Here is a 109,303-nt window from a genome sequence, read left to right as displayed (position 1 = left end):
GTTGATAGGCCGGATATGGAAGCACCGTAAGGTGTGGAGTTGACCGGTACTAATAGGCCGAGGGCTTGTCCTCAGTTGCTCGCGTCCACTGTGTTGGTTCTGAAACCACGAACAGCCCCACGTTGCCACGCGTGGTGCGGCGTTCACAGTTTCATAGTGTTTCGGTGGTTATAGCGTGAGGGAAACGCCCGGTTACATTCCGAACCCGGAAGCTAAGCCTTACAGCGCCGATGGTACTGCAGGGGGGACCCTGTGGGAGAGTAGGACGCCGCCGAACTCCTTTTACAGCTCTGGCTCTTGGGCACACAGCCCAAGAGCCAGAGCTTTTTTGCGTTGAGGTAGGGTCAGGAGGCATCGTTGGCACGTTTCCCACAGGAGGCTCCCGGGTGGAGGTCCAGGAGACCCGCGTCCAGACGGACCGGGTCCTCACCATCCCCAACGTCCTCAGCATGGCGCGGCTCGTCGGCGTGCCGCTCTTCCTGTGGCTCATCCTCCGGCCCGAGTTCGGCGGTCCCAAGAGTGATGGTTGGGCGCTGCTGGTACTGGCTCTGAGCGGGATCAGTGACTACCTGGACGGCAAGCTCGCTCGGCGTTGGAACCAGATCAGCAGCCTCGGCCGGCTTCTGGACCCCGCGGCCGACCGCCTCTACATTCTCTCGACTTTGGTCGGTCTCACCTGGCGCGAGATTCTGCCAATCTGGTTGACTGCTGTACTTTTGGCGCGAGAGCTGGTTCTGCTGGTGATGGTGGGCATCCTCAGACGTCACGGCTATCCGCCGCCGCAGGTGAACTTCCTGGGCAAGGCAGCGACGTTCAACCTGATGTATGCCTTCCCGTTGCTGCTGCTCAGTGACGGAAGTGGATGGATCTCGTCACTCGCTGCTATTTTCGGATGGGCGTTCGCCGGATGGGGTACAACGCTGTACTGGTGGGCAGGAGTTCTCTACGTGGTACAAGTTCGCCGCCTGGTTCGTGCGGACGCCATGACCGACTGAACCCCGCCGGTTGATGCAGCTGTAGCGGCGCGATGGCCCGCGGCGGAAAAGTGCGGGACAATCTGGACGGGTGAAGTCGGCTAACCGTCGTCTCTTAGAGGAGGACGCTTCCGACATGAAGGCCGTCGTGATGGCCGGAGGCGAAGGCACGCGCCTTCGCCCCATGACCTCGAGCATGCCCAAGCCGCTCCTGCCGGTGGCCAACCGGCCGATCATGGAGCACGTTCTGCGGCTGCTCAAAAGGCATGGGCTCAACGAGACCGTCGTTACTGTCCAGTTCCTGGCGTCACTGGTCAAGAACTACTTCGGTGACGGTGAAGAGCTCGGAATGGAGCTCACCTATGCCAATGAGGAGAAGCCACTCGGTACCGCCGGAAGCGTCAAGAACGCCGAGGAGGCGTTGAAGGACGATGCCTTCCTTGTCATCTCCGGTGATGCCCTGACCGACTTCGATCTCACCGAGCTCATCAATTTCCACAAGGAAAAGGGTGCGCTGGTCACCGTCTGTCTGACGCGTGTGCCCAATCCGTTGGAGTTCGGTATCACGATCGTCGACGAGGAGGGCAAGGTCGAGCGTTTCCTGGAGAAGCCGACCTGGGGCCAGGTTTTCTCGGACACCGTGAACACGGGTATCTACGTCATGGAGCCCGAGGTCTTCGACTATGTCGAACCCGATGTGCCCGTGGACTGGTCCGGCGATGTCTTTCCGCAGTTGATGAAGGAGGGCAAGCCGGTTTACGGCTATGTGGCGGAGGGTTACTGGGAGGACGTCGGGACACACGAAAGCTATGTGAAGGCGCAGGCCGACGTCCTGGAGGGCAAGGTCGACGTCGAGATCGACGGTTTCGAGATCTCGCCGGGCGTGTGGGTGGCCGAGGGCGCCGAGGTGCACCCTGATGCCGTTCTTCGTGGTCCTCTCTACATCGGGGACTACGCCAAGGTCGAGGCCGGCGCCGAAATCCGGGAGCACACGGTCGTCGGCTCGAATGTCGTCGTGAAGACCGGGGCCTTTCTGCACAAGGCCGTTGTGCACGACAACGTGTACGTCGGCCAGCACAGCAATCTCCGGGGCTGTGTCGTGGGAAAGAACACCGACATCATGCGTGCGGCCCGGATCGAGGACGGCGCCGTCATCGGGGACGAGTGCTTGATCGGCGAAGAGTCGATCGTGCAAGGCAACGTCCGGGTCTACCCGTTCAAGACCATCGAGGCGGGCGCGTTCGTCAACACGTCGGTCATCTGGGAATCAAGGGGCCAGGCGCATCTCTTCGGCGCCCGTGGCGTCTCCGGAATCCTGAACGTGGAGATCACGCCCGAACTCGCCGTGCGTCTCGCCGGCGCCTACGCGACGACTCTGAAGAAGGGATCGACCGTCACGACGGCCCGCGACCACTCCCGTGGTGCCCGTGCGCTGAAGCGGGCGGTCATCTCCGCGCTGCAGGCCAGCGCCATCGACGTACGCGACCTGGAGAACGTACCGCTGCCTGTGGCCCGGCAGCAGACCGGTCGGGGCAGCGCCGGCGGGATCATGATCCGGACGACGCCAGGTGTCCCGGATTCCGTGGACATCATGTTCTTCGACGGCAGGGGGGCCGACCTCTCGCAGGCGAGTCAGCGGAAGCTGGACCGGGTGTTCGCGCGCCAGGAGTACCGGCGGGCGTTCCCGGGCGAGATCGGGGATCTGCACTTTCCGGCCAGCGTCTTCGATTCGTACACCGGCTCGTTGCTGCGGAACGTCGATACGACGGGCATCGCCGAGTCGGGGCTCAAGGTCGTCGTCGATGCCTCGAACGGCAGCGCCGGGCTCGTGCTTCCCAGCCTGCTCGGCAAGCTCGGAGTGGACTCGCTCACCATCAATCCCGGTCTGAACGAGTCCCGGCCGACGGAGACGGCCGACATGCGTCGGTCGGGACTCGTGCGGCTCGGTGAGATCGTGGCGTCCTCGGGCGCCGCGTTCGGAGTGCGCTTCGACCCCGTCGGCGAGCGGCTGTCGTTGGTCGACGAGAAGGGCCGCATCATCGAGGACGACCGGGCGCTGCTCGTGATGCTCGACCTGGTCGCCGCGGAGCGGCGCAGCGGCCGGGTGGCTCTGCCGGTGACCACCACGAGGATCGCCGAGCAGGTGGCGGCGTATCACGGCACGCAGGTGGAGTGGACGACGACCTCTCCCGACGATCTGACCCGGGTCGGGCGCGACGACACCACCATCTTCGGCGGTGACGGCAAGGGCGGCTTCATCGTCCCCGAGTTCAGCAGTGTCTTCGACGGTGCGGCGGCCTTCGTACGGCTGATCGGGCTGGTGGCGCGGACCCAGTTGACGCTCAGCCAGATCGATGCGCGGATTCCGCGGGCGCACGTCCTCAAGCGTGATCTGGCGACTCCCTGGGCCGTCAAGGGCCTTGTGATGCGGCGGGTCGTGGAGGCGGCCGGAGACCGCTTCGTGGACACCACCGACGGCGTGCGGGTGGTGGAGACCGACGGGCGCTGGGTGATGGTGCTGCCCGACCCGGCCGAGGCCGTCACCCACCTGTGGGCGGAAGGGCCGGACGACGCCTCCGCGCAGGCTCTGCTCGACGAGTGGTCGGCGGTCGTGGACAGCGCCGGGCGCTGAATCACAGTACGCGCGCGTGCCGGACAAGTGTCCTCAAGGGGCCTGTCCGGCACGCTGCCGGGGCCATTCGGAGGTAGTGGGCGCGACGTGCGACGATGTGCGGCATGCCGCAGCAGCCCCCCGTTCGGAGCACCCCCACGCGCGCGTCGCGTCCGGACGCGTCCATGTCGCTGCTCACCAACGTCATGGATCACAGTCTCGACGACGGATACGCCGAAGCGGCCGCCCGGAAGAAGGCCAGTGGCGATGGCGGCATGCCCAAGACCCTCAGGGCGAAGCTCGGCCTCGCCGCCGGCCTGGTGCTCGCGGCTCTGGTGGTGACCGTCGGTGCGGCACAGGCGCGGGTCGCGGCGCCCGCCGTGGCCAAGGAGCGCGAGGAGCTGATCGACCGCATCGACCGGGAGACCGAGGGCGCGGACAAACTCGCGGACTCCGTCGACAAGCTGCGCGACGACGTGAGCGCACGCCAGCGCGAGGCCCTCAAGAAGACCGGTGCCAGTGACCGGACGGAGCTCTTGGGCCTTCTGGCGGGCGCGACCGAGGTGCGTGGTCCAGGCGTGAAACTGGTCGTGGACGATGCCAAGGAAACCACTTCGGAAGGTGGCGGCGACCCGCGTGAGACCTCCGGGTTCTCCGACACCGGGAGAGTGCGCGACCGCGACATGCAGCGTGTGGTCAACGGCCTGTGGGAGTCGGGCGCGGAGGCCGTCTCGATCAATGGACAGCGACTGACGACGCTGTCGGCGATCAGGGCCGCGGGTGACGCGATACTGGTCGACAACAAGCCGCTGGTTCCGCCGTATACGGTGCTTGCCGTGGGGGACGGCAATGGCTTGAGCACCCGGTTCCAGAACGGCGCGGACGGGCTGTATCTGCACGCCCTGCAGGAGAACTTCGGCATCCGGACCGCCATCTCCGCGGAGGACGACCTCCGGCTGCCCGCCGCACCGAGTGTGACCGTACGTACAGCACAGCCGAAAACCGAGAAGGGCACATCGTGATCGCCGTACTGGGCCTCGTCGTGGGAGTCGTGGCCGGCCTGTTGGTCCGGCCCGAGGTTCCGGCGGTCGTCGAGCCTTATCTGCCGATCGCCGTCGTGGCGGCACTCGACGCCGTCTTCGGAGGTCTGCGGGCCATGCTCGACGGCATCTTCGACGACAAGGTCTTCGTCGTGTCATTCCTGTCGAACGTGGTCGTGGCCGCACTGATCGTGTTCCTGGGCGACAAGCTGGGCGTGGGAGCCCAGCTGTCCACCGGTGTCGTCGTCGTCCTCGGGATCCGGATCTTCTCGAACGCCGCGGCGATCCGCCGGCACGTGTTCCGGGCGTGAGGCCGATGAGCAACCAGGACGAGACGCCCGACTACAGGCTGCGCAAGGAACTGCCCGAAGAGGTGCCCGCGGCGGCAATTCCTCCGGCCGAGAGCGCCTCCGAGGGGGAGCCGCAGCTGACCGGTCGGCAACGTCTGGTGCAGGGGTTGTGGCCGCCGCGTGTCACGCGTGCCCAACTCATCGTCGCCGTGCTGTTGTTCGGCCTGGGGTTCGGTCTTGCCGTCCAGGTGGCGTCGAACAGTGACAGCGACAGTGCCCTGCGCGGTGCGCGTCAGGAAGATCTTGTTCGCATCCTCGACGAACTGGACGACCGTACTCAGCGTCTTGAAGACGAGAAGCAGGGTCTCGAGAAGCAGCGGGACGAGCTGGAGAACAGCTCGGACCAGGCCGAGGAGGCCCGTAAGCAGACGGTCGAGAAGGAGAGGCAGCTCGGCATCCTCGCGGGCACGGTGGCCGCGCAGGGGCCCGGCATCACCATGACCATTGACGACACGAAGGGGACGGTCGAGGCGGACATGCTGCTCAACGCGGTCCAAGAGCTGCGCGCGGCGGGCGCGGAGGCGATCCAGGTGAACGGCCTACGGGTCGTCGCGGACACGTACCTGACCGACTCCGGCAAGGGCGTGAGCGTCGACGGGAACAAGATCAACGCCCCCTATCGTTTCAAGGTCATCGGCAAGCCGCAGGACCTCGAACCGGCGCTCAACATCCCTGGAGGCGCGGTGCAGACTCTTGAGAAGGAGCAGGCCACCGTGACCATCGAGCGGTCGGGCAAGATCGTTGTGGACGCCTTGCGAGCAGCGAAGCGGCCTGACTACGCTCGGTCGTCCTCCCAGTGAACCGGGGGTGCATGGGGGGCGTCCGGCCAGGGCATGAGGTTGCGGGGGGTCGGCGCACCGAATGGGTGGTGCGTGGTGGAAACTGTCAGGTGGATACGGACGTTGTGAGGATGTCCGGGTCGACCGGTGTGTTCAATCAGGGTTCGTCCTGCCCCACGGGCGGGTCTGTTTCGGTCAAGGGGAATCGCCCGTGAAGTTGTTTGCGAAGTTGTTCGGCAAGAGCGCGCGAGAGAGCAGCGACAACGCTACCGCTCGTCATCGCGCACAGCCTGACGCAGAGGGCCAGCGCCCGATGTTCCGGGACCAGGTCGGTGGTCCGGGCGCTGACATTGCCGGAGGTCAGGGCGCGCCGTCTGTTGACCCTGCCCAGTCCGGAGGCATAGGTTTCGGGCAACCGTCAACCTCAAGTACGGGTGGAGGGTTCTCCGCCGACCCGTACGCGTCCCATGCCCCTGGGGGGCAGCCGCGGCAGGAGGATCCGTCCATGTCGGCCCTGGTGTGTACGAGGTGCGGTAACCGCAACGGGGAGAACAGCCGCTTCTGCTCCAACTGCGGCGCGCCGCTGCGGGCCGGAGCCGCAGCCGAGCGTCCGTCCGAGACGACGTCCACGATCTCCATCTCCGGACTCGAGGCCTACGACGCCGAGGCCACGGGCCAGACGCCGATTCCCATGCTCTCTCCGGAGGCGCAGGCGGCCGTCGATGCCCTGCCGCTCGGTTCGGCGCTGCTGGTGGTGCGCCGCGGTCCGAACTCGGGCAGCCGCTTCCTGCTGGACGGCGACCTGACCACGGCCGGGCGTCATCCGCAGAGCGACATCTTCCTCGACGACGTGACGGTCTCCCGACGGCACGTGGAGTTCCGCCGCGGTCCGGACGGCTCGTTCACAGTGGCCGACGTGGGCAGTCTGAACGGCACGTATGTCAACCGTGAGCGGATCGACCAGGTCGCCCTGAACAACGGTGACGAGGTGCAGATCGGCAAGTACCGGCTGGTCTTCTACGCGAGCCAGCGGGGCTACTGACCCTCCCCCGGACTCGGTCCGGGGGGACCCCCAGGGAAGGTCCATGGTTCAAACACCGAGCGGCGGTGCCGGGCACGGCATCGCCGCCGCGGACAGTGGGCTGATGAGCATCGGCACGGTGCTGAACGTGCTGCGTGAGGAGTTCCCCGAAGTCACCATCTCCAAGATCCGTTTCCTGGAGTCGGAGGGGCTCATCGAGCCGCAGCGGACCCCCTCGGGGTATCGCAAGTTCAGCGCCGAGGACGTCGAGCGCCTCGGCCACGTCCTGAGGATGCAGCGGGACCACTATCTGCCGCTCAAGGTGATTCGTGAGCACCTGGACGCCATGGAGCGCGGCGAGGCCGTACAGCTGCCGGCACTGGGCCGTCAGCGGGACGGCGAGGCCGTTCCGGAGGCTGCCGAAGGGCCCACGGCGGTCCGGATCGGGCGGGACGAGCTGATGGCCGCCGCCGAGATCGGTGAGCAGGAGCTTCAGGAGTGGGAGTCGTACGGGCTCATCACCGCGCTGCCGGACGGGGCGTACGACGCGGAGGCGGCCACTGTGGCCTCGCTCGTCGCCGAGCTGGGGCGGTTCGGGATCGAGCCGCGGCACCTGCGGGTGATGAAGGCCGCGGCCGACCGCGAGGCGGGGCTGGTGGACCAGGTGGTGGCCCCGCTCAAGCGCCACCGCAACCCGCAGACCAGGGCGCATGCCGAGGCGCGTACGAAGGAACTGGCCGGGCTCACGGTGAAACTGCACGCCGCGCTGGTGCAGACCGCTCTCGGGGTGCGACTGCCCTGAGGGTGGGCGGGCGTACGGCGGCCTGATCGGCCACCCGTTTCCTGCTCGACTACCCAAACGTCCCGGGCACGGCCTAGGGTTGCTGTGTGAACGAGCTCGATGTCGTAGGTGTCCGGGTCGAAATGCCCTCCAACCAACCGATCGTGCTCCTGCGTGAAGTGGGAGGCGACCGCTACCTCCCCATCTGGATCGGGCCTGGGGAGGCCACGGCGATCGCTTTCGCCCAGCAGGGCATGGCTCCCGCCCGACCGCTGACCCACGACCTGTTCAAGGACGTGCTGGAGGCCGTCGGCCAGGAGCTCACCGAAGTGCGCATCACGGACCTGCGTGAGGGCGTCTTCTACGCGGAGCTGGTGTTCGCCAGCGGGGTCGAGGTGAGCGCCCGGCCGTCCGACGCCATAGCGCTGGCGCTGCGCACCGGGACGCCGATCTACGGCAGTGACGGTGTGCTCGACGACGCGGGCATCGCGATTCCGGACGAGCAGGAGGACGAGGTGGAGAAGTTCCGCGAGTTCCTCGACCAGATCTCCCCGGAGGACTTCGGCACCAGCAGTCAGTGATGGGCCCGGCGGGCGCACGGAGCGTGTCGGGCCTGTGCTCGTCCGGTGACGCCTCAATTGACGGCATTTGCCAGCGGCGCGTGAGAGCGTCTGCGGCCCCGTCTGAGCGCATTCGGCTAGCCTTTCCCCGCGGTGGGGCACGGGAAACCACTCTTAGGGTGATTATCACTCGGCGTGCCGAGTGTGGCGATCGTTGACGCACCCCTGGTGACTGCCTACCGTCGAGAAGGCAGGTCAAGGACGGAGGTCGGCGTGAGAAGCAGCGGCGACGGTACGGTTGGGGGTGCCCCCGGACGCAGTCTCGGGGAGAGCGGTCCGTACCCGCTTCATGGCAGCGCGGCCGATCACGCTCCGCAGCGACCGACGGCCGTGCCGAGCGGCGGAGGGGCGACGTCCATGGCGTCCGAGGAGATCGGCTACCGCGGTCCGACGGCCTGTGCGGCCGCCGGTATCACCTATCGGCAACTGGACTACTGGGCCCGCACCGGGCTCGTCGAACCGAGCGTACGGCCCGCCTACGGGTCCGGGACGCAGCGTCTGTACAGCTTCCGGGACGTCGTCGTCCTGAAGATCGTCAAGAGGTTCCTCGATACCGGTGTGTCGCTGCAGAACATCCGCACCGCCGTCCAGCACCTCAGAGAGCGTGGTTTCCGTGACCTGGAGCGCATGACGCTGATGAGCGACGGCGCCACGGTCTATGAGTGCAGCTCGCCCGACGAGGTCCACGCACTGCTCCAGGGCGGCCAGGGCATCTTCGGCATCGCCGTCGGTGTGGTGTGGCGGGACGTCGAAAGCGCTCTCTCGCAGCTGCACGGGGAGCGGGTCGACACCGGGGAAACCCTCGTCGGGCACAACCCCGCCGACGAGCTGGCGCGGCGGCGCAACCGAGCGGTCTGACAGCCGGGCGGCGAGGGCCGCGGGTCGCACTCCTCCCTCTTCGGGCGGGCCATTGTCAGTGGTGTAGGGCAGCATCGGATATGTGAGAAGCGCGCCTACGATCCTGCATCTCGACATGGATGCCTTCTTCGCCTCGGCGGAGCAGGCGTCCAAGCCGAGCCTGCGCGGGAAGGCCGTCATCGTGGGCGGGCTGGGGCCACGCGGGGTGGTGGCCACGGCTTCGTACGAGGCACGGGTTTTCGGAGTCCACTCGGCGATGCCGATGGCTCAGGCGCGCCGGCTCGCGCCGAACGCCGCGTATCTCGTACCGCGCTTCGCCTTCTACCGGACCATCAGCGACCAGGTGATGGGGCTGCTGCGGGCGCTGTCGCCGCTGGTGGAGCCGCTGAGCCTGGATGAGGCGTTCGTGGATCTGGAGGCCGGGGGAGCGGCCTGGGACGAGGAGTCGGCGCGGTTGGTGGGGGTGCGGCTGCGCGCCGACATACGGGCGGTCACCGGGCTCACCGGGTCGGTGGGGCTTGCCGCGTCCAAGATGCTCGCGAAGATCGCCTCGGAACAGGCCAAGCCCGACGGGCTGGTCGTGATCGAGCCGGGGACCGAGCGGGTGCTGCTCGGGCCCATGTCCGTGCGGACCCTGCCGGGGGTGGGGCCGGCGACGGGGGATCATCTGCGGCGGGCCGGGATCACCACGATCGAGGAGATCGTGGAGGCGGGTGAGGACGAGCTCGTACGGCTGCTCGGGAAGGCCCATGGGCACGGGCTGTACGCCATGGCGCTGGCGCGGGACGAGCGGGCTGTGGTGGCCGAGCGGGAGACGAAGTCGGTGTCCGTGGAGGACACGTACGACATCGACATCCACGACCGGGTCCGGGTGGGGCTGGAGGTGCAGCGGCTGGCCGACCGGTGCGTGCGGCGGCTGCGGGGTGCGGGGCTGTCCGGACGGACGATCGTGCTGAAGGTGCGGAGGTACGACTTCTCCACGCTGACCCGGTCCGAGACCTTGCGCGGGCCCACGGACGATCCGGCGGTGGTGCGGGAGGCTGCCGCCCGGTTGCTGGACTCCGTGGACACGACGGGTGGCGTACGGCTGCTGGGGGTGGGGGTCAGTGGGCTTGCCGACTACACGCAGGAGGATCTGTTCGCGCAGGCGGCGGGGGAGCGGGCGGATGCGCCGGTGGGGGAGACCGAGGATGCGCCTGCCGAGGAGCCGGAGGTGCCTGTCGAGCGGCGGTGGGCTGCCGGGCACGATGTGCGGCATGCCGAGTACGGGCATGGGTGGGTGCAGGGGAGTGGGCTCGGGCGGGTGACCGTGCGGTTCGAGACGCCGGAGTCGGAGCCGGGGCGGGTGCGGACGTTTCGTGTGGACGACCCTGATCTGGGGCCGGCGGAGCCGTTGCCGTTGGTGCGGGGGAGATCTGGGGAGGGTGGAGTTGTGGTGGACGGGGGTGGGGTGCGTGCGGGGTAGAGGGACCGGGGGTGGGTCGCGCAGCCCGGCGCTTGCGGGGTGCCGTCCGCGCCCACCCGTGCCGCCTCAGCGGCACGACTGCCCGCGGACTCACGGCGTGGGCCGGGCCGTGCGGATGGACGGCGTGGGCCGTGCGCGGACCCGACGCGCGTGGGCTGGGTGTGGAGGGGCGGGCGTGGACTAGGGCCCTTCTGATGGATCTCCGCAGCGTCGCGACGCCCGGCACGCACGCCGATCGCACGCACCGAACGCCGCTCCTTCTCCTGCGGAGATCCATCAGAAGGGCCCTAGTGGCGCGGGGCCGCGTGGGTTGGTTGCGGAGGGGCGGCGCTGGATGGGTACGGAGCGGAGGGACGACGGGAAGGACGGGCGTCGGCCGTGTCGGCTGGTGGCGGTGGACGGGCGACCGCCGTGCGGGCCGGCGGCATCGGCTGGGCGCGGCGCGCTGAGTTCGGCTGGGCGTGGATGGTCGGGATGGGGCAGGCACGGATGGACGACGGGGACGCGGACTGGAGATGTCACTGGGTGCGCTGCGCGGGTCGGGTGGCGTAGTTGGCTGGACCAGCAGCGCGGTGTGGGCTGCGTGGCAGTGGCTGGGCGACGGCGCGGGACTGGCTGAGGGGGGAAGGGGCTCGGCGGAGGCGCAGAGGGTGGCTGAGGGGGAGGGGTGGTCCAGCAGATCCAGCAGTGTGGGTGCGGCTGTGCCGGGTGCGCGGATATGGCTGGGATGACGTTGCTGAGCCGGGACGGCCGGAGGTGGAAGTGGGTGCCCGCGGTCCCCGGGGTGGTCGGGCGTCACGGCTCGTCCGGGCCTGCCAGTTTGCCGAAGTCATGGTCCTGGAGTGAGGGGGGAGCGGCCACGTCGAGGCCGTAGTGGTGGTAGAGCTGGAGTTCCTGCTCCGGGGAGAGATGGCGGCCCACGCCGAAGTCGGGGGCGTCCTTGATCAGGGCGCGGTCGAAGGGGACGTGCAGGGTGCCCTCTCTCAGCTCGCTGGGCTCCAAGGGGACGAAGGCGTCCCTGCTGAACAGGCCGGTGCGTATGGCCGCCCACTCGGGTACGCCCGTCGCGTCGTCGAGGTAGACCTCGTCGATCGTGCCGATCTTGGTGCCATTGCGGTCGAACACCTTGCGGCCTATCAGGTTGCGCGGATCGATGTCGGTCTGCACGGGCCCTCCACTCGGTCGCAACTCATCCGTAAGCACTACGAAAGAGCACATTGGGGACCGCGGCCACTCGAGGATCAGGCGTTGACCTCGCTGGTACGCTGGCAAGCGGCTGCTGACCCTGTGCGGGAGAGTCCTCCAGACATCATCGGAGGCGCCGAAGGAGCAAATCCTCCCCGGAATCTCTCAGGCCCACGTACCGCACGGACGAGGTCACTCTGGAAAGCAGAGCGGGTGTCGACGGCTTCCGCTCTCACCGACGGTGCAAGCCGGGAGCCCTCGGGCCCCCGGTGAAGCTCTCAGGTTGAGATGACAGAGGGGGAGGCCGTCCGGGTACCCGTGCCGTGGTGCCCCTCGAAGGTCGTCAGACCAGGAGGCCTCCGCAATGACCGCCCACCGCATTCCGCTCTCCGAGCTCGAGCAGGGAATCCCCTTCGAACAGCGCCACATAGGGCCTGACCAGGAAGCGCGGGCGAAGATGCTCGCCCAGGTCGGTTACGCCTCGCTCGACGAGCTCACCGCCGCCGCGGTGCCGGACGTGATCAAGAACGCCGATGCCCTGGACCTGCCGGGGGCGCGCACCGAGGCCGAGGTGCTGGCCGAGCTGCGCTCGCTGGCCGATCGGAACCAGGTCCTCGATCCCATGATCGGGCTCGGGTACTACGGGACCTTCACCCCGCCCGTCATCCTGCGCAACGTGATGGAGAATCCGGCCTGGTACACGGCCTACACGCCGTACCAGCCCGAGATCTCGCAGGGTCGGCTCGAAGCGCTGTTGAACTTCCAGACGATGGTCGCCGATCTCACCGGGCTGCCGACCTCCGGTGCCTCGCTGCTCGACGAGGGCACCGCGGCCGCCGAGGCTCTGGCGCTGTCCCGGCGCATGGGCAAGAACAAGAAGGGCCTCTTCCTGGTCGACGCGGACACACTGCCGCAGACCATCGCCGTGATCGAGACCCGCGCCGAGCCGACCGGCGTGGAGGTCGTCGTCGCCGACCTCAGCGACGGCATTCCGGCCGAGATCGCCGGGCGTGAGATCAACGGCGTCCTGCTCCAGTACCCGGGCGCCTCCGGTGCCGTACGCGACATCAAGCCCGTCATCGAACAGGCCCATGAGCTCGGTGCCCTCGTCACCGTCGCCGCCGATCTGCTCGCGCTCACGCTGCTGAAGTCCCCGGGTGAGCTCGGTGCCGACATCGCGGTCGGGACGACCCAGCGGTTCGGCGTGCCGATGGGATTCGGCGGGCCGCACGCCGGATACATGGCCGTGCGGGAGAAGTTCGCGCGCAGCCTGCCCGGGCGGCTCGTGGGCGTGTCCGTGGACGCCGACGGGCACAAGGCGTACCGGCTCGCCCTCCAGACGCGTGAGCAGCACATCCGCCGGGAGAAGGCGACCAGCAACATCTGCACCGCGCAGGTGCTGCTCGCCGTGATGGCCGGCATGTACGCCGTCTACCACGGTCCCGAGGGCCTGAAGACCATCGCGCGGCGCACCCACCGGTACGCCACGATCCTCGCGGCGGGGCTGACGGCCGGCGGGGTCGAGGTCGTGCACGGTGCCTACTTCGACACGCTGACCGTCCGCGTGCCCGCAAAGGCCGCCCAGATCGTCGCCGCTGCGCGCGAGAACGGCGTCAACGTGCGCCTCGTGGACGCCGATCACGTGTCCCTCGCCTGCGACGAGACCACCACGCGGGCCCAGCTGGGCGCCGTATGGACCGCGTTCGGGGTCGAAGGTGACGTCGAGGCGCTCGACGCGGTGACGGAGGAGGCTCTTTCGGGTGCGCTGCTGCGCGCCGACGAGTACCTCGCGCACCCCGTGTTCCACCAGCACCGCTCCGAGACCGCGATGCTGCGCTACCTGCGTCGCCTCGCCGACCGCGACTACGCGCTCGACCGCGGCATGATCCCGCTGGGCTCCTGCACCATGAAGCTCAACGCGACCACGGAGATGGAGCCGGTCACCTGGCCCGAGTTCGGGCAGCTGCACCCCTTCGCGCCCGCCGAGCAGGCGCAGGGCTATCTCACGCTCATCTGCGAGCTGGAGGAACGTCTCGCCGAGGTCACCGGATACGACAAGGTCTCGCTGCAGCCCAACGCCGGGTCGCAGGGTGAACTGGCCGGGCTGCTCGCCGTACGCGGATATCACCGTGCCAACGGGGACGAGCAGCGGACGGTGTGTCTGATTCCGTCCTCCGCGCACGGCACCAACGCCGCCAGCGCCGTGATGGCGGGCATGAAGGTCGTCGTCGTGAAGACCGCCGAGGACGGCGAGATCGACGTCGAGGACCTGCGGGCCAAGATCGAGCAGTACCGCGACGAGCTGTCGGTGCTGATGATCACGTATCCCTCGACGCACGGGGTGTTCGAGGAGCACGTCGCCGACATCTGTGCCCAGGTGCACGAGGCGGGCGGGCAGGTCTACGTCGACGGCGCCAACCTCAACGCCCTGGTGGGTCTGGCCAAGCCGGGGCACTTCGGCGGTGACGTCTCGCACCTGAACCTGCACAAGACCTTCTGCATCCCGCACGGCGGCGGCGGTCCGGGCGTCGGCCCGGTCGGGGTGCGCGCGCACCTGGCGCCGTACCTGCCGAACCACCCGCTGCAGCCCGCGGCCGGTCCGGAGACGGGGGTCGGTCCGATCTCGGCCGCGCCGTGGGGTTCCGCCGGGATCCTGCCGATCTCGTGGGCGTACGTCCGGCTCATGGGCGGCGAGGGGCTCAAGCGGGCCACACAGGTGGCGGTGCTCAGTGCGAATTACATCGCCAAGCGGCTGGAGCCGCACTACCCGGTCCTCTACACCGGTCCGGGCGGGCTGGTCGCGCACGAGTGCATCATCGACCTGCGGCCGCTGACCAAGGCGACCGGCGTGAGCGTCGACGACGTCGCCAAGCGGCTCATCGACCACGGGTTCCACGCGCCGACCATGTCCTTCCCGGTGGCCGGCACGCTGATGATCGAGCCGACCGAGTCCGAGGATCTGACCGAACTCGACCGGTTCTGCGAGGCGATGATCGCCATCCGCGCGGAGATCGAGAAGGTCGGCTCGGGCGAGTGGCCCGCCGACGACAACCCGCTGCGGAACGCCCCGCACACCGCCGCCGCGCTGGGCGGGGAGTGGGAGCACGCGTACCCGCGCGAGGAGGCCGTCTTCCCGGCCGGTGTCTCCGCAGCGGACAAGTACTGGCCGCCGGTGCGCCGGATCGACCAGGCCTTCGGTGACCGGAACCTGGTCTGCTCCTGCCCGCCGCTGGACGCGTACGAGGACTGACAGACGACTCCGGCCGTCAGGTGGTCGCCAGTGCGACCTCGGTCGACTTGATCAGGGCGACCACCGGGACGCCCGTCGAGAGGCCGAGGTCGGTGACCGCGTCGTTGGTGATCGCGGCGGTCAGTTCGGCGTCGTCGATGCCGATCCTGACGGCGGCCATGGCACCGCCGGTGGCGATGCCGGTGACCGTGCCCGGGAGTTGGTTGCGGATCGACAGGCCCTCGACCGGGGCGGTGGCGAGGGAGACCTCCGTCGACTTCACCAGGGCGCGTACGACCGACCCCGTGCCGAGGCCGAGGTCCTCGGCGGCCTCCCGGGTGATCGCCGCGGTGAGGTCCTGGCCGCCGGTCAGGCGGACCTTGACCGTTGCCATGACCTCGCCCGGGGTGATGGCGGTGACGGTGCCGGGGAGCTGGTTGCGGATGCTCAGGCTCATGCGGAGGCCTCGCTGAGGGTGGGGGTGTCCGGGGCCCCCACCGTAGCCGCCGTCGGGTCTTATGCCGGGTATGCGTGTGTCTGCGTCGCCTTGACCGCCGCCCAGACCGGTGCGCCCGGGTGCAGGTCGAGTTCGGCCGCGGCGACCGTGGTGAGGTCGGCGGCGAGGGGGAGTTCGCCGGTGAGGTCCGCGCGGATCTGGTCGCCGTGGGTCTCCAGCCCGGCCACCTCGCAGCGCCACAGGTTGCGGGCGCTGGAGCCGGTCGGCCTGTCGCGGTAGAGAGTCACGGCCCCCGGGGGGAACGCGACGAAGACCGGGCCGGCGAGGTCCTCCGTGGTGGTGATGGCGGGGCCGGCGTCGAGCCGCACGGTGTGGCCGTCGGCCTGCCCCTTGTAGAGGTTCAGGCCGACCAGTTGCGCGATGTAGTCCGTGCGCGGATGGCGGGCGATGTCGGCGGGTGTGCCCTCCTGGACGACCCGGCCGTGTTCGACGACCACCAGCCGGTCGGCCAGCACCATGGCGTCCAGCGGGTCGTGCGTGACCAGGACGGCGACGGCCTCGAACTCGGCCAGGTGGCGGCGGAGTTGCGCCCGTACCTCCAGGCGGGTGCGGGCGTCCAGGGCGGCGAGCGGTTCGTCGAGGAGGAGCAGGCGGGGGCGGGTGGCCAGGGCGCGGGCGAGGGCTACGCGCTGGGCCTGGCCGCCGGAGAGCCCGCGGGGCTTGGCTCCGGCGTGCTCGGCGAGGCCCATGCGGTCCAGCCACTCGGCGGCCTGGGCTCGGGCCTCGGACTTGGTGGCGCCCTGGCAGCGTGGGCCGAAGGCCACGTTGTCGAGGGCGGTGAGGTGGGGGAAGAGCAGGTAGTCCTGGAAGACGACGCCCACCGGGCGGGACTCGGGCGGTGTACGGTCCAGGGCGGCGCCGTCCAGTCGCAGGTGACCGCCTGTGAGTGGCGCGAGGCCGGCGAGGGCGCGTAGGGCCGTGGTCTTGCCGGCGCCGTTCGGGCCGAGCAGGGCTACGACGTCGCCGGGGGCGGCGGTCAGCGTGACGTTGAGGCGGAAGGTGCCGCGGTCGACGACGAGGTGGGCGTCGAGGCCTTCGCGGGTGCCTTCGGCGGGGGCGTCGGCTGTGGTGTCGTCGAGGTCGGTCATGGGGTGCGGGTCCTGGAGCGGGGTTGGTTGTGGGGAGCGGTGGGCTGGGGGTGGGGAGGCGCCTCGTGCGTTCGTTGCGTGGAGGGTGTTGGCGCCGGGGGGCTCGGTGGGCGGGGTTCATTCGTGAGCGGGGTGCGTGCGGGCCGGGGGTGGGGAGCGCGGCCCGGCGCCGGCGGGGTGCCGCCTTTCTTTGGGACGGGTGCCGCCCCAGGCGGCACGACTGACCGCAGAGTGGCGGGGTAGCTGGGCGGCAGGGCCGCCCGCAGCCTGACGGCGTGGCTGGACGGCACGGTTGCCCGCAGCCTGGCGGGGTGGTCGGGCGCGCGTGGGTGTCGGCGGCTTGACGTGTCGGTTGCGTGCGAGGGCGTACGGCTGACCGTCATGACGTCGTCATCCAACGGTCCCGCAGTCCCGCCAGGACCGCGATCGACACGGCGAGCAGCACCAGGCTGAGGGCGATCGCGGCCGCCGGGTCGTTCTGCAGGGCCAGGTAGACCGCGAGCGGCATGGTCTGCGTACGGCCGGGGAAGTTGCCCGCGAAGGTGATCGTCGCCCCGAACTCGCCCAGTGCCCGCGCCCAGGCCAGCACCGAGCCGGCCGCGATACCCGGCGCGATCAGCGGCAGCGTGACGCGGCGGAACGCGGTGAAGCGGGAGGCGCCCAGCGTGGTCGCCGCCTCCTCGTAGCGCGGGTCGGCGGCGCGCAGGGTGCCCTCCACGCTGATGACGAGGAACGGCATCGCCACGAAGGTCTCCGCCAGGACCACGCCCGTCGTGGTGAAGGGGAGCGTGATCCCGAACCAGGAGTCCAGCCACTGTCCGACGACGCCGTTGCGGCCGAGCGCGAGCAGCAGGGCGACGCCACCGACTACGGGGGGCAGGACGAGGGGCAGGGTCACCAGGGCGCGGACCAGACCGCGGCCGGGGAAGTCGGTGCGCGCCAGCAGCCAGGCCAGCGGGACGCCGATGACCAGGCTCAGCGCGGTCGCCGCCGTGGCGCACACCAGGGACAGGCGCAGAGCTTCCCAGACCTCGGCGCTGGTCAGCTGTTCGGGGAGGCTGCGCCAGGGTGCCCGTACGAGCAGGGCGATCAGCGGCAGGAGGAGGAACGCCAGGCCGGCGAGGGCGGGGATCAGGAGGGGCAGGGGCACCCCTCGGCCGCCGCCCGCCCGGACACGCCGACGCGGCCCACCCTCCAGGGCGACGGTGTCGGTCTTGCCGGACCCGGTCACGGCTTGAGGAACCCCGCTTCGGTCAGGACCTTCTGGCCCTCGGCGGACTTCACCAGCTCGATGAAGGCCTTCGCCGTGGTGGGGTTGGGGGCGTTGTGGAGGAGGGCGATCGGGTAGTCGTTGATGGCCTTGGCCGATTCGGGGAAGTCCACGCCCTCGACCTTGTCACCCGCCGCCTTCACGTCGGTCTTGTAGACGACGGCGGCGTCGGCTTCCTTCAGCTCGACCTTCGTCAGGGCGCTCTTGACGTCCTGCTCGTACGAGACCGGCGTGAGCTCGAGGCCACTGGCCTTCAGGGCCGTCTCGGCGGCGGAGCCGCACGGCACCGTCCTGTCGCACAGGACGACCTTCAGGCCCGACTTGGTGAGGTCCTTGAGCGAGGAGACCTTGTCCGGGTTGCCGGGCAGGGTGGCGATCTCCAGCTGGTTGCGGACGAAGGTGGCCGGCGTGCCGACCGCGTCCTTTCTGTCCGTCACGTTCGCCATCGTCTTGGTGCTGGCCGCGGCGAAGACGTCGGCCGGAGCGCCGCCGGTGATGCTCGCGGCGAGCGTGTCGCTGCCGCCGAAGTTGAAGGTCACCGTCGTGCCCGGGTGCTCCTTCTCGAACTCATTGCCCAGGGTCGTGAAGCTCTCCTGGAGCGAGGCGGCGGCGAAGACGGTCACCGTGCCGGAGAGCTTCGCCGAGGAGCCGGAGGCGGCGGCGTCGGATCCCGCGTCGGAAGAATCGGTCGAGGAGGAGCAGGCGCTCAGGGCCAGCAGCGCGGCGGCTCCCGCACCGGCCGCCCGCAGGGTCCGGCGGGTCCGGTGCGCGGAACGGGTCGTCACGGGTCCACTCCCTTGGTCGGCGGGGGAGGAGGCCGTCGGACCCCTCCGGTGCACCGATCATACTTCCGCATGTGCGAGGCCTAAGTCTGCTGTGGCATCGCATGAGCGGGTGTGAGAGGTAGTAGGGGTGCGCATGTGCGTTTCTACTGAGGGCTGCCGTTCAGGTGCGGTCGATATGTACGTTCGTCGACTTCACGCGGGCGGTGGCCTCCATGCCGACCTCCAGGCCGAGTTCCTCCACGGCTTCCCGGGTCAGGAGGGAGACCAGCCGGTGCGGTCCTGCCTGGATCTCGACCTGGGCGGCCACATCGCCCAGCTTGATCGCCGTCACGATGCCCGGGAAGGCGTTGCGGGCGGAGGTGTACGGCGCTTCCTCGTCGGAGCTCTGGGCCTTGGCGAGCTCCACCGAGAACGCGGCCAGGTCCCGCCCGTCGATGAGCCGCCGCCCGCTGTCGTCGCGGTGGGTCGCCACCCGGCCCGCATCCGCCCAGCGGCGCGCGGTGTCGGGGCTCACGCCGAGCAGCCGTGCCGCCTGGCCGATTGTGTAGGACTGCATGCCGGTCACGATAGGGCGCCGGAGGGGAACCGTGACGTGGGGTTGGCCGTTGAGTATGACGCGATATAACGTTAGTTTGTCGAGGATGGAGGTGTCCGTGCGGGCGCCCGGGAGATCGGGGTGAGGCCATGGCCGGAGAACTCTTGCGCACAGGCGTGTCGCCGGAATCGGACCTGCGGGCCTCGCATGCGGACCGCGACCGGGTCGTGGACGTGCTGCGCATCGCCGCGGGGGACGGCCGACTGACAGCCGAGTAGCTCGACGAGCGCCTGGAGGCCGCCCTGTCCGCGCGCACGATGGAGAACTGGCCGGGTTGACGGCGGACCTGCCGTCGACGGCGGGCGGGGGTGCGGGCGAGGTGAAAGGACACCGTCCGGATCGAACAGCAAGGCGCCTCGGTGCGGCGCGGCGAGGGTTGGGTGGTGCCGCGGCGGATGGAGATCCACTCCGACTGGGGTGAGGTCACGCTCGACTTCACCGAGGCCGTGATCACGTACGACACCCTGCGCATCGATCTCGACATACGCGGCGGCGCCCTCAGGCTGGCGACCCCACCGGGCGTGGTGGTGGACACCGACGCCCTGGTGACGAACTACTCCAAGATCAAGACGCGTGGAGCCGTGTCCGATGCTCCCTCGGTGTTGCGCGTGGAGATCGCCGGAGAGCTGAGTTTCGGGCAGGTCGTGGTGCGTCCGCCGCGACGCGGGTTCGGCAGGAAGGCGGTGCGTGCCTGAGAGGCGGCCCGAGGCTCAGGGGCTCAGCCACTGCAGGCGCGTTGCTCAGCCCGTGTGGACGCGTGGGCGGCGGACCCGGTCCGGCTCCGCCTCGCGGAGGACCTCTCGGGTGACCGGGGCGACCTCGCCCTGGCCGAAGAGGAGGAAGCGCAGGAAGTTGGCGAAGGGGTTGCCCTCGGTCCATTCGAAGTAGATGTGCGGGGTGCAGCCGGTCGTGTCGCGGACGTGCAGGAGCAGGGCGGCCAGGGCGTTCGGGATGGAGGAGGACTCGAGGGTCAGGACGCGGTAGCGGTTGTGCAGGACCTCGCCGCGCACGGTCAGGCCCGCCTCGAACTCGGACGGGTCGAGGACCGTGACCTCGACGAAGACGAAGTCGTCCCCGGCGATGTCGTTGTCCTGCCGGATCTGCTCGATCTTGTCGCGGTACTCGGCCTTGTCGCGCTGGTCGGGTTCGTTGGCGATGAACCGTATCCTGCGGCTGGCCATGTCCCTGATGAAACGTTCCGCCATGTCATCCAGCGCCACGCTGGTCACGCGCAGCTCGAAGGCGCGGGCCAGCCGGGACAGCAGGGAGAGCAGGATGATGCCGGCGATGAAGCAGGCGCCGATCTTCACGCCGTCGGGGCGCTCGATGACGTTCACCACCGTCGTGTAGAGGAACACCGCCGAGATCACCGCGAACGCGATCGTCCAGTTCCGCTGGCCGGCCTTGCTGGCGGCGATGGTCACCGCGATCGCGGCGGAGCTGATCAGCACCAGGACGCCGGTGGCGTAGGCGCCGCCCTGGGCGTCGACGTCCGCGTCGAAGATCCAGGTGACCAGGAAGGCGACGAGGGTGAAGACGACGACCATGGGGCGCACGGCGCGGGCCCAGTGCGGGGCCATGCCGTAGCGGGGCAGGTAGCGGGGCATCAGGTTGAGCAGTCCGGCCATCGCCGAGGCGCCGGCGAACCAGAGGATGGCGATCGTCGAGATGTCGTAGACCGTGCCGAAGGCGCTGCCGAGGTAGTCGTGCGCCAGGTAGGCCAGTGCGCGGCCGTTGGCGTCGCCGCCCGACTCGAACTCCTTCTCCGGGATCAGGAGGGTGGTGATGAAGCTGGTGGTGATCAGGAACCCGCTCATGATCACGGCGGCCGCGGTCAGCAGCTTTTTCGTGTCCCGGATCCGGCCGGCCGGCCGCTCCTCCGTGTCGCCCGGCTCGCCCTTGACGTGCGGCATCACGGCGACGCCGGTCTCGAAGCCGGAGAGGCCGAGCGCGAGCTTGGGGAAGACGACCAGGGCCAGGCCGATCATGACGAAGACGTTGCCGTGTTCGGCGGTCAGGGCGCTGGACCAGTCGGTGACGACATGGCTCGCGGTGGCGACGTGCCACAGGCCGACGATCACGACGATGACGTTCAGCGCGAGGTAGATGCCGACGAGGGCGACCGCGACGCCGATGGCCTCCAGGAAGCCCTTGAGGAACACCGCGCCGAGCAGGGCCACGAGGATCAAGGTGATCAGCAGCTGTTTGTCGTGCAGGACGCTGGTCAGATGCGGGTTCTCGACGAGATGGGTCGAGGCGTCCGCCGCCGACAGCGTGATGGTGATCAGGAAGTCGGTGGCGGCGAAGCCGAGCAGGGTGAGGACGAACAGCTTGCCCTTCCAGAAGGACAGCAGCCGCTCCAGCATCGCGATCGAGCCCTCGCCGCGAGGGCTCTCCTCGGCCACGCGCCGGTACACGGGCAGGGCGCCCGCCAGGGTGACGATCACGAGGATGATGGTCGCGATGGGTGACAACAGGCCGGCCGCGAGGGCCGCGATGCCAGGCTGATAGCCGAGGGTGGAGAAGTAGTCGACGCCGGTCAGGCACATGACGCGCCACCAGGCCCGGCCCTCGTGCGCGGGTTCCGGTGTGGCGTGCGGTCCCTGGTGGCCGCCGCCTTTGCCCATGTCGGACAGGCCTTCCAGCATCCAGGAGCGCAGGCGACTGGGCGGGAGGTGTTCGGTGGTGGCCATCGGTCGTGCTCCTGGGGTGCGGCTCAACGTGTGGCTGCGGCCCCCACGCGTACGGCGCGACCAGCGTAAGCGGAGAGTGACGCTCGGGCCTTCGGATGAGGGGGGTGAGCGAGTCAAGCTTGCGTTAAGACTGGCTGAGGTTCCGGTTGCTCTGGGCGCAGCCGGCCTACGTGACTCCGCCACGTCATAGTCGTGGGACCTTGTTCGCAGCGAACGCCAGCCGTCCAAGGTCCACCGGCGGGTGCTCGACCTCTTGTCCCTGCTCCCAGGGCCACCTACAGTGCGGCTCCGTAACGTTCGCCAGGTCATCCGAAAGTTTCGTCTCTGTGACCGCCCAGCGATCGTCGGCCCCCATCCGGATTCCAGTGCGGGAACCAGCCGGGGCAGTTGGAGGTGCTGGACGACCCCGAGTTCCTCCTGGCCGCTGAGCGAGCGGCCGGGGCGGAGGCCCCCGCCGGAATCGAGCCGGGCCGCCTCGACACGACCGCCTTCCGGGTCGCGGACGGTGAGCCGCTCGCCGAACTCGACGGCCCTTTCCGTCCGCTCACGTCGCCGGAGCCCCACCGCCGTGTGACCGGCCTGTACGTCATCGAAGACAGCGCGCCCTTCGGCTGGTCCGCGTACGCCTCGTCGGGCTTGTGAGGCAGGGCCCGTGAAGCGGGCGCTTTCCGGAACAAGTTGGCGGCGGGTTCCCTCAACATTCCCCGCGTACAAGGGGTTGCCACCGTTTGGCAGCTGTCTCTAGGGTGCGGCAACAACGAACCTTTCTGGATCAACTCCGAAACTTTCGGTCCAGCGGACGGCCGCGGACGCGCCGTCCCGTACCCAAGGAGCGCAACATGGGCGACCCGGCACTGTCCCGCCGCGGCTTCCTGGCGGCGTCCGCCGCGGCCGGTCTGAGCATGACGGCACTGAGCGGCTGCGGCGGCGACTCTGACGGAGGGTCGTCGGGGACGACCACCGTCGAGTGGTGGAACATCTCCACCACCGAGCCCACGAAGGGCGTCTGGGCCGCACTGGCCAAGAAGTTCGAGGCCCAGAACCCCAAGGTGAAGATAAAGATCGTCGAGCTGGAGAACGAGGCCTACAAGTCGAAGATGACGGCGCTGACCGCCTCCGGGAAGCTCCCGGACATCTTCCACACCTGGGGCGGCGGCGTCCTGAGGCAGCAGGTCGACGCGGGGCTCGTCGAGGACCTCACGGACCGGACCAAGCCGTGGGCCGACAGCCTGCTGCCGGTGGCCAGGGAGCCGTATCTGCTCGACGAGAAGGTGTACGGCATCCCGTTCGACATCGGCATGATCGGCTTCTGGTACAACAAGGCGCTCTTCAAGCAGGCGGGCGTCAGCACGCCCCCGACCACCTGGAGCGGCTTCCTCGACGCCGTGAGCAAGCTGAAGGCCAAGGGCGTCACCCCCCTCGCCCTCGCGGGCAAGGAGAAGTGGCCCGGCATGTACTACTGGGCCTACCTCGCGATGCGCACGGCGGGTGCCGAGGCCCTGCAGAAGGCCAACGGCGACAAGGACTTCACGGGCGACGACTTCGTCCAGGCCGGACAGCACCTGCAGGATCTGGTCGATCTCCAGCCGTTCCAGAAGGGCTTCCTCGGCGCCGCCTACTCCACCCCCAACGGGCAGGCCGCCGCCGTCGGCAACGGCAAGGCGGCCATGGAGCTCATGGGCCAGTGGGCACCGGTCGTCCAGGCGGACCAAGGCAAGGGCCTCGGCGACGACCTCGGCTTCTTCCCGTTCCCCGCGGTCGAGGGTGGCAAGGGTGCCATCACCGAGGTCTTCGGCGGGGGCGGCGGGCATGCCCTGCGCCAGGGCGCGCCGCAGGCGGCCGTCGACTTCCTGAAGTTCTTCGCCTCCGAGGCCACCGACCTGGAACTGGTCAAGAAGACCGGCGTCCTCCCGGTCGTTCCGGCCGCCGAGAGCGCCCTCACCGACCCCAACCTTCAGGCCGTACAGAAGCAGTTGAAGGGTGCCACCGGCTTCCAGCTCTACCTCGACCAGGCCTACGCGCCCGCGCTCGGCCAGGAGGTCAACGACAGCGTGGCCGCGCTCGTCGCCGGCTCCAAGTCCCCCGAGCAGGTCACCGAGTCGATCACCAAGACCGCGAAGGAAGAGCAGTAACCGACGTGTCCTCCACGACCCCCACCTTCCTTCCGGACAAACGGACCGGCCCCGACGTCGATCTCCCGCCCCCGGCCGCAGGCGCGGCCCGGGGGCGGGCCCGGCGCCGCGCGCTGAACTGGCTCACCGCGGTCGGATTCCAGCTGCCCGCCCTGGTGCTGTTCGGCGTGCTGGTGCTGCTGCCGATCCTGTTCGCCCTGTACGCCGCCTTCTTCCGCTGGGGCGGCTTCGGCATGCCCTCCGACTACATCGGCGGCGACAACTTCACCCGGCTCTTCCAGGACGAGGTCTTCCTGGGCGACCTGTGGCGCTGCCTGGTCCTGGTGCTGCTGTCGCTCGCCCTCCAGCTGCCGTTCGCGCTGGCCATGGCCGTCCTGCTCAACCAGAAGGTGCGCGGCCGAGCGGTCTACCGGATGCTGTTCTTCGCGCCGTACGTCCTGTCCGAGGCCATCACCGGCGTGCTGTTCAGCATGATCTTCGCCCCGGACGACGGCCTCGCCGACCGGATCCTGGGCGGCATCGGCCTGGACGGGCTGGGCGGGGAGTGGTTCGCCGATCCCTCCACCGTCATGGCGACCCTCTTCCTCGTCATGACCTGGAAGTACTTCGGCTTCCACATGATGCTCTACCTGGCCGGACTCCAGTCCATCCCGGCCGAGTTGACCGAGGCGGCGCTGATCGACGGAGCCAACGCCTGGCAGCGGTTCCGCAACGTCACCCTGCCGCTGCTCGCGCCCACCCTGCGCATCAGCGTCTTCCTGTCCGTCATCGGCTCCATCCAGCTCTTCGACCTGGTGTGGGTGACCACCGCGGGCGGCCCCGACCACCACTCCGAGACGATGGCCGTGACCATGTTCCAGTACGGCTTCAAGCGCTACCAGGTCGGCTACGCCAGCGCGATCAGCGTGGTCATGTTCGGCATCAGCCTCGTCTTCGCCCTCGCCTACCAGCGGTTCGTGCTCCGCCGCGACCTCGAAGGGGCCACCACGACCATGCGAGGAGGCGGCAAGTGACGACCAAGTCCCCCAGCGGAAAGCGCGGGAAGACCTTCCCGGTCCACGTCGTCCTCGTCGCCGTCGGCGCCGTGATGGCCGTACCGCTGCTCTACGCCGTCTTCTCCGGCTTCAAGTCCACCGACCAGCTCTCCAGCAACCCGATCGGGCTGCCCGGCCCGTGGGTGACCTCCAACTACACCGGCATCCTCGGCTCAGGCTCCTTCTGGCAGCTGCTCGGCAGCAGCACGCTGATCGCGGTGGCGACGACCGTCATCGTCGTCGCGGTCTCCGCGCTCGCCGCGTTCTCCTTCGCGCGGTTCGCCTTCCGCGGGCGGGAGTTGCTGTTCACGCTGTTCACGATGGGGCTGATGTTCCCCTTCGCGGTGGCGGCCCTGCCGCTGTTCCTGCTGCTGCGTTCGATGGACCTGCTGGACAACCCCCTCGGCGTGATCCTCCCGCAGGCGGCCTTCGGGCTGCCGATGACGATCATCATCCTGCGTGGCTTCTTCCGGCAGATCCCCGGCGAACTGGAGGAGGCGGCCACCCTCGACGGCTGCGGTCCCTTCGGCTTCTTCTGGCGAGTCCTGCTGCCCATGGCGCGGCCCGCGCTCGGCACCGTCTCGGTCCTCGCCGTCGTCACCAGCTGGAACAACTTCTTCCTGCCGCTGCTGGTGTTCACCGACTCCACGTGGTGGACCATCCCCATCGGTGTCCAGCAGTTCCAGGGCCAGTACTCCGCGGACACCGCCCGCGTCTTCGCCTACCTCGTCCTGGCCATGGTCCCCGCCCTCGCCTTCTACTCGGTCGCCGAGCGCCAGCTCGTCGGCGGCCTCACCGCCGGCGCCACGAAGGGATGACCGCGCGCCCGCGGACGTACGGCTCACACCCACATCCGACCGTGAGGAGTCGCACCATGCGCACCATCCGTACGACGATCCGCTCCCGCACCCGGCTCAGACTCGCCGGCGCCCTCGCCGCCGTCCTGGTCGCCGCCGGGGTCGCCACCGGCCCGGCGGCCCAGGCAGGCGAGGAGCACGGCAAGCAGCCCACGCTCGCCGACCTCGCCCAGCGCCACGGCCGCTATTTCGGCAGCGCCACCGACAACCCCGAACTCGTCGACGAGCCGTACAAGGCCCTCCTCGGCAGTGAGTTCGACCAGATCACCCCCGGCAACGGCATGAAGTGGTACGCCACCGAACCCCAGCAGGGCGTCTTCGACTTCTCCAAGGGCGACGAGATCGTGAACCTCGCCCGGGCCAACCACCAGAAGGTGCGCGGTCACACCCTGGTCTGGCACAGCCAGCTGCCCGGCTGGCTCACCAGTCGCGAGTGGACGGCCCCTGAGCTGAGGGCCGTACTGAAGAAGCACATCCAGGCGGAGGTACGGCACTACCGCGGCAAGGTCTTCGCCTGGGACGTCGTCAACGAGGCCTTCAACGAGGACGGCACCTACCGGGAGACGATCTTCTACAAGACGCTCGGCCCCGGTTACATCGCCGACGCGCTGCGCTGGGCCCACCAGGCCGACCCGCGCGTCAAGCTGTACCTCAACGACTACAACATCGAGGCCATCGGCCCGAAGAGCGACGCCTACTACAAGCTGGCCAAGGAACTCAAGGCACAGGGCGTCCCGCTGCACGGCATCGGCCTCCAGGCGCACCTGGCGCTTCAGTACGGCTATCCGACCACGTTGGAGGACAACCTCCGACGCTTCTCGCGGCTCGGTCTGGACACCTCGCTCACCGAGGTCGACATCCGCATGTACGTGCCGGCGGACGAGGCGAAGCTGGCCACGCAGGCGGAGTGGTACCGCGACCTGACCGAGGCGTGCCTCGCGGTGCGCAGGTGCGTCGGGATCACGCTGTGGGACTACACGGACAAGTACTCGTGGATCCCGGCGTTCTTCGAGGGCGAGGGCGCGGCGCTGCCGTGGGACGAGCAACTGGCGCCGAAGCCGGCGTACTTCGCGATCAGGGACGCGCTGAAGAAGTAGGGCGCCGCCGAAGGCACAGCGTTCGGCGGTGGGTGGACCGGTTCCCGGGCGCCCGAGGGGGTGCCCGGGAACGCGTGCGTCAGGCCTGGGCCACCGGTGCCGTACTCGCCCGCACCACCAGCTCCGTGCCCAGCTCCACCCGCGGCGAGTCCGGCTGTTCGTCGCGGGCCAGGCGCAGCACCGTACGGACGGCGAGCTTGCCCATGTCGGCGAGCGGCTGGCGGACCGTGGTGAGGGGCGGAGCCGACCAGCGGACTTCCGGAAGGTCGTCGAAACCGACCACGCTCATGTCCTCCGGCACCCTCAGCCCGCGCCGCCGCAGCGCCTCGATCGCGCCGAGCGCCATCTGGTCGCTGGCCGCGAACACCGCGGTCGGCGGCTCGGGCAGGTCCAGCAGGGCGGTGCAGCCGGTGAACCCGGACTCGGGGTGGAAGTCGCCGGGCACGACGAGGGAGTCGTCCACCGCGAGGCCGGCGCCCTCCAGGGCCGCGCGGTAGCCGTCGAAGCGGGCCCGGGAACACAGCAGCCGGGGCGGTCCCGCGATCAGGCCGATCCTGCGGTGGCCCAGCGACAGCAGGTGCTCGGTGGCCGCCATACCGCCCGACCAGTTGGCGGCGCCGACGGTGGGCACGTCGAGGGCGGGGGAGCCGGCCGGGTCGACGACCACCAGGGGCACGCCGAGGATGCACAACTCCTCGTGCAGTACGGGCTCCAGCGCCGAGGTGACGAGGATGACGCCGTCGGAGGCGCGGGCCCGCAGATTGCGCAGCCACTCGCGGGCGTCGCCCGTGCGCCCGTGGATCGCCGACACCACCGTGCCGACCCCGGCCGCGTGGGCGACCTCCTCGACTCCCCGGATGATCTCCACCGCCCAGGGGCTGTCGAGGTCGTTGAAGACGAGGTCGAGCAGGGCGGCGCGGGTGCCGGGGGCGGCGGGGCGCTTGCGATAGCCGTGCCGTTGCAGGAGGTCCTCGACCCGGGCCCGGGTCTGCGGCGAGACGTCGGACCGGCCGTTGACGACCCGGGACACGGTCGGCACCGAGACCCCGGCCTGCCGGGCGATCTCCGTGATCGTGACCTTGCCCCGTGCCTGCGGTCCGGTCTCGGCCTCGTGTGCTGCCACTTCCCCACCTCCGTCGGCGCGTTCTCGAAACTTCCAGGAGTCTTCCGGAAAGAGGGTGACCGTGGGAAGAGGCCGCGCTGCGGACGGCACCACGCACGGCCCACTACGGTGAGTGACCGCCCCTGGACATGCGTCGGGGCCGGTGCGCAGCCGACGGCTGCGAGCCGGCCCCTCATGTTCTCCGGGCGATCCGACGGTTCGGCTGGTTCGGCGGACCGCCCGCCGCCGCTCAGGCGGCGGTCATCACCTGGCCCGTGGCCGTCGGGCGGCGCGGGGCGATGACCCGGCCGTCCGGCAGGAGCTCACCGGTGTCCTCGAAGAGCAGAACGCCGTTGCACAGCAGGCTCCACCCCTGCTCCGGGTGGTGAGCCACGAGTCGGGCGGACTCCCGGTCGGCGGATTCGGCTGTCGGACACGGTGGCTTGTGCTGGCACATTGGTGGGATCTTTCGCTCTGTCGTGACGGATGAGATGGCTGTTGTGTCTGTCTCGCGGCTTGAAGCGTCGTTCATGGCCGCCCCCCGTTGTGAATTAGTCGGTCCGAACCCAGTGTTGCCCCACGGGCGTCAATCCGCAGGGATTTAGCGGCACCGCTTCTCACAGGTTCATGACGCATCACCCGGCCGGACGGTTCATTCCAACTGCACTGTCACTTCGGGTGGTTCGCGGTGGCCGGATGGGGCTAGTCCGGACGGGTCGGAGGCCTGTCCGGCTCGTACGAGCCATAAAGCGCTCGTACGAGCAAAATGGTCACCGGGAAACTCCCCACGAGCTTAAGGGCACCGGAAACAGCGGCGTACCCCGCCACCCGGAATTCGGGAACGGGGTACGCGAGTCGTCGCGGTGGGGGAATCTCAGGCGGGCGAACCCAGCAGCGGCGCCGGAGTCACCCGATGAGTCAGCACCGGCAGCAACTCGGCGACCCGGTGTGGACGGTGGGCGGCGATGCCGGGTGGCGCGGGCGCCAGCGGGACGAGCAGGTCGGTGCCGGCGGGGTGGCCGGTGGCGCCGTCCGCGGTGCAGTCGCCGTGCAGCCAGAGCGTGAGCATGTAGAGGCCGGGGATCGACAGCAGGCGCGGCTGGTAGGGCTGCGTGATGGTCTCGGCCTGGCGCAGCGCGCGCTCGGTCGAGGCGACGTAGGGGCCCTCGAAGAACCGGGAGAACGCCCAGCCGTCGGGGGTCAGCATGGTCTCCGCCGCGGCCACCGCGCGGTCGGCGCAGCGGATCAGGAAGCGCCAGCCGGCCAGCCGGGTGGCGGGTACACCCGCGGCGTCGACCCCGTCCAGGACGTGCACGGGCAGCGGTAGCTCGGGCGTGGCGGGTCCCTGAGCGTGCAGCAAGGAGGGAGTTCGGGCCTCGCGGACGGCGGTGGGAGAACCCAGGGCGGTGAGGACGGAGCGAAGTGCGGGCGCGGGAGCCGGGGGGACATGCAGGGGCATGGTGGGTCGCCTCTCTCGTTCGACAGGCACGGTGGCGCGAGGGCGGGGCTGGGGGCGGACGACGCTGTCAGCTCACGGGGTCAGAGAGGCGGGGGCCGTGGTCCGATGGCGAGGGATGCGGAAGAGGTCTGCCGTACGTCACCTGACGGCAGCACCGAGGGCCGCGGGCGCCAGCCTTCTGCCTTGTTCGCGGAGTTTATACGACATATGTTCAGACAGTGTTTCGTCTAGCCGTTTCCGACGGGTAGAGCAAGGGTTCATTCGGTCGGCGATTCGCGGGGATCATCCCGATTACGGGTCGACCGCGCGGCGATGACCTCGGAAAATCCCTGACGAGCGGTCGGCCCATTCTCGTCGGCGTTTTTCACGAGTCCCTTCGGGCACTCGAAACTGCACAGTGCACCATGCCCGGTGAATGTGCCGCCGGTCACCTCGACAGCGTAGCGGGCATCGGCCCCGCGCGTGACGTTATCGATCGTCGGGGCTGGGCATCATCCCACCTGACCCCGACACCGGCGGCCGGCACATCGGCCTGCCCATCGCGAGGAGGGACGCTTCGATGGGGGAGAAGGTCGTGGCGGCGCCGTTCGACCTGTCCGACCGCCAGCACTACCGCGACAAGCTTCGGCGGTGCCTGACGGGCCTGGAGCGACTCCTGGCGGAGAAGCGGTTCGATCGCCCGAAGAACCTGATGGGACTGGAGATCGAATTGAATCTCATCGGTGCCGACGGCATGCCTAAAATGCTGAATGCCCAAGTGCTGGAGCGGATCGCGAGCCGAGATTTTCAAACAGAACTCGCCATGTTCAACCTGGAAGTCAACATAGCCCCACATCGGCTGGGTGGCCGCGTATTCGACCGGCTTGCCGAGGAACTCCGCACCTCCCTGGCATATGCCGACCGGAAAGCCGGTGAGCTCGACGCGGGAATCGTGATGATCGGCATTTTGCCGACGCTCGACCGCGACGACCTGGTCTCCTCCAACCTCTCCGACGTCGACCGTTACGCGTTGCTCAACGAGCAGATCGTGGCCGCCCGCGGCGAGGACTTCGCCCTGGAGATCGACGGGGTGGAGCGCCTCAGCTGCACCTCGAAGTCGATCGCGCCCGAAGCCGCCTGCACGTCGGTGCAACTGCACCTCCAGGTCACGCCGGGTCGCTTCGCGGACGTGTGGAACGCCGCGCAGGCCGTCGCCGCCGCCCAGGTCGCGGTGGGCGCCAACTCGCCGTTCCTGTTCGGCCGCGAGCTGTGGCGCGAGTCCCGCCCGCCGCTGTTCCAGCAGTCGACCGACACCCGCCCGCCCGAGCTCCAGGCCCAGGGAGTGCGGCCGCGCACCTGGTTCGGAGAGCGGTGGATCTCCTCCGCGTACGACCTGTTCGAGGAGAACCTGCGCTACTACCCGGCCCTGCTGCCCATCTGCGACGACGAGGATCCGCTGGAAGTCCTCGACGCGGGCGGCGTCCCCAAACTCGCCGAGCTCGTCCTGCACAACGGCACCGTCTACCGCTGGAACCGTCCGGTCTACGGCATCGCCGACGGCGTCCCGCACCTGCGCGTGGAGAATCGCGTGCTGCCGGCGGGCCCCACCATCACGGACGTCATCGCCAACGCGGCCTTCTTCTACGGCGTCGTCCGCGCCCTCGCCGAGGAGTCGCGGCCGGTGTGGAGCAGGCTGCCGTTCGAGGCGGCCGCCGCCAACTTCGACGCCGCGTGCCGGCACGGCATCGACGCCCGCCTCACCTGGCCCCGACGCGGACGATACGGCGGCACGGCGGAGGTCGACGCGGTCAGCCTCGTACGCGACGAACTGCTGCCGCTCGCGGAGGCCGGCCTCGACGCGTGGGGCGTGGAGCCCGCCGACCGGGATCTTTACCTCGGCGTGATCGAGGAGCGGTGCCGGCGCCGGGTCAACGGCGCGTCCTGGCAGGCGGCGACCTTCCACCGGGCGCTGGAGACGGGGCTCTCGAGGGAGGCCGCGCTGGCCGCCACGACCCGGAGGTACCGCGAGCTGATGCACAAGGGCGAACCGGTGCACATGTGGCCGGTGGGGCTGCTGGAGCCGGTGCCGCTGGGCTGAGGGCCGCGCGGGCCGGCCGAAGGCCGTGACCCTGGCCACCGTATGGCGGCGTGCGTGGGGGTCGCTGTCGCCCGACCCACACCGATCGGGCAAGCTGTGACGTCCCATCACGGTGATGCTGGAGGCAGGTGTGCGGTCGGAGGCGGGCCCGGTGGCTGAGTCTTTTCCTCATGAGCGGCCCTCTCGACGGATCCTCCGGGACGAGACACTGCTCGTCCTGGGGGTTTCACTCGGTGCGAGTGGTGTGTCCGCCCTGATCAGCTTTGTCGGATCGGTCACCAAACCGGGGGGCCTCAAGGACCAGGCGGCCACCCTCAACGCCTCGGCCGCGCCTGGCCGCCCCTGGCTCGACCTCGCCTGGCAGCTGTTCGGGATCGCCTCGGCGCTCGTGCCCGTGGCCCTCGTCGCGCACTTCCTGCTGCGCGAGGGGCAGGGCATGCGGACCCTCGGCTTCGACCGCACTCGGCCCTGGCCCGACCTCGGCCGCGGGGCCGCGATCGCGGCGGTGATCGGCAGCACCGGAATCGCCTTCTACCTGGCCGCACGCGGCCTCGGCTTCAACCTCACGGTGGTGCCGGAGGCGCTGCCCGACGTGTGGTGGAAGTACCCGGTGCTGATCCTCTCGGCCATGCAGAACGCGGTCCTCGAAGAGGTCATCGTCGTCGGCTATCTGCTGCGCCGGCTGGGCCAGCTGGGCTGGACGCCGGGCACCGCGCTGGCGGCCAGCTCCGTACTGCGCGGTTCCTACCACCTCTACCAGGGCATCGGCGGGTTCATCGGCAACATGGTGATGGGCGTGGTGTTCGTGTACCTGTACCGCCGGTGGGGCCGAGTCGGACCGCTGGTGGTGGCGCACTCCCTCCTCGACATCGGGGCGTTCGTCGGATACGCGCTGCTGGCCGGGAAGGTGGGCTGGCTGCCGACGGCGTGAGGACTTGCGAGGACTTCCGAGAGGGGCGTACGACGATCTCGTACGCCCCTCTCGCGTTCGTACGCCCCTCCTGTACCGCTCAGACTGTGCCGCTCAGACGAGCAGGTCGCCCTCGATCACGGTGACCGCGTGCCCGCTCAGCAGCGTCCGGTCGCCGCGCTGCTCGGTGCGGACACGGCCGGAGCGGGGCGAGGCCTGCAGACCGGTGAGGACGGGACGGCCCAGGCGCTCGGACCAGTAGGGGGCGAGGGCCGTGTGCGCGCTGCCGGTGACCGGGTCCTCGTCGATCCCGATGTTCGGGAAGAAGCAGCGGGAGACGAAGTCGTAACCGCGTGAGGGATCCTCGGCGCGGGCGGTGGCGATGATGCCGCGCTCGGAGTAGGCGCCCAGGGCCTTGAGGTCCGGGGCCAGGGCATGGACCGTCTTCTCGTCGGCGAGTTCGAGCAGCAGGTCGCCGACGTTCGGACCGGTGTCGAGGACGGCGCGCGGCTCGGCCCCGAGAGCCTCGGCGACTCCGTCCGGGGCCTCGACCGGAGTGAGCGGGGCCGTCGGGAAGTCCAGCGTGATCGAGCCGTCCTCGCCGGGCGTGGCGATGAGGACACCGCTGCGGGTGGCGAACCGCACCGGGCCCTGGTGGGCGCCGGTGCTGTGCAGGACGTGGGCCGTGGCCAGTGTCGCGTGGCCGCACATCGCGACCTCGGCGGCGGGCGTGAACCAGCGCAGCGCCCAGTCGGCCTCGCCGCCCTCGGGCAGACGGTGGGCGAACGCGGTCTCGGCGTGGTTGACCTCCATGGCCACCTGCTGGAGCCAGTCGTCGCCCGGGAAGGCGTCGAGGAGCAGGACTCCCGCCGGGTTGCCGGCGAAGGGACGGTCGGTGAAGGCGTCGACGATTCGGATGCGCATGCCCTGACGCTAGGAGGGTCGTGGAGAGGCGGGCCAAGGCCAATTCCGGAGTGCTGGACCGATTTCGGGGGCGCCGACACCTGGCGGGGCTGAGCGCTGTAGTTGGCGAGCTGAGCATTGCGGCTGGTGAGCGAGTTGATCTCTGTTTGGCGACGGTACCTGCGGATGTCGTTGCAGAGCGGGTGCACAGGATCGCCGGCGTGGCACTGCGGCCAGGTGCCCGAGGCTAAGACGATCAAGAACCGGATCCATCTGTGTTTGCGCCCTGAGACCTCGCGCGATCAGGAGGTGGACCGGCTGCTGGGTCTCGGTGCCACCTTTGTCGCCGATCACCGGAATCCCGATGGTTCAGGCTGGGCGATCCTCGCTGATCCCGAAGGTAACGAATTCTGCGTTCTGCGCAGTGAGTCCGACCGAGCCGCCATGAATTCCTGACGCTCACGCGCCGTCCTGGCCGGTTCCGTATGACAGCTGGTCACAGCCACTCGTTGATGCCTGCGACGAGAACGGACGCTTCGTAGCGGGCGGCGAGCCTGTCGTACCGGTAGCCACCGCCCGGTGCCTCTTGAGGCGCTTGATGCCGCATTCGACTGCGTGGCGCTCGCGGTAGTCGGTCTTGTCGAACGTCGGCGGGCGGCCACCGCGAGCGCCGAGCTTCCGGCGGTTCGCGAGCTGGTCGACCGGCCACGGCCACCGGCCGACCGGAGCGTGCCCGGCGATACCGCGCCAGCCACCGGACGTTGGCCATGAGCACCGGATCCGGACGGTCGGCCCACTCGAACTCCCAGCCCACCGCCACACAGGCCCGCTCGGTCGCCGCGAAGGCTTCCCGTGTCCGCCGATCCATGTCCTCCGCGGCGCGGACGTCCACGACCCGGGCCTGCCCCGCGGCCAGCCGGACGAAGTAGTCGGGAGCGTGGCGGCGCTGTCTGCTGCCGTTGTGCCAGTGGAGCCAGAAGGGCTGCGACGATATCGCCCTCACTTGCGGATCTCTGTCGAGCAGGATCAACCGGTCCCGCCCCAGCCACGACTCGTAGGCCACGTGATCCCGCGCGGTCACCGAGTAGTGCCGGCCGGCGAAGCCCGGCGTGTCTTTGTCCCAACGGAACGGCCGGACAGGGTCGACCGCCTCGAACGGAACCTGCCAACTCGCTCCCGGGGAGCCTGCGTCGCTCCGTCGCTGTGGAAGCCAAAGTGCTCAACCTTCGGTGAGACCAACGAGCACCCGTTCACCTTCGCTGAGAATCACGGAATCTTCGCTGAGACAGGTCAAGCGGCCGCCGTGTCCGGGCCTTGTCATGCGATCGGTTCCGATATATCGTTGAGGCATCGCGACAGATCAACGATGGAATGGAGTGATGGCGATGCGTTCCCATGGATTCGAGCGTGGACACGGTGGTGCCGGTCGTCAGGACCGAGGTGGTTTCGAGGGTCGGCGTGGCGCCTTCGGCCCCTTCGGGCCGGGCGGTCCCGGCTTCGGTGGACCGGGCTTCGGTCCGGGGCCCTGGGGTCACAGGGGCCGCGGCGGACCGCGGGGGAGGGCGCGGCGCGGTGACGTACGCGCGTCGATCCTGGCGCTGCTGAAGGACCGGCCCATGCACGGGTACGAGATGATCCAGGAGATCGCCGAGCGCAGCGGCGGGGCGTGGAAGCCCAGCCCGGGTTCGGTGTACCCCACCCTTCAGTTGCTGGAGGACGAGGGGCTGATCACCAGTGAGAGTGAGGGCGGCAAGAAGCTGTTCTCGCTCACGGACGCCGGTCGCACGGCGGCCGACGAGGGGCCCGACGCGCCGTGGGAGGAAGCCTCGCGCGGCGTCGACTGGGAGGTCCTGGGTGAGATCCGGCAGGCCGGTTTCGGGCTGATGGAGGCCTTCGGACAGGTCTGGAAGACCGGCAGCAAGGAGCAGCGCGAGAAGGCGCTCGGTGTCATCAACGACGCCCGCAAGAAGCTGTATCTGATCCTCGCCGACGAGGACTGATGGCCGGGCGGCCGGACGGTCGGTCGTGCGGCAGGCGCCCCGTGGAGAGATCCGCGGGGCGCCTTCCTGTGTGCGGCCGTCAGCTCACCAGCCCGGCCAGCTTGCGCAGCGACTCGTTCAGGGCGGCCGTCGCCGAGTCCTTGAGCTTGCCCGCCATCAGTGAGACGGCGGCGCCGGTGAACTCGCCGTCGATGCGGACCGACGTGGCGTCGCCGTCGGGAGTGAGGGTGTAGCGCGTGGCGACGGTCACGGCCATCGGGCCCTTGCCGCGGATCGCGAACACCCGGGCCGGCTCCAGTTCCTCGATGGTCCACTCGACCTCGGCCGGGAACCCCATCAGCTTCATGTTCTCCTGGAACGTCCCGCCAACGGCGAGGGTCTCGGGGCCGCCCTTGGGAAAGCTGGTGTGGGTCGCGTTCCACTCGCCGTACGAGGACCAGTCGGTGAGCCGGTCCCAGACCTTCTCCGCGGGCGCCCCGATCCGTGCCTCCGCGCTGACTTCGGCCATGCGACCACCTCTTCGTGTCGGGCTACGGTGTCGCGGAACGTAGCCGCAGGGCCCGGAATATTCAATACTGATGAACCGTCAGGTCATGTCGTCCGTGCGAGAGGTACGTGTGGGGCGCGGAACAAGGCGGCGCGCGCCCTTCGGGGAAGAACAGCGGGATCTCATCCGCAAGGAGGAGATCGCGGCGCGTCGCGTCCCCTTCCCGTGGGACGCCAAAATGCTTCCTCCCGTGGATGACGGCAAGGCGGAGGGGCTGATGGGGTAGGGGATGTGCAACCCCTTATCCCCCGGCAGTCGGCCCTCGAGCCCGGCAGTCGGCGCCCGGCCCACACGGACGACGATGCCAGGCTGAGTGCCGAACTGGCAGCGGTGGTCTCCGGTGCCCGGCGACGGGCGGTCAGGGACGGGGACCGGCAGGTCGACACGGCCCATCTGCTGCACTCACTGCTGGAGTCCGCCCCCGAGGCGCGGGCCGTCTTCGACGGCGAACCACAGTTCGCCCGCCTGCTCGGCTACCTCGTCCAGCGCAGCATCGGCTACGGCCTGCGCTGGCAGGGCAGCGTCGAGGACTCCGGGGCCGTACCCGTGGTGACGCACGCCGAGGGCTACTCGCCGCTGGCCGCGGGCGCGATGGAGTACGCCCGTGCGCGGGCCGCGCGACGCGGCGGCGGGCCGGCCCGTGGCATCGACCTCCTCGCGGCGATCGTCGTGGACCCGGAGGCGCGGGCCGTCGAGGTGCTGGACCGTGCGGGGATCGACGCGCGTGAGGTGTTCGCGCGGGTCGACAGCCGTTTGGAGAGAGATCGCGCCTGACGAGCGCCCTCGACGAGGCAGGGCCGTCCAGCCGGTGAGACAGGTGTCAACAGGGATGACGCTCATGTCATCGCCTGTCATCATGTGCCGGTGCGTACGTCTGAGAGCAGTCAGGGCAGCCGGGGAAGGAGCGTCGGGCTCGGTCTCGCACTGGCGTCCGCGCTCGCCTTCGGCGGATCCGGGGTAGCGGCCAAGCCGCTGATCGAGGCGGGGCTCGACCCGCTCCACGTGGTGTGGCTGCGCGTCGCGGGCGCGGCCCTGGTGATGCTGCCGGTCGCCTGGCGCCACCGCGCCCTGCTGCGTCGCCGCCCCGCCCTGCTCGCCGGGTTCGGGCTGTTCGCCGTGGCCGGCGTCCAAGCCTGCTACTTCGCCGCGATATCCCGGATTCCCGTCGGGGTCGCCCTGCTCGTCGAGTACCTCGCGCCCGCCCTTGTGCTCGGCTGGGTGCGGTTCGTACAGCGGCGGCCGGTGACGCGCGCCGCCGCGCTCGGCGTGGTTCTCGCGGTCGGGGGCCTCGCCTGCGTCGTCGAGGTCTGGTCGGGCCTGAGCTTCGACGCCCTCGGCCTGCTCCTCGCGCTCGGCGCCGCCTGCTGCCAGGTCGGCTACTTCGTCCTGTCCGACCAGGGCAGCGACGCCGGGGACCAGGCGCCGGACCCGCTCGGAGTCATCGCGTACGGGCTGCTCGTCGGCACGGCCGTACTGACCGTCGTCGCCCGCCCCTGGACCATGGACTGGGCCGTGCTCGCCCGCGCCGCGGACATGGACGGCACTCCGGTGGCGGCCGGCCTGCTGCTGGCCTGGATCGTGCTTGTCGCCACGGTCCTCGCCTACGTCACCGGCGTCCTCGCGGTGCGCCGGCTCTCCCCGCAGGTGGCCGGTGTCGTCGCGTGCCTCGAAGCGGTCATCGCGACCGTCCTCGCCTGGGTCCTGCTCGGCGAGCACCTCTCGGCACCGCAGATCATCGGCGGAGCGGTCGTCCTGGCCGGCGCGTTCATCGCGCAGTCGTCGGCGCCAGCCAAGCACTCCCCGGATCCGGTCGCGAGCGGCGGCGCCGAAAGGGAGTTGTCGGCGCGCGGGACCGCCCCATAGGCTGCCGCATCATGCATACGAACGCACTCGTTCTTCCGCCTCCGGCCGCCTGAGGCGGGCCCTCCGGACACCAGGGGCGTTCTAGAGACACCCCTGAGCCCTGCATGCCGCCGGGCGGAACGGTGCTGCCCGCAGAAGAAGTCCGTGGACCCCCGCTGAGCGGGCGTCCTCCCTGAACTTCAGCGCATCTTGCGCATCTGCGGAGAGAACGCGTGTCGAATACTGCTTCCGGCCTGCCCATCGGGCGAGGCCTCCTCTACCTGATCGTCGCCGGCGTCGCCTGGGGCACCGCGGGCGCGGCCGCTTCCCTGGCCTATCGGGCCAGTGACATCGGGCCCGTCGCCCTGTCCTTCTGGCGCTGCGCGGCCGGGCTCGTGCTGCTTCTAGTCGTCCGCCTCCTGCGTCCGGGCGGCGCCCGGACCGCCGTACGGGAACCGCTGCGTCGCAAGGCGCTGCGGGTCGGGGTCACGGGTGTCGGCCTGGCCGTCTTCCAGACGGCCTACTTCGCGGCCGTGGAGTCCACCGGACTCGCCGTGGCCACCGTCGTCACGCTCGGCGCCGGGCCCGTCCTCATCGCGCTCGGCGCGCGGCTGACCCTGGGGGAGCGGCTCGGCGGCGGCGGAGCCGTGGCCGTCGCCGGGGCGCTCGCCGGACTCGGGGTGCTGACGCTCGGCGGCGAGGACGCGGCCGTACGCCCGTGGGGCGTCCTGCTCGCGCTGCTGTCCGCGGCCGGGTACAGCGTGATGACCCTGCTCACCCGCCGGTGGGGCCGGAACGGCGGGGTGGACACCGCCAGTACGTCCGTGGGGGCGTTCGCGGTCACCAGCCTGTGCCTGCTGCCGCTCGCGCTGGCCGAGGGACTGGTGCCGCACACCGCCGAACCGGTCCGCCTCCTGTGGCTGTTGGCCTACATCGCGGCCGTCCCCACGGCCCTCGCCTACGGCCTCTACTTCGCGGGCGCGGCCGTCGTACGGTCGGCCACCGTGTCCGTGATCATGCTGCTGGAGCCGGTGAGCGCGGCGGTGCTGGCCGTCGCCCTGCTCGGCGAGCGGCTCACCCCGGCCACGGTGGCCGGCACCCTGCTCCTGCTCGGCTCGGTCGCGGGGCTCGCGGTCGCGGAGACGCGGGGCGCGGCGGCGACGGAGGAGGAGCCGGCGCTCGTGTGACGCAGAGGGGCCCTTCCACGAGGGAAGGGCCCTTCACTCAGGCTCCGCGCCGGCGCAGCAGGTGCTCGCGTGCCGCCGTGTCGCGCGGACCGCTCCGGTCGGCCAGCCCGGCCGCGATCCGGTCCTGGACCTCCTCGGGCCGGTGACCGGCGTACTTGAACTTCGCCCGGACGGCGACCACTTCGAGCCGTAGCCCGCGGATCCCGGACAGCATCCGCCCGTACGTCGGCTCGCCCACCGCCACCCGCGCGGAGCCGCCCTCCGGCTGGAAGTGGCCGACCTGCCGGTTGAGGAGCGCGGCCTTCCCGGCCGGGTCGTCCACGAGGTGGGCCCGGCAACGGAGTTGGACGGCGGCGTAGAGGCTCGTGGGTGTGCCGTGTTCGGACGGGCCGTCGGGCGCGGCCTGCCAGGGGCCGGGTACGTACACGTAGTCGTCGACCACGCTCAGCAGGACGTCCGGGCTCGCCTCCAGGGCGTGCCACAGTGGATTCGGGCGGGCCAGATGTGTGACGACCTCGCCGCGCTCGGCGTCGTAGGCGAAGTGCAGGGGCTGGATGTACGGCGGCTCGCCCGGCCGGCCGTTGACGGCGAGCTGTCCGAAGTCGTGGGCGGCCAGCCAGCGTTGCCACTCGGCGTCGTCGCGTGGCGCGTCCCAGGGATGGATCAGCATCACGGGACCGCCAGGTAGTCGGGGAGCTCGGTGCCGGGGACCAAGCCGGCGTCCGCTACGGGGGTTTCGTAGCCCTTGCGCAGCGGGACGACGCCGGCCCAGTGCGGGAGGGTGAGGTCCTCGGGTTCGTCGTTGACGCCGCCGGTGCGGACCTTGGCGGAGACCTCGTCGAGGTCGAGGCGGATCACGGCGGTGGCGGCCAGCTCCTTCTTGTTGGCCGGCCGGGAGTCGGCGGCGCGGCCCGGTACGACGTGGTCGACCAGCGCGTCCAGGGCGGCCAGCTTCTCCTCGGGGTCGGTCACGTCGTGGGCGACGCCGTGCACCACCACGGACCGGTAGTTGATCGAGTGGTGGAAGGCCGAGCGGGCCAGGATCAGCGCGTCGACGTGTGTGACCGTCAGGCACACCGGGAGCCCCGGGTCGGCCTGCCCCGTCATCCGCAGCGGGCGCGAACCCGTCGAGCCGTGCACGTAGAGCCGCTCGCCGACCCGGCCGTACAGCGTGGGCAGCACGACCGGCGCGCCGTCGCGGACGAAGCCGAGGTGGCAGACGTAGCCCTCGTCGAGGATCGTGTGCACCAGGTCCTTGTCGTACGAGGCACGGTGCGGGGAGCGTGTGGGGACGGTGCGGTCGGTTGGGGTGTAGGCGGCGGGCGTAGTCGTCTGCTGGGTCCCCTGCATGGCGCTCTCCATTGCACTAGTGCATAATCAGCTTTGTGCTAGGAGAGTATCGAATCACCGGCCGGCGCGCAGCGGAGATTTCGGCGAGCGTCGAGCAGGCGGTGGGAGCCGGGGAGCTGCTGCCCGGTCAACTGCTGCCGCCCATGAGGGAATTGGCCGCCGAGTTGGGCGTGAACCCCAACACCGTCGCGGCCGCCTATCGCACGCTGCGCGAGCGCGGGGTCATCGAGACCGCCGGGCGCCGGGGCAGTCGGGTTCGGCCCAAGCCGGCCACCACGGGGCGCGAGTACATCCGGGTGGACGTGCCGGAGGGGGTGCGGGACGTGTCGAACGGCAATCCGGATCCCGCGCTGCTGCCGTCCCTGGCGAAGGCGTTCGCTGCGGCGGCCGAGCAGGCCGACCGAGAGCCGGTCCTGTACGGAGACGCGCCCGTGGAGCCGGAGTTGGCGCGGATCGCGCGGGCGGAGCTGACTGCCGACGGGGTGCCGGACGGGCCGCTGGCCATCGCCTCCGGGTCGCTCGACGCGATCGAGCGGATCCTCGCGGCCCACCTCAAACCGGGCGACACGGTCGCCCTGGAGGACCCCGGCTGGGGCAGCCTCCTCGACCTCGTCCCGGCGCTCGGACTGCGTACGGCCCCGGTGGGCGTCGACGACGAGGGGCCGCTCCCCGACGACGTACGGCGGGCCCTGGCGGCCGGGGCCCGTGCCCTGATCGTCACCGACCGGGCGCAGAACCCGACCGGCGCGGCGGTGGGCGCCACGCGCGCGCGTGCCCTGCGGTCCGTGCTGCGGGAGCATCCGGAGACCCTGCTGATCGAGGACGACCACGGCCACGGGATCGTCGACCTGCCCCTGCGTCCCCTGGCCGAGGAGGCCCGCACCTGGGCCTTCGTGCGTTCGGTCGCCAAGGGGTACGGGCCCGACCTGCGGCTCGCCGTCCTCACCGGGGACGCCGTCACCGTCGACCGCGTGCGCGGACGGCAGCGGCTCGGGCCCGGCTGGGTCAGCCGGATCACCCAACGGGCCGTGCTACGGCTGTGGGCCGACGGGGCGCTGGACTCGTCGGCGGTGGCGGCGGCGTACTGCGGGCGCCGGGATCTGCTGATCGACGCGCTCGCCGAGCGGGGTGTCGAGGCCCACGGGCGCTCCGGCCTGAACGTGTGGATTCCGGTGCCCGACGAGACCGGAGCCGTCGCCAGGCTGCTGCACGCCGGCTGGGCCGTCGCACCCGGCGCCCGCTTCCGGATGAGCGCACCGCCCGGGATCCGGATCACGGTCTCGACGCTGACGGTGGAGGAGACGGGGCCGCTGGCGGACGCGATCGCCTCCGCGGTGGGGCCGGCGCCGGCTCGCAGCTACGTGTAGGGCCTGTCCGGCGGATCAGGTTGGAGGAAAGCGACGGTGCTCATCGACCCCGCGTCTCCGACATGATCCGCCGGACAGGCCCTGGGGCTACGTCCGGGAGCCGTGTCCGGAAGCCGCGTCCGGGACCTGGCCCCGGCGTGGGGCCGAGCGGGGGTGACGCCGGCCGTTCGCGTCGGAGACGGGCGCGGAGTCCGAGTCCGCCACGCCTGGCCCGTCCTGCCGCCGAGGCCTCGCCTGTGTCAGCGCCGCCCCCGCCAGCACGATCGCCGCGCCCACCGGTGTCGACCAGGTCAGGGACTCGCCGAGGATCGCGACGCCGGCGGCCGTGGCGATGACCGGGATGAAGTAGGTGACCATCTGGGCCGTGGTCGGGCCGACCTCGGCGACGATGCCGTACTGGACGAGCATGGCGACCCCCGTGCCGAGGGCACCCAGGGCGACGATCGCGAGCAGCGGCACGACCGGGAGATGGGTCGGGAGGGTAGTGAACAGCGATGTGACGACGGCCAGTTGGACGGTCGCCAGCAGCAACTGGGCCCCGGTCAGCGACAGATGCGAGTGGCCGGAGCCGGCCAGTGTGCGGCGGACGTAGATCCAGCCGACGGGGTAGCTGAGCGAGGCCAGCAGGGCCATCACCGTGCCCGTGGCGTCCAGGCCGTCGAAGCCCTGCCAGGCGCCGAGGACCGTCAGCACGCCGAGGAAGCCGAGGCCGAGTCCCGCGACCCGGACCCGGGTCGGGCGGTCCTCGGAGAGGGCGACCAGGGACAGCGCCATGCCCCACAGTGGCGAGGTCGCGTTGCAGATGCCCGCGAGCGTGGACGGGATCGTCAACTCGGCGTAGGCGAAGAGGGAGAAGGGCAGCGCGTTCAAGAGGAACGCGGCGACCGTCAGATGCGCCCAGGTGCGCGCACCGCGCGGGAGGCGTTCCCGCTTGACGGTCATCGCGGCGGCGAGCACCGCCGTACCGAACACCAGGCGGCCGAGCGTGACCTGGAAGGGGGCATAGCCCTCGGTGCCCACCTTGATGAGCAGGAAGCTGAAGCCCCAGATCAGCGCGAGGACGCCGAAGCGCAGACGCCAGTCGAGGGCGGGGCGGGAGCGGGAGCGGGAGCCGGTTCCGGCCGAGGTCGGGGAGGCGGTGAGGGAGCTCATGCGGACCACGATGGCGCGCACAACCTCGTAGCACAATCGAGATTTGGCGCCTGGTATCTCGTAGTATTGCTTATATGTTGAACCTGGAGCGCCTGCGCACTTTGGACGCCCTGGCCCGGCACGGCTCGGTCAGCGGCGCCGCCGCAGGGCTGCACATCACGACGTCGGCCGTCTCGCAGCAGATGTCCAAGCTGGAGCGGGAGGTCGGCCAGCAGCTCCTCGCCAAGAACGGGCGGGGCGTGCGGCTCACGGACGCGGGCCGTCTGCTCGCCGAGCACGCGGCGCGCATCCTCTCGCAGGTCGAACTCGCCCAGTCCGACCTGGAGGCACAGCGCGGGCAGGTCGTCGGCGAGCTGAGACTGTCCGCGTTCCCGACGGCCGCGCGCGGACTGTTCCCCACGGCGCTCGCCGCCCTGCGCGCGCGGCACCCGGCCCTGCGCGTGCGCTCGTGCGAGCTGGAACCGGAGCGCGGCATCGCCGGCGTCATCCGCGGCGACCTCGACGTCGCGGTCGTACTCGACTGGTACAACAAGCCGATGCCGCTGCCCGAGGGCCTGGTCAAGGCGCCGATCCTGGACGACCCCGCAGACGTGGCGATGTCGGCCGATCACCGGCTCGCCGGCCGCGACGAGGTGGACCTCGCCGAGTTCGCCGAGGACGAGTGGATCACCTGGGGCGAGGGCGAGTTCTGCCACGAGTGGCTGATGTTCACCCTGCGTTCCAAGGGCATCGAGCCGATCGTCGGACACCGCGCCGCCGAGACGCACACACAACTCGGGCTCGTCGCAGCGGGATTGGGGGTGTGCGTCGCGCCCCTGCTGGGCCGCCACCCCATGCCCGCCGAGGTCGTCACCGTCCCGCTCCGGCAGCGGGTGCGCCGCCATGTGTACGTCGTCTGGCGCGCGGACGCCGACCGCCGCCCGTCGATCCGGGCGGCGGTGCGGGCCCTGCAGGCGGCGGCCGACAAGGTCGGGTGAGCTACACCGACCCCAGCTTGCGGAAGTCCCAGGAGACGATCTTCTTAGGCGTCAGCCGCACCCAGGCGTGCCGGCCGTCGTGCGGCATCTCGTCCAGCCGGAAGTTCTTACGGGCGAACAGCGTCTCGGGCAGGTCCAGTTCCGCGCACAGCTCCCCGGTGCGGGGTATCTCGCCCACGAACTCCACGGTCCCGGACAGCTCGACGCCCTGCAGCTCGTCGTACTCCTCACCCGTGTCCACCACGATCGCGACCCGCGGATCGCGGCGCAGATCGGTCCACCGCTTGCTGCGCACCACGGAGTAGAGCCACATGGAGGTGCCGTCCCAGGCGAACCACAGCGTGCTCACATGCGGAGCGCCGTCGGCCGACACGGTGGCGACGCGGCAGGTGCGCTGACTGGTGAGGAACTCGTCCAGCTCACCGGGCGTCATCATGATCTTTCGGCCCCGGCGCTGAGTGACGGTCATGCGGCCCCCTCTTTCTCTCACGAAGTGTCAGAGGAGATCCTCTGACATCACGTCAGAAAAGGATGGGTTGTCTTCCGTCCCCGCGCAATGGTGGCTAGTCTCGCCCGCTCCACGCCGTCGGCGACAAGGGGGAACCATGCCGTCGTACGAACGCCTCAGCGAGCTCCTCGATCCCGCCACCACCGTCCTGCTCACCGTCGAGTGCCAGCAGGGTGTCGTAGGAGCGGACGGCGCGCTGCCCGAACTCGCCAAGGAAGCGCGATCCTCGGGCGCGCTCGCCAATGTCTCCCGGCTGGTCGCCGCCGCACACGAGAGTGGCGTCCAGGTGATCCACGCGATCGCCGAGCGCCGCCCGGACGGCCGGGGCGCGAGCCGCAACGCCCGGCTCTTCCGGGCCGCCGAACGGCTGCCCGTCCAGCAGCTGTCGGGCACCACCGCGGTGCGCGTGGCGGCCCCGATCGAGGTCGCCGAGGAGGACTTCGTCGTACGTCGGCTGCACGGGCTGTCCCCGATCCAGGGCACCGAGGTCGACGCGCTGCTGCGCAACCTGGGCTGCCGCACGCTGGTCGTCACCGGTGTCTCCGCCAACGTGGCGATCCCCAACGCCGTCTTCGATGCCGTCAACCGCGGCTACACCGCCCTCGTACCGACGGACGCCATCGCGGGGGTGCCCTCCGACTACACCCCCGCGATGGTCCGCCACACCCTCGCATTGGTCGCCACGGTCGCGACCACGGACGAGGTGCTGGCCTGCTTCAAGCGGCCCCGCCGCACAGGACGGGCGTGAGGCTCACGCCAGCGTGATCGAGTCCCCGCTGACGGTGATCTGCACGGCGGGCAGCGGTTCCTTCGCGGGACCGCTCTTGACGCTGCCGTCCGTGATGGAGAAGTTGCTGTTGTGACAGGGGCAGGTGATCAAACCGTCGGATATGCCCTTCACCGCACAGCCCTGGTGGGTGCACGTGGCCGAGAACGCCTTGAACTCGCCGGCCGTCGGCTGGGTGACCACCACTTTCTGGTCAGCGAAGACCTTTCCGCCGCCCTCGGGAATGTCGGCCGTCGCGGCGAGCGATGCGCCACCGGCCCCGGCGCTCTCGGAGGCTCCCGAACCGCCGCTGCTCGCGTCGCTGCCGGCCTCGGTGCTGCCGGAGCTGCTGGATGAGTCGTCGGAGTCTCCGCACGCGGTCAGCGCGACGGCGAGCCCCGCTGCTCCGGCCGCCGCCACTACGGTTCGACGGGCAGGTCCCGATGCGGGCTTGAACGATGCGCTGGTCATGCTGACGTTCCTTTCGAGCAGGTTGCGTGATCTGAGGGGAGGTACGGTCCGAAGGCCTGGCCTGTTCAGACGCTGTCGAGATCTAAACCTGTTCGAGGTCGGGCGGGCATAAATCACGGCTGTCGTTCCGCTGTCGATGCGCGGCACGACCCCACGGGGGCGCCTCCGGCCTGCGGCAACAGCCCCCAGCAACCATCAGGCGATGCTCAAGGAAATCACCGCGACCCGCTACATCACGCCCCTGCGTGAGGGCGGCTCGCTGCCGGGGTCCGTCGAGGCCGACGACCACGGGACCTACGTCACGGAGTTCACCGGCCGGTGGTGGGGACCTGCGGAGATGCAGCGGTACCCGAGGCTGAGCTGCCCTGGGGACCGCGGTGGCGCTGCCGCGCGACGACACATCCCCGGTCGACACCCACCCCCAGGGCGAGCGCCTCGAGCTACTACGTCCGGGGGGGGCGAGCGGCCTGGAGCCGGAACAGCGTCTCGCGCGGCTTCGTCGCCGCCGTGCTCGCCCTGGCGGTGGCCGTGGCGACGCTGCCGCACACCCTGCCCGGCGGTCCTGCCCCCTGGGTGGCCTTGAGCTCGCCGCAGCAGTCGGGCTGGCGGCCGTCCTGCTCGGCGCGCTGCGGGTGACCGTGGATCCCCGCGGCTTGACCGTGGCGTCGCTGCTCGTGCCCGGAGTGCGTAAGTTTGTGCCGCTGGAGCATGTCGAGTCCGCCGCCCGACGTGACATCCGGCCGCTGGAGTACGGCGGTTGGGGCTACCGGGTACGGACCCAGTCCACTGCCGTGGTGCTGCGTGGGGACAGGCGCTGGTGCTGCGGCTGGTCGGGGGCCGTGAGTTCGCCGTAACGGTCAGTGACGCGGACACCGCTGCGGCTCTGCTCAACACCCTTGTCGACCAGCGCCGGTCGCACCAGGGGAGGTGACGTGCTCTTCCGGGTCGATCCCAACTCGCCGGTGTCGCTGGGCGAGCAGGTCGCGGCGAACGTGCGCGGAGCGCTGGCCGCCGGGACGCTGCACAGCGGAGAGCGGCTGCCGGCCGCCCGGCAGCTGGCCGACTCGCTGGGCGTGAACGTGCGCACCGTGCTGCGCGGCTACCAACGGCTGCGCGGCGAAGGACTGATCGAGCTGCGCCGGGGACGGGGCGCCGTGGTCACCGGCGGCACGGCCCCGGCCGACCGGGCGCGGCTGGCCGAGCGGGCCCACGACCTGATCGCAGAGGCACGCCGGCTGGGACTGGCGGACGAGGAACTGCTGGCCCTGGTACGCACCGGGCAGGCAGCCCCAGGCTGACCCCTGACAGCCTTTTCTGCCCTGCTGACGGCCTCGGGCGGCTGAGCAGATCGAGGGCGGCCGCCATCTGCTCTGCCTCGGGGAATGTCCTTGGGGCACCGATTGGGGGCGAGCTTGCGCAGAAGGCACCGTGCTCCACACCTCGTGGCCGCGCCGGCCAGGGCGGGCAGCGGACCGGCGCCAGGCGCGTAGGCCATCCGTCTCCAGCGACCGGGCAGGAGGGGGATCTCCGCGCGAACACCCTCCCCGACACGAATCCGGATCATGGAGATTGGAGGACTGGCACGTCTGCAACGACCCGGCCGAACTGCGCATCCAGCGCGACGCGGCCTTCGAGGAGCACGCCGTACTACGCGCGGAACTCGCCGGCCCGTCATGGAAGATCCAGACCGGATCAACTCGTCTGCGCGGAAGATGTGATCTTCTCCGTACGGGTAAAATTGCTGCCAAGGTCTGAAAGGGTCGCTCGGGACGCTTGCACCACACCGCCATCGCCCGCTCGGCAAGGTTTCCTTTCCCAGGGGTATCGCGGCTGTCCCGTATCGGGTCCAATGGTGAGACTCAAGCCCTTCGGCGCCCGAACCGGTCAGAAGAGGCGCGCAATGGATCTATGGCTGATCTGGTTGATCATCGCAGCCGTGTTGGCTGTGGCGGAGATCTTCACCCTTACCGCTGCGCTCGGAATGCTGAGTGCGGCCGCGTTGGTCACGGCGGGTTCCGCCGCGGTCGGACTGCCGCTGCCCTTCCAGTTCTTGGTCTTCACCGTCGTCGCTACGGTCACCGTGCTGTTCGTGCGCCCCATCGCGCTGCGCCACGTGCTCGGGCCCCAAGTGGCGCGGTTCGGCGTGGATGCCCTGGTCGGCAGGGCTGCCTATGTCGTCTCTGAGGTGACGGGTCTGGGCGGCAGGGTCCGTATCGACGGCGAGGAGTGGACGGCCCGCGCCTACGACGAGACGCTGGTGATTCCTGCTGGAAAGACCGTCGACGTCATAGAGATCAGTGGCGCCACCGCGATCGTCTACCCCCGGGAATGAAACCATGGAAACCTCGGCGTTCTTGATTGCCGGCCTGATCGTCGCGCTGTTCGCGGTTTTCACCGTGGTGCGGGCGGTCCGTATCGTTCCCCAGGCCCGCGCTCGTAATGTCGAGCGACTCGGCCGCTACCACCGGACCCTGAATCCTGGCCTCAATCTCGTCATCCCGTACATCGACCGCGTTCATCCGGTGATCGACCTGCGCGAACAGGTCGTCTCCTTCAAACCGCAGCCGGTCATCACCGAGGACAATCTGGTCGTCGAGATCGACACCGTCCTTTATTTCCAGGTCACCGATCCGCGAGCGGCTTTCTACGAGATCGCGAGTTTCCTTCAGGCGGTCGAGCAGCTCACCGTCACCACGTTGCGCAATGTCGTGGGATCCATGGACCTGGAAAAGACGCTCACCTCACGGGACACCATCAACAGCCAGCTCCGTGGCGTGCTGGACGAGGCCACCGGGAAGTGGGGCCTGAGGGTCAACCGGGTGGAGATCAAGGCCATCGACCCTCCGCAGTCCATCAAGGACGCCATGCAGAAGCAGATGCGAGCCGAGCGGGACAAGCGGGCCGCGATCCTCGGGGCCGAGGGGCAACGCCAGTCACAGATCCTCACCGCGGAAGGCGACAAGCAGGCCGCCGTCCTGCGCGCGGAGGGTAACCGTACCGCTGCGATCCTCCAGGCCGAGGGCCAGTCCCGGGCCATCGACGAGGTGTTCCAGGCCGTGCACCGCAACGACCCCGACCCCAAGCTGCTCGCCTGGCAGTACCTTCAGGTGCTGCCCCAACTCGCGCAGGGTCCGGGCAGCACCTTCTGGGTGATCCCCAGTGAGGTCACCTCCGCACTCCAGGGCGTGTCCCGCGCCTTCAGCGAGGTGCTGCCCCAGTCTCCGGCCACCCGCCAGAAACCCACGGACGACATGGCTGCCCAGGCCGCCGACGACACGGCGCAGGCCGCGGAAGCCGCTGCCGCGGCCCTTGCCGACGCTGCCAAGGTCGATCGCGCCACCCCCGACTCGCTCCCGTCCCAGCCCCCTCGCTGACAGCGGGTGACACTTGCCGGACATCCATCACACCATCGGCCGACGCCGGGCGTGACCGCCAAGAGGCCGGGGGCGTGATGCGGACCGGTCGGCCGCCGCGCGTCTTGCGGCCTCCCTGGACGCCTCCGAACCCGACTTCACGTCGAAGCGACAACCACGGAAGGTGACACAGCCACGTGGTCGGGACCGGCTGGCGTGGAGGATTCGCCGAAATACGGCTCGGCTCGGTCGGCCTGAGAGTCGACCGTGCGCGCCGACCGCCCGGTGGTCGTCGCCCGTGGGGATCTGGAAAAGGAGGCCGTGTGGTTCGTCCTCGCAGAGGCCGGCCGACGGCAAACCACCGGGCGCCTGGTCGATGCGTGGACACCGGCTCCACCGGTTGGCCTCGTGGTGCCTCCTGGGTTCATCCAGCTCCGGTCTGCGCCGTAAGGCCGTCGGTGCCCCCATTGAGGGACGGCACCGCCCAAGCCTCACGCGCCGTGAGGCTTGGGCTCCCGTCGGTTTCCGGGGTCGCCCGGCGCGGTGAGATGCCGGAAACTCCTGTATGAGGGCCTGCGTCGGTGTGGGCCGCGGAGAGGGTGACCGGCGTGCTGGAGGTCCCGCTCTGGCTGTGGATGGCGTTCGCCGCGACGGTGGTGGTGTCGCTGGCAGTGGACCTGCTCGCCCACCGCGCCGAACACGTCATCGGTTTCAAGGAGGCTGCCGCCTGGAGCTCCCTGTGGGTGGGACTCGCTCTGGTCTTCGGCGCGGTCGTCTTCCTGGTCCTCGGCACGACGGCCGGCACCGAGTACACCACCGCGTGGCTGCTGGAGAAGAGCCTGTCGGTGGACAACCTCTTCGTCTTCGCCGTGATCTTCGCCTACTTCAGGGTGCCCCGTGCCTACCAGCACCGTGTCCTCTTCTTCGGCGTGATGGGCGCCCTTGTCTTCCGCGGGATCTTCCTCACCCTCGGTGTCGCCGTGGTCAGCCGCTTCACTTCGGTGCTGTTCGCCTTCGCGGCTGTGCTCTTCTACAGCACCTACAAGCTCCTCAAGGGCGATGAGGAGGGCTTCGACCCCGGCAAGAGCTTCGCCCTGCGGATGCTCCGCAAGGTCATCCCGGTTCGGGACGAGTACGCGGGCAGGAAGTTCTTCGTCAAGGAGGCCGGCAAGCGCGTCGCCACCCCGCTTCTTGCGGTGATCGCCGCGATCGAGGCAGCCGACCTGGTCTTCGCCGTCGACAGTGTCCCCGCTGTGCTCGCCGTCAGCGACGACCTCTTCATCGTCTACACCAGCAACGCGTTCGCCATTCTGGGCCTGCGAGCCCTGTACTTCCTGCTTGCGGGCCTGCTGGACCGTTTCCACTACCTGAACATGGGCTTGGCGGTCATCCTCGGCTTCATCGGCGTCAAGCTGGTCCTCCAAGCGGCACACAAGACGATCAGCACCAGTGTCCCGGAAATCCCCTCGTTGATCAGTCTCGCGGTCATCGTCGTCGTGCTGGCCGCATCCGTCGTACTCAGTCTGCGGCGACCCGTCCCGCCCCAGCCCGCCCCCGCCGCCCAGGCGGACGCAGCCCCAGGGCCAGACACGGCTACCAAGAACCCTGGGCCCGTCAGCTCGCCGCGCGCGGAGCGGGAAGCGCGGGACGGCCCTGAGGAGCGCTCCGATCGCCGGGACGATGACTGAGCACGTGACCTGTCTCCTTCTCCGATCAGGCAATCTATCGTTAAAAGATGAGTAAACGCGAGCATGAGACCGGCCCTCAGGGGACGCTTGTGTGCCCGGTCTGCAAGCGCCCTCTGGAGATGACCGTCAAGAGACGGCACAAGACCTTGGGAGTCTTCGTGCCCGTGTGGGGCCCGGGCCCCTGCCGCAACCCTGACTGCCCCGAGTACCTGGAGGAGCCGGAGCCCGGCCACCCCCAGGAGCACTGACACCACATCCGGCACCAGGCTGACGGATGCCGCCACGGCTGCGCGTGCGTCTCCGATCGTCGCGTAGTCCACCGCGACGAAGTCGACCGGCCTGCCGCGTTGCCGTTCGCAGGCGTGGCCCGGTTCAGCACCTGTTGGCGGGAGTCGACGGTGCCGGCGTCCAGTCGCCGTCCTCCGTCGGCCGTGATGAAGTGGTTGAGCGGGAACAGCCGTTTGCCTGTGCCGCCGCGGTTGGGTGTGCGGGTCATCTCCTCGGGGGCTGCGGAAGGCGATCGGCGTTCAGGTGCTTGCCGCTGTCGATCATGTCCTTCAGCTTCGGCCATGCCTGGCTCGGGTCCTCGTCCGGCTCGTACAGCAGGTCGCGTCGAGCGAGTCGGCGAAGCGGAGGCACAACGCGCCCTTCCGCAGCTGCTCACCCAAGTCGCGCACCTCGCCTGCGATCCACCTCGGGTTCGTGGACGTCCGGACGCGCACCGCCTTGGCCCGGGGTATGGGAGACAGGGCTTGTCTGTCACCATGGATCTTGTGCGCCGCACATGGTGAGTTGCTGCCGTCACGGAGCGAGGAGAGGGAAGCCGGCATGGGGCCGGAGAATCGCCGCCTTACCGTGCTGACGTTGCTGCCTTTCGTCATGATGGCCACCGTCACGGTGGCTGATCTCGCTGTCGGTCCGGCGGTGGTCTTCCTGCCCTTGGTCTCGTTGGGACCCGCCTTCGCTCCGCTCGTGGGAAGTTGGCGGCGCACCGCGTGCGTCGGCGGGATCGCGCTGCTGCTGTGCGTGGGCCTGGGCTGGTACAACGACCTGCTCGGTACGCCACGCGGCTTGATGAGCATTGCCTCGGTGCTCGGTGTCACCGGGGCCGGCCTGTTGGCCGTGTCCATGCGCCAGGAGCGTGAGGCGGAGCTGGACAGTGTTCGCTCCATAGCCGAGGCCGCGCAGCGGGTGTTGCTCAAACCGGTTCCCCGGCTGGCCGGGCGTGTGCGTGTGGCTGTCTGCTACATGTCCGCCGTTGCCGAGGCGCGCATCGGAGGTGACCTCTACGAACTCGTCACCTCACCCTACGGGGTGCGGGTGATCGTCGGCGATGTCCAGGGCAAGGGGCTGGAGGCGGTGGAGACCGCGGCCGTGGTCTTGGGCGCCTTCCGTGAAGCGGCCCCTGACGAAGCCGATCTGGCAGCCGTGGGCTGCAGGCTGGAGCGGGCTGTCGAGCGGCAGCTGGGAGCCGAGAAGTTCGTCACCGCCATTCTCGCCGAAGTGGGGCCCGAGGAGGTCACCTTCCTCAATTTCGGCCACCCGGCACCCCTGCTGACACGCGTGGACGGCACCATGACCTGGCCCGAGCCCTCCTCCTTTGCGCTTCCCCTCGGTCTGGCGGCTCATGGTGCGGCGCCGCCGGAGCCGTTTCGCACCGAGTTCCGCCCGGGCGACCAGCTCCTGCTCTACACCGACGGGGTCACCGAGGCACGCGACGCCGAAGGCCGTTTCTACCCGCTCGCCGAACGCGCTCACCTGCTCAAGGGGCGCGATCCGGAGACAGTGCTGAGAGCGCTGCGCCAGGACCTGCTCCAGCACGTCAGCGGCCCGCTGCACGACGACGCGGCCATGCTGATGCTCCGCCACCGCTGACCTTGCGGACTCCGGGGCCGCAAGCAGCGCAGAACTGATCAACCCGTTCTGGGTACTTGCTCACCCAGGACGCTCTGGCAGCCACTGACCTGCCGAGAGGGTTACCGTCCGATCGCAGACCCCGGTCTGATCGGTGACGGCCGCGGCTGCGCCCTGATCGGCCGGGATGCGGAGATCGGCTTCATGTGCGCTCCGCGCTTCGATGAGGACCCCGTGTTCTGCCCGCTGCCCGACCGGCGGCACGGGGGCGGCTTCCGGCTCGCGCCGGGTGTCACATCAGGTCGGAACGCACCACGGTGACCGGGCAGTGTGCGTGATGGAGCAGGGCCTGACTGACCGAGCCCAGGAGCAGTCCGGTGAATCCGCCGCGTCCGCGCGTACCGACCACCATGAGCTGGGCGCCACGACTCGCCTCGATCAGCGTCGGCCGCGTACGGCCTCGCACGACACGGGTATGCACGGTCACTTCAGGGTGCTCCTCCCGGTGCCCGGACAGGGTTTCGTCCAGGAGTCGCTCCTCGTGTGCCTGAAGCGTCTCCACGTCACCGGTCAGGTCCACCAGTTCCGCCGGGCGGGTGTCACCGTGGTCGCTCCACGTCCCCCATACGTGCAGCGCCACCAGGTCCGCGCCTCGCAGCGAAGCCTCCTCGAAGGCGCACGCGATCGCCCCACGGCTCTGGGGTGTACCGTCCACCGCGACCAGCACCGGCCCGTCAACCGCCATCCGGTCCCGTACCACCATCACCGGGCAGTGGCTGTGAGCGGCCAGATGGACCGACGTCGATCCCAGCAGCAGCCCCGCGAAACCGCCCGAGCCGCGATGGCCCACCACGATCAACTGCGCCGCCCTCGACTCCGCTTCCAGGGCTGTAACCGCTTCTCCCGCGATGACCGCCTGGTCGGCCAGCACCCCGGGCGCGGCAGCAAGGGCTCGTTCGACGGCTTCGGCGAGCAGATGCTCGACGGATTCCCGCACGGCTCCCGCGGGCGGGCCCAGAGGCGAGCCGCCGAGCGGAACATGCATGGCGGGCCAGACAAAGGCATGCACGACGTGCAGCTTGACTCCCCTCATCCGGGCCTCTTGTGCCGCGGCCTCCACGGCGGCCAGCGCGGAGGGGGAGCCGTCAACTCCCACCACGACCGGCCTGGGCGACACGCTGCTCTCTCCTCGCCACGGCGTCGACGCGGGCAACGGCCCGGCGCCCTGCTCTCCCAGCCTCTCGCACTGCCCACAGGGGCGCCACCAGGCGCAGGCCGGTCCCGTCGCCCGCTGCACGCGCAGCTGCTCAGCCGCCCCGGGGGCCGGCTGCCGCGCGGGCCGAGCGGAGCAGGGCCGCGCCGGCCAGGAAGCCGGCCAGGGCTCCGGTCGGCAGCCCGAACGGGCCATGGTCGGCGGGACCGGCGTCGGCCACCCCGAGCAGGCCCAGCACGCAGGCGGCGTAGCCGACGGTGGTCGCGGTGGCGCGCGGCCTGGGCCGGCCGAGCGCCCTCGGCGTCCACCAACTGCGCGACGTCGCGGCGCCGCGCCGCAGGCCGCGCCGTTCGATCCGGCCGAAGACCGCCACGAGCGCGCCGAGCACGAGGAAGAGCACGGCCAGCCACGGCAGCTTCCACAGCAGCCACGCTCCCGTGCTCGCGGGGGGTTGCGGGAGCGGGAACAGGCCGGAGCCGTACACGGCCACGGCGACGAGCACGAACGCGCTCATGTGCCACAGCAGCACGGTCAGGATCACCGAGTTCACGGCGATCACGGCCATCCACGGCCGGATCCGTCGCAGCCGCCGCTCGCCCGCGTCGCGCAGCAGCAGTACCAGCCCCAGCTGAGCCGTGGCCAACGCCAGCAGCGCGAGCGTCGGCGGCGAGAGGTTGCGGAGCCGCATGCCGGCATAGTCGACCATGCTGACCGGGTAGGGACCGGCCACCGTGAGCAGCACCGCCACCGCGGCACCGCCCATCAGCAACGGCACGGCCACCTTGGGCCGGACCGGGAGCGTCCCGTCCTGCCAGGCGAAGCCGATCTGGTGCACCGCCAGCCAGGCGAACAGGTAGTTGCCCAGCTGCAGCGTCGGCGCGTCGAACGCCAGCCGCGCCACGTCCCCGGCGGCGACCAGCCCCACCAGGACCAGCGGCACGGCCGGCCCCGCCCGCCGGTGCAGGCGGTGCATCAGCGGCGTCAGGAAGACCACCATGAGGTAGACCAGCAGGAACCACAGCGGGATCGAGGCCAGCCACACCGCCCGGCCCACCTGAGTGGGATCGACGCCCGCCAGCCGGGCGATCAGCGCGGCGGCGGCAAGCGCCACCAGGAGTGCGGTCGTCGGCCGTACGAGCCGCGCGCTGCGGTCGAGCAGCCAGTCCTGGACGCCGCCGCCCCGACGGGTGCGCGAGGTCAGCGAGGCGGCGTTGGCGAACCCGCCCACCATGAAGAACACCGGCATGACCTGCACCAGCCAGGTGATCGGGCGGCCCCACGACAGCACTTCCAGCGCGCTGAAGCCATCCAGTCCGCGTGCACCGCCGGTGACCACGATGACCATCCAGTGGCCGAGCACCACGATCAGGATGGCGAACGCCCGCAGCAGGTCGACGTGGCGTTCCCGCTGCGGCGGTGTGCGCTCCGCGAGCTCGCGCAGACCGGGCATGTGGCCATCATAGGAACGGGTGACCGGCGAAGATCGCAACCATCCACCGGGCTGGGCGCGTGCGCCACCCCGGCCCGGGCGCTCGTCCTGGACAGCGAGCGGTTGGCCAAGACCGTGTTGCGCGACCGTACGGTCGCCGCTGCAGCGCGGTGGCCTCGACACCAGCCGCTGACGCATCACCTTCGCCACCCGGGTGGCGCTGATCTCGCCCGGTGCCGCCCAGCCGGCCGGGATCGCGGAGTTCGCCCGCCGGGTGGGGTTCCCTGCGGACCGCCGGGTCGAACCACTCACGCCCTGACGGCTCGAACGGGCCCCCGGCCATGAGCCACGTGCTGACGGCCAAGATGTCCAGGTACAGGGTCGTGGCGTCGTGGGCCATGGCGCAGGAGCCGCCGGCGAGCAGCAGCGTGATCGTGTCGCCGTCGTGCACCTCCTCGCACTCGTGGCCGAGGCGGGAGGCGAGTTGCGACATCATCCCGCCGCGCGCCGAGGGAGCGAAACCCTGGCAGTGGGCGGCGGCACCGAAGGACGGCTTCCACGTGCTGCTGCACACCTGTGCCTCGATCATGCTGGAGGCCGGAGAGTCGTGACCTTGGCGGGGTGGCTCGGGCACTCCTCGCCCGCGATCACCCTTGGTTACTATGCTCACTTCATGCCGGAGGCCGGAAGCAAGGGGCGAACCGCCATCGACGGACTGCCCGGGAAGCAGGGAGAGCCGCGTGCCAGTCGAATACTCCCCAGATTCTCCTCAGGGCCGTTGACGGGCGATTCCCGCTGCTGCGCCCCTCCCATGGCGGTCGTGGATTGCAAGGCTGAAGAGATGGGTGGCCTGGGAAAGTGTTGAAAGAGGTCACCGCGACCCGTTACATCACGCCTCTGCGTGAGGGCGGCTCGCTGCCGGGGCTCGTCGAGGCCGACGACTTCGGGACGTACGTCATGAAGTTCACCGGCGCCGGACAGGGCCGCAAGACGCTGGTCGCGGAGGTCGTCTGCGGGGAACTCGCCCGGCGACTCGGTTTCCGGATGCCCCGGCTGGTGACGATCGACCTCGACCCGGTGCTGGGGCTCGGCGAACCCGACCAGCAGGTGCAGGAGCTGCTGAGGTCCAGCGGCGGCACCAACCTCGGCATGGACTTCCTGTCCGGCGCGCTCGGCTTCGACCCCCTCTCCTTCGCGGTGAGCCCCGAGGAGGCCGGGCGGATCGTCTGGTTCGACGCGCTGGTGAACAACGTCGACCGCTCCTGGCGCAACCCCAACCTGCTGATGTGGCGGGGCGAGGTGTGGCTCATCGACCACGGCGCCACCATGATCTGGCACCACAACTGGCCCGGCGTGGAAGGCTCCGCCGCCCGGCCCTACGACGCCTCGGACCACGCCCTCAAGCCCTTCGAGCCGGACGTCGCCCGGGCCGCCGCCGAACTGGCGCCCCTGGTCACCGAGGAACTCCTCGCCGAGGTCACCGCAGAGATCCCGGACGCCTGGCTGGCCGACGAGCCCGGCTTCGACACGCCGGACGCCCTCCGGCGGGCCTACGCGCGGCCGTTGCTCGCGCGGGCCGCCGTCGTGCACGACCGCATCGAGGGGGCCGAGTGAGCGAGCGCCACATCATCAAGGCAGGCCAGGGGAGCGGCCGGGACGTCTTCGAGTACGCCGTCCTGCGCGTCGTCCCGCGCGTCGAGCGCGGCGAGTGCATCAACGCGGGCGTGCTGGTGTACTGCCGCGGTCAGGCGTACGTCGGTGCCCGTACCCACCTCGACGAGGCGCGACTGCTGGCGCTCGACCCGGCCGCCGACGTGGCCGGCGTGCGCGCCGCGCTCCGTGCCGTCGAAGGGGTCTGCGCGGGCGGGGAGGCGGCGGGGCAGGCCGCGCGCGACGACGCCGGACGGCGCTTCCGCTGGCTGATCGCGCCCCGTTCGACGATCGTCCAGCCGGGGCCCGTGCACACCGGGCTGACCACCGATCCGGCCGCCGAGGCGGACCGGTTGCTGGACCTCCTGGTGAGGTAATGGATCACACGCACCCGGTTGCCGTTGACACCGGGTGCCAGGGCTTCTAGCGTCACGTCTGCTGAAGGTACTAAGCGGTCGCTCACCAGATGGGCGTACCCTTCCCAAGGGCTTTCTCAAGGGCGAGGAGAACAGCAATGTCCACCACTGAGCAGCGGGTCGCCGTGGTCACCGGCGGAGCGCGCGGCATCGGCGCCGCCACCGCCGTACGACTGGCCGCCGAGGGTCGCGCGGTCGCCGTGATCGACCTCGACGAGGCCGCCTGCAAGGACACCGTGGAGAAGATCACCGCGGCGGGCGGCAAGGCCCTCGCGGTCGGCTGCGACGTCTCCGACGAGGCGCAGGTCGAGGCGGCCGTGGCGCGCATCGCCCAGGAGCTCGGCGCGCCGACCATCCTGGTCAACAACGCGGGCGTGCTGCGCGACAACCTGCTGTTCAAGATGAGCGTCTCCGACTGGGACATGGTCATGAACGTGCACCTGCGCGGCGCCTTCCTGATGTCGAAGGCCTGCCAGAAGCACATGGTGGACGCGGGCTTCGGACGGATCGTCAACCTCTCCTCGTCCTCCGCGCTCGGCAACCGCGGCCAGGTCAACTACTCCGCCGCCAAGGCCGGACTGCAGGGCTTCACCAAGACGCTCGCCAAGGAGCTCGGCAAGTTCGGCATCACCGCCAACGCCGTCGCCCCCGGCTTCATCGCCACCGAGATGACCAAGGCCACCGCCGACCGCGTCGGCATGGGCTTCGAGGACTTCAAGGCCGCGGCCGCCACCCAGATCCCGGTACAGCGCGTCGGCGAGCCGGAGGACATCGCCAACGCGATCGCCTTCTTCACGGGCGAGGCCGCCGGCTTCGTCTCCGGCCAGGTGCTGTACGTGGCCGGCGGACCGCTCGACTAGGGGACAGAGAACATGACTTCGGTGGAACTCTCCGGCAAGGTCGCGCTCGTCACGGGCGCCAGCCGAGGCATCGGCTACGGCGTCGCCGAGGCGCTCATCGCGCGCGGTGACCGCGTGTGCATCACCGGCCGCAACGAGGAGGCCCTCAAGGAGGCCGTCGAGAAGCTCGGCGCCGACCGCGTCATCGGCGTCGCCGGCAAGGCCCACGACGAGGCCCACCAGGCCGCCGCCGTCGAGCGCACCATGGAGGCCTTCGGCCGCGTCGACTTCCTGGTCAACAACGCCGGGACGAACCCGGTGTTCGGGCCGATCGCCGACCTCGACCTGAACGTGGCGCGCAAGGTCTTCGAGACCAACGTGGTCTCGGCGCTCGGCTTCGCGCAGAGGACCTGGCACGCCTGGCAGAAGGACAACGGCGGCGCGATCGTCAACATCGCCTCCGTCGCGGGCGTCTCCGCCTCTCCCTTCATCGGCGCGTACGGCATCAGCAAGGCCGCGATGATCAACCTGACCCTCCAGCTGGCGCACGAGTACGCGCCGAAGGTGCGGGTCAACGCGATCGCTCCGGCCGTGGTGAAGACCCAGTTCGCGAAGGCCCTGTACGAGGGCCGGGAGGAGGAGGCCGCCGCGGCCTACCCGTTGGGCCGGCTCGGCGTGCCCTCCGACATCGGCGGCGCCGCCGCGTTCCTCACCTCGACGCAGTCCGACTGGGTCACCGGCCAGACGCTCGTCGTGGACGGCGGGATCTTCCTGAACGCCGGCGTGGGCTGATTCTCGCCACCTCGGCACGGGCGCTCGTTGACGGAAACGGCGCCCGTGTCGTCGTAGTCACCGTACAAGTCGTACAAGATCCGCACAGGTCGACGACAACCTCGTCACGGGCTTGTGATCAAGAACGTTGCTTCGAAGGAGGTCCAGCGGCCGAAACACTGCGGTATGGTCTGCCGACCCTTGGTACGGCAGATCGAGGAGTGTGCGCGTGTTCAACCGGAACCGATGCCTGCGGCAAGTGGCGGCCATCGCGTCCATATCATCCCTGGTGACCGGCTGTGGCGTGCTGTCTTCCGACGCCTCCGGTGACGAGGGACCGATCGTGGTGGGTACCACCAGTGCCCCCAGCACGCTCGATCCGGCCGCGTCCTGGGACGGCTCCTGGGAACTGTTCCGCAACATTTACCAAACGCTTCTGGCCTACCCCAATGGCGCGACCACGCCACAGCCGGATGCCGCCGAGAGCTGTGGGTTCACCGACGCCTCCAACCAGACGTACCGCTGCGAGCTGCGCGAGGGCATGCGGTTCTCCGACGGGGACGCGCTCGACGCCAAAGCGGTCAAGCACTCGATCGACCGGATCAAGGCCATCTCGGTGCCCGGCGGCCCGGTCGGTCTGCTCGGCAGCCTGGACCGCGTCCAGGCGCTGGGTGAGCGCGAGGTCGTCTTCCACCTCAACCAGCCCGATGCCACCTTCCCGTTCGTGCTGGCCACTCCGGCCATGTCCATCGTCAACCCCGACGACTACCCGGCCGGATCCCTCCGCAAGGACGGCAAGGTGTCGGGGTCCGGTCCGTACGCGCTGTCGTCGTACGAGGAGGGCCAGAAGGCCGAACTCGTCGGGAACGACCGCTACGAGGGCTTCGCGAAGCGAAGAAACGATGCGGTGACCATCCGCTACTTCCAGGACTCCGGCGCCATGGTCAAGGCGCTCCAGGGCAAGCAGATCGACGCGACCTACCGCGGCCTCGCCGCCGACGACATCGTCGCCTTGGAGAGCAAGAACACCTACGAGGACCTCCAGCTCGTCGAGGGCGCCGGCACCGACATCAGCTACCTGGTGTTCAACCCGAAGGACCCGTGGGCGAGCAAGGCGGCCGTACGCAGGGCGATCGCCCAGGTAGTCGACCGGGCGGCGATCGCGCACAAGGTCTACAAGGACACCGTGGACCCGCTGTACTCCATGGTCCCCAAGGGGCTGACCGGCCACACCACCGGCTTCTTCGACGACTACGGCGACCCCAGCACCTCCAAGGCTCGACAGATCCTCGCCGAGGCGGGCATCACCAAGCGCGTCCCGCTGACCCTCTGGTACACGACCGACCGCTACGGCTCCGAGACGGCCCTGCAGTTCAAGGAGCTCAAGCGCCAGCTCGAGGGCTCCGGTCTCTTCACGATCACTCTGAAGAGCCGCCCCTGGAAGACGTACGTCGAGGGCTACCAGAAGGGCGAGTACCCGGTGTTCGGGCGCGGCTGGTTCCCCGACTTCCCTGACGCGGAGAACTTCATCGCCCCGTTCGTGGGCGAGGAGAACGCGCTCGGCACCCCCTATCCGGCGCCCGAGATCACCGGTGTGCTGCTGCCCCGGTCGCGCGGTGAGAGCGACCGCGCCAACGTGGTGCGGGACTTCGAGGAGGCCCAGCAGATCCTCGTCGACGACGCGCGGCTGCTGCCGCTGTGGCAGGGCAAGCAGTACGTGGCCACCAGTGTGGACATCTCGGGCGGCGAGCGGGCGCTGGACCCGTCGACGATCATGATGATGTGGGAGCTGTACCGGAAGACGAGCTGGTAGAGCCGGTTTCGTCGTCCGCGGCGGTGATTGTCAGTGGTCGCCTGTAGGTTCTGGCCTGGACGTGACCGCACACCGTAAGGAAGTCGACGTGACCGACATCGCCATGCTGCCCGAGTCCTGGCGCGGGGTCCTGGGCAACGAGCTCCAGCAGCCCTATTTCAAGGAGCTGACGGAGTTCGTCGAGGAGGAGCGGGCGAAGGGGCCCGTCTACCCTCCGCGCGAGGAGGTCTTCGCCGCGCTGGACGCCACGCCGTACGAGCAGGTGAAGGTCCTCGTCCTCGGCCAGGACCCGTACCACGGCGAGGGCCAGGGCCACGGCCTGTGCTTCTCGGTGCGTCCCGGGGTGAAGACCCCGCCGTCCCTGCGCAACATCTACAAGGAGATGCAGGAGGAGCTCGGCCTGCCCGTCCCGGACAACGGCTATCTGATGCCCTGGGCGCGGCAGGGCGTCCTGCTGCTCAACGCGGTGCTCACGGTCCGGGGCGGCGAGGCCAACTCGCACAAGGGCCGCGGCTGGGAGAAGTTCACCGACGCGGTGATCCGCGCGGTGGCCGACCGGCCCGACCCGGCGGTCTTCGTGCTGTGGGGCAACTACGCGCAGAAGAAGCTCCCGCTTATCGACGAGACACGGCACGTGGTGGTCAAGGGCGCACACCCCTCCCCGCTGTCGGCGAAGAGGTTCTTCGGCTCGCGTCCGTTCACGCAGATCAACGAGGCGGTCGCGCGGCAGGGCCACGAGCCGATCGACTGGCGCATCCCGAACCTGGGCTGATGTACCACCGCCGGGCCGGTTCACCGTCGAACCGGCCCGGTGCCGCCTGACCGGGATTGTCCGCCGGTGGTATTAGCGTCGGCAGGGACAGCCGACGAGTGCGCGGAGGACACCGTGGCCGAACGACAGGGGCAGACGGCCGCGGACGCCGTGCTGACGCGGATCGGGCAGGTCGCCATCCTGCATCACGCGGGGGACCGCGAGGAGGCCCGGCACCGGTTCCTGGACCTGTGGGCGGAGATCGGCGAGGACGGCGACCCGCTGCACCGCTGCACCCTCGCGCACTACCTGGCCGACACCCAGGACGACCCCTCGGACGAACTCGCCTGGGACCTCAGGGCGCTGACGGCCGCCGAGGAACTGACGGACGACCGGCTCGCCGAGCACGAGGGGGCGCTCGCGGTGCGGGCGCTGTATCCCTCCCTGCATCTGAATCTGGCCGCCGACTATGTGAAGCTCGGCCGCGCGGGGGCCGCCCGCACGCATCTGCGCCGGGCGCGGGGGGCGGCCGAGGCGCTGGGCGACGACCGGTACGGGGACGGGGTGCGGGCGGCGATCATCCGGCTGGAGCTGCGGCTGGGGGAGGGGGACTCCTCCGGAGGGGGAGGGTGGGGGCCGCCGCGACAGCGGCCCTGAGGGTTCACGTCCGTCGCGTCAACGCCCGTACGTCTGCCGGCAGATGACCGCCTCGGGACTGTCCGCGCGCCAGCCGCCGTACCGCTTGCCGAGGGCACAGACGTCCTGCTGGTTCCCCGGGATCGACTTCGGCACGTCGGGGACCTCGACGCGCGGCTGAGGGGGACGCCGGGCCTCGGGACGTCGGGCCTCGGGTCGCCGGGGTTCGGGGTGGGCCGGTCGGGAGTGCGAGCGCCCAGGCGGCTGCTTGCGCACCGGTGCCGCGGCCGAGGGGGCGGCGCTGCGCGGTGTCGTCGCGGCCGGTTGTGGTCGGCGGGACGGGCCGATCATCTCCAGGGCCTCGCGGGCCGGCGCCTGCACGACCTGCGGCTGCGCCCGGTCGTCCGAGCGGGGAGGGTCGTCCGGGCGGGGCGCCGGCGGCTGGGACGGTACCGCCGCCGGGCCGGAGGCGGGCGGACGCTGGACCGTCACACAGCCGGAGAGGGCCGAGACTGCCACGGTGACCAGGAGCGCTGCGGTGGTCGTCGTTCGATGCACGCGCGCAACTCTGCTGGGTCCGACGGCCTTTGGACAGTGGACAAGCGGAGGATGCCCCGCACGGGTGATCCCCGGCCCCGTACGGCGGGGTCGGAGCCCCCGGGGCTGACGTCAGTCTCCCGTGGAGCCATCGACGCGCTCGCGGATCAGATCGGCGTGGCCGTTGTGGCGCGCGTACTCCTCGATCATGTGCGTGTAGATCCAGCGCAGGTTGTAGCGCTCGCCGGTGCGCCGATGCTTGCCCTCGGAGATGTCGTCCGGACCGAAGCGGGCCGCGTTGCGCCGGGCGACCTCGATCTCCGCCTGCCAGGTGCCGTACGCCTCCTCCCAGGTGTCCGCCTCGGTGAGGTGGAACTCGCCGTCCGGGTCGGCGTCACTGAACCAGATCGGCCCCGCATCGTCGTTCACCAGCACCCTGCGGAACCAGCTCCTCTCCACTTCCGCCATGTGCCGCACCAGCCCCATCAGGGACAGCTCGGACGGCTCCACCGGGGCGGTCCTGAGCTGGGCGTCGGTCAGGCCCTCGCACTTCCACGCCAGGGTCTGCCGGTGGTACTCCAGCCAGCCCTCCAGCATGGTGCGTTCGTCGGCGTTGGTGGCGGGTTCACGGCGTTCAGTGGTCATACCCGCATCCTGACCCAACTCACCCGAGGTCTCCAGGGGTTTTCGCGTCCTCGGGAGCGCCGCCGAGCATGCCGTCCAGCAACTCCCTCAGCCCTGCCCGCACCTCCTCCAGGCTCGGCACCTCCGCGTGGAAGGACCCGGCCACGCAGCTGAACATCAGCCCGTCCGCCCAGGCGACCAGCGACAGCACGTGCCGCGCCGGATCCGTCGAGCCCATGGCAGTCACGAGTGCGGCGAGCTGGTCCCGGAAGCGGGCGCCGGCCGCGTCGAAGTAGGCGCGCAGTCCGGGGCGGCGGGTCGCTTCGAGGGCGAGTTCGTAGCGGGCGAGCGTCAGTTCGCGGTTGCGGGTCAGGGCGCGGTGCGTCGCCAGGGCCAGCGCGTCGACCAGCGCGGCCGAACCGCCCCGCGGGTCCGGCATCTCGTGCAGGGCCAGTACCCGCGCCTCACGCTCGGCGAGGCGGCGCACGGCCAGCTCCAGGAGCGCCTGCCGGGTGCGCGCGAGATTGGAGGTCGAGCCCTGGGGGAGGCCGGCCGCCTCGTCGACCGCCCGATGGGTGAGCCCGCGCATCCCGCGCTCGGCGAGCAGGGCGAGGGCGGTGTCGGCGAGGAGGTCGGCGCGCGAGGCGCTGGGGGTGGCGCGTGCGGACATGGAGGTCAACCTATCCCTCTCACTACCCCTGTAGTACAGTCGACGCATCGGCTCACTACAGCTGTAGTGAGCAGGATCGAGAGGCCGGGAGGACCCATGGCACAGTCGAGGCACGCGGTCGTGATCGGCGGCGGGATCGGAGGCCTGACGGCGGCCGCGGCCCTGCACCAGAGCGGCTGGCAGGTCACCGTGCTGGAGCGGGCCCGCTCGCTGGAACCGGTCGGCGCGGCGATCTCCCTGGCGCCCAACTCCCTGCGCGCGCTGGACGTCATCGGCCTCGGCGACGAGATCCGTGACCTGTCCGCCTGGGAGGGCGACGGAGGACTGCGCACCCCGGGCGGGCGCTGGCTCGCACGCTCCGACGCCGCCGCTGCGGCCGAGCGCTTCGGCGGCCCGCTCGTCCTGCTCCACCGGGCCACCCTCATCCACAGCCTGGCCGCACAGCTCCCGCCGGGGGCCGTCCGCACGTCCGCCGCGGCGACCCTCGTCGACCCGGGCGCCGCCGACCGCCCGGCCCGCGTGAGCACGCCCGACGGCGAGCTGGAGGCCGACCTCGTGGTGGCCGCGGACGGCATCCGGTCCGCCGTACGCCGTGCGCTGTTTCCGGAGCACCCCGGTCCTGTGTATTCGGGGTTCACCACCTGGCGGGTCGTGATCCCGGTCCCCGGCGCCGAGTTCGCCTCACACGAGACGTGGGGCCGGGGCCGCATCTGGGGCACGCACCCGCTGCAGGACGGCCGGGTCTACGCCTACGCCGCCGCCACGGCCCCCGCGGGGCAGCACGCGCCCGACGACGAGAAGGCCGAACTCGTCCGCCGCTACGGCGACTGGCACGACCCGATCCCGGCGGTCCTCGCCGCCGCCCGCCCCGAGGACGTCCGGCGCCACGACGTCCACCACATCGCCGAGCCGCTGCCCGCCTACCACCGAGGCCGGGTCGCCCTCGTCGGCGACGCCGCGCACGCCATGCCCCCGACGCTCGGGCAGGGCGGCAACCAGGCCATCGAGGACGCGATCGTGCTCGCGCACCGTGAGGACCTCGCCGCCTATTCGGCGGCCAGACTGCCGCGTACGACGGCCATCGCCCGCCAGGCCGTCAAGGTCGGCCGCCTCAACATGATGAGCAACCGCGCGCTGATGGCCGTACGCAACACCGCGGTCGCCGCGTTGTCCAAGGCCGGACCCGCCCTCTTCCTGCGCGGCTTCGACGGAATCGCCGACTGGCGGCCGCCGCAGCAGCCGTATGCTTCCGGGGTGACCCCGGCAGGCAACCGCTAGAGGAGACCCAGTGAAGGTCGGCTGCATCGGACTCGGTGACATCGCGCAGAAGGCGTATCTGCCGGTGCTGGGCGGCCGTCCGGGCGTCGAGCTGCACCTGCAGACCCGCACGCCCACCACGCTCACCCGGGTCGCCGACAGCCTCCACCTCCCCGACGGGCAGCGCCACGCAGGCCTCGACTCCCTGCTCGCCCAGGACCTCGACGCCGCCTTCGTACACGCACCCACCGCCGTGCACCCCGAGATCGTCGGCAGGCTGCTCGAGGCGGGCGTCCCCACGTACGTCGACAAGCCGCTCGCCTACGAACTCGCCGACTCCGAACAGCTGGTGGCGCTCGCCGAGGAACGGAACGTGAGCCTCGCCGTCGGCTTCAACCGGCGCTACGCCCCCGGGTACGCGCAGTGCGCCGAGCACCCGCGCGAGCTGATCCTGATGCAGAAGAACCGGATCGGGCTCCCGGAGGAGCCGCGCACGATGATCCTCGACGACTTCATCCACGTCGTGGACACCCTGCGCTTCCTGGCGCCCGGCCCGGTCGACGACGTCACCGTGCGCGCCCGCGTCGTCGACGGCCTGCTGCACCACGTCGTGCTCCAGCTCGCCGGGGACGGCTTCACCGCGCTCGGCGTGATGAACCGGCTGAGCGGATCGGCGGAGGAGATCCTGGAGGTGTCCGGTCAGGACACCAAGCGTCAGGTGGTCAACCTCGCCGAGGTGATCGACCACAAGGGCCAGCCGAGCGTGCGGCGGCGCGGCGACTGGGTGCCGGTGGCCCGGCAGCGCGGCATCGAGCAGGCCGTGCTCGCCTTCCTCGACGCCGTACGCGCGGGCAAGGTGCTCAGCGCCCGGGACGCGCTGGCGACTCACGAACTGTGCGAGCGCGTGGTACGGACGGTGCGGGGGCAGGCGGCCTGACCCGCAGCGACCGTACGCCCTCTGCGGCGGCCCACGCGACGAGGATCAGCAGCGACGCCTTCACGGTCCAGTCGCCGTACTGGACGTACGGGGTGGTGCCGTGCGCCAGCGGTACGTCGTACACCTGGGCGGTGACGGCGTCGGTGCCGAGCCACGGGCCGATGCGCTGTCCACTGGCGCTGTAGACGGCGGTCACGCCCGTCAGCGTCGCGTGCACCATCGGGCGGCCCGTCTCGGCGGCGCGCAGCGCGGCCAGCGAGGCGTGCTGCTCGGGCGCCCAGCTCTGTTGGAAGGTCGAGGTGGCGGACTGGCCGATCAGTACGTCGGCGCCGTCCTCGGTGAGATGGCGGGTCATGTCGGGGAAGGCGGTCTCGAAGCACACCATCGGCCCGATGCGCAGCCCGTCCCCGACGTTCATCACGACCTGCTCGGAGCCCTTCCTGCGGTCCTCGCCCGCGGCCTCGCCGACGGAGGTAGCCCAGCCGAGCAGGGAGCGGGCCGGGATGTACTCGCCGAAGGGCACGAGCCGCATCTTGTCGTAGCGGTCGCCGGTGAGGCCGTCGGGTCCGACGAGGATCGAGCTCTTGTAGATGCCGGGCTTGTCGGAGCGCCGGGCGTCCACGTTGACCAGGATCTCGGCGCCGGTCTCGCGGGAGAGCGCCGCGATCCGTTCAGCGAGGTCGGGCCGTCGGCTCAGGTCGAAGCCGACGCTGCTCTCGCCCCAGACGATCAGGTCGACGTCCTGGCCGACGAGCCGCCGGGTCAGCTGCTCCTCGCGTTCGAAACGGGGGTTGCCGCCGGTCACGACGCCCGGCTGGACGACCGCGATCCTGACCCGGTCGTCGGTGTCGGGAGGCGGTGACCACACCCAGGCCGCCGAGGTCACGGCCGCCGTGGCGACGAGGCAGGCCACGGCCGGCACCCGCGACGCGCGCACCGCCACGAGAACGGCGACCGCCACGTTGACAGCAACCACCAGGAAGCTCAGCAGCCACACACCGCCCACCGAGGCCAGCCGCAGCGCGGGTTCCACCTGCCACTGGGTGGACCCGAGTACGCCCCAGGGCCCGCCGAGCCCCTGCCAGGAGCGGACCAGCTCGACGGCGAGCCAGCCCGACGGCAGGACGAGGAGAGCGCCCGCGATCCGGACGCGGGAGGGCGTTCCGGCGAGGCAGCGGCGCACCAGCAGGCCCCATGGGGCCCACAGCGCGCCCAGCAGCGCGGCGATGACGAACGTGAAGACGTGCAGGTTCGGCAGTAGCCAGTGATGCATCGCCAGCATGAAGCCGAACCCGCCGGACCACCCGTCGTACGCCGCCCGCTTCCAGGTCGGTGCCGAGCGGACGAGCAGGATCCAGGGGACGAGGGCGACGTAGGCGCACCACCACAGGGACGGCTCCGGAAACGCGAGCACAGGCAGGGCGCCCGCCAGCGCGGCGACGGTCGAGCGCCGCCACGGAGAGGCGAGCCAGTGGCCGAACGTCTTCATACGGCGCCTCCTACCCCGGGTGTCTCCAGTGTGCGCACAGCGGAGGACCCCGGGACAGGGGGCGTCCGCTCAGTTGATCATAGGATCGGGGTGCGGACTCGGCAGGCGGCGCCACTTCTCCTGCACGATCACCTCGCGCAGCCGCCAGCCGTCGTACGTGCGCTGCAACCCGAAGGCGTACCGGCCGCCGCACACGAAGTCGGGGGCGGTCGAACCGCCGGCGGCCCCGTCGGCGTCCGCTGCGAGGCGCATGGGATTGATGTAGTCGGCCTGTACGCGGGCCGTGTCGCCGGTGTCCTGCTCCAGGGTCCCGAAGCGGAGCCGGCGGTTGACGATCAGATGCTGGCGCATCGCCAACAGCCGCATGCTCTCCTCGAGCCATGCGGCGACCTTCCCCGCATCCCCCTCGATGCCGCCGGCCGAGCGGTAGTCCGCCCGCCCGTCGGATGTGAACAGTCCCCGATACGCCTCCCAGTCGCCGTCGTCCACCGCCACCGCGTAGTCGGTGATCAGTTCGTCCACTGCCAGCCGGTCCATCACGGTGGCGAGCTCCACACGCTGCGTCATCGGCTCAGTGTTGGGCATCGGGCGGGCGCCGCCAAGAGGGACGCGGCGATATTCGGTGGCTGTGACCGGTTGTGGGCCCCGAGGCTGTTCCTGTGAACGATCAGTCAGTCCCTGTGACCCAGCAAGAGCCCACGTTCCGTGTACGTGCCCGCCATACGGAGTCCACGATCACCGTCTACCAGGCGTACCGGCCCGAGATCGGCCGTGCCGCCGCCCGCGACGGTCGCTTCCCGGCGTCGTGGAAGCGGGACCGGATGACGTGGATCAAGCCGTCGTTCCTCTGGATGATGTACCGCTGCGGCTGGGGCACGAAGGAGGGCCAGGAGACCGTCCTCGCCATCGAGATCAGCCGGGAGGGCTTCGTCTGGGCGCTGCGCAACGCGTGTCTGTCGCACTTCGTGGCCGACCTGCACGGCGACCGGGTCGCCTGGAAGCGGCAGCTGAAGCAGGCGCCCGCGCGCGTGCAGTGGGATCCCGAGCGCGATCTGCGCTTGGATCCGCTGCCGTACCGGTCGCTGCAGTTGGGTCTCGCGGGGGAGGCGGCGGCGCGGTACGCGGACGAGTGGATCGTGGGCATCGAGGACGTGACGCCGCTCGCCACGGAGATCCACGGGCTGGTCCGTGCGGGCGCACTGGAGCGGGCCGCGGGGCTGTTGCCGGAGGAGCGGGCCTATGCCGTCGAGGAGGCGGTGCCGGCGCGGCTGCGGGCCTAGGGTGATCGATGTGGCGCGCCACGCTCCACGGGGTGGGTCTTACGGGCGGGTGGGCGCCCGGAACGTCGGCGTCAGGCCGCCTCGATGACGTCTCCGCGGATCGCGGCCGCCCACTCGACCACCAACAGCTCGTACTCAGCGCGCTCCTGGGTCGAGAGGGTGCCGCCCGCACGCAGCCAGAGGGCCCGGATCTGCTCGTTGAGCTCGGCAGCAGACCGCACGGAACCAGGGGTCACGGAATCGGGGGACATGCGCACAAGCCTAGGGGCAAGCACTGACGGTCCGCTACCGGACGGCTACTGATCCTGTATGCGATTGGTCACGGGCGCGCGCCCGCCGTGCGCCTACCGGCCCGCCGCTCAGTCGAAGCGGCCGTGTGCGTGCAGGTGCCCGTGGAGCGGCGGTACCGGATCCGGACCCACACCGCCCAGTCCGTGTCCAGCGGATCGCCGTCCGGCGGATCCAACCAGGCGCCGCGCCGCGTGAGTCGAGCGCCGAGGCGCGGCACCGCCGGAGGTACTCCGGGGAGACGCGGGCGAGTTGCCGGGTCAGGGGCCACCGGCCCGACGTCAGCCCGCCGACTCGGCCGCGTGCGGGCTCAGGGCGCCCATCGCGACCAGGGCGACGATGACCAGACCGAGCGCTATGCGGTACCACACGAACGGCATGAAGCTCTTGGTGGAGATGAACTTCATGAACCAGGCGATAACGGCATATCCCATACCGAAGGCGATCACCGTGGCGAAGATCGTCGGGCCCCAGGAGATGTGGTCGGTCTCCATCGCGTCCTTGAGCTCGAACAGGCCGGAGGCGAGCACCGCGGGGATGGCGAGGAGGAAGGAGTAGCGGGCCGCGGCCTCGCGCTTGTAGCCCATGAACAGGCCGCCGCTGATGGTGGCGCCGGAGCGGGAGACACCCGGGATGAGGGCGCAGGCCTGGCAGAGGCCGAAGATCAGGCCGTCCTTCACGCCCAGGTTCTCAATGGCCTTGCGCTGCTTGGGCGCACGGTGGCGGCCGCCGTTCTCGTCGCGCGCCGCCAGCCGGTCGGCGACGCCGATGATCACGCCTACGACGATCAGCATCGTCGCGGTGATCCGCAGATCGCGGAACGGCCCCTCGATCTGGTCCTTGAGCGTCACTCCGAGCACGCCGATCGGGATCGAGCCGACGATCACCAGCCAGCCCATCTTCGCGTCGTGGTCCTGGCGCATCGCCTTGTTCGCGAGCGAACGCGTCCAGGCCGAGAGGATTCGTCCGATGTCCTTGCGGAAATAGATCAGCACGGCGGCCTCCGTGCCGATCTGGGTGATCGCCGTGAAGGCCGCACCCGGGTCCTCCCAGCCGGAGAAGGCCGCCGTCAGCCGGAGGTGGGCACTGGAGGAGACGGGGAGGAACTCGGTCAGCCCCTGGACGAGTCCGAGGATGAGGGATTCAAACCAAGACATGAAGTAACGGAGTCCAAGCGCTGATCGTGGTGAGGAGCGAAGGGCGCACCGCGCCGGCGGACGCGGTGTGATCACAGGTGTCGAGGGGCAGCGTAGCGTCCCCGGATGACAGCCCCGGCACAGGGGCGGCGAAGCGGTGGCCCGGGCTGCTCCGCGGGTTACGCCGCCGTCGGCCCCGCCACCGTCCAGCCCGGGGCCTGGGAGTGGGCCGTCAGGTCCTCGTGGCGGACGGGGTCGCCGCAGGCCTGGCAGGTGAGGACCGGGACCAGTTCGTTGCCGCAGGCGTGCTCGTGCGCCATCGGGCGGTCGTCGTCCGCGCACAGGTGGCGGTCGCCCCACTCCTTCAGGGTCATCAGGACCGGCTCCAGTTCGAGCCCCGCCTGGGTGGGCCGGTACTCGAAGCGCTGCGGGCGCTCGCTGTAGATCCGCTTCGTCAGGATCCCGGCGTCCACGAGCCGGCGCAGCCGCGTGGAGAGGATGTCGCGCGGGGCGCCGATGTTGCGTACCAGCTGGTCGAAGCGGCCGTTGCCGAGGCACACCTCCCGCAGGACGAGCAGCGAGTACTTCTCGCCGACGAGCGCCAGGGCGTCGGCGATGGAGCAGGGGCGCGGGTCTTTGGGGGCGGCCATGGCGCCCAGTTTAGGGGAGGGTTTGGATGTCCAACCTGCTAAGGGTTTGATTTTCCAACCTTCAGAGCTATGGTGAGTTCGGATTTCCTACTCACCGGTAATCGCTCACTGGCAACCAACCGTGGAGGCCGGCACCATGCGTGACGCAGTCGTCGTCGAAGCCGTACGCACCCCGATAGGCAAGGGCAAGCCGAACGGCGCCCTCGCGCACGTCCACCCCGTGGAGCTCCTCGCCCACACCCTGCGCACCCTCGTCGAGCGCTCCGGAGTCGACCCGGCGCTGATCGACGACGTCATCGGCGGCACCGTCGACCAGGTCGGCGAGCAGGCCATGAACACCACCCGATACGCCGTCCTGTCCGCCGGCTTCCCGGAGACCGTCCCCGCGACCACCGTCGACCGCCAGTGCGGCTCCTCCCAGCAGGCCGTGCACTTCGCGGCCCAAGGCGTCATCTCCGGCGCCTACGACCTCGTCGTCGCGTGCGGTGTCGAGTCGATGAGCCGCGTGCCGATGTGGTCGAACGTGCCGGCCGGCAAGGATCCCTTCGGCCCCGGGGTCGCCGAGCGCTACCAGGAGGGACTCGTCCCGCAGGGCATCAGCGCGGAGCTCATCGCCGCCAAGTGGTCGATCACCCGCGACCAGATGGACGCTTTCGCCGTCTCCTCGCACCGCAAGGCCGCCGCGGCCTGGGACGCCGGACTCTTCGACGCCGAGATCGCGCCCCTGGAGGGCGTCAGCCGCGACGAGTGCGTACGGCCGGGCACCACCGCCGAGATCCTCGCCGGTCTGAAGCCCGCCTACCACGACCCGAACTTCGCCGAACGCTTCCCGCAGATCGAGTGGAACGTCACCGCGGGCAACGCCAGCCCGATCAACGACGGCGCCTCGGCCGTGCTCATCACGTCCAGTGAGACCGCGGCCCGCCTCGGTCTGCGCCCGCTCGCCCGGCTGCACAGCTTCGCCGTCACCGGCTCCGACCCGATCCTGATGCTCACCGGTGTCGTCCCGGCGACGGAGCAGGTGCTGCGCAGGGCGCGCCTGTCCCTCGACGACATCGACCTGTTCGAGGTCAACGAGGCGTTCTCCAGCGTGGTCCTGGCCTGGCGGCAGGAGACCGGGGCCGACCTCGCCAAGGTCAACGTGCACGGTGGCGCGATCGCCCTCGGCCACCCGCTCGGCGCGAGCGGCACCCGCCTGACGACCACCCTCGTGCACGCGATGCGGGAGCGCGGCGCCCGTTACGCCCTGCAGACGATGTGCGAGGCGGGCGGCCTCGCCAACGCGATGGTCCTGGAAGCGGTGTAGCAGAAGGGAGTCAACGGTCCCGGAAGTGGTGCCGCTTGCGCCAGGCCACCCCCGCGCCCGCCAGCGCCGGAAGCGCGATGCAGGCCATCGCGATCAGGAAGGCAGGTGACGTCGGCGTGGAGGCGCGGGCGCCGGCGACGGCGTATGCGGCGGTGTTCGGGATCGAGCCGAGCGCCGTCGCCAGCAGGAATGGGAAGTACCCCATGCGGGAGACGGCGGCACAGTAGTTCGCCGCCCAGAACGGCACCCCCGGGAACAGGCGTGCCGCGAGCATCGAACGGAAACCGTGCCTGCTGAGCTGCCCGTCGGCGGCGTGCAACCACCGGCCGCGCAGCAGCGGGCGCAGTGCGTCCTGGCCGAGCACCCGGCCGAGGCCGAAGGCGATACCGGCCCCGAGCACCGTGCCCGTGATGGCGACACCGAGGCCCAGCTGCGAGCCGAACAGCGCGCCCGCCGCCAGATTGAGCAGCGGCCGCGGCACGAACGCCACGGTGCACAGCCCGTACGCCACCGCGAACACCACTGCCGCCGCGGCTCCGCCGAGTTGCGGCGGCCAGCCGTCCGCCAGCAGCCGCTGCGGCTCGAAGAGCAGCACGGTCGAGGCGGCGCCCGCGAGCAGGGCGATGAGCAGGGACAGGCGCGACCACGGCGAGAGCAGCACTCTCGAGCAGCGCGCGGCGAGGCCCACCGGAGCGGGAACGGCGACGGCGAGCTCAGTGGCGGCGGCCCGGGGAGAGGCCGTGGCGGTGCCCCCAGAGCGGGTGGTGGCATCGAGCATCCAGTGACGGTAACCGACGGACATGTGTGATCGCCGTATGGATCCCGTCCGTTGTGCGGGCCGGCACCGCGAAAAACCATTCGACGTGGGACAACGCGTCGGCAATGATCTGCGTCATGTTCCGGTACGCCTTCCTCCTCGCAGCATCCGCGGTCGCGGATGCCCCGAAGGCTGCCGTTCCCGTCTTCCTGGCCGCTGTCGACGGCGCCCGAAGCTGACCCTCTCCGGATCGTCCGGCGGACCCCGCAGGGGGAGGGTCGGCGAGTCCTTGGGGTCCCCAACTCCTTCGAAGAGGCTTCGAGGTACCGCCATGCCCAAGACGGCATACGTCCGCACCAAACCGCATCTGAACATCGGCACGATGGGCCACGTCGACCACGGCAAGACCACCCTGACCGCCGCCATCACCAAGGTCCTCGCCGACCGGGGGGCCGGCACGTTCGTCCCCTTCGACCGCATCGACCGGGCGCCCGAGGAGGCGGCGCGCGGCATCACCATCAACATCGCGCACGTCGAGTACGAGACCGACACCCGGCATTACGCCCACGTGGACATGCCGGGCCATGCCGACTACGTCAAGAACATGGTCACCGGGGCCGCGCAGCTCGACGGGGCGATCCTCGTCGTCTCCGCGCTCGACGGGATCATGCCGCAGACCGCCGAGCACGTGCTGCTGGCCCGGCAGGTGGGCGTGAACCACATCGTCGTCGCCCTCAACAAGGCCGACGCGGGGGACGAGGAGCTCATCGACCTGGTCGAGCTGGAGGTGCGTGACCTGCTCACCTCGCACGGCTACGGCGGCGACTCGGTGCCTGTCGTACGGGTCTCGGGGCTGAAGGCGCTGGAAGGGGACCCGCGATGGACCGCGTCCGTCGAGGCGCTCCTCGACGCGGTGGACACGTATGTGCCGATGCCCGAGCGGTATCTGGACGCGCCGTTTCTGATGCCGGTGGAGAACGTGCTGACCATCACCGGCCGGGGGACGGTGGTGACCGGGGCGGTCGAGCGGGGCAGAGTGCGGGTCGGGGACCGGGTCGAGGTGCTCGGGGCCTCCGTGGAGACGGTGGTCACTGGGCTGGAGACCTTTGGCAAGCCGATGGAGGAGGCGCAGGCCGGGGACAACGTGGCGTTGCTGCTGCGGGGTGTGCCCAGGGACTCCGTCCGGCGCGGGCATGTCGTGGCTGCGCCCGGCAGTGTCGTGCCGCGTCGCCGGTTCTCCGCGCGGGTGTATGTGCTGTCGGCGCGGGAGGGCGGGCGTTCGACGCCCGTCGCGACCGGCTATCGGCCGCAGTTCTATATCCGTACGGCGGATGTGGTCGGGTCCGTGGATCTCGGTGAGGTGGCTGTCGCGCGGCCCGGGGACACGGTCGCCATGACCGTGGAGCTGGGGCGTGAGGTGCCGCTGGAGCCCGGGCTTGGTTTCGCCATCCGTGAGGGCGGCCGGACCGTCGGAGCGGGGACCGTGACAGCCGTTCAGTGAGGGTAGTGCTTGTGTGTGTGGGGGACTGCGGGCCGAATGTGGCTGGTCGCGCAGTTCCCCGCGCCCCGTAGGTCTGCTGGGCAAAGGCACAATGAGAAGGTGAACGAGCCTATCCCCGTCACCCGCGCCGTCGATCAGGGCACTGCCAAGTTGATGCCCGATGTCGACCGGAAGCGGGCCTGGCTGCTGACCGTCGACGGGGCGCCGCAGTCGTACGTCGATCTGGACGAGCCGGCGTATCTGGAGTTCGAGTACGCGCGGCGGCTCGGGCACGTCCTGGACACCGTCGCCGAGGCGGGGCGTCCGCTGGACGTGCTGCACCTCGGTGGGGGCGCGCTCACTCTGCCCCGATACCTGGCCGCGACCCGGCCCGGCTCCCGGCAGGACGTGGTCGAGGCCGACCGCGCCCTGCTGGAACTGGTCGTGGAGCACCTGCCGTTGCCGGAAGGCGCGGGTATCGCCCTGCACGCCGCCGATGCCCGCGCCTGGCTGGAAGCCGCCCCCGCGGACTCGGCCGACGTCCTCGTCGCCGACGTCTTCGGCGGCTCACGCGTGCCGGCGCACCTGACGTCCCTCGCCTACGCCCGCGAGGCCGCGCGGGTCCTGCGCGCCGACGGCATCTACCTGGCCAACCTCGCCGACGCCGCGCCCTTCGCCTTCCTGCGCTCCCAACTCGCCACCCTCGCCGCGGTCTTCGAGGAGCTCGCGCTGATCGCCGAGCCGGGCGTGCTGCGCGGTCGTCGCTTCGGCAACGCGGTGCTCGTCGCCGCGCACCGTCCCCTCGACACGGCTGCCCTGGCCCGCCGTACGGCTGCCGACGCGTTCCCCGCGCGGGTGGAACACGGGTCCGCCCTGCGGGACTTCATCGGCGGTGCGGCGCCGGTACAGGAGGAGGACGCCGTACCGTCACCCGAGCCCCCCGACGGGGCGTTCGGCATCGGGTGAACCGGTCCCGGCCTCCCGCATCACGTCCTTGGTGTTGCGCCGCAGGTTCCGTACGTCCGGCATGCACAGCACCGCCGCCGTGACCACCACGACCAGCGCCGAGCAGCCCCACAGGGCCTCCGGCCGGCCGAACGCCGCCTCCGCCGGGCCGGTCAGAGCCGTGGCCAGCGGGACCAGGGCGACCGAGCCGAACCAGTCGTACGCCGCGACACGCGAGAGCTTGTCCTCCGGTATCTCCTGGTGCAGGGCGGTCATCCAGGAGACGCCGAAGACCTCCACGGTCGCGCCGGCGACGAACATCGCCACGCACAGGGAGGCCGCCGACACCGGGACGGCCAGCGCGGCCGAAGGCAGGGCCATCGGGAAGACGCACAGGGTGCCCGCGAGCAGCAGGCGGCGCGGTTTCCAGCGGGTCATCAGCAGCGCGCCGGCCACCGTGCCCGCCCCGAAGAAGCCCAGGGCCAGGCCCCACGGGCCCGCGCCGCCCAGGTGGTCCCGGGCGACGAGCGGGCCGTAGACCGCGTCGGTGGCCGCGACGACCGCGTTCGCGATCGAGAACTGGACGACGATGCCCCACAGCCACGGCCGGCCCGCGAACTCCCGCCAGCCGTCCCGGAGATCGGCGAGCATTCCGCCGCCCGGCGCGCGCGGCGGAATGTGGCTCACGTCGAGGAAGGACCGCAGCGAACCGGCGACCGCGAACGCCGCCGCGTCCGCGGCGAGCACCCAGCCCGGCCCGATCGCGGCGACCATCGCACCGCCCAGCGCGGCACCGCCGAGCGCCGCGCCCTGCATCGCCATCCGGAACACCGCGAAGGCACGGCCGGCCTGTTCGCCCTCCACTGAGGACAGCAGCATGCCCTCGGCCGCCGGGCCGAAGAACGCCTGGCCGGTGCCGCCGAGCGCGGTCAGCAGCATCATCTGCCACAGCCGCGGCTCCCCGGCGAGGACCAGTACCGCGAACGCGCCCTGGGAGAAGCAGTTGAGGGCGTTGGCCGCGACCATCACCCGATGCCGGGGCAGCCGGTCCGCCACGGCGCCGCCGATCAGCAGGAAGACCACCAGCGGCAGTGTGCGGGCGGCGGCCACCAGCCCCACGTCGCCGCCGTCGCCGCCCGATTCGAGGACGGCGAACGCGGCGGCGATCAGCGCACCATGGCTGCCCAGGTTGGTGACGACCGCGGCGGCGGTCAGCAGGCCGTAGTTGCGGCCCGCCCAGGCGGGTCTGCGGGAGCGGCGGGACATGCCGGAGGCGGAGGTCACCGGCCGACTATCGCCGCCGGGCACTTGACTTGCCAAACCGTTCAGGACAGTTCTGGCCGGTCAGGGACGCGCTCGGGTCATCCCGTGGGTTCGCCGTGCAGCCGGACCGTGCTGAGGATCTTCAGGATCGTCTTCTCGGGCAGCTCGTCGCTGACGCCCTTCGCCCCGTAGAGGCTCCAGGAGACGTAGTCACCCGCGGAGTTCTTGAACGCGAACGTCGTCGCCTTGCCGTCGGAGTCGCACTTGTCCTCCTTCTTCACGCCCTTCGTGTACGCCGAGGCGAGGCTGCCCTTGACGCCCGACGCCGTGGTGAACGGCTTCGGCTTGACGAGGGTGAGCAGCTTCTTCGAGGCGTCCGACTGGTCGGTGTAGCCGCCGAACGCCCACCAGGCCGAGTCATTGCGTGCCACCTCGTCGGTGTTCTTCGCGCCGTTCTGGCCCTTGGTGCCGGCCGCCGCCAGCTTCGAGTCGCTGGTCCGGCCGTCCTTGTCGGCGTCGGAGGTGCACCACTTCTCCTTGAAGTAGGCGGGTGCGGACATGCCGATGAGGGCGGAGCCGTCGCCCTTCTTCTCGTCCTCGAAGCCGATGAACGTGCCGGGCGAGTCGACCGTCCAGTCCGCCGGGACGTCGAAGGCCGTGCCCCACTTGGGGTTGACGACGACCTTCCAGCCAGGGACGGTCGGCTGCTCCGCCTCACCGTTGCGCGGGTTGTCCTCGGAAGGGGAGGCGGAGACGCTCGGCTCGGTGGTCGGGCTCGCGGACTTCTTGCCGTCCTTGCCGGTGACGTCGTCCGCCTTGTCGTCCTTGTCGCCGCCGAGCACCAGGAATCCGGTCACACCGGCGGTCACGACGACAGCCAGCGCGGCCACGATCGCGACCAGCTTGGTCCGGTTCCCGCCACCCCCGCGCGGCGGCTCCGGAGATCCCACCGGCGCCGGAGTCCCCCACTGCGGCTGCTGCGGATAGGGATTGGGCTGCTGGAATCCGGGCTGCTGGTACGGATTCGGCTGCTGGTACCCCGGCTGCTGGTACGGGTTGTTCTGCTGTTGCGGATTCTGCTCGCCCCCGGGCGGCTGCTGTCCTGGCCACATGGGCAGCCACCCTAGTGCCGCGAGGGACACGATTCGGTCACCGGGCCTTGTCAGGGACGTAGCAATCAGCGTTCGTCCGTGGGTGTGTTGAGCCGCACGGTCTTCATGATCTTCTCGACGGTGGCGTCCGGGACCTCCTCGCCGACCCCCTCGGCACCGAAGAACGACCAGGAGGCGAAGTCGCCGTCGGAGGTTTTGAAGGCGAAGGTCGTCGCCTTGCCGTCCGAGTCGCACTTGTTACGGGCCGCGACCTCGGTGGACCGCGAGGTGGCGACGCTGCCGGCGAGGCCGGAGGCGGTGGTGAACGAGGTGACCGGGCCGGTCGTGACCTTCTTCCGATCGGGCTGGGTGTAGGCGCCGTAGACCCAGGTCGCCGAGTCGGCGCGGGCGATCTCCTCCGTGCTCTTGGCCCCGTTGTTGCCCCGGGTGCCGACGCCGGCCAGCGGCGTGTAGTCCATCTCGCCGTCCTTGTCCTCGTCGGCCCCGCACCACTTCTCCTTGAGGACCGCGGGGGCCTTCATGGCGACGAGGGGCTTGTCCTCGGGATCGTCGTCCTCCGAGACGTACGACACCCAACTCGTCGACTGCAGTGCCCAGTCCGCCGGCACGTCGAAGGCGACGCCCAGATCGGGATTGACCACCACCTTCCAGCCGGCCACGGCGGGTTTGCGGTCGTCGGCGGCCCGTGGATTGTCCGAGGAGGACGGCGGGGCCGAGGTGGGTGCCGGATCGGGGTCGGCCTGGTCGTCCGTGCCGCCGCCCAGCAGGACGGCCCCGGTCACGGCGGCGGCCACCACGACCACGACGGCCGTGGCGATCGCGAACGCCTTGGTGCGGCGCCCTCCCCCCGGTGGTCCGGCCGGAGCGGTGGGCGTGTCCCACGCGGGCGGCTGCTGCTGGGCGTAAGGATTCGGCTGCTGGTATCCGGGCTGCTGGTAGGGGTTCCCGCCGGCCGGCTGCTGCGGATTCTGTCCGCCCCCCGGCTGCTGCTGTCCTGGCCACATGGGCGCCAACGATACGGCGATCACCGTACGGATCTGGCCAGATGTAGCTACTCGTGGGTAACCTGCGGCCATGAGCGCAGACCAGATGTCGATCGGCGAGATGCTCGCCGCCACGGTGCCGATGGCCAGGACCCTGAACCTCGAGTACCTGGAGACCACTCCGGAGAAGGCGGTGGTGGCACTGCCCGACCAGAGCGAGTACCACAACCACGTCGGGGGGCCGCACGCCGGAGCGATGTTCACGTTGGGCGAGTCGGCGAGCGGGGCGATCGTGCTGGCCGCGTTCGGGGACCAGCTCTCCCGTGCCGTGCCGCTCGCGGTCCGCGCCGAGATCGCGTACAAGAAGCTCGCGATGGGTCCCGTCACGGCCACCGCGACGCTCGGCCGCCCCGCCGCCGAGGTCGTCGCGGAACTCGACGAGGGCAAGCGGCCGGAGTTCCCCGTGGCCGTCGCCATCCAGCGCGCGGACGGGGCCGTCACCGGGGAGATGACCGTCGTCTGGACGCTTCGGCCCAACAGCTGAGCTGCGTCCTGCGAGGGGTGCCGGGCCGGCCGGGCGCCGGGTCCGCGGCGCCGCCCGCACGCAGCCGCCGGGCCGCCGGCCCGCTGCTACCCGTCGGCCGGACTGACAGCGGGTGCGGTGGGCACCGGCCGACCGGGGCACCCTTCGACACCTGATCAGGCGGCGAGCCGGTCGCCGTCGGCCGCCCCGCCTGCCCTGAGGCCCGCCACGAACTCCTTGAGCCAGGCGACGAATTCGGGCCCGAGGCCGTCGCGGTCGCAGGCCGGCCGGACCACCGTGCGCAGGCAGTCCGCCCTGTCGCCGGTGTCGTAGCGCAATCCGTCGAAGACGACCCCGTGCACCGTGCCGCCCAGGGCGAGTTCCTGAAGGGCGTCGGTCAGCTGGATCTCGCCGCCCCGGCCCGGCGGGGTGCGCTCGAGGGTGTCGAGGACGGCGGGGTCGAGGACGTAGCGGCCGCTGACCGCGTAGGCGCTCGGCGCGTCCTGGGGTGACGGCTTCTCGACGAGACCGGTGACGCGGACCATCCCGTCCTTTCCGGTCGGCTCGACGGCCGCGCAGCCATAGAGGCGGACCTGCCGGGACAGCACACCTAGGCCTTGTCGTCCCAGGGGTTCCGTGCCGGCCCGTGACCATCAGGACGTCGCGAGCCCGGCCGCGGCGGCCTCCTCGACGACGTACTGGATGGCCGGCTTGTCGACGACCGGGAGCATCTCCTTCGTGTGGGGGGGGGCGAACATGCGGGTCGTGCTGGCGCACGGGTAGGGGAGTACCCCGAGAGAAACCTCTCGGCTCGCTGCGGGCCGGGCGGGAAGGGGAGATTTTGTGTGCCAACCGCCCTTCCTCGCACACAACTTGATCCTCGTGTGACGGCGTTTTTTCGAATGCCGGTGCGGATACCGCCGGTAACTATTCTGAAGTGGCCGCTTTTTGAACGCAGGTCACTCAAGCTTCTTGTTTCCCGTCAGTAGTTTGTGCGAAAGTGAGCGGCCAAATAACCGACCCGCACCTGACGCGGCATAGGTATGCACCAATCAGGCACCTGCTTTCCTACGGACGCGCATTTCGCATGTCGTCCTGCGGCTTGGAAGGAAATGGTCCAGTGCAGTCTCCTTACCCCCCACGCCCGCCGTACCCGCCACGGCCCGGATCGCGTCCTGGGGAGTCCGACCGTGATCTCGTGGCCCGGCTGGGCGGAGCCGACACGGACGCCCACGCCGTCGGGCTGCTGATGGCCCGGCACTGGCGGGCGACCCACGACTACGCGGTCATCTGCCTGCTTTCTTCGGAGGATTCAGCCTCGATGGCGGCCGCCGCCGCGTTCCACCGAGTCCTCTCGAGGGCGGCCGGCGGCGCCGTGCGTCCCCAACTCCTCGCGGCGGTACGGGAGACCGTCAAGGAGTGGGCCGCGGACGACGGAATTTCCGCTCTGCTGCCGGAACTCCGCAAACCGACCGGCGGCCGTGGTCTACGCGCGGCGAGGCCGGTCACCCCCGAAAGGCGACGGCTCGCCGAGCGCGCATTCCAGGCCCTTCCGGGCGCTTCCCAATGCCTGCTGTGGCACACCGAGGTAGAGGCCGAGCCCATATCCATACCCGCTGGTCTGCTGGGTGTGGACGCCGCTACCGCGACCGCCGGGCTGGAGCGGGCGCGGGAGCAATTCCGGGCGGGCTGTGTACGCGCCCACCGGGAACTCGCGCCCACCAGGGAATGCCGCTTCTACAACCGTCTCCTCGACGTCTCCATGCGCCGGGGCGGAGCCCTGCTGCCCGATGTCCGGCGGCATCTGACGGAGTGCCGGTACTGCCGGCACGCCGCCGAGCAGCTCAGTCATTTCGAGGACCGTCTGGACGCGCTGCTCGCCGAGACCGTGCTCGGCTGGGGCACCCGCCGCTACCTCGACTCGCGGCCCGGTCGCGCCACCGCCCCGAAGCCGACGGGCACGCGTCCGTTCGTACGGCCGCGGACCGGCGGACGCCACCGCCCCGCCGCGGCCGGCCACCTCGCCCCCTCCCGTCGGCACGGCAGGGCCGTCCTCATGGGCGCCGGTCTGTCCCTCGCCCTGCTCGCGACCGTGCTCGTCGTCAGGAGCTGGTCCGACGAGAGCGGCGTCCCCGCGCCCCGCGCCACCTGGGGGGCGCCGAGCGGCACCTCCGTCTCGCCGGGGGACAAGGGCGATTCGTCGTCCGCCGGATCCCCGTCCGCCGCCTCCGTGGGCAACGCCGTCGAGGTCGGGCAGGGCAGGCTCCGCAACTTGGTCGCCGGACTGTGCCTCGACGTGCGCGACAGCAGACTCGCGGACGGTGCCGGGACCGTGCTGGCGGGGTGCTCGTCGGCCGGGTCGCAGCAGTGGTCGTACCAGGATGATGGACTGTTGCGCAGCGCCGCCGACCCCACGCTCTGCCTCGACGCCGACGCCGACGAGGGCTCGGTCGTCATCGCCGACTGCCTGGTGCACGCGGGCGAGGTCCGCTACGACCTCACCGTGCGGGGCGAGTTGCTGCTGCGCGGGGGCAAGGGGCTGCTGGTCGCGCCCGAGAAGGGAAAGACCGCGGTCGTCGCCGAACGGGACGGATCCGAAGGGCAGCGGTGGATCCTGGAACCCGTGCGCGACGAGCCGGGGACGCCACAGGGGGAGGGCCCGGCGGAGAACGGACCGCAGAACGGCAGCCCCGAGGAGCCGGAATCGCCGACGGCCGCGCCGTCCTCCCCGGACGCCGAGACTCCGCGCGAGGATCCCGAGACCCCGCCGGACGCCCCGGTGGTCCGGCCGCCGCAGTTCGAGAAGCGGATCGCCCCGGCCGACTGCTGTGCCGAGCCCGAGCCGGCCGCTCCCACCGAGGAGGCCGAAACTCTCCCGGGCGAGGCCCCGGACGCAGCCGCTCCGGTCACCACGCCCGTCCACACTCCTGTCACACCCCCCGTCACCGCTCCCGCGACCAAGGCCCTCGACTCAGGACTCGACTAGGGCCTGTCCGCGGGCACCGCCCCGCCGGGGTCACCCCTCAGGGGTGGCCCCCTCTTCGTTTCTTGTCGGCATGCGGCCGTTTCTTGTTCGAGTCATTGACACGAGTCATCGACGGTCCTAGGTTCCCCCGCGCCGGCGCGTTTCTCACGGGGTGTCAAGTCTCTTCTGGCACATGGTGCGTTCAGAGGGCGAACGCGGCCCGGGGCCGCCGGGTCACATGCGGTTCACAACGTCGTGCCCGCACACCGAAGGAGTGACGGCCCATGACCGACACTGTTTCTCCTGTCTCGCGGTCCCTTGTCTCCAGGCGATCCGCCCTGAGTCTGCTGGGCGGCGCGATCGCCGTCGCCACGGCGGCCACCAGCGGCCTGACCCCGCCCTCGCGCGCCTACGCGGCGGACAGACCCGACCAGGGCGCCGGTCCCCGCGTCGAAGGCCTCATCGCCCGGCTCACCCTCGACGAGAAGATCACGCTCCTGCACGGTGCCACCGACCCCGAGCCGCTCGGCCAGGCAGGCTATGTCCCCGGAGTGAAGCGTCTCGGCATCCCGCCGCTCCGCCTCGCCGACGGTCCGGCCGGCGTCCGCGTCACCCGGCACGCCACCGCCCTGCCCGCCCCCGTCCTGCTGGCCTCCGCCTTCGACCCGGACCTGGCCCGCCGCTACGGCCGGGTCATCGGACACGAGGGCCGCGCCCTCGGCCAGGACGTCCTGCTGTCCCCGATGGTCAACCTCATCCGCACCCCGTACGCCGGCCGCAACTTCGAGACCTTCAGCGAGGACCCGCTGCTCTCCGCCGACGTGGTCGCCGCCGAGATCGAGGGCATCCAGGGCGAGGGCCTCGTCGCGACCGTCAAGCACTACGCGATGAACAACCAGGAGAAGGACCGCACGTCCGTCGACGTGCGCGTCGGCGAGCAGCCCCTGCACGAACTCGAACTGCGCGGCTTCGAGGCGGCCGTCGGCGTCGGCGTGGGCGCGGTGATGGGCGCCTACAACAAGGTCGACGGGACCTACGCCTGCGAGAACAAGACCCTGCTCACCGACATCCTGCGCGAACAATGGGGCTTCGGGGGACTGGTGATGACGGACTGGTTCGCCGCCCACAGCACGAGGAAGGCCCTCACCGCCGGCCTCGACATGGAGATGCCGGACGGCACCTATTTCGGGAGGCCGCTGAAGTCGGCCGTGCGCGGCGGCAGCGTGCCCGAGCGGTATGTCGACCGGGCCGTGCGGCGGATCCTCTCCGTCATGGACCGCTTCGGGCTGCTCGACGGCAGCGTGCCGCCGCGCCCCGACCGCGACGCCGAGGCGGGCGCCGCCGTCGCCCTGGAGGTCGCCAAGGCGGGCGCGACCCTGCTGCGCAACGAGCGCCGCACCCTGCCCCTGACCGGCGACGGCACCCTCGCCGTCATCGGCCCGACCGGGACGCTCCCCTTCGTCAGCGGCGGCGGCAGCGCCTATGTCGTCCCGGACCACGCCGACAGCCCCCTCGACACGATCAAGGCACGCGCCGACGGAGAGGTGACCTACGCGCTCGGCGAGGACCTCTTCGGCAAGGCCGTCCCCGCGTCCGCGCTGAGCCCCGCCTTCGACAGCGAGGGCCGGCAGGTGGGCGCCGGTCAGGACTGGACCTACGACGGGACGCTCACGGTCTCCGCCGCGGAGGAGTGGACCGTCGTCCTGCACTTCTCGTCGGCGCCCGTGGACCGCCCCAAGGTACTGCTCGACGGCGAGGAGCTCTTCCCGCTCGCTCCCGGCCACGGCGAGTACTTCCCCGGCGGTCTGGTCAACGCCGCACCCGACGGTCTGACCATGCGCCGCAAGACCCTGAAACTCACCGAGGGCGCCCACAAGCTGCGGATCACCGCGCAGGGCGGGGACGCCGGACTGCTGTTCCGACTGCGGCACATCACCGCCGCGACCCGGGCGCAGGACGTGGCCGAGGCCGTGAAGGCCGCCCGCGACGCCCGCCATGTCGTCCTCTTCGCCTACGAGGATGCCACCGAAGGTCAGGACCGTACGACGATCGCCCTCCCGGGCGACCAGGACCGGCTGATCGAGGCCGTGACGGCGGCCAACCCGCGCACCACCGTCGTCCTCAACACCTCGTCCGCGACATCGATGCCCTGGCTGGAGCGGACCGGAGCCGTGCTCCAGATGTACTACCCGGGCCAGGAGGGCGCGGCCGCCACCACCGCCGTCCTGTTCGGCGACTGCGATCCCGGCGGTCGTCTCACCCAGTCCTTCCCGGTCGACGACGACCACCACCCGGTCGCCGGGGACCCCCGCCGCCACCCGGGCCTGAACGGCACCGAGGAGTACTCGGAGGGCATCCACGCCGGCTACCGCTGGTACGACGCCGAGGGCGTGCGGCCGCTGTTCCCCTTCGGCCACGGACTGTCGTACACCTCCTTCGCGTACGAGGACGTCTCGGCGCACTGGAACCGGCACGGTCTGGACGTGATGTTCGACGTCCGCAATACCGGCCGGCGCGAGGGGGTGGCCGTGCCCCAGGTCTACGTCGGACGCTCGCCCGATCTCCGACTCGACCAGGCGGTACGGGCGTTGGGCGGATACCGGCGGCTCGCCCTGCTGCCGGGGGAGCGGCGCCGGGTCGCCGTGCGGGTCGCCGCGCGAACGCTGTCCTCGTGGGACGCCGAACGCCACGACTGGGTGCTCGGGACCGGCCGCCGTACCGTCTGGGTCGGCGCCTCGTCGCGGGATCTGCGGTTGCGGACGAGTGTGGAGGTGGGCAAGTGAGGGTGATACGACGTGTCGCCGCCGGACTGGTGGCTCTCGCGGCCGCGCTCGTCGCCCCTGTGCCGGCGCAGGCCGCACCGCGGGGCAGCGACCCGGTCGTCCGTACGGACGCGGGGTGGGTGCGCGGTGAAACCACCGCCGAGGGACGGCAGTTCCTCGGCATCCCGTACGCCGAGCCGCCTGTCGGCGGGCTCCGCTGGAAGGAACCGCGGCCCGTCCGGCCGTGGCACGGGGTGCGTGCCGCGCGGGACTTCGGCGACAAGTGTGTGCAGAGCAGCAGTTGGGACCCCGGGTACGAGCGACCGTCGCACACCGAGGCCTGTCTCGACCTGAATGTGTACGTCCCCGAAGGCGCCGCCCGCCGATCCGTCCTGGTCTGGTTCCACGGCGGAGGGCTCACCGCCGGGGCCGGTCAGGACGTCGTCCCCGACGCCTTCGCGCGACAGACCGGCACGGTCGTCGTGACCGTCAACTACCGCCTCGGCGCGATGGGTTTCCTCGCCACGGCCGGTCTGGACGGCGAGGCGCGCGACGGGGTCTCCGGCAACTTCGGGATGCTCGACCAGCAGGCCGCACTGCGCTGGGTGCGCGCCAGCATCGGCCGCTTCGGCGGCGATCCGGGCCGCGTCACGATCGCGGGCGAGTCGGCGGGGGGCCGCTCCGTCTGCACCCAGCTGGCCTCGCCGACGGCGAAGGGCCTGTTCCGGGCGGGCATCATCCAGAGCGGCGCCTACGACGACTGCGCCGCCCGTCCCCATCAGACGGCCGTGGCCCAGGGAGCCGCCTTCGCCGAGAAACTGGGCTGCTCGACCGTGGCCTGTCTGCGCGGCAAGTCGGCCGCCGACATCCTGGCCGCGCAGGGTGAGTTCGACTGGGGGCCCGTGGCGGGCGGGGCCTTCCTGCCCGCGCAGCCCGAGGAGGCGTTCGCGCGGGGGACCGCCGCTCGGGTGCCCGTGATGAACGGGGCGAACACGGACGAGGGGCGGCTGTTCGCGTTCTCCCGGTTCGACCTGAACGGGACCCCGCTCACGGCCGAGCGGTACCCGACGGTGATGCGTGAGGACTTCGGGGAGCGGGCGCTGCGGCGCTACCCGCTGTCGGCCCACCCGTCGCCGACCCTCGCGTACGCCACCGCACAGGGCGACCAGCTGTTCGCGTGCCCCGCGCTACGGCTCGACGGGGTGCTCGCCGGGCGCGGGCCGGTCTACGCGTACGAGTTCGCCGACCGCACCTCCCCGCCCTTCGCCTCGCTGCGCAACCTGCACACGGACTTCGACTTCGGCGCGACCCATGTGAACGAGGTGCAGTACCTCTTCAGGCACTTCGGCCTCGACTCGCCGCTGAACGCCGAGCAGCGGGTGCTGGCGCGGCAGATGGTCGAGTACTGGGGCTCCTTCGTACGGGGCGGTGTGCCGAGCGCCGACGGGCAGCCCGCGATGCCCGCCCGGCCGGGGACGGTGCTGTCGCTGCGGACGGAGTCGAAGGGCGGAAACGCCCTGAGCAGCACCGTGCACCGGGAACACCAGTGTGACCTGTGGGACGCCGAGGCATCTCCGTGACCCGGTAGGCTTCCCGGCGTGCGCCGGCATGACGGCGCACGCCGGGAATACAGGGACGCGAATCGGAGGAAGCGGCGTTGCACGTGCAGGAGTGGCTCGACACGGTGCCCGCGGCCGCCGTCTACGCCCTGGTCGGAGTGGTCATCGGTCTGGAGAGCCTGGGCATCCCGCTGCCCGGCGAGATCATCCTGGTCTCGGCGGCGCTGCTGTCCTCGCAGCACGCGGGCATCGACCCGGTGATCCTCGGCGCGTGCGCCAGCATCGGCGCGATCGTCGGCGACTCCATCGGCTACGCCATCGGCCGCAAGGGCGGACGGCCACTGCTCGCCTGGCTCGGCAAGAAGTTCCCCAAGCACTTCAGCGAGGGGCACATCGCCACGGCCGAGCGGTCCTTCGAGAAGTGGGGCATGTGGGCGGTCTTCTTCGGCCGCTTCGTCGCCCTGCTGCGCATCTTCGCCGGACCGCTCGCCGGTGTGCTGCGGATGCCGTACTGGAAGTTCCTGATCGCCAACGTGTTCGGGGGCATCGTCTGGGCGGGCGGGACGACCGCGGTCATCTACTACGTGGGGATCGTCGCGGAGTCGTGGCTCAAGCGGTTCTCGTGGCTGGGCCTGGTGGCTGCGGTGCTGGTCGGGCTCGCGTCGATGCTCGTGCTGAAGCGCAAGGCGAAGCAGGCGCAGGTCGTGCGTCAGGAAGCGGAACCTGTTCCCGCCGGGGAGTAGAACGCCGCGAGGGCGGCGCGGGGCTGTGACATCGTGCGGCTCCGCCGCGTGGGCGCGACCAGCCACAAAGGACCCGCAGACCGCTTACTGCCTCTACCTCCCCTGCGCGTCCCGGTGCGCCTTCGCCAGTTCCGCGTACATCGTGCCGTTCAGCGTGACCCCCTGACGCTCCTCCTCGGTCAATTCCCGCCTCACCTTCGCGGGGACCCCGGCGACCAGCGACCCCGCCGGCACCTCCATCCCCTGCGGCACCAACGCCTGCGCGGCGACCAGCGACCCCGCCCCGATCACCGCACCGTTGAGCACGGTCGCCCCCATGCCGATCAGACAGTCGTCCCCGACGGTCGCCCCGTGCACCACGGCGTTGTGCCCGATCGAGACGCGCTCGCCGACGGTGACGGGAAACCCCGGGTCGGCGTGCAGCGTGCAATTGTCCTGCACATTGCTGCTCGCCCCGACGGAGATCCGCTCGACGTCGCCGCGCAGCACCGCCCCGTACCAGACGCTCGCCCCCGCCTCCAGCGTCACGTCCCCGATCACCGAGGACGTGGGTGCCACGAACGCCTCCTCGTGGACCTTCGGTTCTCTGCCGCCGATGCCAGTGATCAACGCCTTGTGCGTCATCGCCCTCTCCTCGTCGTCGTCAACACCGGCACCGTACGCCACCGGGTGGGGCGAAGATCACAGCCCCTCGATCTCATGGGTCCACCTGACGCTGAGTACGGTGAGCGGGTGCCGAAGCGCAAGAACACGTTCTCATCATGGCCGCGCAGCCTCGCGCAGCGGGCCGTGCACGCGGGCTGGGCCTGGGTGCAGCGCACCGGCTCCGTCACCGCCGAGCACCCGGGACGCTTCCGCTTCCGCGCGCTGGGCACGGGCACCCGGCTCGCCTTCCCCCTCGGCACGGTCTTCGGCGAACCCTGGATCCAGCTGGGCGCCCACTGCATCGTCGGCGAACAGGTCACCCTGACGGCCGGCCTGATGCCCGACCTCGACCTCGGCCCGGACCCGATCCTGCGCATAGGCGACGGAGTCGTCCTGGGCCGCGGCAGCCACGTCATCGCCGACACGACGGTCACCATCGGCAGCGACTGCTACTTCGGGCCGTACGTCTACGTCACGTCCACCAACCACTCGTACGACGATCCGCACGAGCCCATCGGCAAGCAGTGGCCGCGGATGGAGCCGGTGGAGATCGGGCCCGGCTGCTGGATCGGCACCGGCGCGGTGATCCTGCCGGGGGCGCGCCTCGGGCGGAACGTCGTCGTGGCGGCCGGCGCGGTCGTCCGCGGTGCGGTGCCGGACCACGCGGTGGTGGCCGGGGCCCCGGCGCGCGTCGTACGGCGCTGGACTCCCGCCGACGGCTGGCAGCCGCCGCTGAGGACACCGGCCCCGGTGCCGATACCCGAGGGCGTCACCCCGCAACAGCTCCTGGCGCTGGCCGACCTGGACGAGGACGGCGCCGCCCGGCTGGCGGAGCTCGACGCCGACGCCTAGGGGCCCTAACCGGCTGCCAACAGCACCGTGCCCATCAAGGCCAGGCCCGCCCCCGCCGCCTGGATCGCGCGCAGGCGTTCGCTGAGGAAGCCGCGGGCGGCCAGGGCCGTCACCACCGGGTAGAGCGAGGCGAGTACGGCGGCCACGGTGACCGGGCCGTGCTGGGCGGCGATCGAGTACGTGCCGTTGGCGGCGACGTCCGCGAGGCCGACGAAGGCGAGCGTCGGCAGCGAGGCCCACGGGAAGCCGCCCGACGGGAGGGCCTCCGCTCCCCGCTTCACGGAGACGTACAGCGCGGCGCCGCCCACGGCCACGTTGGTCACACGCTGCACGAACAGGGCCAGGAACAGGCCGGTGACCGTCGTCGACGCCTCCGCGATCAGCGCGAACACCGCGCCGAAGCCGAGGGCGGAGATCAGGGTGAGCACGATGGCCCGACGTTGCACGGGCGCCCCGCGCAGCTGGGGTCCGCCCGCCAGGGCGACACCGGCGACGGCGACCGCGATCCCCGCGACCTGCACCAGGCCGGGGCGCTCGCCGAGGAAGAGCCCCACACCGACGGGGACGGCCACACTCAGGGTGGCGAGCGGGGAGACCACGCCCATCGGGCCCAGCGCCAGCGCCTTGTAGAAGCAGATCATCGCCACCGGCCCGGCAAGACCCGCCGCGACCGCGAACCACAACCGCGGGCCGGCCTCGCTCCACGCTCCCGTGGCCACCACGATCACGCCCAGCACGGCCGTCGCGATCGTCTGCGAGACGACCACCACCGTCAGCGCCGGCGTGCGCCGGGTCAGCAGTCCGCCGCCGAAGTCGGCCAGCCCCCACAGCAGGCTGGTGGCCAGGGCGAAGAGTGCTGTCACGGGTCGCCTCGCAGTACAGTCGGTGAACGATCGGGTACACCACACCGTAGTGCAGTGAATTGAACTCTGTCATTCAGAATATTGGACGGAAAGTGTCGGACCTCGACCTGCTCACCCAGTCCCTGGCGCGCAACGTCAAGCGCTGGCGCACCGAGCGCGGCTTCACCCTGGACGCGCTCGCCGCGCGTGCCGGGGTCAGTCGCGGCATGCTCATCCAGATCGAGCAGGCCCGGACGAACCCCAGCCTCGGCACGGTCGTCAAGATCGGTGACGCGCTCGGCATCAGCATCACCACCCTGCTCGACTACGAACAGGGGCCGAAGGTGCGGGTCGTCCCGGCCGAGCAGGTGGTGCGGCTGTGGCACACCGAGGCGGGCAGCTACAGCCGGCTCCTCGCGGGCACGGAGGCACCCGGCCCGCTGGAGATGTGGGACTGGCGGCTGATGCCGGGCGAGAGCAGCGGGTCGGACCCGCACCCCGCCGGCACGGTGGAGATCGTCCACGTCACGGTGGGCGAACTGACCCTCACCGTCGAGGGCGTGGAGTACCGCGTCCCCGCCGGCGCCAGCGCCACCTTCGAGGCCAACGCCGCGCACACGTACGCCAATCAGGGCGACGTCCCCATGGAGATGATGCTGACGGTCTCGGTCCCGGCCGTGCACTGAATCGGCCCGGGCGGCCCTGTTAGCGTGCGGTCATGCGCGCACCCATCGGACACTTCGACCACGCCACGCCCGCCCCCGACTGCCTCGACGAGCTGACCGCCCCGGTCGCCGACGCCGTACGCCGCTGGAGCGGCAGCGTGCCCGCCGAGCAGATCGTTCACGTCGACACCGACCCGCTGTGGGCCGACACCGCCGTCTTCGTGGAGCACTACGGCCGCGAGCTGCTGGAGCAGTCGGCGAACTGCGTGGTGGTGGCCGGCAAGCGCGGCGGCGAGACCACACTCGCCGCGTGCGTCGTGCTGTCCACCACCCGGGTCGACGTCAACGGCGTCGTGCGCCGTCAACTCGGCGCACGCAAGGCCTCGTTCGCCTCGATGGACACGGCCACGGGGGAGACCGGCATGGAGTACGGCGGCATCACCCCGATCGGACTGCCCGACGGCTGGCCGGTGCTGGTGGACTCGGCCGTCGTCGATCTGCCGTACGTACTGGTGGGCAGCGGACGCCGACGCGGCAAGCTGCTGGTACCGGGAAAGGCGTTCGCCCAGCTGCCGGGGGCCGTGGTGCTGGAGGGGCTGGGCGTGGTGGTCTGACCTCAGGCCGACGCGTGGTGGGCCAGGGCGTGATGCGGGTCCGTCTCGCCCGGTACCGGCGCCGGATCCGCGTGCACCAGCGCCGCGGTGAGTCGCGGAACCGCGTGCAGCAGGGCGTGTTCCGCGTCCACGGCGATGGCGTGGGCCCGGCGTACCGTCACCTCGCCGTCCACGACGACCGCCACCTCGGCGCGCAACCGGTGCCCGATCCAGCGCAGCCGCAACTCGCCCACCTCGCGCACCCCTTCCACGCCCCGCAGCGCTCGCTCCGCCCGGTCCACCAGGGCCGGGTCGACGGCGTCCATCACCCGCCGGAACACCTCGCGCGCCGCGTCCCGCAGTACAAACGTGATGGCGGCCGTGATCGCCAGTCCCACGATCGGGTCGGCGAGTTGCCAGCCCAGGGCCGAGCCCCCCGCCCCCAGCAGCACGGCCAGTGACGTGAACCCGTCCGTTCGGGCGTGCAGTCCGTCGGCGACCAGCGCGGCCGAGCCGATGGAACGGCCGACCCGGATCCGGTAGCGGGCCACCCACTCGTTGCCCGCGAAACCGACCAGCGCGGCCACCGCGACCGCCGGGACGTGCTCGACGGGGCGCGGGTCGAGCAGCCGGTCGATCGCCGCCCAGGCCGCGAAGGCGGCGGACGCGGCGATCGTCAGCACGATCACGATGCCCGCGAGATCCTCGGCGCGGCCGTAGCCGTAGGTGAAGCGGCGCGTCGCCGCGCGCCTGCCCAGCACGAAGGCGATCCCGAGCGGTACGGCGGTCAGCGCGTCCGCGGTGTTGTGCACCGTGTCGCCGAGCAGCGCGACCGACCCGGAGAGGGCCACCACGACCGCCTGCGCCAGTGCCGTCGCGCCGAGCACCGCGAGCGAGACCCACAGGGCGCGCATACCGCGGGCCGAGGACTCCAGGGCGGAGTCGAGCTTGTCGGCGCTCTCGTGGGAGTGGGGGGTGAGGAGGTGGGCGAGGCGGGGCTGGGGGCGTGAGTGCTCATGATGCTCGTGGCTGTGCCCGTGGTCCCGTCCGTGGCTGTGCTCGTGGTGGTGCCGGTCGCTCACGAGGTTCCCCTTCCGGTGCGCGGTGGTGGACGCGGGAAGCCCACGACAGCCATTATGTGCGTATGAGCGCACGCATGCACCTGTCACCTGCGCACGATGCGCACCCGCGCAGCCCGGGCGAGGAACAGTTCGCGCTCGCCGCCGAACTGCTCGCCCTGCTCGGCGACCGCACCCGGCTCGCCCTGTTGCACGCCCTGACGTCGGGGGAGGCCGACGTCACGACCCTGACGGAGGCGTGCGGGGCGGCGCGGCCCGCCGTCAGCCAGCATCTGGCCCGGCTGCGGCTGGCCGGCCTGGTGAACACCCGCAAGGAGGGCCGCCGGGTGATCTACTCACTGCGCGACGGCCATCTGCGGCGCCTCGTGGACGAGGCCCTGAACGTGGCGGACCACCGGCTCAGTGACCGGCCGCCGCACGACTGAGGAACGCCGGGTTCAGTACGCGGGAGCTGTGCCGAGGTACTGCTCCGCGAAGGCCGCCGCGGCCGCGGGCGAGGTGAACAGGCGCCTCAGCCGGGCGAAGGTGGTGCCCGCACGGTACGCGTCGCCCGACGACGTGCCGTGGTACACCTCGGAGAGCCACTTCGAGAAGTCCTGGTACTCCCACACGCGCCGCAGACACGCCTCCGAATAGCCATCCAGCCCGGACTCGTCGCCCTTGGTGAGGTACCCGACGAGTGCGTCGCCGAGCAGGAAGGCGTCGTGCAGGGCGAGGTTCATGCCCTTGGCGGCGATCGGCGCGGTGAGGTGGGCGGCGTCCCCGGCCAGGAAGAGGCGTCCGAACACCATGGGCTCGATGACGTAGCTGTGCATGTCCAGGACACGCTTCTCGATCAGCGGCCCTTCGATGAGCGGACCGGCGGAGGTCGCCGCGAGCCGCTTGTGCAGCTCGGACCAGACGCGGTCGTGCGACCAGTTCTCCGGGTCGTCGCCGGGCGGGCACTCCAGGTAGTAGCGGGTCACCTGGGGGCTGCGGGCCATGTGTCCGGCGAAACCGTTCGGATGGATACCGAAGACGACACAGTCGTTGGACGGCGGAGCCTCGGCGAGCAGGGCCAGCCAGCCGATGCCGTAGTCGTACCGGGCGATGTGGGCGTGCTCCGGCAGCGCGGTGCGCGTCACCCCGCGCCCTCCGTCGCACCCGGCGACGAAGTCGCACTCGACGATCTCCCGCCCGCCCGTCTCCGCGGAGATGTACGACACCGAGGGATGGGCCGTGCCCAGATCGTGCAGTCGCACGTCCCGCACGCCGAACCGGATCTCCCCGCCCCGCACGTCCGCGTACTCGCGCACCAGGTCCGTCACCAGCAACGGCTGCGGATAGACGAAGTGGTGATTGCCTGTCAGCTCGATGTAGGAGAAGCGGAAGCGGTCCCCGCCGAACCGGAACTCGCACTCGGTGTGCAACTGCGCCCGCTCCAGCAGGTTCTCGGCAAGCCCGCGCTGTTGCAGCCCGCGTACGGCCCATTCCTCGATGACCCCCGCGCGGGGCCGCTGCTCGATGAACTCGCGCGTCTCGTTCTCCAGGACCAGGCAGTCGACACCGGCGGCCCGCAGGATGTTGCCGATGGTCAGACCGGCGGGCCCGGCACCCACGACGACGACCGGAAAGCGTTGCGGGGCACCGGAGTTGGGCTGGGGGGCGGTGGAGGTCACGTGAACATTATGTCGGCGGCCGGGCGGGGTGGGGAGAGGATCGGCTCCCGGAACGCGCCCTCAGTGCGCGGGCGCGTCCGTGACGGCGACCTCGTCGATGCTCCGCTCGATCTCCTCGGGCCGGGACGCGGAGGCCCGGGCCCAGTAGTAGATCACCAGGGAGAAGGCCGCGACGACGAGGATGTCCCACCACAGCGCGATGCGACCCTGGCCGCCGAAGCTGCCCTGCCAGGAGATCAGGCCCATGCCCACCAGGTACACCGGCAGCCACTGGGCGGCCTTCCAGTCCGGGCGGGGCGCGTCGGGCAGGCCCTTGCGGGTGGCGTACCAGGCGTAACCGCCGAGGAGGAGGTAGCCGAGGACGATCGCCACACCGAGCCGCCACAGGGTGTCCCAGGTCGACCAGTAGATGATGAGGTTGGCGACCACGAACGACAGCGGGGCGATCACCGTGCCGCCGGGCAGCCGGTAGGGACGGTCGTGGTGCGGCAGCCGGTCGGCGAAGACGCCGTATGCCAGCGGAGCCCCCGCGTACATCAGGACGCTCGCCGAGGTGATGAAGCTGACCAGCTCCTGCCAGCTGGGGAAGGGCAGGAAGCAGACCACGCCCGTCACGAAGGAGATGAGGAGCCCGAACCACGGCACGCCCCGGGCGTCGGTGCGCTCGAACAACTTGGGGGCGTAACCGTTCCTGGCCAGGCCGTAGGAGACGCGGGCGGTCGCGGTGGTGTAGATCAGGCCGGTGCCGCCGGGGGAGACCACGGCGTCCAGATACAGCACCACGCTCAGCCAGCCAAGGCCCACCAGGGTGGCGAGGCCGGCCCAAGGGCCGCTGATTCCGGCGTAGTCGAGCTTGGCCCAGCCGTGCGCGAAGGAGCTGTGCGGGAGCGCGGCGATGAACACGACCTGGAGCAGGACGTAGACGACCGCGCCGATGGCGACCGAACCGAGCGTGGCTCGCGGCAGGTCGCGCTGGGGGTGCCGGCTCTCGCCCGCGAGCTGGATCGCCTGCTCGAAGCCCAGCAGCGCGAAGATGATGCCGCTCGTGCTGATCGCGGTCAGCACGCCCTTGGCGCCGAAGGGCGCGAAGCCCTCCGAAGTGAAGTTCCCCGGGTGGAAGTTGCCGACCGCGATGACGAAGATGGCGGCCAGCGGTACGGCGATCTTCCACCAGGTGGCGGCACTGTTGGTGTGCGCGAGGGCGCGTACGCCGAGGAAGTTGACGACGACGAAGACGGCCATCAGCAGTACGGCGACCAGGAATCCGCTCGTCGTCAGCGTCCCGTCCGAGGCGTGCAGGAAGCCCCGCGCCCAGGACCAGTGCCCGGCATAGCCGATCATGGCCTCGACCTCGATCGGTGCCACGGTCGCCGCCTGGAGCCAGGAGAACCAGCCGAAGGACATCCCGGCCAGACCGCCGAACGCGTAATGCGGATAACGCGCGGTGCCGCCGGCGACCGGGAACATTCCGCCGAGTTCCGCGTGCACCAGCGCCAGCAGGACGATCCCCACCGCACCGATCACCCATGAGATGACGGCCGCGGGACCGGCCGCGGCGACCGCCTTTTCGGCACCGTACAGCCATCCGGAGCCGATGATGGAACCGACCGAGGCCCACATGAGCCCGATCAGTCCGACGTCCCGCCGCAGGCCGCCGCCCGGGCCCCTTCCGACCTCCGGGGCGGCATGGTCAATGCTTACCATTTTTTAAGGGGCCTCTCATAAACGAACAGAAATGTTCGACGTACAAGAGGCCTCACATTAGGAATGGGGCGCTATTCCGCTGAAGTCTGTTGCCGGAATTTTGACTTGTTCCCGGGGGTTTCCTGGACAGCCTTTCAAGAATTCCGGTGACGCTCAGCGCAGCCGGGGAATCTCGATCGCCGGGCAGCGGTCCATCACCATCTCGAGGCCGGCGTCCCGGGTGCGGTCGTACGCCGCCTCGTCGATGACCCCGAGCTGGAACCAGACCGCCTTGGCACCCTTCGCCACCGCCTCGTCCGCGACCGGCCCGGCGAGGTCGCTGTTCACGAACACGTCGACGACGTCCACGTCGAAGGGGATGTCCGCGAGGGAGGCGTACCCCTGCTCCCCGTGCACCGTCTCCGCCTTGGGGTGGACCGGCACGACGCGCTTGCCGTAGCGCTGGAGCACCTCGGCCACGCCGTACGCGGCGCGCCCCTGGTTCGACGACAGGCCCACCACGGCCCAGGTGTCGCCGAGCTCGGTGAGGATCTTGCGGACCGTTGCCTCGTCGCCGTACACCGTGGGTCTCCTTGGGGCTCGCGGAAGAGCTGGCATCGCCGACAACAGCGGGCCGTGCCCGCTGATTCCCCTTGAAGGCTGAACGTCTGTTCGGGCCGGCGGTGGCGCGGCGCTGTCCGCGCGCCTACGCTCACTGCGTGCTGCGCATCATCGACGCCCGAACCGGCGAGCCCGTCGAGGCCGCTCCCGCCCGGCGCGGGCTGACCCGCGTCGAGGCCCGCACAGCGGGCTACGACGCCACGGCCCTGCGCGTGCTGCTGGTCACCGACCTCCTGGTCCGGGCCCTGGAACTGGGCGGCACGCCGGTCTGGGCGCTCCTGACGAGCGAGCGGGAGCAGGCGGAACTGAGAGCGGGAGCCGCGACGCTCGGTATGCGGCCCCTGGAGGACAGCCGGGGCACCGGGGCCGGACTGAGCGAGTCCCAGGTCATCCATGTGGTGGGCGCGGACGGCACAGCCCCCGACGGCATCCGGGTCGCCGTCGCGCCCGTCGACCCGGCGGCGCCCGCGATTCCGGAGGGCGCCGATCCCGCCGCCGTACGCCTGGCGCTGCTCTCCCGGCGCCGGAGCGCGCCCGTGCGGCTCGACGCGGCGGCCCTGGACGAGGCCCGGGACACCGTCTTCCGCTGGCGCCGCGCGGTCGCCGACTGGGCGCGCCTGCCGTCGCGAGCGATCCCCGAGGAGGTGCGCGGCGAGCTCCGCACGGCCTGGGAGGACGATCTGGACGTGCCCGCCGTCCTGCGGGTCCTGCGCCGGGTGGAGACCTCGGGCCTGCCGGAGGGCGCGCGCTTCGAGACGTACGCCTACGCCGACCGGCTGCTCGGCCTGGAACTCACTCGCGACCTGGGAGCCCCCGCGTGATCGCCCGGGCGGGAGCGGGCCCGCTGCGTCACCTGGTCGTCCTGCGGCACGCCAAGTCCGCCTGGCCGGACGGAGTCGTCGACCACGAACGCCCGCTGGCGCCGCGCGGCCGCCGGGACGCGCCGGTCGCGGGCCGGATCCTCGCCGAGAGCGACCTTCTCCCGGACCTCGCCCTGTGCTCCACCGCCGTACGCGCGCGTCAGACCTGGGACCTGGCCTCCGCCCAGTGGGGCACACCGCCGACGGTGCGCTTCGATCCGCACCTGTACGCCGCCGACGCACCCGACCTGCTGGACGTCGTGCACGACGTGCCCGCCGAGGTCGACACGCTGCTGCTGATCGGGCACAACCCCGGCCTGGAGGACCTGGTGCTCGACCTGGCCGGGGACGGTCTCGACGAGGCGCTGGACGAGGTGCGCGTGAAGTTCCCGACCTCGGCGATCGCCGTCCTGGCCTGGCGCGGCACCTCCTGGGAGGCCCTCACCCCGGGCACGGCCCTGCTGACGAACATGATCGTCGCACGGGGCAGGAAGAAGCGCTGAGCCGGCCCGCGCGGTTGGCGGTCGGCGCTCCGCATAGGCTGACCCGATGCAGGACGAGTACCGCACGGTCGCCCGCGCGGGCGTGCACGAGACCGAGGTCAACCGCTCCCGCTTCCTGTGCGCCCTCGCCCCGGCGGCCACCGAGCAGCAGGCCCAGGAGTTCATCGCGCGCGTCCGCAAGGAGCACGCGGACGCCACGCACAACTGCTACGCGTACGTCATCGGCGCCGACGCCGCGATCCAGAAGGCGAGCGACGACGGCGAACCCGGCGGCACGGCCGGTGTCCCCATGCTCCAGATGCTGCTGCGCCGCGACATGCGGTACGTCGTCGCCGTCGTCACCCGCTACTACGGCGGCGTCAAGCTCGGCGCGGGCGGACTCATCAGGGCGTACGGCGGAGCGGTCGGCGAGGCCCTGGACACCCTCGGCACGCTCACCCGCCGCCGGTTCCGACTGGCCACGGTGACCGTCGACCACCAGCGGGCGGGCAAGGTGCACAACGACCTGCGGGCCACCGGGCGTGAGGTGCGCGACGTGCGCTACGGCGAGGCGGTCACCATCGAGATCGGGCTGCCGGACGCCGATGTGGAGGCCTTCCGGGCGTGGCTGGCCGACGCGACCGCCGGGACCGCCGGGTTCGAACTGGGCGGCGAGGCCTACGGGGACGCGCCGTAGCGGGCAATCGGCGTGCCAGGGTCGCAGCGCACAAGCCGCGGCCTCCTCACTCGCACACCGGGCGTCCGGCCGTCACGCCCCGCCGGAGCCTGCCCGCCGGCGCAGCAGCGCCAGGACGATCAGACCGCAGACGGCGCCCTGCGCGGCGTTGAAGACGAGGATGCCGATCATGCCGGGCACCGGCGGCAGCTCCGCGCTGTCCAGGAACGGCTGCAGTGAGATGTTCAGCAGCAGCGCCAGCACGCCGTAGGCCACGCCGACGAACGTCATCGTCTGCACCGGGCGAGGGACCCGGCGCACCACGGCGGTGGCGATCCACACGACGATGATCAGCGTGGTGAAGATCAACGGGCCCACCGGCTTCTTCAGTGGTCCGTCGTCATACGCCCCCACGATGCTCAGCACGGGGCGGATGAGCGCGAAGGCGCCCAGCGCGACGATCGTCACCCAAGGTAGTTCGCGCAGGTCATTCCGGGCTGTCTCCTTGATGGCCATGCGCTTGCTCCCCTCTCTGGCGCTCGGTGCGAGCGCCGAATCGGCCGACGTCCGGACCGGCCGGCTTCCGCTTCGAATATAGACAGCCTACATGTAGGCAATCAAGATGATCACGAGTGGCGACCGCACGGTCCACCGCTCCAGCGGCCCACGACCCGACTTCGAGACCTCGCCGGAAGCGTGAGAGACCGATCCGGTGCCGGCCCCGCCGGCGGCGGACGACGGTGCGGGGACTACGGACGGACGTCGGAGGGCGAACACATGTCAGGTCTGGTCGGCTGGATTGACTTCTCGCGCAACCTGGTCCTGCAACGACCGGTGATCACCGCGATGACCGGCTCCCTCGCTCACCGGGGGCCGGACGGCGAGAGGGTGTGGACCTCCCCCCGGGCAGCCTTCGGGCACCGGGCGCTGTCGGTGGAACCCGGGGACGCGCGGCAGCCCGTCGTGACCGAGGCGGACGGCCACACGGTCGCGGTGTGCCTCACCGGCGCCCCCGGAAGGCTTCCCGCACTGCGCGAACGGCTGCGCGGCGTGGGCCGGCCGGCTGCCCCGGACGCCTCCGCGGCCGAGCTCTTCACCCAGGCGTACCTGCAGTGGCGTACCGACTTCGTGCCGTGGCTGAGCGGCGCGTTCGCCCTCGCCGTCTGGGACGGCCGCACCGAGGAACTGGTGCTGGCCCGGGACCAGCTCGGCGGCCAGACGCTCTTCTTCACCGAGACTCCCACCGGCGTGGTCTTCGGCTCGGAGCGCAAGGCCCTGCTGGCCCACCCCGAAGTGCAGCCGGTCGTGCACGCCGCCGGGCTGCGCGAGGTGATCTGCCACGCCGTGCCGACCGGACCGCTGTTCTCCGGTTTCTCCCAGGTGGAGGCCGGGGAGATCGCCGTGTTCGGCCGCTCGGGGTGGACCCGTCGCCAGTACTGGCGGCTGGAGACCCGCCCGCACACCGACGACCTGCCGACCACCGTGGCCAGGATCAGGGCCATGCTGGAGGAGAGCGCCCGGGCCGCCACGCCGTCCGACCCGGAGCGGGCGGCCGTCACCCTCTCCGGAGGCGTCGACTCGTCCTCCGTCACGGCGCTGATCGCGGCCGAACTGCGGCGCCGCGACCTGGGCCGGCTGAACGCGTACACCATCGACTACGCCTACGACGGCTTCCGCTCGGACGCCATGCGCACCAGTAAGGACGAGCCGTACGCCCGCATGGTCGCCGCGCACGTCGACGCGCGGCACCACGTGGTGCGGCTCGAAGCGGCCGACATCCTCGATCCGGTCGTCCGCCTGGCGATGCTGCGCGCCAAGGACTGCCCGACCCGCATCTACGACATGGACGCCTGGCAGCAGCTCTTCCTCCAGCGGGTGGCGGCCGACGGGCACAAGGTGGTGTTCACCGGGCTCGGCGCGGACAACGCCTTCCTCGGCGCCACCTGGTGCAACGATCGCGGACTCGTCGAGTCCGGCACCTTCCCCTGGGTCGCCCTGGCCCAGCGGCACGGGGCACAGAACGGTTTCGGCACCGGGTTGGTCAACAAGGACCTGCTGGCGGGACTGGACCTGCCCACCTACTACGCGGACACCTACGCCACCGCCGTCGCCGACGTCGAGCACCTGCCGGAGGAGGACGACTGGGCCCGCAAGATGCGCACGGTCGCCTACCTGGTGCTGACCCAGTTCCGCGGCGACTCCTCGATCTTCGCGGCCACCGGGCTCCAGGTCCGCTCACCCGTGAACACGCATGAGCTCCTGCAGTACACGTACAACATCCCGGCCACCCTGCACCGGCACGGCGACATCGAGAAGGGACTGCTGCGCGAGGCGATCGCCGACCTGCTGCCGCAGGAAGTGGTGCGCAGGCCCCGCAGCGCCACCCCGATCAGCCATGACCCCGGCTACCCGGCGCGGCTTCAGGAGGAGTTCAAGGCGATGCTCGCCGATCCCCAGGCGCCGGCCCGGCCGCTGACGGACCTCGCGGCCGCCACCGAACTCGTCGCCCAGCCGGAGCGGCTGGTGAAGGACCGGATGGCCCGCGCGAGCGTCGAATTCATCCTCCAGCTCAACCTGTGGCTGGACCACTACCGGGTGCGGCTCGCCCTGTGACGGGCAGGTACGCCCCGCCGACCGGAGGACACCCGTGACGGACACCGAACTCTGCGAGGTCAAACCGTGATCCGAGACAGCCTCCTGGACACCATCGGGCACACGCCGGTGGTCCGGCTGCCGCGCTGGTCGGTCAGTGGATCGGAGATCCTGATCAAGCTGGAGGGCTGGAACCCCGGCCGCAGCATCAAGGACCGCTCGACGCTGTCGATGGTCACCCACGCCGAACGCGACGGGCTGCTCCGCCCGGGCGGCACCATCATCGAGTCCACTTCGGGCAACGTCGGCAAGGCGCTCGCGCTGATCGGCGTGGTCAGGGGCTACCGGATCGTCCTCGTGACCGACCGCAAGGCACCGCGGTCGATGCTGAGTTACGCCACCGCCCTGGGCGCCGAGATCGAGGTCGTCGAAAAACCGGACGCCCAGGGGTCCATGCAGGGCGCGCGCATCCAGCGGGTCAAGGAGCTGGTCGCGGACATCCCCGGCTCGTTCTGGCCCGACCAGTACAACAACCCCGCCAACCCGCTCGCGCACGCCGAGACCACCGGCCGCGAACTGCTCGACGACGACCCCGACTTCGACACCCTGGTCACCGTGGTCGGCACCGGCGGGCACATCAGTGGCATCTCCGCCACCGTGAAACGCGCCAGGCCCGAGGTGGTCACCGTAGGGGTGGACGTGGTCGGCTCCGCGACCTTCGGCTACCCGCACGGCACCTGGGCCACCCGGGGCATCGGACTCGGCTGGCACCCCGGCTGCCTGGACCGGGAGGTCATCGACCGTGTGCACATGGTCGCCGACCACGAGGGGCTGGCCACCTGCCGGCTGCTGGCCCGCACCGAGGGCGTCCTGGTGGGGGAGTCCGCGGGCCTCGCCCTGTTCGGGGCGCTGCACCACGCCCACCACCACCCCGGCAGCCGCATCATCGTGGTGGCGGCCGACGACGGCGCGAACTACCTGGGGGAGACCTTCGACGACGACTGGCTCTGGTCGCGAGGCCTGCTGCAGACCATCGAGGAGGCCGGACTCACCACGCTCGACGCCCTGGTCGAGGCCGCCCGCAACCCGGTCAGCCCGGCCGTGCCCGAGGTCCGGGCGGGCCACGACGACCTGCCCGCACCGACATGGTGACCGGCCGGAAGGGAGCATCGATGCCGGCGAACCTGGAGCGGCTGACCGCGCGGATGGACGAACAGGGCCTGGACGCCGTGGTCGCCACCACCTACGAGAACGTGTACTACCTCACCGGTGTCTCGAGCGTGGCACTGGAGGTGTTCCCGCACTCCGGGCAGTTCTACGCCGTGGTCACCCGTGACCGGCCCGGGCACGTGCGCCTGGTCACCTCCCGTTGCGACGCGGATCAGGTGCAGGACGTGCTGCCTCCCGTGGCGTCCGCCGTGGGCTACGGGACCTTCTATCGGGAGAAGGGCGAGGACGCCGTCCTGAGTGACGAGGAGAAGGCACTGTGGCGCATCGCGGTGGACGGGCCGGCGCCCGCCACCGCGCTCGACGGCCTGGTCCACACTCTCCGGCAGGCCGGCCTGGACCGGGCACGGATCGCCGTCGACGAGGAGGGCGTACCGCACGGTCTCCTCGACGCCCTGCGGGAGGCGGTGCCGGGGGCCGATGTACGGCTCGGATCCCATGTCCTGCGCTGGACCCGCAAGGTCAAGACCGCCGAGGAGATCCGCCGGCTGACGGCGGTCGCGGCTCTCACCGAGCAGGGCATCCGCGCGGTCACGGCCGCGGCCCGTCCCGGCGTGACCCAACGCGAACTCGTTCGGGCGTTCGAGGAGACCGTGGTCTCCGCAGGGGCCCGGCCGAAGTTCGCCATGATCCGCTTCGGCCGCGGCGGTGTCGCGGGCCAGGCGTCCTCCCGCGAGCCGCTGCGCCGCGGTGACTCCCTCTGGCTCGACGTCGGCTGCGTCCTCGACGGCTACTGGTCCGACATCGCTCGCCTCTACAGCCTGGGCGAGCCCTCCGAGCGGCTCGCCCGCTGTCACGCGGCCATGGTGGCCGGGGAGGAGCGGGCACTGGCCGAGGCCCGCCCCGGGATGGCCGGAAAGGAGCTGTTCGATGTGACCGTGGAAGCGGTCCGCGAGGCAGGGGTGCCGCACTACCGTCGGCATCACGTCGGGCACGGCATCGGGGTCGAGATCTACGACCCCGTCCTGATCACGCCCGACAACGACGACTGCCTTGAGGAGGGGACCGTGGTCAACTTCGAAACGCCCTACTACGAGTTCGGGCTCGGCGCGGTACAGATCGAGGACCCGTTCGTGGTGACCTCGCAGGGCAATCGGCTGCTGACCACCCTGGAACGACGCCTGACGGTGATCGACTGACATGGGTGAGACGTTGTCCCGGACCGTCACCCAGAATCCGGACCTGCGCTCCCTGGAGTGCATCCGGTGCGGTGGCCACCAGCCCGTCGGGGACCATCCGCGGGGCTGTCCTTCCTGCCTCGAGAACGGCACACCGGCCAACTTGGCCTGCGCGTACGTTCCGCGGAACGGCACCAGCGGCGTGCCGCTGCCCTACGAGGGGGCGCCCTCCCTCGGCGAGGGAGGCACGCCGCTGCTGCGCGCGGACCTCGGCGGTGACGTCGATCTGCGGCTGAAGTGGGAGGGCGCCAACCCCACGGGCTCGCACAAGGACCGTTTCAGCGCCGTCGTGGTCGCCCGGGCCCTGTACGCCGGGTACGAGACCGTGGCGGCGGCGTCCTCGGGCAACGCGGGCGTGTCACTCGCCGCCTACTGCGCGCGTGCCGGGCTGGGCTGCGAAATCGCCGTCGCGGACGACACCCCCGCACACGTCCTGACCCTGATGCGCGACCTCGGGGCCGATGTCGTGTCCTTCCCGGAGGCGGGCCTGCGCTGGCGGCATCTCGCGGCGTATCTGGGGTCTCGGACGGTGCTGCCGGTCACGAACGTGCCCGTGCCGCCGGTCGGCAGCAGCGCCTTCGGAATCGAGGGCTACAAGCCGCTCGCGGCGGAGATCCTCGCCGAACTGGCGGACCGCGTGCCCGACTGGGTCGTCGTACCCGCCTCCCGCGGGGACCTGGTGTGGGGCCTGTACCTCGGCTTTCGCGAGGTGTGCGGGACGCGGCCCGTGCCGCGGCTGTGCCTGGTGGAGCCGTTCCCCCGGGTCGCCGCCGTGTTGCGCGGCGACGACCCGCACGGTCACTTCCCGGGCGCCACCGCCGTGATGCCCTCGCTCGCGGGCAACACCGTGGCGCTGCAGGCCGTGGAGGCCGTACGGCGCTCCGCGGGCCGGGCCGAAGTGGTGGTCGACGCCGCGGCGGCCGCCGGGACGCGCAGACTGTGGCGGTCCGGCCTGCCGCTCGAACCGAGCAGCGCGGCCGCCGTGGTCGCGGTCGACCAGGCATGCGGATCGGGCGCCATCGCTCCCGGGTCCGTCGTGGTGGCAGTGGCCACGGCCCACGGCCTGAAGGGGATGTGAGCCGCACGCCCGGGCATGTGGGCGGCGGATTTCCACGCGTTGCCGGGCACGGCAGTCGACGCAGGCGGGGTCGTTGTGTGTCGTCGGGTACGGCAGTCGACGGTGGCGGGGTTGTTGTGTGTCGTCGGGTACGGCAGTCGACGGTGGCGGGGTTGTTGTGTGTCGTCGGGTACGGCAGTCGACGGTGGCGGGGTTGTTGTGTGTCGTTGGGGGGTGTGGGCGGTGGCGGGGTTGTTGTGTGTCGTTGGGTGGGGTGTGGGCGGTGGCGGGGTTGTTGTGTGTCGTTGGGCGGGGTGTCGGCGCTGGCGGGGTTGCTGTGTGCCGTCGGGCGGGGCCGTCGATGCGTGGCGAGGTCCCGCGTGGCCCGTCCGTCGGCACCCGTCCGGGGCCTGTCGCAGGCGTCCTCGTGCCTGCCGTGTAACTTCCTGGCCGTGTGACCCCGGGATACCGGCAGCGCTGCCCCCATGGCAGGGCCCCGGGTGATGTCTCGGGTCCCTGCCGGGAGCGCTGGCCTCCGCGCATCCCAACTCACGGATGTGCTCGACCTCTTGTATGTGCTCGACGAGGTCCCTCAGGCAGCCCGTTCGGCCCGCCCGTGCGACGAAGGCGTCGCGGGGCCCTCAGAATCTGGCCTCGTCCATGTCACGCGCCGCCTGTGGCAGCCACGACGCCTCGAGCGTCGCGTCCCGCGCCGGGCCCGATTCCAGGTCACCGGTGAGGATCGCGTGGTGCAGCCGCTGGAGCATCCCGGAGGGGTCCACGCCCAGTTCCTTGACCAGGCTCTCTCTGGCCTGCTGGTACACCTGTAAGGCCTCCGAGCGCCGCCCGGCACGGTAGAGGGCGATCATCAGCTTGGCCTGGAACCCCTCGTGGGTGGGCTGGGAGGCCGCCAGTTTGATCAGCTCCGCGAGTAACTCGTGGTGGTAGCCCAACCGCAGGTCCACCGCGATGCGCAGTTCCAGGACGCTCTTGCGTATCTCCTCCAGACGCAGCGCCTCCGACACCAGCACCGGGCCCGGGTTCATGTCGACCATCGCCGGCCCGCGCCACAGCTGCAGGGCCTCCCGCAGGGTGCGCGCCGCGCGGTCGATCTCCCCGACCGCGAGCTGGGCCCGGCCCTGTTGCGCTCTTTCCTCGAAGCGAAGGGAGTCCAGATCCTGGGGCGGCAGCGTGAGCATGTAACCCCCCGTGTACGTCCGCAGCTCCTCAGGATCCTGGCCCATCGCGGGACCGGCCGCCAGGCGCAGGGACTTGCGCAATTGGTAGATGTAGGTCTGGAGTGTCGTGGCCACACTGCAGGGCGGCCGGTCCTCCCACACTTCTTCGATCAGCTGCTCGTTGCGAACCACCTGGTTCGCCGAGGTGGCGAGCAGCGCGAGGATTCGCCGTGGTTTGGGCGCTGTGGGGGTGACATTCTTTCCGTTGACAGTGACTGAAAGTGGCCCCAACAGGCTGATCTGCATGGCCTCCACACCCTTCGTCGTCAAATACGAAATCACTGGCTTTCGCCGTCCGGTCGGACGACCGGTCGGCCCTTTCGGCATGTTCGTCAGTGTGGAAATGAGGGAGGTGGTGGTGTGTGTTGTTGCGAGCTGGTGGTGTGTTGTGGCGAGGCCGGTCGCCCCAGCGGCCGAGCTGCATTCCAGCTCATCGCGCGCACGGCGGTCCCGGTGAAACCGGGTGGCTGAAATTCACCTGCGCGGCAGGCGGAGTGAGGACGAGGTGGCACCCCCGTGGTGGAGTGCCCGTCGGAACTCCGCTTTCGTGGCCGTCGACCGGCGTCCGGTCTCCTGTGCGTGGTCCCTGGTGTCGGACGCCGCCGGCCTGTGCGGTGGCCGAACGTCCGGTCAGGGCCGGCTCCACTATGTGGGCAGACTTCGCACCCGTGGCCCGGCGACCGTGGTGAAGGTGGTCCCGAGTTGTGGCCGTAAGCAGTGGCACATCCTGTCGATCCCCCGATTTGGTGGTGTGGTGTTTCTGCTGCTTCCCGGGCCGGTGGGGCAGATGAGCCCGGACTGACCATTTTTACCCCGAACTTTGCCCTGAGAAGGGTTGCGTCCCAAGGGTCCGCTGTTCCTACGGTTGTTGTGCCGCATTTACGCAAATGGAATGGCCGCAACCGGCAAAGGTCCGCACCTGTCCGGAGGGCGCCGGTGCCGACGGCGACGCTGTCCCATGATCCCGCACGTTGATGTCAGCGCAGCTGGGACCAGAGCGCCCGTTCGTCGGGGGCCGGCGGAATATGCGGTATCAGTCGTTCCGGATGTCCTGGCACCGGCCCGCCCGTGGCGTCCTCGTCGGCCGAATGCGGTGATCCCGCTTCCGCGGTGTGATCCTCGGCCGGTTCGTTCCCCTGGCGTGGGTGATGCGCGAAGAATTCGGGCGGCGGTGGCATGCCGATGGCGAGGGCTCCCATGATTTGAGACCCGGCCCCCAGGGTTTGCGCGAATGACAGAAACATCCGGCCGCACCCTCGCAGTATTCGCCGTACCTTCATCCGCCGACCTCGCCCCTCGTCGTCGATTCGGGTCTTCCGCATCCTGTGTGCGGCGCCTCGACTTCTGGTCGAGGCGTGGTGTGGGCGAGGCATGGTGCTGCTGGTTCCGGTTGGGCCGGACACCACGACGGCGGACCGGTTCCGGTCCGCCGTCGTGGAGGAGTGGTGACAAGAGGGCTTGGACGGGCGCGGCCGGCCCTCCCGGGAGTCGGGAGGGCCGGCCGTTTTCCTGCCGGGAGGCGGGGGATTGCTCCCGTCAGGAGTGTTCGATGGCGACCCGGGGGAGGCGCTTGGCCACGCCACCGGGCAGCCACCAGGCGTACTTGCCGAACAGGTGCATCACCGCGGGCAGAATGAGGCACCGGATGATCACGGCGTCGACGAAGACGGCCACGGCCAGGCCGAAGCCGAACTGCATGAGCATCCGGTCGCCGCTGAACATGAAGGCGCCGAAGACCACGATCATGATGGCGCCGGCAGCGGTCACCACCTGTCCGGTGGTGGCCAGGCCCTGCCGGATCGCCAGGGCGGCGTCCTTGCTCCGCTCCCACTCCTCGTGCATGCGGGAGAGCAGGAAGACCTCGTAGTCCATGGACAGGCCGAAGACGATGGCGAAGATCATCACCGGGACGTAGGCCTCGATGGGACCCTTCTCGACGCCCAGGGCGCCGTTCTGGAAGACCAGGGTCATGACCCCCATGGCGACGCCGACGCTGAGCAGGTTGAGCACCGCGGCCTTGAGTGGGATCAGTACCGAACGGAACACCAGCAGCAGCAGGAGCACCGACAGGCCCACCACGACGGCGATGAAGGCGGGCAGCCGTTCGGCGACGGCGTCGGAGAAGTCGTCGGCGGTGGCGGTGCTGCCGCCGACCACGAACGTGGCTCCCGTCTCCTGGGCCACCGAGGGCAGCACGTCGTCGCGCAGATGGCCGACCAACTCGTTGGTGGCCGCGTCCTGGGGTGCGGAGTCCGGGAAGACGATGAGTGTGGAGAGGCCGTCGTCCACGGACTGTGGCGGGAGCGCGGCGGCGACGCCCTCGGTGTCCTCCAACTCCGCGCGCGCCGTCGAAGCGGCCGCGGAGTCGCCCTCGACGACCACGATCAGCGGTCCGTTGAAGCCCGGGCCGAAGCCCTTGGCGAGCAGGTCGTAAGCCTGCCGGGTGGTGGTGGAGGGGGCGTCGGTGCCGGCGTCGGCAAAGCCGAGCCGCATGTCGAGCGCGGGCAGCGAGAGGGCCGCGAGTACCGCCGTCGGCACCAGGGCGGCCGCCCAGGCCCGACGCTGGACGGCGGCCGTCCAGCCGGCCCAGCGCTTGCCGTCGGCGCGCTTGCCCTTCTCGGCGCGGCGGCGCACCTGCTTCTCGATCCGGCCGCCGAAGATGCCCAGCAGCGCGGGCAGCAGCGTCAACGAGGCGATCATGGTGAGCAGTACGGTCAGCGCCACGGCCACGGCCACGCCCTGGAGCGAGCCCAGGCCCAGCACGACGAGTCCGAGAAGAGCCACGATGACGGTGCAGCCCGCGAAGAACACCGTGCGTCCGGCGGTGTCGATCGCCTTGGTGGTGGCCGTGTTCCGGTCGGATCCGGCGAACAGTTCGCTACGGAAGCGGGAGAACACCAGCAGGGCGTAGTCGATGCCGACGCCGAGGCCGACCAGCATCATCAGCGGAGCGGTGAAGTTGGCGATGGTCGCCACGTGCGAGGCGAGGATGATCAGCCCGAGCGTGGATCCGACGGCGAACAGCGCGATGGCGACGGGCAGCACGGCGGCGAACAGGGACCCGAAGAGCAGCACGAGGATCACCAGGGCGGCCAGGATCCCGATCATCTCCGCCGATCCGCTGTCCTCGCCCTGGGCGGCTCGGACCGGATCGCCCGACAACTCCACGCGCAGACCGCTCGTCTCCGCCTTCTGGGCGGCGTCGATGATCTTCTGCGCGTCCTCGGTCGGGATCTCCTCCGACTGTTTGTCCAGGGAGACGGAGGCGTAGCCGATGGTGCCGTCGTCGGAGACCGCCTGGGCGTTCGTGTAGGGGCTCACCACGCTGACGACGTGCGGTTCCCGCTTGACCTCGGCCAGCATCGCCTCGACCCGCTCCCGGGTCTGCGGCGGGGTGAGCCCGTCCTTCGCCTCCAGCACTATCGTGACGGTGGCCCCGGCCTGCGAGGGCGCCCGGTCCTGCAGGACGTCCAACGCCTTCTGCGACTCGGTGCCCGGCAGGCCGAAGTCGTTGTGGTAGTCGTCGCCGACGGCCTGCGAGCCCATGCTCACCGCCACCAGGACGACGAGCCATCCCACCACGGCCCACCAACGTCGGCGGTACGACACCTGTGCGATGCGTTCGAAGAGGCTCGGCCTCGCCGTCCCCGACGGGTCCTTTGCCTCGGTAAGGCTCTGATTCGGCGTGGCCACCGTAGCCCGACCTCCCTGGATCCAAGGCGTCTCGCCCTGATAGATAGATTGCCTACATGTAGGTGGTCGACGCTAGCACATGATGTAGATTGCCTACATGATGTCTGAAGCGCTACGGGGCCATCTGGACGCGCTGATCCTCGCGGTGCTCGAACAGGAGCCCCTGCACGGGTACGCGGTCATGGAGGCTCTTCAGGTGAGCAGTGGCGGGGCGCTGGACCTGCCGACGGGTTCGCTGTATCCCGCGTTGCGCCGACTCGAACGGGCCGGGCTCGTGGAGAGCGAGTGGAGCACGGTGAGCGGCCGCAGACGGCGTACTTACCAGCTCACCGCCGCGGGCAGCCGCGCGCTGGCCACCGAGCGGACGAAGTGGCGGGATTTCGC

At 70.6% G+C, this 109,303-nt stretch carries 110 protein-coding genes, 1 rRNA gene, 4 pseudogenes and 1 riboswitch (1 of these 116 only partly in view); of the genes and pseudogenes, 69 read left to right on the top strand and 46 right to left on the bottom strand.

From position 1 onward, the window contains the following. Positions 1-160 precede the first annotated feature (160 nt). The 11 genes from rrf to ABT063_RS16565 all read left to right on the top strand — a co-directional run bounded on the left by rrf (position 161) and on the right by ABT063_RS16565 (position 10,499). Positions 161-277, top strand: a 5S ribosomal RNA gene (gene rrf, locus ABT063_RS16615). A gap of 109 nt (positions 278-386) precedes the next feature. Beyond that, positions 387-995: a cardiolipin synthase ClsA gene (gene clsA / locus ABT063_RS16610; RefSeq protein ID WP_351058055.1), complete on the top strand. Its 609-nt coding sequence runs from the start codon at positions 387-389 to the stop codon at positions 993-995. 115 nt (positions 996-1,110) lie between these two features. After that, the gene (locus ABT063_RS16605; RefSeq protein ID WP_351058054.1) at positions 1,111-3,606 is read left to right on the top strand and encodes a sugar phosphate nucleotidyltransferase; all 2,496 of its coding nucleotides are present in this window, start codon (positions 1,111-1,113) and stop codon (positions 3,604-3,606) included. 95 nt (positions 3,607-3,701) lie between these two features. Next, on the top strand, positions 3,702-4,607 hold the full coding sequence (locus ABT063_RS16600) for a DUF881 domain-containing protein (protein ID WP_351058053.1): 906 nt from the start codon (positions 3,702-3,704) through the stop codon (positions 4,605-4,607). Then, entirely contained in the window at positions 4,604-4,936 is a 333-nt protein-coding gene (locus ABT063_RS16595; protein WP_003988855.1) for a small basic family protein, read from the top strand. Before ABT063_RS16600 ends, ABT063_RS16595 begins: the two co-directional genes overlap by 4 nt. Before the next feature lie 5 nt (positions 4,937-4,941). After that, entirely contained in the window at positions 4,942-5,775 is an 834-nt protein-coding gene (locus ABT063_RS16590) for a DUF881 domain-containing protein (protein WP_351058052.1), read from the top strand. Between the two features lie 61 nt (positions 5,776-5,836). Then, entirely contained in the window at positions 5,837-6,796 is a 960-nt protein-coding gene (locus tag ABT063_RS16585) for a zinc-ribbon and FHA domain-containing protein (RefSeq protein ID WP_351058051.1), read from the top strand. A gap of 43 nt (positions 6,797-6,839) precedes the next feature. Beyond that, on the top strand, positions 6,840-7,577 hold the full coding sequence (gene ftsR / locus ABT063_RS16580) for a transcriptional regulator FtsR (protein WP_351058050.1): 738 nt from the start codon (positions 6,840-6,842) through the stop codon (positions 7,575-7,577). Between the two features lie 86 nt (positions 7,578-7,663). Beyond that, entirely contained in the window at positions 7,664-8,137 is a 474-nt protein-coding gene (locus tag ABT063_RS16575; RefSeq protein ID WP_004002801.1) for a bifunctional nuclease family protein, read from the top strand. Positions 8,138-8,389: 252 nt separating this feature from the next. After that, on the top strand, positions 8,390-9,034 hold the full coding sequence (locus ABT063_RS16570) for a MerR family transcriptional regulator (RefSeq protein ID WP_351058049.1): 645 nt from the start codon (positions 8,390-8,392) through the stop codon (positions 9,032-9,034). Positions 9,035-9,116: 82 nt separating this feature from the next. Next, entirely contained in the window at positions 9,117-10,499 is a 1,383-nt protein-coding gene (locus tag ABT063_RS16565; protein ID WP_351058048.1) for a DNA polymerase IV, read from the top strand. A 795-nt stretch (positions 10,500-11,294) separates the two neighbouring features. Here ABT063_RS16565 and ABT063_RS16560 read toward each other — a convergent pair. After that, positions 11,295-11,666, bottom strand: coding sequence for a PRC-barrel domain-containing protein (locus ABT063_RS16560; RefSeq protein ID WP_351058047.1), 372 nt, complete (start codon positions 11,664-11,666; stop codon positions 11,295-11,297). 113 nt (positions 11,667-11,779) lie between these two features. Continuing rightward, a riboswitch (glycine riboswitch) is annotated at positions 11,780-11,875 on the top strand. 173 nt (positions 11,876-12,048) lie between these two features. Here ABT063_RS16560 and gcvP point away from each other — a divergent pair. Continuing rightward, positions 12,049-14,934, top strand: coding sequence for an aminomethyl-transferring glycine dehydrogenase (gcvP, locus tag ABT063_RS16555; protein ID WP_351058046.1), 2,886 nt, complete (start codon positions 12,049-12,051; stop codon positions 14,932-14,934). Positions 14,935-14,950: 16 nt separating this feature from the next. Here the strand turns inward: gcvP and ABT063_RS16550 are convergent, their stop codons facing one another. The 5 genes from ABT063_RS16550 to ABT063_RS16530 all read right to left on the bottom strand — a co-directional run bounded on the left by ABT063_RS16550 (position 14,951) and on the right by ABT063_RS16530 (position 19,129). Further along, positions 14,951-15,370 carry a TOBE domain-containing protein gene (locus ABT063_RS16550; RefSeq protein WP_351058045.1) on the bottom strand — a complete coding sequence of 140 codons (420 nt, stop codon included), beginning with the start codon at positions 15,368-15,370 and terminating at the stop codon, positions 14,951-14,953. A gap of 59 nt (positions 15,371-15,429) precedes the next feature. Continuing rightward, entirely contained in the window at positions 15,430-16,518 is a 1,089-nt protein-coding gene (locus ABT063_RS16545; RefSeq protein ID WP_351058044.1) for an ABC transporter ATP-binding protein, read from the bottom strand. Positions 16,519-16,897: 379 nt separating this feature from the next. Beyond that, entirely contained in the window at positions 16,898-17,749 is an 852-nt protein-coding gene (modB, locus tag ABT063_RS16540) for a molybdate ABC transporter permease subunit (protein ID WP_502990825.1), read from the bottom strand. After that, a complete protein-coding gene (modA, locus tag ABT063_RS16535; RefSeq protein ID WP_351058043.1) occupies positions 17,746-18,573 on the bottom strand; it encodes a molybdate ABC transporter substrate-binding protein in 828 nt (275 codons plus the stop codon). Before modA ends, modB begins: the two co-directional genes overlap by 4 nt. A 160-nt stretch (positions 18,574-18,733) precedes the next feature. Beyond that, the gene (locus ABT063_RS16530) at positions 18,734-19,129 is read right to left on the bottom strand and encodes a TOBE domain-containing protein (RefSeq protein ID WP_351058042.1); all 396 of its coding nucleotides are present in this window, start codon (positions 19,127-19,129) and stop codon (positions 18,734-18,736) included. A 128-nt stretch (positions 19,130-19,257) separates the two neighbouring features. Here ABT063_RS16530 and ABT063_RS16525 point away from each other — a divergent pair, with 128 nt between their 5' ends. Next, positions 19,258-19,386, top strand: coding sequence for a DUF1707 domain-containing protein (locus tag ABT063_RS16525; protein ID WP_351058041.1), 129 nt, complete (start codon positions 19,258-19,260; stop codon positions 19,384-19,386). A 177-nt stretch (positions 19,387-19,563) separates the two neighbouring features. After that, complete coding sequence (locus ABT063_RS16520) at positions 19,564-19,863, top strand: hypothetical protein (RefSeq protein ID WP_351058040.1); 300 nt, start codon at positions 19,564-19,566, stop codon at positions 19,861-19,863. Positions 19,864-19,908: 45 nt separating this feature from the next. Here ABT063_RS16520 and ABT063_RS16515 read toward each other — a convergent pair whose 3' ends face one another. Further along, the gene (locus ABT063_RS16515; RefSeq protein WP_351058039.1) at positions 19,909-21,861 is read right to left on the bottom strand and encodes an APC family permease; all 1,953 of its coding nucleotides are present in this window, start codon (positions 21,859-21,861) and stop codon (positions 19,909-19,911) included. A gap of 393 nt (positions 21,862-22,254) precedes the next feature. On the opposite strand from ABT063_RS16515, the gene ABT063_RS16510 reads away from it, so the two are divergent. The 5 genes from ABT063_RS16510 (at position 22,255) to ABT063_RS16490 (ending at position 26,981) form a co-directional block, all read left to right on the top strand. Further along, complete coding sequence (locus ABT063_RS16510; RefSeq protein ID WP_351058038.1) at positions 22,255-22,503, top strand: hypothetical protein; 249 nt, start codon at positions 22,255-22,257, stop codon at positions 22,501-22,503. A gap of 197 nt (positions 22,504-22,700) precedes the next feature. Next, positions 22,701-23,993 carry an extracellular solute-binding protein gene (locus tag ABT063_RS16505; protein WP_351058037.1) on the top strand — a complete coding sequence of 431 codons (1,293 nt, stop codon included), beginning with the start codon at positions 22,701-22,703 and terminating at the stop codon, positions 23,991-23,993. 5 nt (positions 23,994-23,998) lie between these two features. Continuing rightward, positions 23,999-25,006, top strand: a complete 1,008-nt coding sequence (locus tag ABT063_RS16500; RefSeq protein ID WP_351058036.1) for a carbohydrate ABC transporter permease — start codon at positions 23,999-24,001, stop codon at positions 25,004-25,006. 74 nt (positions 25,007-25,080) lie between these two features. Then, positions 25,081-25,845, top strand: coding sequence for a carbohydrate ABC transporter permease (locus tag ABT063_RS16495; protein ID WP_351058068.1), 765 nt, complete (start codon positions 25,081-25,083; stop codon positions 25,843-25,845). 56 nt (positions 25,846-25,901) lie between these two features. Further along, the gene (locus ABT063_RS16490) at positions 25,902-26,981 is read left to right on the top strand and encodes an endo-1,4-beta-xylanase (protein ID WP_351058035.1); all 1,080 of its coding nucleotides are present in this window, start codon (positions 25,902-25,904) and stop codon (positions 26,979-26,981) included. Positions 26,982-27,060: 79 nt separating this feature from the next. Here the strand turns inward: ABT063_RS16490 and ABT063_RS16485 are convergent, their stop codons facing one another. The 4 genes from ABT063_RS16485 to ABT063_RS16470 form a co-directional block, all read right to left on the bottom strand. Further along, positions 27,061-28,104: a LacI family DNA-binding transcriptional regulator gene (locus ABT063_RS16485; RefSeq protein ID WP_351058034.1), complete on the bottom strand. Its 1,044-nt coding sequence runs from the start codon at positions 28,102-28,104 to the stop codon at positions 27,061-27,063. Between the two features lie 229 nt (positions 28,105-28,333). Further along, on the bottom strand, positions 28,334-28,540 hold the full coding sequence (locus ABT063_RS16480; protein WP_351058033.1) for a DUF5999 family protein: 207 nt from the start codon (positions 28,538-28,540) through the stop codon (positions 28,334-28,336). A 417-nt stretch (positions 28,541-28,957) separates the two neighbouring features. Continuing rightward, a complete protein-coding gene (locus tag ABT063_RS16475; RefSeq protein WP_351058032.1) occupies positions 28,958-29,542 on the bottom strand; it encodes a hypothetical protein in 585 nt (194 codons plus the stop codon). 257 nt (positions 29,543-29,799) lie between these two features. Further along, the gene (locus ABT063_RS16470; RefSeq protein WP_351058031.1) at positions 29,800-29,973 is read right to left on the bottom strand and encodes a hypothetical protein; all 174 of its coding nucleotides are present in this window, start codon (positions 29,971-29,973) and stop codon (positions 29,800-29,802) included. A 128-nt stretch (positions 29,974-30,101) separates the two neighbouring features. Between ABT063_RS16470 and ABT063_RS16465 the strand changes: the two genes are divergently transcribed. Together ABT063_RS16465 and ABT063_RS16460 are read left to right on the top strand one after the other, a co-directional pair. Further along, entirely contained in the window at positions 30,102-31,619 is a 1,518-nt protein-coding gene (locus ABT063_RS16465) for a glutamate-cysteine ligase family protein (protein ID WP_351058030.1), read from the top strand. Positions 31,620-31,734: 115 nt separating this feature from the next. Next, the gene (locus tag ABT063_RS16460) at positions 31,735-32,550 is read left to right on the top strand and encodes a CPBP family intramembrane glutamic endopeptidase (RefSeq protein WP_351058029.1); all 816 of its coding nucleotides are present in this window, start codon (positions 31,735-31,737) and stop codon (positions 32,548-32,550) included. A 93-nt stretch (positions 32,551-32,643) separates the two neighbouring features. On the opposite strand, the gene ABT063_RS16455 is transcribed toward ABT063_RS16460, so the two are convergent. Beyond that, a complete protein-coding gene (locus ABT063_RS16455; protein WP_351058028.1) occupies positions 32,644-33,453 on the bottom strand; it encodes a PhzF family phenazine biosynthesis protein in 810 nt (269 codons plus the stop codon). Between the two features lie 165 nt (positions 33,454-33,618). On the opposite strand from ABT063_RS16455, the gene ABT063_RS16450 reads away from it, so the two are divergent. Further along, positions 33,619-33,888 carry a VOC family protein gene (locus ABT063_RS16450; RefSeq protein ID WP_351058067.1) on the top strand — a complete coding sequence of 90 codons (270 nt, stop codon included), beginning with the start codon at positions 33,619-33,621 and terminating at the stop codon, positions 33,886-33,888. Positions 33,889-33,928: 40 nt separating this feature from the next. Here ABT063_RS16450 and ABT063_RS16445 read toward each other — a convergent pair. Continuing rightward, positions 33,929-34,543: pseudogene (locus tag ABT063_RS16445) on the bottom strand (TnsA-like heteromeric transposase endonuclease subunit); the annotation flags it as partial. Positions 34,544-34,817: 274 nt separating this feature from the next. On the opposite strand from ABT063_RS16445, the gene ABT063_RS16440 reads away from it, so the two are divergent. Further along, positions 34,818-35,432 carry a PadR family transcriptional regulator gene (locus ABT063_RS16440; protein ID WP_351058027.1) on the top strand — a complete coding sequence of 205 codons (615 nt, stop codon included), beginning with the start codon at positions 34,818-34,820 and terminating at the stop codon, positions 35,430-35,432. 79 nt (positions 35,433-35,511) lie between these two features. Here ABT063_RS16440 and ABT063_RS16435 read toward each other — a convergent pair whose 3' ends face one another. Then, entirely contained in the window at positions 35,512-35,940 is a 429-nt protein-coding gene (locus tag ABT063_RS16435; RefSeq protein ID WP_351058026.1) for a type II toxin-antitoxin system Rv0910 family toxin, read from the bottom strand. An 85-nt stretch (positions 35,941-36,025) separates the two neighbouring features. Here ABT063_RS16435 and ABT063_RS16430 point away from each other — a divergent pair, with 85 nt between their 5' ends. From ABT063_RS16430 to ABT063_RS16415, 4 genes are all read left to right on the top strand, one after another. After that, positions 36,026-36,205 (top strand): hypothetical protein, encoded by a 180-nt coding sequence (locus tag ABT063_RS16430; RefSeq protein ID WP_351058025.1) that lies wholly within the window; start codon positions 36,026-36,028, stop codon positions 36,203-36,205. Between the two features lie 5 nt (positions 36,206-36,210). Next, positions 36,211-36,753, top strand: coding sequence for a Clp protease N-terminal domain-containing protein (locus ABT063_RS16425; RefSeq protein WP_351058024.1), 543 nt, complete (start codon positions 36,211-36,213; stop codon positions 36,751-36,753). Between the two features lie 84 nt (positions 36,754-36,837). Next, positions 36,838-37,842 carry an EamA family transporter gene (locus tag ABT063_RS16420; RefSeq protein WP_351058023.1) on the top strand — a complete coding sequence of 335 codons (1,005 nt, stop codon included), beginning with the start codon at positions 36,838-36,840 and terminating at the stop codon, positions 37,840-37,842. A 212-nt stretch (positions 37,843-38,054) separates the two neighbouring features. Beyond that, entirely contained in the window at positions 38,055-39,008 is a 954-nt protein-coding gene (locus ABT063_RS16415; protein ID WP_351058022.1) for a DMT family transporter, read from the top strand. Between the two features lie 37 nt (positions 39,009-39,045). Here the strand turns inward: ABT063_RS16415 and ABT063_RS16410 are convergent, their stop codons facing one another. Next, the gene (locus tag ABT063_RS16410) at positions 39,046-39,678 is read right to left on the bottom strand and encodes an FMN-binding negative transcriptional regulator (RefSeq protein WP_351058021.1); all 633 of its coding nucleotides are present in this window, start codon (positions 39,676-39,678) and stop codon (positions 39,046-39,048) included. Next, positions 39,678-40,358: a pyridoxamine 5'-phosphate oxidase family protein gene (locus ABT063_RS16405; protein ID WP_351058020.1), complete on the bottom strand. Its 681-nt coding sequence runs from the start codon at positions 40,356-40,358 to the stop codon at positions 39,678-39,680. Before ABT063_RS16405 ends, ABT063_RS16410 begins: the two co-directional genes overlap by 1 nt. Before the next feature lie 35 nt (positions 40,359-40,393). On the opposite strand from ABT063_RS16405, the gene ABT063_RS16400 reads away from it, so the two are divergent. Further along, positions 40,394-41,725, top strand: a complete 1,332-nt coding sequence (locus tag ABT063_RS16400) for an aminotransferase class I/II-fold pyridoxal phosphate-dependent enzyme (protein ID WP_351058019.1) — start codon at positions 40,394-40,396, stop codon at positions 41,723-41,725. A gap of 87 nt (positions 41,726-41,812) precedes the next feature. Here the strand turns inward: ABT063_RS16400 and ABT063_RS16395 are convergent, their stop codons facing one another. Next, positions 41,813-42,913 (bottom strand): DMT family transporter, encoded by a 1,101-nt coding sequence (locus ABT063_RS16395; RefSeq protein WP_502990824.1) that lies wholly within the window; start codon positions 42,911-42,913, stop codon positions 41,813-41,815. A 38-nt stretch (positions 42,914-42,951) separates the two neighbouring features. Here ABT063_RS16395 and ABT063_RS16390 point away from each other — a divergent pair, with 38 nt between their 5' ends. After that, positions 42,952-43,854: a LysR family transcriptional regulator gene (locus ABT063_RS16390; RefSeq protein WP_351058017.1), complete on the top strand. Its 903-nt coding sequence runs from the start codon at positions 42,952-42,954 to the stop codon at positions 43,852-43,854. Between the two features lies 1 nt (position 43,855). On the opposite strand, the gene ABT063_RS16385 is transcribed toward ABT063_RS16390, so the two are convergent. Beyond that, entirely contained in the window at positions 43,856-44,323 is a 468-nt protein-coding gene (locus ABT063_RS16385) for a pyridoxamine 5'-phosphate oxidase family protein (protein WP_351058016.1), read from the bottom strand. Between the two features lie 136 nt (positions 44,324-44,459). Between ABT063_RS16385 and ABT063_RS16380 the strand changes: the two genes are divergently transcribed. Next, entirely contained in the window at positions 44,460-45,110 is a 651-nt protein-coding gene (locus tag ABT063_RS16380; RefSeq protein ID WP_351058015.1) for a cysteine hydrolase family protein, read from the top strand. 3 nt (positions 45,111-45,113) lie between these two features. Here ABT063_RS16380 and ABT063_RS16375 read toward each other — a convergent pair whose 3' ends face one another. Continuing rightward, positions 45,114-45,599: a Rieske (2Fe-2S) protein gene (locus tag ABT063_RS16375; protein WP_351058014.1), complete on the bottom strand. Its 486-nt coding sequence runs from the start codon at positions 45,597-45,599 to the stop codon at positions 45,114-45,116. A 202-nt stretch (positions 45,600-45,801) separates the two neighbouring features. Between ABT063_RS16375 and ABT063_RS52190 the strand changes: the two are divergent. Further along, positions 45,802-45,927: pseudogene (locus ABT063_RS52190) on the top strand (HipA family kinase); the annotation flags it as partial. A gap of 115 nt (positions 45,928-46,042) precedes the next feature. On the opposite strand, the gene ABT063_RS16370 reads toward ABT063_RS52190, so the two are convergent. Continuing rightward, positions 46,043-46,309: a hypothetical protein gene (locus ABT063_RS16370; RefSeq protein ID WP_351058070.1), complete on the bottom strand. Its 267-nt coding sequence runs from the start codon at positions 46,307-46,309 to the stop codon at positions 46,043-46,045. 222 nt (positions 46,310-46,531) lie between these two features. Here ABT063_RS16370 and ABT063_RS16365 point away from each other — a divergent pair, with 222 nt between their 5' ends. The 6 genes from ABT063_RS16365 (at position 46,532) to ABT063_RS16340 (ending at position 50,888) form a co-directional block, all read left to right on the top strand. Further along, a complete protein-coding gene (locus tag ABT063_RS16365) occupies positions 46,532-46,897 on the top strand; it encodes a GntR family transcriptional regulator (protein ID WP_351058013.1) in 366 nt (121 codons plus the stop codon). 271 nt (positions 46,898-47,168) lie between these two features. After that, positions 47,169-47,354 carry a hypothetical protein gene (locus ABT063_RS16360; protein ID WP_351058012.1) on the top strand — a complete coding sequence of 62 codons (186 nt, stop codon included), beginning with the start codon at positions 47,169-47,171 and terminating at the stop codon, positions 47,352-47,354. 145 nt (positions 47,355-47,499) lie between these two features. Beyond that, positions 47,500-47,931: an NfeD family protein gene (locus ABT063_RS16355; RefSeq protein WP_351058011.1), complete on the top strand. Its 432-nt coding sequence runs from the start codon at positions 47,500-47,502 to the stop codon at positions 47,929-47,931. 4 nt (positions 47,932-47,935) lie between these two features. Further along, positions 47,936-48,973, top strand: a complete 1,038-nt coding sequence (locus ABT063_RS16350; RefSeq protein WP_351058010.1) for an SPFH domain-containing protein — start codon at positions 47,936-47,938, stop codon at positions 48,971-48,973. Between the two features lie 587 nt (positions 48,974-49,560). Then, a complete protein-coding gene (locus tag ABT063_RS16345; protein WP_351058009.1) occupies positions 49,561-50,640 on the top strand; it encodes a TerC family protein in 1,080 nt (359 codons plus the stop codon). 119 nt (positions 50,641-50,759) lie between these two features. Then, positions 50,760-50,888: a hypothetical protein gene (locus tag ABT063_RS16340; RefSeq protein ID WP_351058008.1), complete on the top strand. Its 129-nt coding sequence runs from the start codon at positions 50,760-50,762 to the stop codon at positions 50,886-50,888. Between the two features lie 33 nt (positions 50,889-50,921). Here ABT063_RS16340 and ABT063_RS16335 read toward each other — a convergent pair. After that, positions 50,922-51,264, bottom strand: a pseudogene (locus tag ABT063_RS16335) (PI-PLC domain-containing protein); the annotation flags it as partial. Between the two features lie 204 nt (positions 51,265-51,468). On the opposite strand from ABT063_RS16335, the gene ABT063_RS16330 reads away from it, so the two are divergent. Further along, positions 51,469-52,515 carry a PP2C family protein-serine/threonine phosphatase gene (locus ABT063_RS16330; RefSeq protein WP_351058066.1) on the top strand — a complete coding sequence of 349 codons (1,047 nt, stop codon included), beginning with the start codon at positions 51,469-51,471 and terminating at the stop codon, positions 52,513-52,515. Between the two features lie 271 nt (positions 52,516-52,786). Here the strand turns inward: ABT063_RS16330 and ABT063_RS16325 are convergent, their stop codons facing one another. Continuing rightward, positions 52,787-53,671, bottom strand: coding sequence for a universal stress protein (locus ABT063_RS16325; RefSeq protein ID WP_351058007.1), 885 nt, complete (start codon positions 53,669-53,671; stop codon positions 52,787-52,789). Positions 53,672-53,801: 130 nt separating this feature from the next. Then, entirely contained in the window at positions 53,802-55,157 is a 1,356-nt protein-coding gene (locus ABT063_RS16320) for an acyltransferase family protein (RefSeq protein WP_351058006.1), read from the bottom strand. 344 nt (positions 55,158-55,501) lie between these two features. On the opposite strand from ABT063_RS16320, the gene ABT063_RS52185 reads away from it, so the two are divergent. The 8 genes from ABT063_RS52185 to ABT063_RS16280 all read left to right on the top strand — a co-directional run bounded on the left by ABT063_RS52185 (position 55,502) and on the right by ABT063_RS16280 (position 62,033). After that, positions 55,502-55,747, top strand: a complete 246-nt coding sequence (locus ABT063_RS52185; protein WP_502990823.1) for a hypothetical protein — start codon at positions 55,502-55,504, stop codon at positions 55,745-55,747. 247 nt (positions 55,748-55,994) lie between these two features. Then, entirely contained in the window at positions 55,995-56,750 is a 756-nt protein-coding gene (locus tag ABT063_RS16310; RefSeq protein ID WP_351058005.1) for a HipA family kinase, read from the top strand. Then, positions 56,747-57,163, top strand: coding sequence for a DUF3037 domain-containing protein (locus ABT063_RS16305; RefSeq protein ID WP_351058004.1), 417 nt, complete (start codon positions 56,747-56,749; stop codon positions 57,161-57,163). The genes ABT063_RS16310 and ABT063_RS16305 overlap by 4 nt, the downstream gene beginning before the upstream one ends. Positions 57,164-57,300: 137 nt before the next feature. Next, positions 57,301-58,062 carry a 3-oxoacyl-ACP reductase FabG gene (gene fabG / locus ABT063_RS16300; protein WP_351058003.1) on the top strand — a complete coding sequence of 254 codons (762 nt, stop codon included), beginning with the start codon at positions 57,301-57,303 and terminating at the stop codon, positions 58,060-58,062. Positions 58,063-58,074: 12 nt separating this feature from the next. Continuing rightward, positions 58,075-58,833, top strand: coding sequence for an SDR family oxidoreductase (locus tag ABT063_RS16295; RefSeq protein WP_351058002.1), 759 nt, complete (start codon positions 58,075-58,077; stop codon positions 58,831-58,833). A gap of 208 nt (positions 58,834-59,041) precedes the next feature. Beyond that, the gene (locus ABT063_RS16290) at positions 59,042-60,625 is read left to right on the top strand and encodes an ABC transporter substrate-binding protein (protein WP_351058001.1); all 1,584 of its coding nucleotides are present in this window, start codon (positions 59,042-59,044) and stop codon (positions 60,623-60,625) included. A gap of 88 nt (positions 60,626-60,713) precedes the next feature. Continuing rightward, complete coding sequence (locus tag ABT063_RS16285) at positions 60,714-61,397, top strand: uracil-DNA glycosylase (RefSeq protein ID WP_351058000.1); 684 nt, start codon at positions 60,714-60,716, stop codon at positions 61,395-61,397. Positions 61,398-61,511: 114 nt separating this feature from the next. Further along, positions 61,512-62,033, top strand: coding sequence for a hypothetical protein (locus tag ABT063_RS16280; protein WP_351057999.1), 522 nt, complete (start codon positions 61,512-61,514; stop codon positions 62,031-62,033). 18 nt (positions 62,034-62,051) lie between these two features. Here ABT063_RS16280 and ABT063_RS16275 read toward each other — a convergent pair whose 3' ends face one another. From ABT063_RS16275 to ABT063_RS16265, 3 genes are all read right to left on the bottom strand, one after another. After that, the gene (locus ABT063_RS16275; protein ID WP_351057998.1) at positions 62,052-62,570 is read right to left on the bottom strand and encodes a hypothetical protein; all 519 of its coding nucleotides are present in this window, start codon (positions 62,568-62,570) and stop codon (positions 62,052-62,054) included. 111 nt (positions 62,571-62,681) lie between these two features. Next, on the bottom strand, positions 62,682-63,194 hold the full coding sequence (locus ABT063_RS16270; protein WP_351057997.1) for a DinB family protein: 513 nt from the start codon (positions 63,192-63,194) through the stop codon (positions 62,682-62,684). 19 nt (positions 63,195-63,213) lie between these two features. Then, complete coding sequence (locus tag ABT063_RS16265) at positions 63,214-63,843, bottom strand: TetR/AcrR family transcriptional regulator (protein ID WP_351057996.1); 630 nt, start codon at positions 63,841-63,843, stop codon at positions 63,214-63,216. Between the two features lie 96 nt (positions 63,844-63,939). Between ABT063_RS16265 and ABT063_RS16260 the strand changes: the two genes are divergently transcribed. Together ABT063_RS16260 and ABT063_RS16255 are read left to right on the top strand one after the other, a co-directional pair. Further along, positions 63,940-65,121, top strand: a complete 1,182-nt coding sequence (locus ABT063_RS16260; protein WP_351057995.1) for an FAD-dependent monooxygenase — start codon at positions 63,940-63,942, stop codon at positions 65,119-65,121. A 10-nt stretch (positions 65,122-65,131) separates the two neighbouring features. Continuing rightward, positions 65,132-66,037, top strand: coding sequence for a Gfo/Idh/MocA family protein (locus tag ABT063_RS16255; RefSeq protein ID WP_351057994.1), 906 nt, complete (start codon positions 65,132-65,134; stop codon positions 66,035-66,037). Here ABT063_RS16255 and lnt read toward each other — a convergent pair. Both lnt and ABT063_RS16245 read right to left on the bottom strand, forming a co-directional pair. Continuing rightward, positions 65,961-67,526: an apolipoprotein N-acyltransferase gene (lnt, locus tag ABT063_RS16250; protein WP_351057993.1), complete on the bottom strand. Its 1,566-nt coding sequence runs from the start codon at positions 67,524-67,526 to the stop codon at positions 65,961-65,963. The genes ABT063_RS16255 and lnt overlap by 77 nt on opposite strands. 69 nt (positions 67,527-67,595) lie before the next feature. Next, positions 67,596-68,093 (bottom strand): nuclear transport factor 2 family protein, encoded by a 498-nt coding sequence (locus ABT063_RS16245; RefSeq protein ID WP_351057992.1) that lies wholly within the window; start codon positions 68,091-68,093, stop codon positions 67,596-67,598. Between the two features lie 92 nt (positions 68,094-68,185). Between ABT063_RS16245 and ABT063_RS16240 the strand changes: the two genes are divergently transcribed. Further along, entirely contained in the window at positions 68,186-68,806 is a 621-nt protein-coding gene (locus ABT063_RS16240; protein ID WP_351057991.1) for a DUF4291 domain-containing protein, read from the top strand. Positions 68,807-68,877: 71 nt separating this feature from the next. On the opposite strand, the gene ABT063_RS16235 is transcribed toward ABT063_RS16240, so the two are convergent. The 3 genes from ABT063_RS16235 to ABT063_RS16225 form a co-directional block, all read right to left on the bottom strand. Beyond that, the gene (locus ABT063_RS16235) at positions 68,878-69,057 is read right to left on the bottom strand and encodes a hypothetical protein (protein WP_095752478.1); all 180 of its coding nucleotides are present in this window, start codon (positions 69,055-69,057) and stop codon (positions 68,878-68,880) included. Between the two features lie 318 nt (positions 69,058-69,375). Continuing rightward, positions 69,376-70,251, bottom strand: a complete 876-nt coding sequence (locus ABT063_RS16230) for an undecaprenyl-diphosphate phosphatase (protein WP_351057990.1) — start codon at positions 70,249-70,251, stop codon at positions 69,376-69,378. Between the two features lie 158 nt (positions 70,252-70,409). Then, positions 70,410-70,880: a winged helix-turn-helix transcriptional regulator gene (locus ABT063_RS16225; RefSeq protein ID WP_351057989.1), complete on the bottom strand. Its 471-nt coding sequence runs from the start codon at positions 70,878-70,880 to the stop codon at positions 70,410-70,412. A gap of 136 nt (positions 70,881-71,016) precedes the next feature. Between ABT063_RS16225 and ABT063_RS16220 the strand changes: the two genes are divergently transcribed. Further along, positions 71,017-72,186 carry a thiolase family protein gene (locus ABT063_RS16220; RefSeq protein WP_351057988.1) on the top strand — a complete coding sequence of 390 codons (1,170 nt, stop codon included), beginning with the start codon at positions 71,017-71,019 and terminating at the stop codon, positions 72,184-72,186. Between the two features lie 10 nt (positions 72,187-72,196). On the opposite strand, the gene ABT063_RS16215 is transcribed toward ABT063_RS16220, so the two are convergent. Further along, entirely contained in the window at positions 72,197-72,964 is a 768-nt protein-coding gene (locus tag ABT063_RS16215; protein ID WP_351057987.1) for a TVP38/TMEM64 family protein, read from the bottom strand. A gap of 310 nt (positions 72,965-73,274) precedes the next feature. On the opposite strand from ABT063_RS16215, the gene tuf reads away from it, so the two are divergent. Together tuf and ABT063_RS16205 are read left to right on the top strand one after the other, a co-directional pair. Then, positions 73,275-74,444 carry an elongation factor Tu gene (gene tuf / locus ABT063_RS16210; RefSeq protein WP_351057986.1) on the top strand — a complete coding sequence of 390 codons (1,170 nt, stop codon included), beginning with the start codon at positions 73,275-73,277 and terminating at the stop codon, positions 74,442-74,444. A gap of 99 nt (positions 74,445-74,543) precedes the next feature. Further along, on the top strand, positions 74,544-75,389 hold the full coding sequence (locus ABT063_RS16205) for a spermidine synthase (RefSeq protein ID WP_351057985.1): 846 nt from the start codon (positions 74,544-74,546) through the stop codon (positions 75,387-75,389). On the opposite strand, the gene ABT063_RS16200 is transcribed toward ABT063_RS16205, so the two are convergent. The 3 genes from ABT063_RS16200 to ABT063_RS16190 all read right to left on the bottom strand — a co-directional run bounded on the left by ABT063_RS16200 (position 75,351) and on the right by ABT063_RS16190 (position 78,747). Next, positions 75,351-76,634, bottom strand: a complete 1,284-nt coding sequence (locus ABT063_RS16200; RefSeq protein ID WP_351058065.1) for an MFS transporter — start codon at positions 76,632-76,634, stop codon at positions 75,351-75,353. The two genes, ABT063_RS16205 and ABT063_RS16200, sit on opposite strands and share 39 nt — an antisense overlap. Positions 76,635-76,729: 95 nt before the next feature. After that, complete coding sequence (locus tag ABT063_RS16195) at positions 76,730-77,743, bottom strand: DUF8017 domain-containing protein (RefSeq protein WP_351057984.1); 1,014 nt, start codon at positions 77,741-77,743, stop codon at positions 76,730-76,732. Positions 77,744-77,808: 65 nt separating this feature from the next. After that, positions 77,809-78,747 carry a DUF8017 domain-containing protein gene (locus ABT063_RS16190; protein ID WP_351057983.1) on the bottom strand — a complete coding sequence of 313 codons (939 nt, stop codon included), beginning with the start codon at positions 78,745-78,747 and terminating at the stop codon, positions 77,809-77,811. An 85-nt stretch (positions 78,748-78,832) separates the two neighbouring features. Between ABT063_RS16190 and ABT063_RS16185 the strand changes: the two genes are divergently transcribed. Continuing rightward, positions 78,833-79,270, top strand: a complete 438-nt coding sequence (locus ABT063_RS16185) for a DUF4442 domain-containing protein (RefSeq protein WP_351058064.1) — start codon at positions 78,833-78,835, stop codon at positions 79,268-79,270. Between the two features lie 155 nt (positions 79,271-79,425). On the opposite strand, the pseudogene ABT063_RS16180 reads toward ABT063_RS16185, so the two are convergent. Further along, a pseudogene (locus ABT063_RS16180) lies at positions 79,426-80,121 on the bottom strand (sugar phosphate nucleotidyltransferase). Positions 80,122-80,447: 326 nt separating this feature from the next. On the opposite strand from ABT063_RS16180, the gene ABT063_RS16175 reads away from it, so the two are divergent. The 4 genes from ABT063_RS16175 to ABT063_RS16160 all read left to right on the top strand — a co-directional run bounded on the left by ABT063_RS16175 (position 80,448) and on the right by ABT063_RS16160 (position 87,278). Then, positions 80,448-82,235, top strand: a complete 1,788-nt coding sequence (locus tag ABT063_RS16175) for a ricin-type beta-trefoil lectin domain protein (RefSeq protein ID WP_502990822.1) — start codon at positions 80,448-80,450, stop codon at positions 82,233-82,235. 263 nt (positions 82,236-82,498) lie between these two features. Continuing rightward, complete coding sequence (locus tag ABT063_RS16170) at positions 82,499-84,997, top strand: beta-glucosidase family protein (protein ID WP_351057982.1); 2,499 nt, start codon at positions 82,499-82,501, stop codon at positions 84,995-84,997. Further along, a complete protein-coding gene (locus tag ABT063_RS16165) occupies positions 84,994-86,556 on the top strand; it encodes a carboxylesterase/lipase family protein (RefSeq protein WP_351057981.1) in 1,563 nt (520 codons plus the stop codon). The genes ABT063_RS16170 and ABT063_RS16165 overlap by 4 nt, the downstream gene beginning before the upstream one ends. A 77-nt stretch (positions 86,557-86,633) precedes the next feature. Beyond that, the gene (locus tag ABT063_RS16160) at positions 86,634-87,278 is read left to right on the top strand and encodes a DedA family protein (protein ID WP_351057980.1); all 645 of its coding nucleotides are present in this window, start codon (positions 86,634-86,636) and stop codon (positions 87,276-87,278) included. A 93-nt stretch (positions 87,279-87,371) separates the two neighbouring features. Here the strand turns inward: ABT063_RS16160 and ABT063_RS16155 are convergent, their stop codons facing one another. Further along, positions 87,372-87,902: a gamma carbonic anhydrase family protein gene (locus ABT063_RS16155; RefSeq protein ID WP_351057979.1), complete on the bottom strand. Its 531-nt coding sequence runs from the start codon at positions 87,900-87,902 to the stop codon at positions 87,372-87,374. Positions 87,903-88,010: 108 nt separating this feature from the next. Between ABT063_RS16155 and ABT063_RS16150 the strand changes: the two genes are divergently transcribed. Continuing rightward, positions 88,011-88,775, top strand: a complete 765-nt coding sequence (locus ABT063_RS16150) for an acyltransferase (RefSeq protein ID WP_351057978.1) — start codon at positions 88,011-88,013, stop codon at positions 88,773-88,775. Between the two features lie 5 nt (positions 88,776-88,780). Here ABT063_RS16150 and ABT063_RS16145 read toward each other — a convergent pair whose 3' ends face one another. Beyond that, on the bottom strand, positions 88,781-89,638 hold the full coding sequence (locus ABT063_RS16145; protein WP_351057977.1) for an EamA family transporter: 858 nt from the start codon (positions 89,636-89,638) through the stop codon (positions 88,781-88,783). Positions 89,639-89,730: 92 nt separating this feature from the next. Between ABT063_RS16145 and ABT063_RS16140 the strand changes: the two genes are divergently transcribed. Further along, the gene (locus tag ABT063_RS16140) at positions 89,731-90,303 is read left to right on the top strand and encodes a helix-turn-helix domain-containing protein (protein WP_351057976.1); all 573 of its coding nucleotides are present in this window, start codon (positions 89,731-89,733) and stop codon (positions 90,301-90,303) included. 32 nt (positions 90,304-90,335) lie between these two features. After that, positions 90,336-90,896 carry a YbaK/EbsC family protein gene (locus tag ABT063_RS16135; RefSeq protein WP_351057975.1) on the top strand — a complete coding sequence of 187 codons (561 nt, stop codon included), beginning with the start codon at positions 90,336-90,338 and terminating at the stop codon, positions 90,894-90,896. Between the two features lie 2 nt (positions 90,897-90,898). Here ABT063_RS16135 and ABT063_RS16130 read toward each other — a convergent pair whose 3' ends face one another. Further along, complete coding sequence (locus tag ABT063_RS16130; RefSeq protein ID WP_351057974.1) at positions 90,899-91,957, bottom strand: cation diffusion facilitator family transporter; 1,059 nt, start codon at positions 91,955-91,957, stop codon at positions 90,899-90,901. Positions 91,958-92,019: 62 nt separating this feature from the next. On the opposite strand from ABT063_RS16130, the gene ABT063_RS16125 reads away from it, so the two are divergent. Then, on the top strand, positions 92,020-92,379 hold the full coding sequence (locus ABT063_RS16125) for an ArsR/SmtB family transcription factor (RefSeq protein ID WP_351057973.1): 360 nt from the start codon (positions 92,020-92,022) through the stop codon (positions 92,377-92,379). Positions 92,380-92,391: 12 nt separating this feature from the next. On the opposite strand, the gene ABT063_RS16120 is transcribed toward ABT063_RS16125, so the two are convergent. From ABT063_RS16120 to ABT063_RS16110, 3 genes are all read right to left on the bottom strand, one after another. After that, positions 92,392-93,612 (bottom strand): 4-hydroxybenzoate 3-monooxygenase, encoded by a 1,221-nt coding sequence (locus ABT063_RS16120; RefSeq protein ID WP_351057972.1) that lies wholly within the window; start codon positions 93,610-93,612, stop codon positions 92,392-92,394. A gap of 60 nt (positions 93,613-93,672) precedes the next feature. Beyond that, complete coding sequence (locus ABT063_RS16115; protein ID WP_351057971.1) at positions 93,673-95,316, bottom strand: APC family permease; 1,644 nt, start codon at positions 95,314-95,316, stop codon at positions 93,673-93,675. 153 nt (positions 95,317-95,469) lie between these two features. Continuing rightward, a complete protein-coding gene (locus ABT063_RS16110; RefSeq protein WP_351057970.1) occupies positions 95,470-95,877 on the bottom strand; it encodes a CoA-binding protein in 408 nt (135 codons plus the stop codon). Positions 95,878-96,014: 137 nt separating this feature from the next. Here ABT063_RS16110 and ABT063_RS16105 point away from each other — a divergent pair, with 137 nt between their 5' ends. From ABT063_RS16105 to ABT063_RS16095, 3 genes are read left to right on the top strand one after another with little or no spacing between them, the layout of a single operon-like run. Then, positions 96,015-96,737 (top strand): hypothetical protein, encoded by a 723-nt coding sequence (locus tag ABT063_RS16105; RefSeq protein WP_351057969.1) that lies wholly within the window; start codon positions 96,015-96,017, stop codon positions 96,735-96,737. Further along, positions 96,734-97,279: a SixA phosphatase family protein gene (locus tag ABT063_RS16100; RefSeq protein ID WP_351057968.1), complete on the top strand. Its 546-nt coding sequence runs from the start codon at positions 96,734-96,736 to the stop codon at positions 97,277-97,279. Before ABT063_RS16105 ends, ABT063_RS16100 begins: the two co-directional genes overlap by 4 nt. A 46-nt stretch (positions 97,280-97,325) precedes the next feature. Continuing rightward, the gene (locus ABT063_RS16095) at positions 97,326-97,955 is read left to right on the top strand and encodes a YigZ family protein (RefSeq protein WP_351057967.1); all 630 of its coding nucleotides are present in this window, start codon (positions 97,326-97,328) and stop codon (positions 97,953-97,955) included. Positions 97,956-98,027: 72 nt separating this feature from the next. Here the strand turns inward: ABT063_RS16095 and ABT063_RS16090 are convergent, their stop codons facing one another. After that, positions 98,028-98,450, bottom strand: coding sequence for a hypothetical protein (locus ABT063_RS16090; protein ID WP_351057966.1), 423 nt, complete (start codon positions 98,448-98,450; stop codon positions 98,028-98,030). Between the two features lie 261 nt (positions 98,451-98,711). Between ABT063_RS16090 and ABT063_RS16085 the strand changes: the two genes are divergently transcribed. The 4 genes from ABT063_RS16085 to ABT063_RS16070 all read left to right on the top strand — a co-directional run bounded on the left by ABT063_RS16085 (position 98,712) and on the right by ABT063_RS16070 (position 104,009). Then, complete coding sequence (locus ABT063_RS16085) at positions 98,712-100,547, top strand: asparagine synthetase B family protein (RefSeq protein WP_351057965.1); 1,836 nt, start codon at positions 98,712-98,714, stop codon at positions 100,545-100,547. Positions 100,548-100,613: 66 nt separating this feature from the next. Beyond that, positions 100,614-101,678, top strand: a complete 1,065-nt coding sequence (locus ABT063_RS16080; RefSeq protein WP_351057964.1) for a PLP-dependent cysteine synthase family protein — start codon at positions 100,614-100,616, stop codon at positions 101,676-101,678. 20 nt (positions 101,679-101,698) lie between these two features. After that, the gene (locus ABT063_RS16075) at positions 101,699-102,892 is read left to right on the top strand and encodes a M24 family metallopeptidase (RefSeq protein ID WP_351057963.1); all 1,194 of its coding nucleotides are present in this window, start codon (positions 101,699-101,701) and stop codon (positions 102,890-102,892) included. Position 102,893: 1 nt separating this feature from the next. Then, positions 102,894-104,009, top strand: a complete 1,116-nt coding sequence (locus ABT063_RS16070; protein ID WP_351057962.1) for a pyridoxal-phosphate dependent enzyme — start codon at positions 102,894-102,896, stop codon at positions 104,007-104,009. Positions 104,010-104,629: 620 nt separating this feature from the next. Here ABT063_RS16070 and ABT063_RS16065 read toward each other — a convergent pair. The 3 genes from ABT063_RS16065 to ABT063_RS16055 all read right to left on the bottom strand — a co-directional run bounded on the left by ABT063_RS16065 (position 104,630) and on the right by ABT063_RS16055 (position 108,772). After that, complete coding sequence (locus ABT063_RS16065) at positions 104,630-105,472, bottom strand: AfsR/SARP family transcriptional regulator (protein ID WP_351057961.1); 843 nt, start codon at positions 105,470-105,472, stop codon at positions 104,630-104,632. A gap of 731 nt (positions 105,473-106,203) precedes the next feature. Further along, positions 106,204-106,425, bottom strand: a complete 222-nt coding sequence (locus tag ABT063_RS16060; RefSeq protein ID WP_351058062.1) for a DUF6059 family protein — start codon at positions 106,423-106,425, stop codon at positions 106,204-106,206. Between the two features lie 337 nt (positions 106,426-106,762). Then, a complete protein-coding gene (locus ABT063_RS16055; RefSeq protein ID WP_351058061.1) occupies positions 106,763-108,772 on the bottom strand; it encodes an MMPL family transporter in 2,010 nt (669 codons plus the stop codon). A 244-nt stretch (positions 108,773-109,016) separates the two neighbouring features. Between ABT063_RS16055 and ABT063_RS16050 the strand changes: the two genes are divergently transcribed. Further along, positions 109,017-109,303, top strand: partial view of a PadR family transcriptional regulator gene (locus ABT063_RS16050; protein WP_351057960.1) — the 5' portion only. Its footprint extends 46 nt past the window's final position; only the first 287 of its 333 coding nucleotides appear in the window; the start codon lies at positions 109,017-109,019; its stop codon lies beyond the right edge, outside the window.

Source organism: Streptomyces sp. NPDC002838 (assembly GCF_040295365.1).
In the GTDB taxonomy this organism is placed as follows: Bacteria; Actinomycetota; Actinomycetes; order Streptomycetales; family Streptomycetaceae; genus Streptomyces.
The sequence above is the reverse complement of the archived record's forward strand: the minus strand, read 5'-3'. Positions and strand labels throughout refer to the sequence as shown.

Excerpts from the sequence above, each read along its gene's own strand:
- ABT063_RS16055 (WP_351058061.1), bottom strand. The coding sequence starts at position 108,772 with ATGGGCTCGCAGGCCGTCGGCGACGACTACCACAACGACTTCGGCCTG.
- ABT063_RS16200 (WP_351058065.1), bottom strand. The coding sequence starts at position 76,634 with ATGTCCCGCCGCTCCCGCAGACCCGCCTGGGCGGGCCGCAACTACGGC.
- ABT063_RS16370 (WP_351058070.1), bottom strand. The coding sequence starts at position 46,309 with ATGCTCCAGCGGCACAAACTTACGCACTCCGGGCACGAGCAGCGACGC.
- ABT063_RS16125 (WP_351057973.1), top strand. The coding sequence starts at position 92,020 with ATGAGCGCACGCATGCACCTGTCACCTGCGCACGATGCGCACCCGCGC.
- ABT063_RS16375 (WP_351058014.1), bottom strand. The coding sequence starts at position 45,599 with ATGACCAGCGCATCGTTCAAGCCCGCATCGGGACCTGCCCGTCGAACC.
- tuf (WP_351057986.1), top strand. The coding sequence starts at position 73,275 with ATGCCCAAGACGGCATACGTCCGCACCAAACCGCATCTGAACATCGGC.
- ABT063_RS16390 (WP_351058017.1), top strand. The coding sequence starts at position 42,952 with ATGTTGAACCTGGAGCGCCTGCGCACTTTGGACGCCCTGGCCCGGCAC.
- ABT063_RS16330 (WP_351058066.1), top strand. The coding sequence starts at position 51,469 with ATGGGGCCGGAGAATCGCCGCCTTACCGTGCTGACGTTGCTGCCTTTC.
- ABT063_RS16320 (WP_351058006.1), bottom strand. The coding sequence starts at position 55,157 with ATGCCCGGTCTGCGCGAGCTCGCGGAGCGCACACCGCCGCAGCGGGAA.
- ABT063_RS16230 (WP_351057990.1), bottom strand. The coding sequence starts at position 70,251 with ATGTCTTGGTTTGAATCCCTCATCCTCGGACTCGTCCAGGGGCTGACC.
- ABT063_RS52185 (WP_502990823.1), top strand. The coding sequence starts at position 55,502 with ATGTCCAGGTACAGGGTCGTGGCGTCGTGGGCCATGGCGCAGGAGCCG.
- ABT063_RS16430 (WP_351058025.1), top strand. The coding sequence starts at position 36,026 with ATGTCGTCCGTGCGAGAGGTACGTGTGGGGCGCGGAACAAGGCGGCGC.
- ABT063_RS16605 (WP_351058054.1), top strand. The coding sequence starts at position 1,111 with ATGAAGGCCGTCGTGATGGCCGGAGGCGAAGGCACGCGCCTTCGCCCC.
- ABT063_RS16065 (WP_351057961.1), bottom strand. The coding sequence starts at position 105,472 with ATGCAGATCAGCCTGTTGGGGCCACTTTCAGTCACTGTCAACGGAAAG.
- lnt (WP_351057993.1), bottom strand. The coding sequence starts at position 67,526 with ATGAAGACGTTCGGCCACTGGCTCGCCTCTCCGTGGCGGCGCTCGACC.
- ABT063_RS16295 (WP_351058002.1), top strand. The coding sequence starts at position 58,075 with ATGACTTCGGTGGAACTCTCCGGCAAGGTCGCGCTCGTCACGGGCGCC.
- ABT063_RS16545 (WP_351058044.1), bottom strand. The coding sequence starts at position 16,518 with ATGACCGACCTCGACGACACCACAGCCGACGCCCCCGCCGAAGGCACC.
- ABT063_RS16550 (WP_351058045.1), bottom strand. The coding sequence starts at position 15,370 with ATGAGCCTGAGCATCCGCAACCAGCTCCCCGGCACCGTCACCGCCATC.
- gcvP (WP_351058046.1), top strand. The coding sequence starts at position 12,049 with ATGACCGCCCACCGCATTCCGCTCTCCGAGCTCGAGCAGGGAATCCCC.
- ABT063_RS16490 (WP_351058035.1), top strand. The coding sequence starts at position 25,902 with ATGCGCACCATCCGTACGACGATCCGCTCCCGCACCCGGCTCAGACTC.
- ABT063_RS16090 (WP_351057966.1), bottom strand. The coding sequence starts at position 98,450 with ATGGCCATCAAGGAGACAGCCCGGAATGACCTGCGCGAACTACCTTGG.
- ABT063_RS16515 (WP_351058039.1), bottom strand. The coding sequence starts at position 21,861 with ATGGCCACCACCGAACACCTCCCGCCCAGTCGCCTGCGCTCCTGGATG.
- ABT063_RS16270 (WP_351057997.1), bottom strand. The coding sequence starts at position 63,194 with ATGACCACTGAACGCCGTGAACCCGCCACCAACGCCGACGAACGCACC.
- ABT063_RS16440 (WP_351058027.1), top strand. The coding sequence starts at position 34,818 with ATGCGTTCCCATGGATTCGAGCGTGGACACGGTGGTGCCGGTCGTCAG.
- ABT063_RS16340 (WP_351058008.1), top strand. The coding sequence starts at position 50,760 with ATGACCGTCAAGAGACGGCACAAGACCTTGGGAGTCTTCGTGCCCGTG.
- ABT063_RS16185 (WP_351058064.1), top strand. The coding sequence starts at position 78,833 with ATGTCGATCGGCGAGATGCTCGCCGCCACGGTGCCGATGGCCAGGACC.
- ABT063_RS16450 (WP_351058067.1), top strand. The coding sequence starts at position 33,619 with ATGTCGTTGCAGAGCGGGTGCACAGGATCGCCGGCGTGGCACTGCGGC.
- ABT063_RS16135 (WP_351057975.1), top strand. The coding sequence starts at position 90,336 with ATGCGCGCACCCATCGGACACTTCGACCACGCCACGCCCGCCCCCGAC.
- ABT063_RS16465 (WP_351058030.1), top strand. The coding sequence starts at position 30,102 with ATGGGGGAGAAGGTCGTGGCGGCGCCGTTCGACCTGTCCGACCGCCAG.
- ABT063_RS16475 (WP_351058032.1), bottom strand. The coding sequence starts at position 29,542 with ATGCCCCTGCATGTCCCCCCGGCTCCCGCGCCCGCACTTCGCTCCGTC.
- ABT063_RS16195 (WP_351057984.1), bottom strand. The coding sequence starts at position 77,743 with ATGTGGCCAGGACAGCAGCCGCCCGGGGGCGAGCAGAATCCGCAACAG.
- ABT063_RS16060 (WP_351058062.1), bottom strand. The coding sequence starts at position 106,425 with ATGGGAGCCCTCGCCATCGGCATGCCACCGCCGCCCGAATTCTTCGCG.
- fabG (WP_351058003.1), top strand. The coding sequence starts at position 57,301 with ATGTCCACCACTGAGCAGCGGGTCGCCGTGGTCACCGGCGGAGCGCGC.
- ABT063_RS16435 (WP_351058026.1), bottom strand. The coding sequence starts at position 35,940 with ATGGCCGAAGTCAGCGCGGAGGCACGGATCGGGGCGCCCGCGGAGAAG.
- ABT063_RS16410 (WP_351058021.1), bottom strand. The coding sequence starts at position 39,678 with ATGCTGATCCATCCCTGGGACGCGCCACGCGACGACGCCGAGTGGCAA.
- ABT063_RS16455 (WP_351058028.1), bottom strand. The coding sequence starts at position 33,453 with ATGCGCATCCGAATCGTCGACGCCTTCACCGACCGTCCCTTCGCCGGC.
- ABT063_RS16480 (WP_351058033.1), bottom strand. The coding sequence starts at position 28,540 with ATGTGCCAGCACAAGCCACCGTGTCCGACAGCCGAATCCGCCGACCGG.
- ABT063_RS16260 (WP_351057995.1), top strand. The coding sequence starts at position 63,940 with ATGGCACAGTCGAGGCACGCGGTCGTGATCGGCGGCGGGATCGGAGGC.
- ABT063_RS16070 (WP_351057962.1), top strand. The coding sequence starts at position 102,894 with ATGGGTGAGACGTTGTCCCGGACCGTCACCCAGAATCCGGACCTGCGC.
- ABT063_RS16075 (WP_351057963.1), top strand. The coding sequence starts at position 101,699 with ATGCCGGCGAACCTGGAGCGGCTGACCGCGCGGATGGACGAACAGGGC.
- ABT063_RS16265 (WP_351057996.1), bottom strand. The coding sequence starts at position 63,843 with ATGTCCGCACGCGCCACCCCCAGCGCCTCGCGCGCCGACCTCCTCGCC.
- ABT063_RS16225 (WP_351057989.1), bottom strand. The coding sequence starts at position 70,880 with ATGGCCGCCCCCAAAGACCCGCGCCCCTGCTCCATCGCCGACGCCCTG.
- ABT063_RS16155 (WP_351057979.1), bottom strand. The coding sequence starts at position 87,902 with ATGACGCACAAGGCGTTGATCACTGGCATCGGCGGCAGAGAACCGAAG.
- ABT063_RS16085 (WP_351057965.1), top strand. The coding sequence starts at position 98,712 with ATGTCAGGTCTGGTCGGCTGGATTGACTTCTCGCGCAACCTGGTCCTG.
- ABT063_RS16520 (WP_351058040.1), top strand. The coding sequence starts at position 19,564 with ATGGAGATCCACTCCGACTGGGGTGAGGTCACGCTCGACTTCACCGAG.
- ABT063_RS16355 (WP_351058011.1), top strand. The coding sequence starts at position 47,500 with ATGGATCTATGGCTGATCTGGTTGATCATCGCAGCCGTGTTGGCTGTG.
- ABT063_RS16220 (WP_351057988.1), top strand. The coding sequence starts at position 71,017 with ATGCGTGACGCAGTCGTCGTCGAAGCCGTACGCACCCCGATAGGCAAG.
- ABT063_RS16235 (WP_095752478.1), bottom strand. The coding sequence starts at position 69,057 with ATGTCCCCCGATTCCGTGACCCCTGGTTCCGTGCGGTCTGCTGCCGAG.
- ABT063_RS16215 (WP_351057987.1), bottom strand. The coding sequence starts at position 72,964 with ATGCTCGATGCCACCACCCGCTCTGGGGGCACCGCCACGGCCTCTCCC.
- ABT063_RS16190 (WP_351057983.1), bottom strand. The coding sequence starts at position 78,747 with ATGTGGCCAGGACAGCAGCAGCCGGGGGGCGGACAGAATCCGCAGCAG.
- ABT063_RS16585 (WP_351058051.1), top strand. The coding sequence starts at position 5,837 with ATGGGTGGTGCGTGGTGGAAACTGTCAGGTGGATACGGACGTTGTGAG.
- ABT063_RS16530 (WP_351058042.1), bottom strand. The coding sequence starts at position 19,129 with ATGCAGTCCTACACAATCGGCCAGGCGGCACGGCTGCTCGGCGTGAGC.
- ABT063_RS16525 (WP_351058041.1), top strand. The coding sequence starts at position 19,258 with ATGGCCGGAGAACTCTTGCGCACAGGCGTGTCGCCGGAATCGGACCTG.
- ABT063_RS16495 (WP_351058068.1), top strand. The coding sequence starts at position 25,081 with ATGGCCGTACCGCTGCTCTACGCCGTCTTCTCCGGCTTCAAGTCCACC.
- ABT063_RS16095 (WP_351057967.1), top strand. The coding sequence starts at position 97,326 with ATGCAGGACGAGTACCGCACGGTCGCCCGCGCGGGCGTGCACGAGACC.
- ABT063_RS16505 (WP_351058037.1), top strand. The coding sequence starts at position 22,701 with ATGGGCGACCCGGCACTGTCCCGCCGCGGCTTCCTGGCGGCGTCCGCC.
- ABT063_RS16600 (WP_351058053.1), top strand. The coding sequence starts at position 3,702 with ATGTGCGGCATGCCGCAGCAGCCCCCCGTTCGGAGCACCCCCACGCGC.
- ABT063_RS16245 (WP_351057992.1), bottom strand. The coding sequence starts at position 68,093 with ATGACGCAGCGTGTGGAGCTCGCCACCGTGATGGACCGGCTGGCAGTG.
- ABT063_RS16380 (WP_351058015.1), top strand. The coding sequence starts at position 44,460 with ATGCCGTCGTACGAACGCCTCAGCGAGCTCCTCGATCCCGCCACCACC.
- ABT063_RS16350 (WP_351058010.1), top strand. The coding sequence starts at position 47,936 with ATGGAAACCTCGGCGTTCTTGATTGCCGGCCTGATCGTCGCGCTGTTC.
- ABT063_RS16460 (WP_351058029.1), top strand. The coding sequence starts at position 31,735 with ATGCTGGAGGCAGGTGTGCGGTCGGAGGCGGGCCCGGTGGCTGAGTCT.
- ABT063_RS16115 (WP_351057971.1), bottom strand. The coding sequence starts at position 95,316 with ATGGTAAGCATTGACCATGCCGCCCCGGAGGTCGGAAGGGGCCCGGGC.
- ABT063_RS16590 (WP_351058052.1), top strand. The coding sequence starts at position 4,942 with ATGAGCAACCAGGACGAGACGCCCGACTACAGGCTGCGCAAGGAACTG.
- ABT063_RS16405 (WP_351058020.1), bottom strand. The coding sequence starts at position 40,358 with ATGCAGGGGACCCAGCAGACGACTACGCCCGCCGCCTACACCCCAACC.
- ABT063_RS16385 (WP_351058016.1), bottom strand. The coding sequence starts at position 44,323 with ATGACCGTCACTCAGCGCCGGGGCCGAAAGATCATGATGACGCCCGGT.
- ABT063_RS16170 (WP_351057982.1), top strand. The coding sequence starts at position 82,499 with ATGACCGACACTGTTTCTCCTGTCTCGCGGTCCCTTGTCTCCAGGCGA.
- ftsR (WP_351058050.1), top strand. The coding sequence starts at position 6,840 with ATGGTTCAAACACCGAGCGGCGGTGCCGGGCACGGCATCGCCGCCGCG.